Here is an 82,955-nt window from a genome sequence, read left to right on the forward strand (position 1 = left end):
AGCGCATCCGCCAGGCGCTGGGACTGGGCTTTCGGCTGGACGAGCTGCACGGCCTGCACCGCATCCATGAGGCCGCAAGCTGGGAAGCCCTGGCCCGGCTGCTGCGCGAGCGCAGCACCCAGGTTCAGGCGGACATCCGGCGCCTCCAGGCACAGCAGTCCCAGTTGGCGGCGCTGGAGCGCGAACTGCTCGAATGCAGCCTGGAGACGGCAGGTACCCAGGGCGCCTGCGAACCCGCATTGGCCTGAGCACGCGGCCTGAGCCCGGGTGCTTGACCCTGCCCCAAGGGGCAAGGCGAACATGGGTGCCATGTCTCCAAGCACCGCCCACCCTCCTGCCGATACGCATCCCCAGCGCATCCTGATCATCCTCGGCCACCCGTCGGCCAGCAGCCTGTGCGCAGGCCTGGCCGACGCCTACGCACAGGGCGCACGCGACAGCGGCGCCGAGGTGCGCCTGCTGCGCCTGGGCGAACTGGACTTCGACCCGCTGCTGCATGCCGGCTACCGCCAGGACCAGCCCCTGGAGCCTGACCTGCAGCAGGCCCAGGCCGACATCCTCTGGGCCAGTCACCTGGCCTGGGCCTATCCCACCTGGTGGGGCGGCCTGCCGGCCTTGCTCAAGGGCTTCATCGATCGCATCTTTCTGCCGGGCTTCGCGTTCAAGTACCGCAAGGGCTCGGTGCTGTGGGACCGGCTGCTGGCCGGCCGCACGGCCGACCTGCTGGTGAGCATGGATTCACCGCCCTGGTACTACCGCTGGGTGGCGCACATGCCGGGCCACCACCAGATGCGCCGCGCCATCCTGGAATTCAGCGGCATCCGGCCCGTGCGCATACACAGCTTCGGCCCCGTGCTCGGCGCCGAGGCCGCCCGTGTGCAGCAGTGGCTGGAGCAGGCGCAGGCAGCAGGCCGGCGCGCGGCGGCGCGCCGTCTCAAGGCTTCGGTTTGAGCAGGTCATCGATGGCCGCGCGCCCCACCGACGGATCGTCGGTGAAGATGCCATCGATGCCCGTGCGCAGAAAATCGTCCATGTCGGCGCGCGCATTGCCGCGCCGGGTGCCGTCCTGTGCGGGCGGCGATTTCAGGCTCAGGGGCAGGAAGGCGTTCTCGGGCCGCAGCGTCCAGGGATGGACCAGCAGCCCCGCACGGTGGGCATCGGCCACCAGTGCCGTGGGCGCGTCATTCGCACCCTGCACCACGGGGATCACCATGCTCTTGCTCGGCCCTATGCCGTTGGCATAGCGCGCAATCTCGGCCAGGCCTGCGGGCGTGACCATGTCGGCATAGCCGGGGCCCGTGCCGCGCGCCACGCTGTCATAGGGCTTGCCCTTGGGCGCCAGCAATTGCACCAGGCGCAGGCTGCTGCGCGCACGGATCCAGCGCAGGTTCTCGACCTCGAAGGACTGCACGAACACCGGCGCCTGCGCATGGTTCCAGCCGTTGTCCGCAAGCAGCTTCAGCAGCACGGGCTCCAGCGGCAGGCCGATGGACTGGAAGTAGCTCGGGTGCTTGGTCTCGGGATAGATGCCTATGGTGCGGTTCGTGCGTACGCTCTCGGCTCGGGCCAGGTCGATGACCTCCTGCAGCGTGGGCACCTCGAAACGGTCATTGAACTGCACATTCGCCGGGCGGATCGCCGGGATGCGCTCACGCGCACGCAGCGTCTTCAGCTCGGCCAGCGTGAAATCCTCCACGAACCAGCCCGTGATGGCCTGCCCGTCGATGGTTTTGGTGGTCTTGCGCGCCGCGAACTCGGGACGGTCGGCCACATTGGTCGTGGCCTCCTTGAGGCTGCCGTCGGCCGCCAGGATGGCGATGGCGTTCTCATGCCGCGCCACCAACACGCCATCGCGCGTGATGACCAGGTCGGGCTCGATGAAGTCGGCGCCCGCGCGTATGGCCTCCCGGTAGGCCTCCAGCGTGTGCTCTGGCCGCAGTGCCGATGCGCCGCGGTGCGCGATCAGCGCGGGCCGGGGAGGCCAGTCCGCGGCCTGCGATGGGGAATTGGCGGCCTGCGGCGTGGCGCAGCCTGCCAGCAGCAGGCCGGCGGCCGCGCCGGCCAGGGTCAGCGCGCGGCGGCGTGGGAAGCGGTTCATGTCTGCCTTTCGGGTTCGCAATCCGTCGATTGTGCGCGCCACCCATGACACGGGCATGGACCGGACCGCCGCTCAGGCGTGCTCGAAATGGAAGACGGCCGTGCCCGCCATGAGATTGGGCAGGGTACGCACGCTGCGGCCATCCTGCAGGCCGAAGGAGTCCAGTATGCGCAGCCGGTTCCGGGTGGCCAGCACCTCGAAGTCCTTGTAGGTGCCCACGCGGATATTGGGCGTGTCATACCACTGGTAGGGCAGGCGCCGCGTCACCGGCATGCGCCCGCGCAGCACGGACAGGCGGTTGGGCCAGTGCGCGAAGTTGGGGAAGGCGACGATGCCCGCGCGGCCTATGCGCGCCGTCTCCTGCAGCATGGTCTCGGCATTGCGCAGATGCTGCAGCGTGTCGATCTGCAGCACCACGTCGAAGCTGTTGTCCTGGAAGATGGCCAGGCCGTCCTCCAGGTTCAACTGCAGCACGTTCACGCCCCGGCGCACGCAGGCCAGCACATTGGCGTCGTCCAGTTCCACGCCATAGCCAGTGCAGCCGCGCTCGCGCTGCAGGTGCGACAGCAGGGCGCCATCGCCGCAGCCCAGGTCGAGCACGCGCGAGCCCTTGGGGATCAGGCGCGCAATCGCCTGCATGGTGTTCAGCTCGGTCATGCGGCCTCCTTGGCGGCTGTCGTGGTTTCCTGGGCGATGTTGTCAAAGTAGGAGCGCATCACCTTCATGTAGCGGGGGTCGTCGAGCAGGAAGGCGTCATGGCCGTGGGGCGCGTCGATCTCGGCGTAGCTGACGTCGCGGTTGTTCTCCAGCAGCGACTTGACCAGCTCGCGGCTGCGCGCGGGGGCAAAGCGCCAGTCGGTGGTGAAGCTCACCAGCAGGAAGCCGGCCTTGGCCACGGACAGCGCCCGGGTCAGGTCGCCGCCATGCGCGCGCGCCGGGTCGAAATAATCGAGCGCACGCGTGATCAGCAGGTAGGTGTTGGCGTCGAAGTAGCTGCTGAACTTCTCGCCCTGGTAGCGCAGGTAGCTCTCGATCTGGAACTCCACATCCTGCGTGCTGTACTTCAGGTCCAGCCCCTCCCTCAGCTGGCGGCCGAACTTCTGGTTCATCACGTCGTCGCTGAGGTAGGTGATGTGGCCGATCATGCGGGCGATGCGCAGGCCCCGCGCCGGCACCACGCCGTGCTCGTAGAAATGCCCGCCGTGGAAATCCGGGTCGGTGACGATGGCGCGGCGCGCCACCTCGTTGAAGGCGATGTTCTCGGCATTCAGGTTGGGCGCGCTGGCCACGACCACGGCGTGGCGCATGCGGTCAGGATGGCGCAGCGACCACGACAGCGCCTGCATGCCGCCCAGGCTGCCGCCCAGCACGGCGGCCAGCTGGCCAATGCCCAGCCGGTCCAGCAGCCGGGCCTGGGCGTCCACCCAGTCCTCCACCGTGACCACGGGGAAGTCGGCGCCATAGATCTTGCCGGTGTCGGGATGCGCGTGCATGGGGCCGGTCGAGCCAAAGCACGAGCCCAGGTTGTTCACGCCGATCACGAAGAACCGGTTCGTATCCACGGGCTTGCCCGGGCCGATCATGTTGTCCCACCAGCCCTCGCTCTTGGCCTGGCCCTCGTAGACGCCTGCCACATGGTGGGAGGCATTGAGCGCATGGCAGACCAGCACCGCGTTGCTGCGATCGGCATTGAGCTGCCCGTAGGTCTCGTAGGCGAGGTCGTAGTCCCGGATCGAGCCCCCGCCCTGCAGCGGCAGGGGCTCGTCGAAGTGCATGTTTTGTGGTGTGGCGATGAAGGACATGAAAAAACCCGGCATCGCTAAAAACGAGGCCGGGTTCTCTGGTGTCGTCTTTAGCAGGATTTATAAAGCGCCCGCAAGCAGAAGCAAATCGGCGCATGAAGGCTCATTATGCCAAAACGCCCGTCCCCGGAAGGAACAGGGCCAGCACGCCCAGCACCAGGAAGATCACGGCCGAGACCACATGCACCAGGCGTATGGGCACGCGCTTGACCAGCTTGTCGCCCAGCCACACCACAGGCGCGTTGGCCAGCATCATGCCCAGCGTGGTGCCGGCCACCACCCACAGGTAGGCGTTGTACTTGGCCGCCAGCATCACGGTGGCGATCTGCGTCTTGTCGCCCATCTCGGCCAGGAAGAAGGCCACCAGCGTGGTGCCGAAGACGCCCCAGCGCGAATGCCCGGAGACCTCGTCCTCGTCGAGCTTGTCGGGGATCAGCATCCAGATCGCCATGGCGATGAAGGACAGGCCCAGGATCCAGCGCATGGCGTTCTCGCCCAGGTAGCTGGTGATCCAGGCGCCCACGGCACCGGCCAGCGCATGGTTGACCAGCGTGGCCACGAAAATGCCCGCAACGATGGGCCAGGGTTTGCGAAAACGCGCGGCGAGCACCAGCGACAGCAGCTGGGTCTTGTCCCCCATCTCGGCAAGTGCGACGACGGAGGTTGAAATCAGGAAGGCTTCCATGGTGTGGGGATTTATCCGGCCGGATAGAGCACGCATTGACCACGCTCCGACTCCGGCCTTTGGATCGGTGCGCGGTCAATGGTCTCGATCGGTCACACGCAGCATTGCACTGCGCGCCGCATACGCCATAGGCCAGCGAAGGCCCAAGTTTGTTGACGCATGCATCCGGCTACTGAGCCGAACGATCTACTCCCCAAAGACTGAGGCGGCGATCATAGCAGCCCCCCGATCCGCATGCCGACCACCACTGCCGCCACGGCACTTGCTTATGCGCTGCCGCAATTTCAGGGTTACTCCCAGGGGCATTCTGTGGCGGGCACGACGAATTTTTGCGAAACAGTAATAACGTGCGAAAACTTCTGCCACATAATGGGCAGGCTTTCGTTCGGGCTTCGGCTCAATGAGGGCGAGTGCGTTTGCGTCTCTAACGTTGTCATCCCGTGTTGACTCCCTAGGGCTCCATCGCGTTTTCCAGTTTTTTCAGGAGTCCTCCATGGGCAACAAGCTTTACGTCGGCAACCTGCCGTACACCTTCCGTGACAGCGATCTGGAGCAAGCCTTCAGCGAATTCGGCGCCGTCAACAGCGCCAAAGTGATGATGGAGCGCGACACCGGCCGTTCCAAGGGTTTCGGCTTCGTCGAAATGGGCAGCGATGCCGAAGCACAAGCTGCTATCCAAGGCCTGCACGGCCAAAACCGCGGCGGCCGTGACCTGGTGGTCAACGAAGCCCGTCCGATGGAGCCCCGCGCTCCCCGTAGCGGCGGCTTCGGCGGCGGCTTTGGTGGTGGCGGCGGTGGCGGCGGCTTCGGCGGCGGCAACCGTGACGGCGGCTACGGCGGTGGCGGTGGCCGTCGCAACAGCTACTAAGCACTCGCTTAGAGCTTGCGTTAGCAAAAAAATGGGGCCTTCGGGCCCCTTTTTTGTTGCCAAACGTTATCAGCTTGTGTTTTCGAGCATTTATCTTTTTGATTTTTGTGCTTCATAATTTGGTTTCGGGCAGACCCGTTCGAACGCTATGTGTTTAGGAAGGTTGGACAGGCTCTTGTATACAAAGAACCTGATGTCTGTGCGTCCTGAAGCCGAGCGCAAACCAGTGAGCATTGAGGAGTTGAGGAGTTTTTGATGGGCAATAAGCTTTACGTCGGCAACCTTCCCTATGGTGTGCGTGACAACGACTTGGAGCAGGCATTCAGCCAGTTCGGCGCTGTCACCAGCGCCCGGGTCATGATGGAACGCGACACAGGCCGCTCCAAGGGATTCGGGTTTGTCGAAATGGGCAGCGATGCCGAGGCACAGGCAGCCGTTCAAGGCATGAATGGCCAGCCATTGGGCGGGCGCAGCCTCGTGGTGAACGAAGCGCGCCCCATGGAGCCCCGTCCCCCGCGCTCGGGCGGCTTTGGTGGCGGCGGCGGTGGTGGCGGCTATGGCCGTGGTGATGGCGGCGGCGGTGGCTACGGTGGCGGTGGGCGCGCTGATGGCGGAGGCTACGGGCGCAGCGATGGCGGCGGCGGTGGTGGCTATGGCCGTGGTGACGGCGGTGGAGGCGGCGGCTACGGCGGCCGTGGCGATGGTGGTTTCCGCAGCCCCTATGGCTCCGGCCCCCGCAATGGCGGCCGTGGCGGCGGATGGGGAAACAACAATAACAACGGAGAATGAGACCCCGGTCTCCATGTTCTCCCAAACAAGAAAAGGCTCCTTCAGGGAGCCTTTTTTGCGGTTGCAAGTTTATGCATGAACATATTCCCTGAGCACGACGAACTTCAGGGATTTTTCGAATGACGATGTTTGCGCTTTCGTCCTACAAGCAGCCGATCAAACAAGGGGTTTGGCAGAATTTTCATCAAACGGCCAACCCACGCCATTTGCCAGGGGATGATGGCCAGGCTGCGCCCGGCATCAATGGAACGCCAAGCCCTTGCAGCAAACTCATGGGGCTGCAATAGGAATGGCATGCCATAGCGGTTACCGCGTGTGAGGGGTGTATCTACATAACCAGGAAGCAATGTAGTGACTTTTACGCCACTACTGCGCAATTCACCGCGAAGGCTTTCGCAATAGGCAATGACTGCAGCCTTGCTGGCGCAATAAGCACCATGTCCCGGCAGGCCGCGCAGCCCGGCCACACTGGCGATACCGACCAACTGCCCGCTGCCACGCCGCACCATGGGCGCGATAAAGGGATGGAAACTGGCCGCCACGCCCATGGTGTTGACGGCCAGCACCTGCTGCATGGTGTCGATATCCTCGCGCATCGAGGTGTCCACACCCCAGCTGACGCCGGCATTGGCTATCACGACATCGGGCAGGCCCTGCTGCTGCTCACAGCGCCGGGCGGCAGCGATGATGCTGTCGGGCACGGCCACATCGGCCTCGTAGATGGCGAAGCGCGACGCCTCCAGGCCCTGCTGCGCAGCCCATTGCGCCATCACGTCGCCACGCCGCGCAACCAGTGCCAGCGACCAGCCTTGCTGGTAGGCATGCCAGGCCAGGGCCTGGCCTATGCCGCTGGATGCGCCGGTGATGAAGGCCAGGGGTGCCGGGCTGCGCGAGGATGTCGTCATGGCTTGTTCTCCATCGGCAGGCCTGCGCTTGCGCTGGCGCCTTACTTGGTCCTGGACGGCTGCAGGGTGCCGCGCACGCGGCCCTGCAGCTTCATCACCAGATCCAGGTTGCTGTACTGCATGCTGTCGGCCGTGAAACGGTCCTTGTCACGGGTCAGCACCACGGGCTGGTTGGAACTCACTCTTTCCTCGTTGGGCCAGGCGTGCAGGAATTCGCCCTGGAATTGCAACTGCGGCTGCGGTTGTTTACCTGCTGTCACAAATGGCTCGCGCGTGACGACGGCATTGCCAAACATCTGCACCTCGGAACCATCGGCATTGCTCAGCGCCCGCTTGGCGCTGCCGCGCGTGATGCGGCCTTCAGGCGAGACTGCGAACATGCGCACGTTGTCGATTTCGAGGGTGTCGGTATCCGGATAGTGGCGGCCCACGCTACCCTCGATCTGGCTCTTGAGCCGCCCCGTGGCGTCGAAGCTCTTGATCGAGAAATCCTTCATGAAGTAGTCGGGCTCATGCGCCACGGCCTTTTCGGTGCCGCTGGCCACGGGCTGCGGTGCATTGCGCACCAGCCACCAGGTGCCCAGCGCCAGCAGGCCCATCAGCAGCACGGGCAGGTACAGGGAAAGCCGGTCACCGACGCGGCGCCAAGCCTGGATCATGATGCGTATTCCGCCAGCAGCCCGGCATAGGCGCCACGCGCGGCCAGCAGCAGGTCGCACAGCTGGCGCACCGCCCCTTCGCCACCGCTGCGCGGCGTGATCCAGTCGGCCACGGCCAGCACCTCGTCATGGGCGTTGGCCGGCGCGCAGGCAAAGGCGGAGCGCCGCATCACGGGCAGGTCGGGCCAGTCGTCGCCCATGGCTGCCGCCTGGTGCCACTGCAGGCCCAGCTCGCCCAGAATGGCCTCGGCGGCAGGCACCTTGTCTTCCGTGCCAAAGCGCGCATGCGTGACGCCCAGGTTGCTCAGCCGCAGGCGCAGGGCCGGCGAATCGCGGCCCGTCACCACGGCGGGCGTGATGCCGGCCTTTTGCAGCAGCTTCAGGCCATGGCCGTCCAGCGTGTTGAAGCGCTTGAGCACCTCGCCTTCGCCAGAGAACAGCAGGCCGCCATCGGTGAGCACGCCATCGACATCGAAGAAGGCCACCCGCACATCCTGTGCCAGCAGCAGCAGTTGTGGGTCCCAGTTCTGCACGGGCGTCAAAGGAGCGCGTGCCATCAGATCACCTTGGCGCGCATCAGGTCGCGGATATGGACCACGCCGCGCAGCTGGCGCTGCGCATCGGCCACCAGCACCGCGGTGATGCCGTGCTCCTCCATCATGCTGGCGGCGTCCACGGCCAGCGCGTCTTCGGCGATGGTGCGGGGCCCCTTGTGCATGACATCGCCGGCCTGCAGCGCGCGCAGGTCGGTGCCGGCCTCCACGCAGCGGCGCAGGTCTCCGTCGGTGAAGATGCCCTGTAGCACGCCTGCCCCATCGACGATGGCCGAGCAGCCCAGGCCCTTGGCGCTCATCTCGCGCATCAGTTCGACAAAGCTGGCATCGGCCCCGACCTTCGGCAGCTCATCGCCGCTGCGCATGACATCACGCACATGGGTCAGCAGCTTGCGGCCCAGCGCACCGCCCGGATGGGAGCGCGCAAAGTCCTCGGCGCCAAAGCCGCGCGCATCGAGCAGGGCCACGGCCAGGGCGTCGCCCATGGCCATCTGCGCGGTGGTGCTGGCCGTGGGCGCCAGGTTCAGGGGGCAGGCCTCGCGCTCGACACGGGTGTCCAGCACCCAGTCGGCATGGCGGGCCAGCGTGGATTGCGCGCCGCCGGTCATGGCCACCAGCGCAATGCCCTGGCGCTTGATGGCCGGCAGCAGCGCAGCGAGCTCATCGGCCTCGCCGCTGTTGGACAGCGCCAGCACCAGGTCAATGCCGGTCACCATGCCCAGATCGCCATGGCTGGCCTCGGCCGGATGCACGAAGAACGCAGGCGTGCCCGTGGAAGCCAGGGTGGCGGCCACCTTGCGCCCGACATGGCCGCTCTTGCCCATGCCCATCACGACGACGCGGCCGGACAGCCGCAGGATGCGCTGCACCACTTCACCGAACACGCCATCAAGGCGCTGCGACATGGCTTGAAGGGCATCGGCCTCGATGCCCAGGGTGTCGCGGGCCAGGCGCAGGGCACGGGGCGTGTCCAGCGCATCCAGGGTGGCAGCATCAGAATTCATCTGGATGATTTTAGGCGGTCTGGCCATCCGGCGGCGGCGGTCGCCATCGGGCGCCTGGGTACACTGGCCCGTCTTCTCCAGCCCCCGATCCAGCGCCATGCATACCACCCCCAGCGTCAACGACTACCTGCGCACCCACATACGCACCGTTCCCGACTGGCCGGCGCCCGGCGTGCAGTTCCGCGACATCACGCCGCTGCTGCAGGACCCGCAGGTCTTTCGCGTGATGACCGACGCCTTCGTGCACCGCTACATGCAGCGCGGCATGCGCCCCGATGTGGTGGCCGGGCTCGATGCGCGTGGCTTCATCCTGGGCGCCGTGGTGGCCCACGAATTGGGCGTGGGATTTGTACCCATCCGCAAAAAGGGCAAGCTGCCCTTCACTACGGTGGAGGAAACCTATGAACTCGAATACGGCAGTGCCACCGTGGAGCTGCACACCGACGCCGTCAAGGCGGGCGACCGCGTGCTGCTGATCGACGACCTGATCGCCACCGGCGGCACCATGATGGCCGGCAAGCGGCTGCTGGAAAAACTCGGCGCCACCGTGATCGAGGGCGCGGCCATCGTGGACCTGCCCGAGCTGGGCGGCTCCACCTTGCTGCGCGATAGCGGACTGCCGCTGTTCACGCTGGTGGATTTCGCCGGCCACTGAGCCAGGCCGCAGCCCGGTCAGCGCAGTTCGCCGTACTGGGTGACGCCCAGGTCCAGGTGGTCCAGCGTGCTGTGGGGAAAGTCCGCACCGCGATCGCCTGCGCCCGGCCCGAGCAAAGGGCCCGAGCGGCGCACACCAGCGGGAGCCGCTGCAGCAGAGCCGGCACCCCGCCCGGCTGCGGGCATGGCCGCCACGGCGAGCTTGAAGGCCGCCATTTCCTGATCGTCTATGGGTTCGAAGGGCGCCATGTCCTGCCTGCGGCGCTGGGGCGCTGCCGCCTCCATCGAGGCCGCCACCGGCACGGCCATGGGCGGGGCAGGACGCGGTGCGCGCGTCGCTGCGGAATGCACCTGGGCTTGGGCCTGGGCTGCAGCGTTCTGGTCGCTGACCCGCCAGTACACGGCCGTCACGACCGCGCCCATGCGGGCCTTGGCCGCCTGGGCCAGCATGGCCTCGATCTCGCTGAGCCGCGCGGTTTCGCTGGCATAGGCCCGCGCCAGGTCCATCATCACCACGAAGCGCTGGCCCACGTTGTCCAGCGAGAGCACCTTGAACTTGTAGCTGGCGGACAACACCCCGGCACGCACCATGACATCGCGCACCACACCGTAGAGCTGCTCACGGCGCTCGGAACGCTCGCTGCGGCGCCCTCCGGGCCCTGCTTCACGACGCGCCACGGCACTGGCCTGGCCATCGTCTCCGGGCGAACCACGGCCCTGCTCCGGCACAGGCTTGCGGGAAAACCAGTTGAACACAGACATGGGGGCTCTCATTGTCACGAATAGTCACAAACTCGCGGCATTGTGCCTGCAACTTTGCGACATTTCGAGCACGGGCGCAGCAAAACCGCTGTATCAATTTGTCGCAGCGCAAAGGCCGGCCTGTCACCGCCCCGCGCCCGCAGAGTGCCCCGCCCCAGGTGCTGCCCGGGAGCCTTTCAGGTACTGGCCACCCGGCGGCGGCTGTCCACCGCACGGCGGGCAAGCACCTGGCCGGCCGCCATGACCAGGGCCAGCGCCACACCGGGCTGGCGATTGCTGAGTTCGGCGAAGCGCATGGCCGTCAGGCACCAAAGCCGTCCCGGCGCAGCCGCCTGCACGGTGGCATGGCGCGCACGGTGGGCGAAGAAGGCGCCCTCGCCCAGGATGGAGCCCGGGCCGACGATGGCCAGGCGGATGCGCTCCTTCGCATCCTGGTAGTGCACGCTGAGGCTGCCGGACTCCACGAAGTACAGATTGCGGTCCAGCGAACCTTCGGCAAACAGCAGCTCGCCCGCCGCCAGCGTGACCGGCACCAGGTAGGGCGCCAGCAGATCCCATTGCTCCAAGGTCAGCGCGTTCTGCACACCATCGACAGCCACGGCCGACGACATGGCCTGGGCCAGTGGCCGCAAATCATTGTGGGAGGAAGAAGACATGGCGGATCCGGTTCGAATTGGGCCGCGCACCCGCGCCAGGGCTGCGCCCGGCGGCAGGCAGCGACGAGGGCCGCTGCGGCACGCCGCATGCTAAGCGACGGCAGCGGGCACGCCAATGCCGACAAGCGGGTTTTCGTCGGCAAATTTTGTAGCAAAAGATAAGTATTGCAGCAACTCTGCTGGCTGTGCGAATGGGGTCGGGGCCATCCGGCAGCCCGGTCACTTGCCGATGCAGAAGCTGGAAAAGATCACGCCCAGCAGATCGTCGGAGCTGAATTCCCCGGTGATGGAGTTCAGCGAGACCTGGGCCAGGCGCAGTTCCTCGGCCAGCAAGTCCAGGTGGGCGGCCTGGGCCGCCAGCTGCAGCTCGGCCTCCTGCAGGTGGGCGGCCACGGCCTGCAGTGCCTCCACATGGCGCGCGCGCGCCAGGTACAGGCCTTCTGGAGCCGACTGCCAGCCGGCCACGTCCAGCAGGCGCCGGCGCAGGGCATCCAGGCCGTCGCCCGTGCGTGCCGACAGTGCCACGCTGCCTTCACGGCCGCCATGCGCTTGCATCTGGGCGGGTTCCGCGCGATCGGTCTTGTTCCAGACGTCGATGACGGGCACCTGGCGCGGCAGCTTCTGGGCCAGGGTTTCGGCAATGGCGGCATCGGCCGCCAGGTAGTCGTGCTCGCCCATGCGTGTGAGGTCGTGCAGGAAGAGCACGGCATCGGCCGCAGCGATCTCCTCCCAGGCGCGCGCGATGCCGATGCGCTCGACCTCGTCGCTGCTCTCACGCAGGCCTGCCGTGTCGATCACATGCAGGGGCACGCCCTCGATCTGGATGGTCTGCTGCACCTTGTCGCGCGTGGTGCCGGCAATCGGGGTGACGATGGCCAGCTCCGCACCGGCCAGCGCGTTGAGCAGCGAGCTCTTGCCCGCATTGGGCTGGCCTGCGATCACGACCTTGATGCCTTCGCGCAACAGCGCACCCTGGTGGGCGCGCGACAGCACCTGGTCCAGCTTGCCACGCAGCCGCGCGAGCTGGCCGCTGGCATCGGCCTTTTGCAGGAAGTCGATCTCTTCCTCGGGAAAGTCCAGCGTGGCCTCGACCAGCATGCGCAGGTGCACCAGCGCATCGCGCAGGCCATGGATTTCCTCGGAAAAAGCGCCCGACAGCGAACGGCTCGCACTGCGCGCGGCGGCCTCGGTGCTGGCGTCGATCAGGTCGGCAATGGCCTCGGCCTGAGCCAGGTCGATCTTGTCGTTGAGAAAGGCACGCTCGGTGAATTCACCGGGCTGGGCCAGGCGCAGGCCCGGCAGCACGCTGCGATGGTCTTCGCCAGAGGCTTGTGCAGCCTCCAGGCAGCGCGCCAGCAGCAGTTGCAGAACGACGGGGCCCCCGTGGGCCTGCAACTCCAGCACATCCTCGCCGGTATAGCTGTGCGGCGCCGGGAAGAACAGGGCCAGGCCGTGGTCGATGGGGCCGCCCTGGGCATCGCGAAACGGCAGATAGGTGGCCTCGCGCGGCTTGAGGTCGCGCCCGCACAGCGCCCGCACCAGCGGCGCCACGCCCTTGCCGGACACACGCACGATGCCCACGGCACCCCGCCCCGGGGCGGTGGCGATGGCGGCGATGGGGTCGTTGTGGCGGGGCAGCATGGATGGAGCTTTCTTGGGAGGGATTTCAGGCCGCCGATGATAGGCCGCCCATGAAAAAGCCCGCCGAAGCGGGCTTTGGAGCCAGGGCCTTCGCAGGCTTACTTGGCCGGCGTGGACTTGCCGAATTTGGGCAGGTTGAACTGCGGCGGCACGCCCATGCGGGTGTTGATGATCCACTGCTGGGCGATGGACAGGATGTTGTTCGTCAGCCAGTACAGCACCAGGCCGGCCGGGAAGAAGAAGAACATCACGCTGAAGACCAGGGGCATGATCCACATCATCTTGGCCTGCATCGGATCCGGCGGAGCGGGGTTCAGCGCGGTCTGCAGCAGCGAGGACAGGGTCATCAGCACGGGCAGGATGAACAGAGGATCCTTGGCCGACAGGTCGGTGATCCAGCCGATCCAGGGCGCGTTGCGGATTTCCACGCTGGACAGCAGCACCCAGTACAGCGCGATGAATACCGGGATCTGGATGATGATGGGCAGGCAGCCGCCCATCGGGTTGACCTTTTCCTCGCGGTAGATACGCATCATCTCCTGCTGCATCTGCTGGGGCTTGTCCTTGAGGCGCTCACGCATTTCCATGATGCGCGGGTTGATGGCCTTCATCTTGGCCATCGAGGAGTAGGCCTTGGCATTGAGCCAGTAGAAGGCGATCTTCAGCAGCAGCACCAGGGCCACGATGGACCAGCCCCAGTTGCCCAGGAAGCCGTGCAGCTTGTCCAGCAGCCAGTACAGCGGCTTGGCCAGGATGGTCAGCCAGCCATAGTCCTTGACCAGCTCCAGCCCGGGCGCCAGCGATTCCAGGCGCTTTTCGATCTGGGGACCGGCGAACAGGCGCGCTTCCACGCTCTTGCTCTGGCCAGGCTCGATGGTGCCCACCGGCGTGATCATGCCGACGGCGTAGAGGTTGTTGTCCACCTTGCGCAGGAAGTTGTCGCGCTGGATGCCTTCGGCCAGCAGCCAGGCGCTGGCGAAGTAATGCTGGACCATGGCCACGTAGCCGCCCGTGGACGACTTCTCGACGCTGGCCTTGCCGCTCTCGATGTCCTTGAACTCGACCTTCTGGTACTTCTTCTCGTCGGTGTAGACGGCCGGGCCCGTGAAGGTGGAGTACATGGTGGACTGTTCGCCTTCGGGCTTGTTGCCATCGCGCACCAGTTGCAGGTACAGCTGCGGGCTCACGGCCGCCGTGCCGGTGTTCACCACTTCATGGCGCACGCCGATGTCGTAGGCGCCGCGCTTGAGCGTCCAGATCTTGACCAGCTTCACGCCACCCATGTCGGGCGACTCGAAGCGCAGTTCCATCTGGTCCTCGCCGTCCTTGAGCTCGCGCGCGCCGGGCAGCGCGGTCATGGTCGTCTTGTGCGTGGGGAAACCGCCGCCGATCAGGCCCGACTGGCCCAGGTACACGCGGTGCACGCTCTCGTCGAACAGCACCACGGGCTTGTCCTTGTGCACGGAATCCGCGTACTTGAGCAGCTCGGCATGGCGCAGCGTGCCGCCCTGGCTGTCGAAGGTCAGGCGCAGCACGTCGGTGCTGATGGTGACGTTCTGGCGCGGGGCTGCCTCGGGCGCGGCGGCAGCGCCGCCAGGCACTTCGCCGGCACCGGCCGTTGCCGCAGCAGCCGCCGAGGGCACACTGGCATCGCCGGGCGCCTTGCCCGTTTCAGGTGCCGGGGCCGTGGCGACGGCAGGCGCGGGGAAAAAAGTGGCCTTCTTGCCGCTGTGCACTTGCCATTTGTCCCATAGCAAGACCAGCGAAAAGCCAAATATCACCCACAGGATGGTGCGGCGAATATCGTTCATGAAGACTTCTTAGGTGAGGAAGGTTGGGTGTTTTCGGGCGCAGCCGTCAGGCTGGTGAACAGCCTGGGCTTTTGCTCTGGCACAGGGTCATGCCCCCCGTCACACCACGGATGACAGCGCGCCAGGCGGCGCAGCGTCAGGTAGGAGCCTACCGCAGCGCCGTGTTGATCCAACGCTTCAAGGGAATAGGCAGAGCAGGTGGGCGTGAAGCGGCAGGCCGAGCCCAGCCAGGGACTGAGCATCAGCCGATAGCCGCGCACCAGCGCCATCAGCAGCCGCTGCATCATGGCGCAACCCCGATGCTCTCGCCAGCGGCTGCGGCGCGCTCCTGTGCGGGCTGCGGGAGCTCGGGCGCAGGCTGCGACAGGCGTTTCGCCGCATAGGCGAACAACTGCTGCAGCTCGGCGCGCACGGCCTGCCGGAGCACATCAGAAGTGGCGCTCACGAACTGGCGCCGGTCAAAGCCCGAGCGCAGCCGCACCACATGGGCGCCTTGGAGCATCAGGGTCTCATGCTCGCTGCCCACGGCATAGATCTGCCGCTTGATGGTGTGTCGCGTCACCGAACGGCGCGCCCAGCGCTTGGGCACCATGGCGCCCAGCCAGGCATCCTGGCGCACGGCGCCAACGCCGAACAGGGCCTGCGGGTCTTGCGACCCGGGCCCTGTCGGTGGCGCCATGGCGCCGCCCTGCTCCGTCAGAACGAGACGGTGCAGGGCGAAATGCGCGGTACGCGATACCGTACCGGCAGCCATGGCGGCCTGAAACTGCGGACGTGTTTTCAGCCGTTGCATGCCAGCACCCCGTTCAGGGGTTCAGTGCAGCGAGCAAACCGCCCAGCAATGGCTGGCCTTAGACGGCCAGACGCTTGCGGCCCTTGGCGCGGCGAGCGTTGATCACGGCGCGGCCGCCCTTGGTCTTCATGCGGACCAGAAAGCCGTGGGTGCGGGCGCGACGGGTCTTGGAGGGTTGGTAAGTACGTTTCATGTTGGTTCCTAGAGAAGGTTCAGTTTTGCACCGGTCCCGTATCCGGCACGCTACACGCAGTGCAGCCAGCAGCCGCCACAAAGGCAAACCGCCAGGCCACCTGCCAAAAATCTGCACGATGCACTTGCCATGTGCAGCCCAAGGAGCAACCCCGAGAGGTTTCGCCCAAGGCCGCCAGCGGCAGCATGCAGACCCGATGCAGACGGGCGGGACATATCACCCTGAACACATTCAGGGAAACCCGCGATTATCACAGCGTTGTCCACTTGATGCAATGCCCTTCGAACCCGAAGGATGCCTGCCCATTTTGCGACAAGGCGGAGGACAAGCTCCTGATATTTTGTGGATAACTTCCGCAAAAGCTACAATGGCAGCCTCGCAACAGTTCCTCCTATCCACAACTAGACTTCGACAATGACAGAGGAACCTACGAACGATGCAGGCCAGGGCCTGTGGCAAGTCTGCGTTGAGCAACTGGGGCAGGAAATGCCCGAACAGCAGTTCAACACCTGGATCAAGCCCCTGACCGCGCACGTCGCCGAAGACTTCTCCAAAGTCACCGTCTACGTGGCCAACCGCTTCAAGCTCGACTGGATCCGCGCCCAATATGCAGGCCGCATCTCGGCCATGCTGGAGTCGCTCTATGGCCAGCCGGTGACGCTTGAGTTGGCACTTGCTCAGCGGGAAAGCGTTGTGCGGACTTACGTCCGCCCCTCCACCAGCGAGCGCTCGGCCCCGCCGGAAACCATTGTCACCTCGGTGCCCACGGTCACCAGCGAAGACGCGGCAGCGCCCGTATTTCGCACGCGCCTGAACGCCGCGCTGACCTTCGAGACCCTGGTGGAAGGTACGGCCAACCGCATGGCACGCTCGGCCGCCATGCATGTGGCGGGCTCGCCCGGACACCTGTACAACCCGCTGTTCATCTACGGCGGCGTGGGCCTGGGCAAGACCCACCTGGTGCATGCCGTGGGCAACAAGCTGCTGGCCGACAAGCCCGACGCCAAAGTTCTCTACATCCACGCCGAGCAGTTCGTCTCGGATGTGGTCAAGGCCTACCAGCGCCGCACCTTTGACGAATTCAAGGAGCGTTACCACTCGCTGGATCTGCTGCTGATCGACGACGTGCAGTTCTTCGCCAACAAGGACCGCACGCAGGAGGAGTTCTTCAACGCCTTCGAGGCGCTGCTGGCCAAGAAGAGCCACATCGTGATGACCTCGGACACCTATCCCAAGGGTCTGGCGAACATCCACGAGCGGCTGGTATCGCGCTTCGACTCCGGGCTGACGGTAGCCATCGAGCCGCCCGAGCTGGAGATGCGCGTGGCCATCCTGATCAACAAGGCCCGCGCCGAGAACGCCGAGATGCCCGAGGAAGTCGCCTTCTTCGTGGCCAAGAACGTGCGCTCCAACGTGCGCGAGCTCGAAGGCGCGCTGCGCAAGATCCTGGCCTATTCGCGCTTCAACCAGAAGGAAGTCTCCATCCAGCTGGCCCGCGAGGCCCTGCGTGATCTGCTGTCCATCCAGAACCGCCAGATCAGTGTGGAGAACATCCAGAAGACGGTGGCCGATTACTACAAGATCAAGGTGGCCGACATGTACAGCAAGAAGCGCCCGGCCAGCATCGCCCGGCCGCGCCAGATTGCCATGTACCTGGCCAAGGAATTGACCCAGAAGAGCCTGCCCGAGATCGGCGAGCTGTTCGGCGGGCGCGACCACACCACCGTGCTGCACGCGGTGCGCAAGATCGCCGGCGAACGCCAGCAACTGACCGAGCTGAACCAGCAGCTGCACGTGCTGGAGCAAACTCTCAAAGGTTGATGAAAACTCCCCCATTCTGGTCGTATGTACGCGGCAAAATGGGGGATTCGAGCGGCAAGAGGGGGCTCATTTGTGAGCCGCCGCTCCTACCGAGACCCGCATCCTTAAATCAGAGGTTGACATGATCGTCCTGAAAGCCACACAAGACAAAGTTCTCGCGGTCCTGCAATCGGTGTCCGGCATCGTCGAACGCCGCCACACGTTGCCCATCCTGGCCAACGTGCTGATCAAGAAGACCGGCAACGCATTGCAGCTGACCACCAGCGACCTGGAAATCCAGATCCGCACCACCGCCGAGCTCGGCGGCGACACCGGCGACTTCACCACCACCGTGGGCGCGCGCAAGCTGATCGACATCCTCAAGACCATGCCCGGCGACCAGACCGTGAGCCTGGAGACCCAGCAGGCCAAGATGGTGCTCAAGGGCGGCAAGAGCCGCTTCACGCTGCAGACCCTGCCGGCCGAGGACTTCCCGCTGGTGCAGGAGGCTGCGGCCTTCGGCCCGTCGTTCAGCGTGCCGCAGAAGGTGCTCAAGGACCTGCTGGGCCAGGTCTCCTTCGCGATGGCCGTGCAGGACATCCGCTACTACCTCAACGGCATCCTGTTCGTGGCCGAGGGCAAGCAGCTGTCCCTGGTGGCCACCGACGGCCACCGCCTGGCGTTCGCAAGCAGCCAGCTGGACGTGGAAGTGCCCAAGCAGGAAGTGATCCTGCCGCGCAAGACCGTGCTGGAGCTGCAGCGCCTGCTGTCGGATGCCGGCGGCGAGAACCAGCCCCACATCGAGATGCAGTTCGCCAACAACCAGGCCAAGTTCACCTTTGGCGGCATGGAGTTCGTGACCAAGCTGGTCGAGGGCAAGTTCCCCGACTACAACCGTGTCATCCCGCGCAACCACACCAACAGCGTGACCCTGGGCCGCGCCCCGCTGCTGGCAAGCCTGCAGCGAACGGCCATCATGACCAGCGACAAGTTCAAGGGCGTGCGCCTGACGGTGGAGCCCGGCACCTTGCGCGTGGCGTCCAACAACGCCGAGCAGGAAGAGGCCATGGACGAGCTGGACATCGACTACGGTGGCGACACCATCGAGATCGGCTTCAACGTCACCTACCTGATCGACGCCCTGTCCAACATGAGCCAGGACATGATCAGGATCGACCTGCAGGACGGCAACAGCTCGGCCCTGCTGACCATCCCCGAGAACGACAGCTTCAAGTACGTCGTGATGCCCATGCGCATCTGACCGCGCGCCACACGACACCGATGCCTGACACATTGCGCAGCCCCTGCACCTGCCGCCCGGTGGCACAAGCCGGTGCACGGTGCGCAACCACCCTACCCGACTCGTAGCCCGCAGCGCGCGTCCCTACGCACCGCGCCAGCGGCCGAATCGAACATTTTCAAGCGAAGCGACAGCTTCCGACGGAACTACCCCAGGGCCTTCCATGACCGACGAGAACAAGCCAGAAAACCAGACCATTGCCCCCGAAGGCTCAGACTCCAGCGGCTATGGCGAAGGTGCGATCCAGATCCTCGAAGGCCTGGAGGCCGTGCGCAAGCGCCCCGGCATGTACATCGGCGATACCTCCGATGGCACGGGCCTGCACCACCTGGTCTTCGAAGTGGTGGACAACTCCATCGACGAAGCCCTGGCCGGCTACTGCGACGACATCCTGGTCACCATCCATGCCGATGGCTCCCTGTCCGTCATCGACAACGGCCGTGGCATCCCCACGCGCGTGAAGATGGACGACAAGCACGAGCCCAAGCGCTCGGCGGCCGAGATCGCCCTCACCGAACTGCACGCGGGCGGCAAGTTCAACCAGAACAGCTACAAGGTCTCGGGCGGCCTGCACGGCGTGGGCGTGTCCTGCGTGAACGCGCTGTCCATCTGGCTCAAGCTCAACGTGCGCCGCGATGGCGAGGTCTACGAAATCGACTTCTCGCGCGGCCACGTGCAGAACCGCCCGATCGAGATCGTGGACGGCGTCGAGGTCTCGCCCATGCGCGTGGTCGGCAAGAGCGACAAGCGCGGCACCAAGGTCCACTTCCTTCCCGACACGGAAATCTTCACGCAGAACCATGAGTTCCGCTACGAGATCCTGGCCAAGCGCCTGCGCGAACTGTCCTTCCTGAACAACGGCGTGCGCATCCGCCTCAAGGACGAGCGCGACGGCCGCGAGGACGACTTCTCCGGCGCTGGCGGCGTCATGGGCTTCGTGCAGTTCATCAACGCCAACAAGAAGGTGCTGCATCCCACGGCCTTCCACGCCAACGGCACGCGCCCTGCGGAAAGCTACGGCGGCATCCCCGGCACCGAGATCGGCGTCGAAGTCGCCATGCAGTGGAACGACAGCTATGCCGAGCAGGTGCTGTGCTTCACCAACAACATCCCGCAGCGCGACGGCGGCACCCACCTGACGGGCCTGCGCGCCGCCATGACGCGCGTGATCGGCAAGTACATCGAGCAGAACGAACTGGCCAAGAAGGCCAAGGTCGAGGTCAGCGGCGACGACATGCGCGAAGGCCTGTGCTGCGTGCTGTCCGTGAAGGTGCCCGAACCCAAGTTCAGCAGCCAGACCAAGGACAAGCTGGTCTCCAGCGAAGTGCGCGCGCCCGTGGAAGACATCGTCGCCAAGGCGCTGACCGACTACCTGGAAGAAAAGCCCAACGACGCCAAGATCCTGTGCAGCAAGATCGTCGATGCCGCGCGTGCCCGCGAGGCCGCACGCAAGGCCCGCGAGATGACGCGCCGCAAGGGCGTGCTCGACGGCATGGGCCTGCCCGGCAAGCTGGCCGACTGCCAGGAAAAGGACCCGGCGCTGTGCGAGATCTACATCGTCGAGGGTGACTCCGCCGGCGGCTCCGCCAAGCAAGGTCGCGACCGCAAGTTCCAGGCCATCCTGCCGCTGCGCGGCAAGATCCTGAACGTGGAAAAGGCCCGCTACGAAAAGCTGCTGACCAGCAACGAAATCGTCACCCTGATCACGGCCCTGGGCACCGGCATCGGCAAGGCCACGGCCGAATCGGGCAAGAGCGGCAGCGACGACTTCGACCCCAACAAGCTGCGCTACCACCGCATCATCATCATGACCGACGCGGACGTGGACGGCGCCCACATCCGCACCCTGCTGCTGACCTTCTTCTACCGCCAGATGCCGGACCTGGTCGAGCGCGGCCACATCTACATCGCCCAGCCGCCGCTGTACAAGGTCAAGAACGGCAAGGAAGAGCTGTACATCAAGGACGGCCCCGCGCTCAACCAGTACCTGCTGCGCATCGCGCTGATGAACGCCAGCGTCAGCACCGGCGGCGCCAACCCGCGCACGCTGGACGGCGAGGAACTGGCCAAGCTGGCCAACATGCACCTGGCCGCCGAGACCGTCATCGACCGCCTGTCCAACTTCATGGATGCCGAGGCCCTGCGCGCCATCGCCGACGGCGTGCAGATCACGCTGGACAGCATCGAGGCTGCCCAGGCCTGCGCCCCCATCCTGGAGGCCAAGCTGCGCGAGTTGACCACCACGGGCGTGCCCGCCGAGGTCACGGCCGAAATCGATCCGGTCTCCGAAAAGCCCGTGCTGCGCATCAGCCGCCACCACCACGGCAACATCAAGAGCTCCATCCTCACCCAGGAGTTCGTGCGCAGCCACGACTACGCCGCGCTGGCCGACGAAGCCCAGAACTTCAACGGCCTGCTGGGCGAAGGCGCCAAGGTCACGCGTGGCGAGGGCGAAAAGGCCAAGAGCGACAAGGCCGGCGACTTCCGCCAGGCCATGCAATGGCTGCTGCACGAAGCCGAACGCACCACGGCCCGCCAGCGCTACAAGGGCCTGGGCGAAATGAACCCCGAGCAGCTGTGGGAAACCACCATGGACCCCACCGTGCGCAGCCTGCTGCAGGTGCAGATCGGCGACGCCATCGAGGCCGACCGCGTGTTCACCATGCTCATGGGCGACGAAGTGGAGCCACGCCGGGAATTCATCGAGACGAATGCGCTGCGGGCGGGCAATATCGACGTCTGATCCAGCCGAACGGCACACTGCAAAAAGCGCTCTGCAAGGAGCGCTTTTTTCATGGCCGGACCCTGGCCCCCTGGCCATGTTCACCGCCCGCCAAACTCCTCCCACAGCGCCTGCGTATGCTCGCCCAGCGCGGGCACGGCGCCCATGGCGGCTTCGGCATCCGACAGCGTGGCCGGGGGCAGCAGGGCCTGGATGCTGCCGGCGGGCGTGGCGACTTCGCGCCAGCGTTGGCGCGCCTGCAATTGCGGATGGTTCCGGACCGCGTGCATGTCGTTGAGCGGCGCGTTGGCGATGCCGCCTGCATCCAGGCGCTGCATGGCCTGTTCTCGGTTCAGGTGGGCCAGCACGGATGCGATCACCGCATCGAGTTCCGCGCGGTGCGCCACGCGCTGCAGGTTGGTGGCAAAGCGCGCGTCCTGCGCCAGCGCGGGCTGCTGCAGCACATGGGTGCAGAAGCTGTGCCATTCGCGGTCGTTCTGCAGGCCGAAGATCAGGCTCTGGCCATCACCGGCCGTGTACTGGCCATAGGGCGCGATGGAAGGATGGGTCAGCCCGCTGCGCGCAGGCGCCGTGCCGCCGTAGTGGGCGAAGTTCAGCGGGTAGGACATCCATTCGGCCAGCGCCTCCAGCATGGACACCTCCACGCGCAGGCCCCGGCCGGTGCGGGCGCGCTGCAGCAGCGCAGACAGGATGCCCGAGTAGGCATACATGCCGGCCGCGATATCGGCGATGGAAATGCCCACGCGTGCGGGCTGGTCGGGCGTGCCCGTGACCGAGATCAGGCCGGCTGCCGCCTGGATCAGCAGGTCGTAGGCCTTCCTGTCGCTGAGCGGGCCGCCTTCGCCATAGCCCGATATATCGCAGACGATGAGACGCGGATATTTCTCATGCAGGCTGTCGAAATCCATGCCCATTCTCTGCATGGCACCCGGGGCCAGGTTCTGGATCAGGATATCGGCGTTTTCCAGTATTTTCCCGACGATATGCTGCCCCTCGGCAGTCTTGATATCCGCAGCCAGGCTTTGCTTTCCCCGATTGGCCCAGACAAAAAAAGATGATTCACCATGGACCTTGTCGTCATAGCCCCGCGCAAAATCCCCATCGGGCAATCGCTCCAGCTTGATGACCCTGGCACCCAGGTCCGCCAGTTGCCGGCTGGCAAAAGGCCCTGCCACGGCGTGTTCCATGGCCAATACCGTCAAACCATCCAATGGGCGTGTCTGCATTTTCCTGAACGAGGCGAATATTCGATTCGCCGCATTCTAGAAGTGCGACAATCACCCAGCCAGTCGGCATTTTCTAAGCGGAATTTCAAATCTTCTAAGGCAGGGATTCCTGCACGGCGCCTTCCTCGGGCAAAGGCTGGGCCGCCACATAGGCCACGAAATCGCGGGCATAGGCGGGCAGGGTTTCGGGTTCGCGCGTGACCACCCTCTGCTCGCGCTGCGCCCAGGCCTCGTCCAGGCCCACGGCAACCAGCCGGCCCGCCTGCAGCGCCGGCCGGGCAATGGAGCGCGGCACCAGCGCAATGCCCACGCCTTCCTGTACGCACTGCAGCACGGCCTCGAACGTAGGTGCGTGCACACGTACCCTGGGATTCATGCCCAGCCTGGAGGCCATGCCTTGGAGGTAGAGGAAGTTGCTGGTCTTGCGGCCGATCGAGACCAAGTCGTAGGTCAGCGCGGTTTCCAGCGGCACCCTGCTGCTGGCGGCCAAGGGGTGGCCAGCGGGCACCACAAACACCAGTTCATCGTGGCCATAGGTGATGGCATGCAGGCCATGCAGATCAATCTGGCCGGCCACCAGGCCCACGTCGGCACTGCCATCCAGCACGGCGCGCACCGTGTCTTCGCTCAGGCGCTCCTCCAGGTCCACATTGACGTTCGGATAATGGGCCAGATAGCGGCTGAGCACGGGCGCGATTCCCGTCAGCGTGCTGCTGTTGGCAAAGACGCGGATATGTCCCGATATTCCGTTGATGTGTCTTTGCATTTCTCCGTGCAAGCGGTCTACGCTGCCGAAAATGGAATCGGCGTATTTCTTGACCGTCATTCCCGCCGGGGTCAGCACCATGCCTTTGGACGTTCTTTCAAACAGCGATGCACCCATGGCCTGCTCCAGATTCTTGAGCCGGTAGCTGGCCGATGGCGCCGTCAAATGCATTTCAGCCGCGCCGGCGCTGAGGCTTTTGGCCTGGGCAATGGCAAGGAAAACCCTGAGATCCGTCAATTCATATCGCATCCGTTGCATGCCCGCCGGGAGCATTTCCTTGGTGTTAGACGGTTTCTAACCGCCCTATCAATGATTCGACTGGCTGCATTGGCAGCGCATTTCTATAGTCGGCGCCAGGAGACAACGGGGAAAATTATGGACTTCAAGACGGCAAGACGCCAAACCCTTCTCACCGCCCTGCTTCTGGCCGCAGGCGCGGCCGCAGCGCAGGACTATCCTGCGCGCCCCATCAAGCTGGTGATTCCCTATGCGGCAGGCGGCCCCACCGACACCTTCGGCCGCGCCATGGCCGATGTCTGGAGCCAGAAGCTGGGCACGCCCGTGGTGATCGAGAACCGCACGGGTGCCGGCACCCTGGTGGGCACGGAGGCGGTTGCCAAGGCAGCCCCTGACGGCTACACCCTGCTGCTGACCACGGTGGCGCATGCCGTCAATCCCTACATCCACGACAAGCTGGGCTACCGCACGGAGGAAGACTTCGCGCCCGTGGGACTGCTCGCCAGGGCGCCGCTGGTGCTGGTGGTGGACAAGCGGCTGCCCGTGCAAAGCCTGCCGGATTTCCTGGCCTATCTGCGGGCGCGGCCCGGCCAGGTCAGCTATGCATCGGCGGGCGTGGGCAGCGCTCCGCATCTGGGTGCGGAGCTGCTGAACCTGATGGCGGGAACCCGGGCCCAGCATGTGCCCTACCGGGGCAGTGCGCCGGCCATACAGGACCTCATCGGCGGGCACCTGGCCTTCATGCTGGACAGCGCTCCCACGGGCCTGGCCCAGGTCAAGGCGGGCACGGTGCGCCTGCTGGCCACCACCATGGCCCAGCGCCTGCCGCAGACGCCCGACACGCCTGCCATTGCCGAGCAGGTGCCCGGCTACGAGGCCTATACCTGGAACGCCGTGTTCGCCCCCGCAGGCACGCCGCCAGCGCTGATTGCCCGCCTGCAGTCCAGCCTGCAGTCCAGCCTGCAGGCCACGGTGGACGATGCCGGGCTGCAGAAAAAGGCCTACGACATGGGCCTGGTGCTGGAAAAGCAGCCGCGCCCCCAGGCGCTGGCCGCCTTCCTCAAGCAGGAGCTGGACAAATGGGGCAAGGTCGCCCGGGCCGCCCACATGAGCGCGAACTGAGGAGAGTCGCCATGCCACGCCATCCATCCCTGTGCGCCCAGCGCTACTTTGAAGACTTCGCGCTGGGCGAAGTCTTCGCCCTGCCCTCGCGCACCATGACCGATGCCCTGTTCGCCGCCTTCCAGCTGGCCAGCGGCGACAACCATCCCGTGCACTACGACGTGGAGTACTGCCGCGCGCGCGGCATGCCCCATATGCTGGCCCACGGCTACCAGGTGGCCATACAGACGGCGGCAGGCGCCGGCCTGTTCCCGCACATGGTCGAGGAATCGCTCAAGGGCTTTCTGGAGCAGGGCAGCCGCTTCCTGGCCCCCGTCCATGTGGGCGACACGCTGTACTGCACGCTGACGGTGTCCGAGCTCAAGCCCGGCAACACCACGGGCGTGCTGACCCTGGCCACCGAGGTGCTGAACCAGCGCGACGAGCGGGTGTCGGACGGGTTTCAGAAATACCTGTTGAGGAAGCGGCCGGCCTGAAGGCCAGGGGATGGATGCAGGGGCAGCGTCCCCCAAAGACCCGGCCCCTCGCTTGGCTACGCCGGCGCGGCAACCGCCGCCGGGCTTTCTGGCGAAAAATAGCGGCCCTGCACACGCCCATCCCCCACCATGAGATCCCCCATCAGCATCGTCGACGTCGACCGCCTCGACTCCTGGAGCAAATACAAGCCCGGCATGTGCGACAGCTGTGCGGCCAACTGCTGCACCATGCCGCTGGAGGTGCAGCTGCCCGATCTGGTACGGCTGGAGCTGGTGGATCCGTTCGAGGTGGACAACGTGGAGCCCAAGCTCATCGCCAAGCGGTTGATGAAGATGCGGCTGATCGACCACTACAACCCCAAGCACAACATCTTCACCATGGCGCGGCGCGCCAGCGGGGACTGCAATTTCCTGGATGCCAAGTCGCGGCGCTGCACGGTATACGACAAGCGGCCCGAAACCTGTCGCCTGCACCCCAAGAAGGGGCCCAAGCCCGGCTTTTGCGCCTACGGTCACAAGGACCGCTGACAGCAGCTGTTGCTCAAGACTTTCAACTCCTGCAAGTTCCAGCAATAGCCAAAAGCGCTTGAAACTGGCACAACCCAGGCCAGGGACGCCGAGGAAGGGCCGTCCCGCACCGAGGGTGTCGTCCCCCTCCCCCGCGAAGCGGGTAGAGAGGGGGAAGCGGCGTAAGCCGCTCAGGGGGAGTTGCCAGGCAAGCCCGGCAGCCAGATGCGCGCCTGCAGGCCCGGATGCATGTTCTCGAAGCCCAGCTTGCCGCCATGCAGCTGCACGATGGCCAGCACGCTGGCCAGGCCCAGGCCATAGCCTTCGCGGTCCGATTCGGCGCGGTAAAAGCGGGTGCTCATCTTCTCGCGCGTCTGCGCGTCCACGCCGGGGCCGCGGTCCTGCACGATGATTTCCACACCCCAGGCTCCGCCGTCCATGCCGTGCTCGTGGGCCACGCCCGCGCGCAGCAGCATGTCGGCGCCGTGGTCGCTGTCGGGCAGTGATCCGTACTTGATGGCGTTGTCCACGAGGTTGGCCACGGCGCTGGCCAGCAGGTCGCCGTCGCCCAGCGCCATGGGCGTGCCCTCGACCTCCAGGCGCAGCACGCCGCCCGCGTCCTCGACCAGCGGTTCGTAGAACTCCACCACGTCGACCAGCAGGGCACGCAGGTCCACGGGCGCGAAGTTCTTGCGGCTGGCGCCGCTTTCCACTTCGGCGATCTGCAGCAGCTTGTCGAAGACCACGCCCAGCTCGGCCACTTCCTGGGCCACCAGCGCCAGCGTCTCGTTCTTTTCCTCGGGCGTGGCCTGCTGGGCATTGCGCAGGCGCAGCAGGATGCGCGTCAGCGGCGTGCGCAGGTTGTGGGCGATGGTGTTGGAGACATGGCGTATGCCGTCCATCAGCAGTTCCAGCCGGTCCAGCATGGTGTTGATGTCGCGGTTGAGCAGCGTGAACTCATCGTCGCGGCGCGTGACCGGAATGCGCTGGCGCAGGTCGCCCGTGGCCACGCGCGCCATGGTGCTGCGGATGTCGGCGGCACGCTCTTCCACCACGCGCCGGAAGGCCCCGGCGCCCAGCACGGCCATGCCCAGGGCCACCAGGCCGGCCAGCAGGCTGGCGCGGCCGAACAGTTCCTCCACATCGCTTTGCACCTGCATGTCGCTGCCCACGGCCAGCAGCTTGCCGTCGGACAGCTGGGCCACGGCCACGCGGCCCGCGATGATGCGGCCGTTGCGCCGCACCTTGAGATCACGCACGCCCATCTCCGTCAGGCGGCGTGCAGGCACCACGTCGGCGTTGCCGATGATGGGATTGCCGTCGCCATCCATGAGGATGAGGATTTCGGTATCGGTGTTGACGCCGTCCAGCAGGGTCTGCTGGATCTCGGCCTCCAGCGCGGGCTCGCCGTACTTGTCGCGGTGCTCGACCAGGCGGCGCATGTGGTTCTCGGCCTGCCGGTCCATGCGCATGCGCAGCACGCCCACGGTCTGCACGTAGAACACCGACAGCACGATGGACATGGTCAGCACCAGCAGCACGCCGTAGGTCAGCGCCAACCGGAAGGCCGTGGAGCTCCAGGGCTTGGCCAGCGACATGGGATCAGGCCACCTGCGGCAGGTCCTGCGGCCGGTCCGACAGGCTGTAGCCCACGCCGCGCACGGTGTGGATCAGCGCAGGCTCGAAGCCCTTGTCCACCTTGCCGCGCAGGCGGCTGATGTGCACGTCGATGACATTGGTCTGCGGGTCGAACCGGTAGTCCCACACCGACTCCAGCAGCATGGTGCGCGTGACGATCTGGTGCGCATGCTGCATCAGAAACGCCAGCAGGCGGAACTCGCGCGGCTGCAGGGCCAGCGGCTGGCCCGCGCGCTCGGCACTGCGCGTGAGCAGGTTCAGCCGCAGGTCGGCCAGGCGCATCTCGCGCGCGGGGGCCGGGATCTGGGCGCGGCGCACCAGGGCCTCCAGGCGCGCCGAGAGTTCGGAGAAGGCAAAGGGCTTGGTCAGGTAGTCGTCGCAGCCGGCCTTGAGGCCGCGCACGCGCTCGTCCGTGGCCGACAGGGCGCTGAGCACCAGCACCGGCGTCTGCTTGCCCATGGAGCGCAGCGTCTGCAGGATCTGCAGGCCGTCGAAGCCGTTGGGCAGCATGCGGTCGAGGATGATCACATCCCAGCTCTCGCCCACGGCCATGGCGATGCCCTGCACACCATCGCTGCACACCGCCACCTGCGCGCCCTGCTGGCGCAGGCCTTCGGCGATGTAGCGCGCGTTCAGCGCGTCGTCTTCGATGATGAGATAGCGGTACATGCGGGCGGCAGGGCCTGACTCGAAACTGAGGCAGACACTATACGGCGCGCCAGACTCCGCCGAGATCGGTGGGGGTGCCGGCATGTTTACCACCTCTTTTCAGCCTTGGGCTGCGCTGCGCGGCATCGCACCGCATGAAACTGGCGTGATCCGGACCAGGCACACTGCGGGGTGCCACCCAGGGTCCGACCGCCCCTCCCGCACAGCAGGAGGGGAAGGGCGTCAAGCGCCTCAGGGCGCTGCCCACATCGGCAGATCGCCGCTGGCCACGCGCACCTGCCACTCGGCCAGCATCATTTCCTTGACCAGGTCCAGGTGCTCCAGGCGGTGCTCGTTGATGGAGCCCAGCGAATCGATCAGCTCCAGGATGGAGCCCTGGCCCAGCTTGTAGGCGTCCTGGGCCATCTGGTTGAGCGGCGCGATCTGGGCCAGGCCCTGCTTTTCGTAGGCGCGCACGGCATCGCGGCGCAGCTTCAGTTGCTTGATGGCGCGCTGCAGCTCGGTGCGCGCCTCGATCAGCGCAGCGTCGTAGCGCAGCTGGGCCTGTTCGGCCTCCACCTGGGCACGCGCGATAGGGCCTTCGCGGCGATCGAACAGCGGCAGCTCCACCGACACGCCGATCTGGTTGTAGTTGCCGTCAAGGCGGTTGCGCACGCGCGCCACGCTCACGCTGGGCGTGGGCAGGGCTTCGCGGCGTTCCAGCTCGACCTTGTGGCGCAGCTGGTCCAGCTCGGCCTGGGCAGCGACCAGGGCCGGCAGGCGCTGGCGCGCGGCCTCCCAGAGCTCCTGCTCGTGCAGCAGCTGGCCCACGGGCACGGCCTGCAGGCTGCCCGTGGCGCGCGGCGCCCATTGGGGCAGGGCGGCCAGGGCGGCGGCGTGCGAGGCGGCGTCCTGCCAGTCCGACTGGGCCTGGCTGACCTGCATGGCCATCTGGGCCTGCTGCAGGCTCAGGCGGGCGCCGTCATAGCGGCTGCGCGCGCCGGCCTCGATCTGGCCGCGCACGATATTGCCTGCGCCGTTCAGCGCCTCCTGCGCCTCTTCCCACACCTTCAGGCGCTGCTGCGTCATCAGCAGGTCGATGAAGGCCGTGGCTGCATCATTGAGCGTGGTGGCCACGGCCACCTCGACATTGGCACGCGCCGCCGTCTCGCCCTTGCGCGCGTTCTCCATGCGCAAACGCCGCTGGCCGAAGATGGGCAGCGGCTGCTCTATGCCCCACTGCTTCTCGCCCGGCTTGCTGCTGTACGACGCCGTGGGATTGGGAAACGCCGCCGCCGTGCGGCTGTCCGCCTGCGCAATCCCGATCTGCAACCGCTGCGCCGCCAGCTGGGGCTGGTTGCGCACCACCATCTGCAGATACTCCTGCATCCCCACCGGCTGCTGCGGCGCAGCCGCCGGAGCCACCTCGGAGGCAGGCGCCGCAGTGATGGCCGGCACAGCCGACCCGCCCGGTACAGCGGGCACAGCCTGCTGCGCAAGCGCAGAACCCGCCCCCCAGCACAGCGCCACAGCCACAAACAGGGCCCGATAAGGTGAACGACCCGCAAAACCGGCACGGCCCAAATCAGAGACGCCAAGCAAGAGCCGCCTCGCGGCGATGGCGTCGTCCCCCTCCCGCGAAGCGAGAGAGGGGGAAGCGGCGCAGCCGCTCAGGGGGTGCTTACTCTTTTTCATCGAGTTCTTCCTGCGTCAACATGTTCTTGGGGCCCAGCAGCGCATAGAGCACGGGCAGCAGCACCAGGGCCACCAGGGGCAGCACCACCATGCCGCCCACGATCACGGAGGCGAAGGGCTTTTGCGTCTCGCTGCCCACGCCCGTGGACAGCGCCATGGGCAGCAGGCCCAGCAGCGCCAGCAGCGCCACGAGCACGATGGAGCGCATGCGTTCGGCAGCGCCCTCGACCAGGGCCTGCATCATGGGCATGCCCTGCCGTCGCAATTCCTCCACGGCCGAGATCACCAGCAGGCCGGCCAGCGCCACCTGTCCCAGCAGCGCGATGAAGCCGATGGCCGCGCTGATGGACAGCTCGATGCCCGCAAAGTGCAGGGCCGCGATGCCGCCCACCATGGTGAAGGGCGCGCACAGCAAGATGATGCCGGCGCTGCGCGCCTGGCCCAGCGCGCCGAACAGCAGGGCGTAGACGATGATCAGCGACAGCGGCACCACGATCTTCAGGCGTGCGGCCGCGCGCTGCTGGTTCTCCCACTCGCCGCCCCAGACGGCCTGGTAGCCCTCGGGGATCTTCACGTTCTTCTTGAACGTGGCCAGCGTGTCCTTGACCACGGAGCCGATGTCACGGCCTTCCACGTTGAACTTGAGCGCCATGTAGCGCGCATTGCCTTCGCGGAAGATGGAGGAGTTGCCGATCTTGATGGCGACCTGGCCCACCGAATGCAGCGGCACCGAGCCGCCGTTGGGCAGCGGGATGGCGATGTTGCGGATGCGCTCCTCATCCATGCGGTCCACATAGGGCAGGCGCACGCGCACGGGCACGGGGTACTCGCCCTCCCACAGCGTGGTGGAGATGTTGCCGGCCAGCGCCGCCTCCAGCGTCTTTTGCGCGGTCTCCATGGCAATGCCCTGGCGCGCCAGCGACTGGCGGTCGAACTCCACGTGGACCTGGGGTGCAGGCGCATCGCGGTACAGGCCCAGATCGACCACGCCGTCGATGTCCTTCACCAGGTCCACAGTCTGCTGCAGGATGGCGCGCAGCTGCGGAATGTCGGGGCCGAAGACCTTGAGCACCACCTGGCCGCGCGCGCCGGACGTCGATTCCTCCACGCTGTCGCGGATGGGCTGGGCGAAGTTGAACGACACGCCCGGAATCTCGCTCAGCGTAGCGCGCATCTGCTCGATGAGCTGGGGCTTGGTCAGGCCCTTGCGCCATTCGCCGTGGCCCTTCAGGCGCACCAGAACCTTGGCCAGGTTCAGTGTCTCGTTGTCGGTGCCGGACTCGGGCCGGCCCTGCTCGGTGGTGACGGTGATCACCTCGGGGAAGGTCTTCAGGCGCAGGCGCACGTCGCGCAGCACTTCCTGGCCCTTTTCCAGCGAGATCGATGCGGGCATCTGCACCAGCACATAGGCATCGCCTTCATCGAGCTCGGGCAGGAATTCCGTGCCCAGCCAGGCCGCCGACAGGCCGGCCGCCACCAGGATGGCGAGCGAGCCGACGATGACGATGACGCGGCGGCGCCCGGCACCCAGCAGGGTGCCGATCCAGTGCTGGTAGCCGTGGTGCGCGCGATCGAAGATCTTGGGCTCTTCCACCATCACGTGCTGGGGCTTGAGGAACAGCGCGCACAGCGCCGGCACCAGGCCCATGGCGAAGACCAGGGCGCCCAGCAGCGCGAAGCTGTAGGTCATGGCCAGCGGACGGAAGATGCGGCCCTCGATGCTTTCCAGCGAGAACACGGGGATCAGCGCCGCGATCACGATGGCCATGGCGAACAGCGTGGGCTTGGCCACGGCCACGGCCGAGTCGATGATGATGTGGCGCATGTCCGCCTGCGTCTGCGGCTTGCGCAGGCGGGCGTTGCGGATGATGTTCTCGGCCAGCACCACGGCACCGTCCACCATGATGCCGAAGTCGATGGCGCCCATGGAGATCAGGTTGGCCGGCATACCCAGCAGGTGCAGGCCGATGAAGGCCACCAGCAGCGACAGCGGGATCACCGTGGCCACGATCAGCGAGCCGCGCAGGCTGCGCAGGAACAGCCACAGCACGCCCACGATCAGCGTGGCGCCGAACAGCAGGTTGTGCTGCACCGTGCCCAGCGTGTGGCCGACCAGATCGGAGCGGTCGTAGTTGGTCTCCATGTGCATGCCCTCGGGCAGGCCGCCGTCATTGAGCGCGGCCACCTTGGCATGGATCTGGTCCAGCACCACCGAGGGGTTCTCGCCGCGCTTGAGCAGCACGATGCCCTGGACCACGTCGTCGGCATCGTCCATGCCCACCGAGCCCTGGCGCGGCGTGTGCGACTGCACCACGCGCGCCACGTCGCCAATGGTCACGGGCGCGCTGCCGCGCATGGCCACGACCACGCCTTGGATCTCCTGCGGCGTGCGCAGCAGGCCGATGCCGCGGATGATCAGCGACTGCTCGCCGCGGCGCATCAGGCCGCCGCCCACGTTGCGGTTGGACTTGGACAGGGCATCGCTCACGTCTTCCAGCGACAGGCCCAGCGCATACAGCTTCTCGGGATCCACCTCGACGTGGTACTCCTTGACGAAGCCGCCGATGCTGACCACGTCGGCCACGCCCTGCACCTGCTTGAGGGTGCGGACCACGCGCCATTCCTGCTCGGTGCGCAGCTGCGCCAGCGTGTGGCGATCGCTCTTCAGGCGGTAGTAGAAGATCTTGCCCAGCGGCGTGTAGTCGGGCGCCATCTCGGGCGTGACACCGTCGGGCAGATTGGCCTGGGGCAGGCGCTGCGACACCTCGGCGCGCGCATGGAAACTGTCGGCATCGTCATTGAAGACGAGGTTGATCATGGCCAGGCCGAAGTAGCTCTCCGAGCGCAGCGACACCAGGCCCGGCGTGCCGTTGAGCTCGCGCTCCAGCGGCTGGGTGATCTGGCGCTCCACCTCCTCGGGGGCCAGGCCCGGCGCCTGGGCAATCACGCCGACCTGCACATTGGTCACATCGGGATAGGCCTCTATGGCCGTGTGCAGGTATGAGTACACGCCATAGATGGCGATGATCAGGGTGGCACACAGGGCGACGAGCCGCCGGTGCACCACAAACGCTATCAGGGAACGCAGCATTGATGAGTCTCCTGGCCGCGATCAGAGCAGCTGGCTGGCTGCGCCGTCGAGCAGCAGGCCACCGCGCACGACGATCTTTTCACCCGACTTCAGGCCCGACACCACGGGCACCATGCCGCGCGAGGGCCGGCCCAGCACCACGGTGCGGGCCTCGAACTGCTGCTCGCCGGTCTGCACGAAGACGATGCTGCGGCTTTCATCCTTGATGAGCACGGCCGTCACGGGGATCAGCATCTCGTGCTCGTTGGAGACCTGCAGGCCCACGCGCGCCTGCATGCCGGAACGCAGCACGGGGTTTTGCGCATCGAGCTGCACGATGACGGAGGCGCGGCGCGACTCCTTGTCCAGCGTGGCGCCCAGGTGGCGCACCGTGCCGGTCAGGGGCTTGGGCAGCTGCGGCACATCGACCTGCACGGCACTGCCCAGGCGGATGCCGGGCAGATCGCTTTCAAAGACATCGGCCACCACGTTCATGGCGGCGGGATCGCCGATCAGGAACAGCTCGCCGCTGGGCTCGACCGAGGCGCCGACCACGGCCTTGCGCTCGGCCACCACGCCGGCGCGCGGCGCACGCAGCACCAGCCGGTCGCCGCCACCTTGCCCCAGCAGCGCCGACGTGCCCTGGGCACGCGCCAGCTCCTGGGCCGACTCGCGCAGCTTGGCCTGGGCCGCACGCAGATCCACTTCCACGCCCACGCCCTTGTCCACCATGGTCTGCTGGCGCCGTACTTCCACGGTTGCCACGTCATGCGCGCTGCGGGCAGCTTCCACCTCGTAGCGCACGCGCAGCGCCTCGGGGCTGACCAGGGTGGCCAGCTCGTCGCCGGCCTTGACGATGTCACCCACGTGGGCACGAACCGACACCACGCGCGCGGCCAGCGGCACCGAGACAGTGGCCACGCGGTCCTCGGCAAAGGCCACACGCGCGGGCGCCCAGGCCATTTGCGTGCCCTGCGGATCGGCCACCACGGCGATGTCCAGCATCTTCAGCGACTCGGGCTTGACCCGCACCACGCCGGCCGGCGCGGGCGCCTGCGCGGCAGGTTCGTTCTGTGCCGATGCCTTGGATGCATCGCAGCCCGCCACAAGGCAGGCCACGGCGATGACAGCGCATGCCGATGCCGCCGGAAACCGGGCTGCCTTGGGCAGGCCCGCAAATGTCTTGATCATTCTTGCCCCTTCAATCCATGCCTGGAGCGCAGGGACTGCAGCGAGCCGACCCTTGTCTCCTGAGATGAAACAGATGCTAGAAAACGCATCTTCCTGCGTGCGTGAAGCCTTCATTACCGTTTGGTAAGACATTCGCGTACCTGGGCCGGCGCCCGGGGCCGATCCCTGGCAGGGATCGCCTGCGCTTTTTCGAGATCCAGCGCGATCCGCTGCGCCGCCGCGGACCTGCCGCCTGGCGGTGCACCAAGGCCCCAGCCGCAGCAGCTGCAGCGGCCGCAGACCTGTGGATATCCCGGGGAAAAACACGCTCTGCAAAGCCAAAGATCTGCACAGGCCCTGTTTTCCACAGTGGTGACAACTTCCACCATCTTCTGGAAATCGCGTGGAACCTGAACTCATGAAAAATCCGTTGCAAATCAACGGTGAATGGCGACAATCACCCAATCAATCCACAAGCATGCCAACAACATGCACACAGGATTGATCACAGGCCGAACGCCCTGGCCGCTGTGGGCAAGACTGTGGATGCGGCCACGCGCATGGCCATCAACGGCCATGGGAACAATCCAGGAACAGCCGGTGGACAGATGTCCATCCCGGTGACCGATACCCACCTGTGCACACATGCGATTGGCGGGTTCAGTGATCCATATGACGGGCAGCTTGTAGGCTGTACGGCATACGAAAAACGCGCTTTGTGCGCTGTATTTCATAAGATTTCGCATCTTATTTAATACATATCACTGTACGAATCTTTATAAACAGATGGACCAAGATGATCCATTTGGTCAAAACACGCCGAAATGCATGAAAAAAAATGGGCTGATCAGGCCCTGAAATCCTTTGATGACGTGGTCGGGGCCATCCCAGGGTTCCGAAATCGTGAGGGGCAGCGAAAAATGGCAGCCCAGATCGCGCAGACCTTCAGCCAGGCCCAGCTGGGAAAAATCGATGAGGGCGCACCGGAGCCCACCCGGTCCATTGCCGTGGTGCAGGCCGGAACGGGGGTGGGCAAATCGCTGGCGTACAGCATTCCCGCCATTTCGATGGCGCTGGCGCGCGGCACCCGGGTGCTGATTTCCACGGCCACCGTCGCCCTGCAGGAACAGCTGGTGAACAAGGATCTGCCCGCGCTGGCCCAGCAGCTGGAGCAGCCCTTCAAATTCGCGCTGGCCAAGGGGCGGGGCCGCTTTGTCTGCAAGCTCAAGCTGGAGCGGCTGGCCAGCACCGGCGAGGCCCAGGACGAGGATCTGGACGATCTGTTCGCCGAAGAAAAGGCGCAGGCCCAAAGCCGCGTGGCGCGCCCGGCCCAGGAGCTGGAGGCGCGCATGCAGTTCTACAAAAGCATGGCCAACGCGCTGGCGTCCCAGGCCTGGGACGGCGACCGCGACTCTCTGGAAACCCCTCCCGAGGCCGAGGCCTGGAGCCCTGTGGCGGCCGAATCCTCGTCCTGCACCGGCAAGCACTGTCCGGCCTTCAGCAACTGCGTCTATTACGAGCGCCGCAAGGACCTGGTGGCCGCCCAGGTCATCGTGGCCAACCACGATCTGCTGCTGTCCTCCCTGGGCGCGCGGCTGCTGCCCGAGCTGGACAACTGCCTGCTGGTGCTGGACGAAGCCCACCATCTGCCCGCCACGGCGCTGGGCCAGTTCGCCGGCGAGATGGACCTGAGCCGCCTGGGCTGGATAGACAAGCTGACCAGCCGCGCCCTGCGCGTGAACACTCTGGTCGAAGTGGAGGAACTGGCCGACCTGCCCAGCCATGCAAGCCAGCTGCGCCAGCAGCTGCAGGAACTGGCGCGCCTGGTGATGGAGCTGTACGGCGATACGCTCAAGTCGCAAAAGGACAGCTGGGGGCCGGCGCGGGTGCGCGCACCGCGCGGCATGCTGCCCGAGCCCCTGCTGGAGCCTCTGGGCAAGGCCGCCCACCATGCCAACAGCTTTCTGGACGCGCTGCGTGCCATCTCCAAGGCACTGCGCGCCGCCATCAAGGACAATCCAGAGGAAGCACGCAGGCTGTCTACAGCTTATGCACAGGTTGGCGCACTGGCACCCCGCCTGGAATCCGTCTATGACACGGCCCAGCTGCTGATGCAGCAACCAGCGCAGGATGACGACAGTAGCCGCGTGCCCAATGCCAAATGGTTCACGTTGGAGACAGATGGCGAGTACATCGTGGTCAAGGCCCATGCCAGCCCCATCCTGCCCGGAGCCACGCTGCGCCACCATCTGTGGTCCCAGGTGCGCGGTGCCGTGCTCACGTCGGCCACCCTGACCAGCTGTGGACAATTCGACTTCTTTTTGCGCGAGGCAGGCCTGCACGACGATGCGGCCGTGACCACGCTGGAAGTGCCCAGCCCCTTCGACTACGCGCGCCAGGGCACCCTGGTGGCGCGCGAAACCGTGGCCGACCCCAAGGAGGCCGCCCGCTTCACCCAGGAGATGGTGGACGCGCTGCTGGGCGACCTGTCCCACGTGCAGGCCGGCGCCCTGGTGCTGTTCACATCGCGCGAGCAGATGCGCCTGGCGGTGGATGCGCTGTCCACGGCCATGCGCTCGCAGGTGCTGGTGCAGACGGCCATGCCCCGCGCCCTGCTGCTGGCCCGCCACCGCGATGCCGTGGAGATGGGCGAGCCGTCCATCATCTTCGGCATGCAGTCCTTCGGCGAGGGCCTGGACCTGCCCGGCGCGCTGTGCGAGTCCCTGTTCATCACCAAGCTGCCCTTTGCCCCGCCCGATGACCCCGTGGGCGAGGCTCGGGCCGAATGGCTGCGCAGCAGCGGCCGCAACCCCTTCAATGAGCTGGTGGTGCCGGCCACGGCGATCCGCCTGGCCCAGTGGGTGGGCCGCGCCATACGCACCGAGGAAGACCAGGCCCATGTGTATTGCTATGACCGGCGCCTGGTGAACACCAGCTATGGCCAGCAGCTGCTCAAGGGCCTGCCGCCCTTTGCCTTGCAGCGCCGCCCGGCACGCTGAGCCGGACCCTGTGGAAAGTATGCGAAAAACAGGCAGTGCCCTGTCGCCACTGCATTCCTTTGCATACGCAAGTCATTGATCACGGCTGATTTTTTCAATCAGCGAGCTTGCCAATTGCCCACAGGCCACTTGCACACAGCCTGTGGGCAACCGTATTTCCCGGCTCCCGCATCTCCCTGCATGCCTGTGCAGCACGGTCCCCGGATCCCGCGGGATACCGCTGGATCTCGCAGACCGTGCCTGCTCCCCGGCCCGGCCATACCCGCCAACATACCCCGCCAACAGGCCAGCAGAACGCCCAGGACGCGCTGGCGCGTGCAACCCAGGGCCTGACAGCTGCCAAGCCTCCACGGTCCTCTGCAGGCCGCTGAAGCGCTCGGGCTGATTCACGTCCGCTAGCCCTGGTGCGCCAGCAGCCATCACTTTTCGTGATTGCCCTTGCCTGGACTGGATCTGCTGCTCCTGATCTGGATGCGCAGTCCTCTTGCAGGCTGGCAACAAGGGGTTGAATTTTTTTGAATGGCCGAACACTGCCTCTGGCGCATCCGCTTGCGTCCGCTTGGCAGCCGCGTTTTCCTGAAGTCTTCCACGTCCAGTGCACAGCCCGTTGTGGAAAAGCGCCCGTTCCACAGCGTTCCTGCGAGGCCGCGAGGAAGTCTTGTCTTCGTGCGTCTGTGTGTGTACGGCCATGGCGCGCGAGCCGACCCGGAATTTTTTTGAACACAGGCGCGCCAATTTCGCTGGAGCAGTCCCTCGTCTGGAGATGCCCAGGCTCCAGACAACCTGGCTCGCCGTTTTTTTGAAAAACCGTTTGGCCTTCGCTTCCCGCGTGACTTCGCCTTCGGTTGTTCTTTGATCTTCTTATAAAGAATAGTCGTAGTAGTAGAGGCATGACATCTCTGTGGATAACTCACTATTCCTTAAAAAAAACAATGTCTTGCCCGATTGAAAAACATGTGATCAAAGCCCTGTTCCCGGTGTCTCCCGAACGGGGATAGTTTGCCTGTTTCGATTTTTTCTGTGGATAACTGTTGAGTTGGTCTTCATCTATCCACAGTTTTGTGCGAGGTGCATTTTTTCCTTTATTGCAATTCAAGTTGTTGATCTATAAGGTTTTTTTGTTTACCCAGATGAAAAGAAGGCTTGCCAGACATGGATGAGCACATGGTCTGGCAGTGCTGTGACCTGTTGACAGGCCTTTTTTTCTGATGGACCGGCTGCCTTTTTTTATCCAGAACGGTCTTGCCGCTGTGAAAAACCGCCCTTGGCTGTTATTCCTATCTCTCTTATTTTTTAATTAGTAGTAGTAGTAAGTGAAGTGCTTAATTGTTGATAACTGAATTTGTCTTATAAAAATCAACAACTTAAGACACTCCAAACCCTGTGGTGGATGCTGCTTCGCTGCTGCACCCGTTTTGGGCACAACTTTCCATGGCGCATCCTCCTTGTGGATAAGCAGGGATTTACGAGATTTTTATGCCCAGGTTTTTCCACAGGGCAACTGCGGACAAAAAAAGACCACCTCGAAGGTGGTCTTGCCGGGATCCGCAACCGTGATCAGAAATGGTGGGCGTAGCGCAGCTGCAGGAAGTTTTCGCCGGGGTTGGGTTTCTTGATGCCTGCGTTGGAATGGTGCTCCAGCCGCAGCACCAGCTCATGCTGGCCCTGGCTGCCAAACAGATAGCCCACGCCGATATGGGTGGCGAAGTTGTAGCGCGTGGGGAATTCCTTCTCGTCCGTGACGTAGCGCCGGTTCAGCGCCCAGCTCAGGCCCACGCCGGTTTCTGCAAACCAGGGCGACTGCCCGTTGCTGGGACGCCAGCGCACGGTGGGATTCACGCCGATGACCCAGGTGCCGCGATCGCGACCCTCCAGCGGCGCCGACCAGCGGGCGCCCCAGACATCCCAGTAGCCGCTGAGCTGGCCGCCCCACAGCGCATGGCGCCAGTTGCGCCAGGGCACGGTGACGCCCACGGTCCAGCTGTCGGCACTGTGCTCGGCCGCGCCGTATTGCAGGTACATGGAGGGGGAGGATTCCGGCGTGGACTGCGCCTGCGCCGCCAGGGGCAGGACGGCCGCTGCACCGGCCAGCAGCACGGCGGCAAAACTTCCGGGTCGTCCTGATCGCTCTGGTCGCCCTGAACGTTCTGGTGGATGTTTGCGCGCCGTTGCGTGGTTCTGGCAGCTGGATGGCGTTGTTTGAGTGTTTTTGGGGGCCATGATCTTCTCCGGGGCAGCACACAATGCTGTGCCTGTTCCACTCTAGGCAGTCCGGGGAAGATCGGGGAGTCAGCAAAAAAGCCCTTGCACTGTCGGCCGCCTGACAAGGCGTCCGTGCAAGGGCTGGCGCAAGCAATCCGGCTGCCCGCTGGTGGCGGGCAGGCCAGGTGGCTGCTTACTGGGCGGGTGCCGGGGCAGGGCGGGCCTGGCCGCTCTTGTGGTCATGGCGCGGGCCGTGGTCCATGCCGGGGTGGCCGGGGTGGCCCTTGTGCAGCGTGGCGGCATCGAAGGTCTTTTGCTGGCTGGCATCCAGCTGGGCGTAGAAGGCCTTGGTGGCTTCGCCGCGGCGGTCTGCATCGGCCGCGCGCTGGGCGCGCATTTCACGCATCTTGTCGATGCGCTGGGGCGTGGTCAGCTTGGCGAAGTCCTCGCGCTCCATGCGCTGGGGACGCTCGCCGGGCTTGAAGGTGGCCGCATAGGTGTTCCATGCGGTTTCCTGGGCCGGCGTGAGCTTGAGGTCGGCCTTGAGCTTGGCGATGCGCTGCTGCATGTGCTCCATGCGGTCGCCGTGCTTGTGCATGGAGCGATCGGGCTTGGGCGCTGTGGTGGTAGCGGCGGCGGCGGGGGCTGCCGGCGCGGCGGTCTGGGCGTACGAGGGCAGGGCGAACGATGCCAGCAAGGCGGTGGTAGCGGCGGCGCTGGCGAGGGTGCGGCGGAAGGTGGTGGTCATTCCAAAATCCTTTCTGGAGAGGGTGACTGAAGGCCGCCGTCAAGGCACTTGGCGAGCCCTGTGCAGCGGATGATTGAAGTGTGGTCGTCCGATGTATCGGGGCAGTGAGGTTTTGCGCACGGCTTGTAAAGAATTGACAAGCTTGTGCAGCGCTGTCTGGCGCCAGGCATGCACAATGACCGGGCGGGGCGCCAAGGCATGGCGCCCCTGCTGTTTTTTCTGTTTTCTCCCTCTGGATGGAGGCGACGCAGCCTGGTGTTGCACACCCCTGCTGCGGCGCAGCCGCAGTCCGTCCGAGCAAAGGTTCGCTATGTTCAAAAACATGATCGTCTATCGCATTGCCGAGAGCTGGCAGGGCGATTTGCAGCAGCTTGAAGAAGCCCTGGGCAAGAGCCCGTTTGCCGAGTGCGGCGCCACGCAGGAGCGCAGCGCCGGCTGGGTGCCGCCGCGCGGCGAGCCCCATGGCCCGCTGGCCGAGTCCGTGGCCAATCAGTGGGTGATGCGCTTCATGACCGAGGCCAAGATGCTGCCGGCCAGCGTGCTCAACCGCCGCGTCAACGAAAAGGCTGCCCACATCGAGGCCACCGAAGGCCGCAAGCCCGGCAAGAAGGAAAAGAAGGACCTCAAGGACGAAGCCAAGCTGGACCTGCTGCCCATGGCCTTCACCAAGCAGGGCGCCATGTGGGTCTGGCTGGACCCGCAGGCCCGCACCCTGGTGCTGGACACGGGCAGCCAGGCGCGCGCCGACGAGGTGGTCAGCTCGCTGGTGGAGGGCCTCACAGGCTTTGCGCTGGCCCTGGTCGATACGCAGACCAGCGCCCAGGCTGCCATGGCGCACTGGCTGACCACGCAGGAAAGCCCGGCCGGCTTCTCGATTGACCGCGAATGCGAGCTCAAGGCCGCCGACGAATCCAAGGCCGTGGTGCGCTATGCGCGCCATCCGCTGGACATCGACGAGGTGCGCCAGCATATCGAGCACGGCAAGCTGCCCACGCGCCTGGCGCTGACCTGGGATGACCGCGTGAGCTTTGTGCTGACGGAGGGTCTGCAAATCCGCAAGATCTCGCTGCTCGATGCCGTGATGGAAGGCCAGTCGCAGGACGACGGCGGCTTCGATGCCGATGTGGCGATTGCCACGGGCGAGCTGTCCAAGCTCATCCCCGATCTGATCGAGGCGCTGGGTGGGGAAGGGCGCACGGGCCTGGGCCAGGATCTGCCGGCATCGCTGCAGACGCCCGCTGCCCAGACTCCCGCAGCGACACCGCGTGCAGCGGCATCGGGCCGTGGTGCGCTGACGGGGCCGGCCCTGGCGCCCGTGGATACGGCGCCTGAAGAAGCGCCTTTCTAAGCCGGCAGGCGGCTGCGGTGGCGATGTTTCATGTGAAACATCGCCACGCCCAGGCGGCGCTCAGACTCTTTCAAAGATGGCCGAGATCCCTTGGCCGCCACCAATGCACATGGTCACCAGCGCATAGCGGCCGCCCGTGCGCTGCAGCTCGGCGATGGCCTTGGTGGTGATGATGGCGCCCGTTGCGCCGACCGGGTGGCCCAGCGATATGCCCGAGCCGTTGGGGTTGACCTTGGCCGGGTCCATGCCCAGCTGCTGGATCACGGCGCAGGCCTGGGCCGCGAAGGCCTCGTTGGCCTCGATCACGTCCATGTCTGCAATCTTCAGGCCCGTGCGCTGCAGCACCTTCTGCGTGGCCGGCACGGGGCCGATGCCCATGTAGGCGGGGTCCACGCCGGCATGGGCGTAGCCCACCAGGCGCGCCAGGGGCTTCAGGCCCAGGGCGGCCACGCGATCGCCTGCGGCCAGGGCCACGGCGGCGGCGCCGTCGTTGATGCCCGAGGCATTGCCGGCCGTCACGCTGCCGCCTTCCTTGCGGAACGCGGGCTTCATGGTGGACAGCAATTCGATGGTGGTGCTGGCACGCACATGCTCGTCGGTGTCGAAGACCACGACGCCCTTGCGCGTGGTGATTTCCACAGGAACGATCTGCTCCTTGAAGTGGCCTGCCGCAATGGCAGCGGCCGCGCGCTGGTGGCTGGCTGCCGCCAGTTCGTCCTGCATTTCGCGGCTGATGTGGTAGCGCTCGGCCACGTTTTCGGCCGTGATGCCCATGTGCATCTTCTGCCAGGGGTCGTGCAGGATGCCCAGCATGTAGTCGATGCTCTTGGCGTCGCCCATGCGCGCGCCCCAGCGGGCGGCCTGGTCGAAGTAGGGCCCGCGGCTCATGGACTCGCTGCCGCCGCCGATGGCCACGTCGCAGTCGCCCAGCGCAATGGCCTGGGCGGCAGAGACGATGGCCTGCAGGCCGGAGCCGCACAGCCGGTTGACGTTGAAGGCCGGCGTCTCGATGGGGCAGCCCGCATCGATGGCGGCCACGCGCGAGAGGTAGGCGTCCTTGGTATCGGTGGGGATCACATTGCCCATGACCACGTGGCCGACGGCGTCGGGCGCCAGGCCCGCGCGCTCGATGGCCGCCTTGACGGCCGTGGTGGCCAGCTGGGTGTTGGGTACGTCCTTGAGGCTGCCGCCGAAGGTGCCGATGGCGGTGCGCGCAGTGCCGACGACGAAGACGTCGCGTGGGGTCATGGTGAAGCTCCTCGAAGCGATGAACACGGGGGATGGAGTGCATTGTGCCGGGCAGGCGGCAGGCAGCGCAGCCGCCTCGGCGTCAGTTCCGGGCGCAGGTCAACGTCCCTCGAATTGCGGCGCCTGCTTGGCGTGGAACGCCGCAATGCCGCGCGGCAGGTCGGCCGTGCGCGCACAGGCATCGAAGGCGCAGGCCTCGGCGGCCAGCTGGTCGCGCAGGCTGCGGTCCAGGCCCGCGCGCATGAGGCGGCGCATATGGCCCAGCGCCACCGTGGGGCCGGCGGCCAGGCGTTGGGCCAGCCGCTGCACGGCGGCGTCGAGTTCGGCGGGCGGCAGGACGCGGTTGATCAGGCTCAGGCGCTGCGCTTGGGCGCAGTCCAGGGTCTCGCCCAGCATGGCGATCTCCAGCGCGTTGCGCAGGCCCACGATGCGCGGCAGCGCCCAGGAGGCTCCCACGTCGCAGCTGGCGCCCAGGTTGATGTAGGCCAGGTTGAAGCGCGTGCCCTCGGCCGCGTAGACGAAGTCGGCCTGCAGCATCAGCGACAGGCCGGCGCCTGCCGCCGCGCCATGCACCTTGGCGATGACGGGCGCATCGAGCTGGCCCAGCAGCGCCACGGCCTCGTTGAGCGGCGCCAGCAGCTCGGCCGCACCGCGCACGGGGTCGGCGGCCAGCGTGTCCAGGTCGCCGCCCGCCATGAAGGCGCGGCCCGCGCCTTCCAGCACCACGCAGCGCAGCGCGCGGTCCTGGGCCAGGGTGCGCACGGCATCGCGCAGTGCCAGCGCCATGGGCACGTCGATGGCGTTGAGGGCGGCGGGGCGGTGGAAGGTCAGCGTGGCGATGGCGCCTTCGCGGTGCAGCAGCAGCGGGGTGTCTTGCGTGTCGGTCATGGGAGCGGATCAGTGGTACAGGGCGTCGATTTCGGCGGCGTAGGTCTTGTAGATGGACGAGCGGCGCACCTTCATCGTGGCCGTGACTTCGCCATCGTCGTGGTCCAGCTCCTTGGTCAGCAGATGGAAGCGCCGCACATGCGAGACCTGGGCCAGGCGCGCATTGCCCTGCGCGATCTCGGCATCGATCAGCGCGCGTACCTCGGCCATCTCGGCCAGGGATCGGAAATGCGTGAAGGGGATGCGCCGCGCCTGGGCCCATTGGCCCACGGTCTCGTAGTCGATCTGCACCAGCGCGCCCACGAACTTGCGGCCCTCGGCCACGACGATGCACTCCTTGATGAAGGGGCTGGACTTCATGGTGTTCTCGATCTCCGAGGGCGTGAGGTTCTTGCCGCCGGCGGTGATCATGATGTCCTTGAGGCGGTCCACGATGCGCAGCTGGCCGCCCTGCACGCGCACCACGTCGCCCGTGTGCAGCCAGCCGTCCTGCAGGCTTTGCGCCGTGGCCTCGGGGTTCTTGTAGTAGCCCGCGAAGACCATGTCGCCCCTGATCTGGAGCTCGCCGCTGCCGTCGCCCTCATCGGGGCCGGCATGGGTGGCAATGCGCCATTGCACGCCTTCGGTGGCCACGCCCACGGTGCCCACGGCCACGTCGTCCAGGCGGTGGCCGGTAACCATTCCCGTGGATTCGGTCAGCCCGTAGACCTCGATCAGCGGCACGCCCAGCGTGCGGAAAAAACGCACCACGTCGGGCGGTATGGGCGCGGCGCCGGTGAGCGCCACGCGCGCCTCGCGCAGGCCGATGAAGTTCTGCAGCGCGCGCAGCACGCTCCAGTAGCTGGCGGCCCAGGCCAGGCGCTCGGCCAGGCTCCACTGCCTGCGGGGCTTTTCGGCCAGCGGCGCGCAGGCCGCCATGGCGCGCCGGTAGAGCGCGCGGCGCAGCGGCCCGGTCTCCTGCATCTTGATGCTGATGGCCGCATGCAGCTTTTCCCAGATGCGCGGCACGCCCAGGAACATGTTGGGCGCGACTTCGCGCAGGTCTTCCTGCACCGTGCGGATGGACTCGCCAAAGTGCACCTGCGAGCCCAGGTAGACGGGCACGAAGCTGGTCAGCATCTGCTCGGCCACGTGGCACAGCGGCAGGTAGGACAGGTGGCGCGTGCCGCCGTCCAGCCCCAGCCGCTCGGCAATGCCGGGCACCACGCCGCGGATGTTGCGGTAGGTGATCATGGCGCCCTTGGGCTTGCCGGTGGAGCCCGAGGTGTAGATCATCAGCCCCACGTCATCCAGCGTCTGGCGTGCCAGCGCCTCTTCGATGGGGGCGCGGCTGGCGGCCTGGGCGCCCAGGCGCTCGACCTCGTCGAAGGTGGCGATCAGGGCGCGGACCTCGGGCGCGAAGCTGCGCAGGCCCTTGGTCTCCATGACGATGATCTTCTTCAGGCGCGGCAGCTGGGGCAGGGCGGCCAGCAGCTTGTCGGTCTGCTCCTGGTCCTCGCAGACCATGATGTCCACATCGGCATGGCCCGCCACATAGGCGACCTCGGGCGTGGGACTGGTGGGGTACACGCCCACGGTGATGGCGCCGATCAGGCCCGCGCCCATCTGGGCCAGCACCCACTCGATGCGGTTCTCGGAGATCACGCCCATGTGGCCGCCCGGCGGCAGGCCCAGTTGCGCCAGGCCCAGCCCGAAGTGGCTGGCGCGCTCGTGGTAGCGCGCCCAACTGGTGGGCTTCCAGATGCCGAAGTCCTTTTGCCGTATGGCCACACGCTGGGCATCGCTGCGCGCGCGTTCGGCCAGCATCTGGGGCAGGGTGAGTTCGGGAAGGGCTTGCATGTGCGTTCCCAGGCTAGGACAACCAGCGCTTGCGGCGCTTGTAGTGCTTCAGGTCGCGAAAACTTTTTGCCTCGCCGCCACCACCCATGCCCAGGTAGAACTCGCGCACGTCGGCGTCCTGGGCCAGGCGTTCGGCCGGGCCGTCGATGACGATCTTGCCGTTCTCCATGATGTAGCCGCTGTGCGCCACGGCCAGGGCCACGGTGGCGTTCTGCTCGACCAGCAGCATGGAGGTGCCGCGCTCGGCATTGATGCGCGCGATGATGGTGAAGATGTCCTCCACCAGCTTCGGCGCCAGGCCCAGCGAGGGCTCGTCCAGCAGCATGAGCTGGGGCTCGGCGATCAGCGCGCGGCCAATGGCCAGCATCTGCTGCTCGCCGCCCGACAGGTAGCCGGCCAGGCCTTTGCGTCGCTCATGCAGGTGTGGGAAGTAGCTGTAGACCAGGTCGAAGTCGGGCTTCACTTGATTGCGGCCCGTGAGCGCGTAGGTGGCGGCCACGAGGTTTTCCTCCACCGTGAGGTCCTCGAACACCCGCCGGCCCTCCATCACATGCGACAGCCCCAGGCGCACCAGCTGCTGGGGCGCGTACTGCGCGGTGGACTGGCCGTTGTAGCGCACGCTGCCGCTGGCCAGCAGGCCGTCCTCCAGCGCCAGCAGCCCCGAGACGGCCTTGAGCGTGGTGCTCTTGCCCGCGCCGTTGCTGCCCAGCAGGGCCACGATCTGGCCGCGCGGCACGGCCAGCGACAGGCCTCGCAGGGCCTGCACGACCTTGTTGTAGATGACCTCGATGTTGTTGATTTCGAGGACCTTGTCCGTGGGCTGCTCGGTCATGTGCGGGCGTCTGTTCGGACGACGGTCAAAGTGCGATCCAGTCAGAGGCAGGCAGCATCTTCTGCGCCTTCATGTCCGCCTTGTAGACGCGGCCCACGGGAATCGAATTGCCCTTGATGGTGATGGGCACGCCGATCAGTCCGCCCGTGTCGAAGTCCTTGATGGAATTGAGCGCGGCCTTGAGGTTGGGGCCGGTGAGCGGCTTGCCCGCGTCCAGGCAGCGCCTGGCCGATTCCACGAACAGCATGGCCGCCAGGAAGCCCTGGATATAGGCCGTACTCTGGTACTCGGGGCGCAGCGCGCGGATCTTGTCCAGCATGGGCGCCTTGGCCGAGGTGTCGTAGTAGTAGCGGTAGGGCATGACGCCCATGAAGCCGTCGCCGGCCTCGCCCATCTTCATGACGGTGGAGCTGTCCATGGTCCAGAAGGTGCCCATCCATTGGCTGGTCATGCCCATCTGCTTGCCCTGCTGGATGAACTCGGGAATGGGCGCGAGGATGTAGCCGTGGAAGATGGTGTAGTCGGGCGCGGCGCGGCGCAGCTTGATGACTTCGGTGGACACGTCCACGCTGCCGGGCGGCGTCATCAGCTTGGCCACCACGTTCAGGCCCAGCTTCTTGGCGGCCGCCTCGCTGGCCTCGATGGGGTCGCGGCCGAATTCGGAGTCGGAGTAGACGAAGGCCACCTTGGCGCCCGGCTTTTCCTTGGCGATGTGCTTGAGCAGGATGCCGAACATCTCCGTGTAGTCGGGCCCCACGAGGAACTGGTTCGGGTACTTGGCCGGGTTGTTGAGCTCGGTGGCGAAGGAGGCGCCCGCCATGAGGATGGCGCCGTTGCGGTCCAGCTCCGGGTTGATGGTCTTGGAAAAGCCCGTGGAGTCTCCGTAGTAGAGGTTGACCTTGTTCTGGCTGGTGATCTTCTTGAACGCGGCCACCGAGACATCGACCTTGTAGCCCGTGTCCTCGGGCACGTAGCGGACCTTGCGGCCCTTGATGCCGCCTGCCTCGTTGACCATCTTCACGTAGTCGCCCATGCCGGCATTGATGCCCACGCCCGCGAAGGCGAACACGCCCGTCATGGGGATGGAGCCGCCGATCACGATGTCTTCGCCGCCAGCCTGGGCGCGGGCGGCCAGCGGTGCGGCCAGGCTGGCGCCGGCCGCCAGCAGCAGGCTGCGGCGGCGCGAGGAGGTCGGGTGTTGTTGCATTGCTTGTCTCCTTTTGCTTGTCGTGCGCGGCGCCGCCTCAATTGCGGAAGGGCCACAGGTGGAAGAAGCGGCGCAGGCGCCGCCACATTTCTGCGAGCCCCTGCGGCTCGAAGACCAGAAAGACGATGATCAGCAGCCCGAACACCATGGTGCGCACGGGCGACAGGAAGACGGCCAGCTCGGAGCCGCCGGGCAGCAGGTCCACGATGAGCTTGAGCAGCTCCGGGACCATGGTCATGAAGACCGCGCCCAGGATGCCGCCCAGGATGGAGCCCATGCCGCCGACGATGATGGCCGCCAGAAAGAAGATGGACATCAAGAGCGGAAAGCTCTCGGGCGTGACCACGCGAAAGAAGTACGCCCACAGCCCGCCCGCCACGCCCGCGTAGAACGAGGACAGCCCGAACGACAGCAGCTTGTAGCGCAGCAGCGGTATGCCCAGCACCTCGGCCGAGATGTCGCGGTCGCGGATGGCGATGAAGGCGCGGCCTATGCGCGTGCGAAACAGGTTGGCCGCGCCCAGCAGCATCAGCAGCGTGACGGGCACGATCACCCAGTACAGCCGGAACGAGGTGTCCAGCGCCACGCCGAACACCGTGGCCGGCTGCAGCGTCAGGCCCGCCGTGCCGCCCGTGAGCTTGAGGTTGGCGAACAGGAAATGGGCGATGAACGAGGCCGCGATGGTGGCAATCGCCAGGTACAGGCCCTTGACGCGCAGCGAGGGCAGGCCCACCACGATGCCGCCCAGCATGGCCACGAAGCCGCCCGCCAGCAGATTGAACAGCACGGGCGTGCCCCAGCGCGCCTGCAGGATGGCCACCGTGTAGGCGCCCAGTCCCATGAAGGCGGCCTGGCCCAGGCTGACCAGGCCCGTGTAGCCGGTGAGGATGTTCAGCCCCGTGGCGCCGGCCACGTTGATGCTGACCAGGCAGGCCAGGTACAGCCAGTAGTCGCTTGCCATGAAGGGGAACAGCAGCAGCAGCGCGCCGGCCATGGCCAGCCAGATGCGTTGCGTGCGGGAGTCGAACAGCGCCGCATCGGCGATGTAGCTTTCCTTGAGGGTGCCTATGCGCATGCTGCCGTCTTTCTGAAGCTGTCTAGAGCCGCTCGATCTCGTGCGTGCCGAACAGGCCGTAGGGCCTGAGCATGAGCACCACGACCAGCACGATGAAGGTGGCCAGCAGCTTGTACTCGCCGCCCAGGTAGGCGCCGGCCAGCGCCTCCACCAGGCCGATGAACAGGCCGCCGACCAGGGCGCCCAGCACGCTGTCCAGCCCGCCCACGATGACGACCACCAGCACCGACAGGCCGAACACGCCCATGCTCGAAGAGATGCCGCCGATGGAGCCGACGATGATTCCCGAGACCGCCGCGATCATGGCCGACACCACCCAGGCCAGCGAGAACACGCGCGGCACGTTGATGCCCACCGAATAGGCCGCTGCCTGGTCGCTGGCCGTGGCGCGCAGGGCCACGCCGCCACGCCAGTAGCGGAACACCAGCAGCACGGCCGCGATGAAGACCACGGCCACGGCTGCGCCCCAGGCCACCTTGGGCGCGAGAAAGGCCTCGCCGATCATCACGGGCTGCGTGGGCATGAACTCGGGCAGACGGCGCTGGTCGGCCGTCCAGATCAGCTCCACCAGGCCCACCAGCACCGAGGCCAGGCCCACGGTGACCATGAACACCGAGATCGGCGGCTCGCCCAGCAGCGGCCGGATCATCGTGCGCTCGATCAGCGCGCCCAGCAGCCCCGTGCCCAGCACGGCGGCGGGAATGGCCAGCCACAGCGGCAGCGCGAACATGGCCGCGAAGGTGAAGAACAGGTAGGCGCCCACCATCAGCAGCTCGCCGATGGCGATGTTGACCACGCGCGTGGCCTTGTAGACCACCACGAAGGCCAGCGCGGCCAGCGCATACAGGCCGCCTGCGGCCAGGCCCGTGAGGGCGATCTCGAACAGGTAGGCCCAGTCCATCATGCGGCCCTCTGTGCCAGGGCAGGCTGCGGCGTGGCGGGCTCTGGCCGGGCGGACGCGCCGCGCAGCCGGCGCCGCAGCTCGCCCACATCACCGGCGCCCAGGTAGGCCCGGTTCACCTCGGGATCGGCCTGCACCACGGCAGGCGTGCCCTGGGCGATGACCTGGCCGAAGTTGAGCACCACCACATGGTCGGACAGGTCCATGACCATGCCCATGTCGTGCTCCACCATGAGCACGGTCACGCCCCACTCGGCGCGCACGTCGAGGATGAAGCGCGCCATGTCCTCGGTCTCCTCGCGGTTCATGCCGGCCACGGGCTCGTCCAGCATCAGGATGCGCGGCTGCATGGCCAGGGCGCGCGCCATCTCCACGCGCTTTTGCAGCCCGTAGGACAGGGCGGCCACGGGCGCATGGCGGATGTGGTCTATCTCCAGGAAATCGATGATGCGCTCCTCGATGTCGCGGCGCAGCTCGGCCTCTTCGCGGCGAGCGCGGCCCAGGTAGAGGAGGGCATCGAACACGTTGGTGCGCAGGTGGGCGTGGCGGCCCAGCTTGATGTTGTCCAGCACCGTCATGCCCCGGAACAGCGCAATGTTCTGGAAGCTGCGCCCCAGGCCCAGCCGCGCGCGGCGCGGCGCCGGCATGCGCGTGATGTCCTCGCCCTGGAAGCGGATGGAGCCGCCCGTGGGCCGGTAAAAGCCCGAGATGGTGTTGAACAGCGACGTCTTGCCCGCTCCGTTGGGGCCGATCACCGCCGTGATCGAGCCGGGCTGCACATCGAAGCCCACGCCCGACAGCGCCTTCACGCCGCCAAAAGCGAGCGTGACGCCATCGACCTGCAGCAAGGGGGCGGGCGGGCCGCCGTCGGGGTGTGTCTCCATGGCGCTCTCGTGCGTTGGTTCGTCGAGCCGGGCAGGAGCCTACTGATGCGTAGGCTGTTTACTTTGGAGTAGATTCTGGTTGTCGCCCTCCGCATGCAGCATCGGTGATTTCCCCGGTGCACCCGCCGCCATGAAGCCATCGAGCCCTGAAACCAAGACCCGACCCAGCCCCGGCACTCGCGCCCGCAAAGGCCGTGCGGCGCCCGCCGTGGACTCGCCCTGGAGCGGCACGCCCGACCGCGAGCAGCAGCGCGAGGCCAAGCGCCAGGCCGTGCTGCAGGCCGCCGCGCAGCTGTTCAACGAGCGCGGCTTTTCCGCCACCTCGCTGGACGACATCGCCGCGCGGCTGGGCGTGAGCAAGCCCACGCTGTACTACTACGTCAAGAACAAGGACGAGATCCTGCTGCAGTGCGTGAACCAGGGCCTGGCCATGACGCTGGAAGGCATCGAGGCCTCGCGCCGCGCAGGCGGCCAGGCCGTGGACCAGCTGCGCGCCTGCATGCAGGTCTATGCGCGCATCGTCACCATGGACTTCGGCATGTGCCTGATCCGTGTCGGCGACGAACAGGTCCCCCCCGACAGCCGCCGCGAACTGCGCCGCCAGAAGGCCGCCATAGACCAGGCCTTCCGGCGCCTTGTGGCCGCTGGCGTGGAGGAGGGCTCGCTGGCCCCCTGCGACCCCAAGATGACGGCCTTCGTGATTGCTGGCGCACTCAGCTGGATAGGCCGCTGGTACCAGCCTGGCGGCCAGTACTCGGCCGAGGAAGTGGCGCAGCAGTGCATTGATACCTTGATGGGGGGGGTGTTGCGCAGGGCGGAGCCTGCTCGGCGCGCGGCCTCCGCAAAGCGCGCGGCAAACCCTTCCAAGGATTGAGCCGAAGCCGCACATGCCCGCAGAGCTTTGGTTCTATAGAGGTGTTTCCAAGAGCCTAAAAGAGCCTCCGGCAATTTTGGGGCGCTTTATAAGTCGTTGTGGGAAAACAGTTTTTCTCACTCTCTAAAAGAGGCTAAAGAACTTGGCATCTTTTGGACTCATAGGCCGGTCTTGATGCCACGGCCCAAACGCTGCAGATATCAATCCGACAAATGCCATCGTGCCCAACGGCGCGCACCCATCAGCTGGAGGCGCCCCTCATTGCGCAGCTCTTTCAGCAGATCCTGAACGGCACTCATTGGCAAGGACGGCAGCACCTGCCGCAGTTCGGCCAGCGCAGCACCATGCTCTCTGTGCTTTGTGAGGTGTTTGAGCAGCAGCGCCTTGTTGGTCTCTCTGTCCAGGCCGCGTTGCCGGGTATGCGTTCCTTTGGCGCCCAAAGACGCATACAAGGCCTCGGACAGGATGTAGCGCGTCCCTTTGCCTCGACCTATGGATTCCACCGCTCCCGCCGCCAGCAGGCCTGCAAGGCGTTCCCTCAAAGGGGCAGACAGCGGCTTTTCCTGTTGCAGGCATTCCAGCGCGAGGTAGTCCAATGTCGAGAAGCTGCTCAGCTTCTCTTCGCCGAGGTGCTCCATGAAGCGTACGAAGGCCGGGTTGCGCACTCCGCCTTCCAGGGTCAGCCGTACTTCGTGGGCGGATGTTCCTGCAAGGCTGGGCAGGGGCTTGCCTTGTCGCACCGCGCTTTCCACCATGAGATTCAGGCCTTGACCAGAGCGCTCGATCAAGCCGCAGCGGGCGAGGGCTTCGGCGAGTCTGCGATTGCGCGGATTCTGTTGGTCAATGATGTTCTCGGGCGTGATTCCGGGCGGCAGTCCTCCCGGGCTGATCACCTCCAGCCGCTTGGAAAATTGCCTGACGAAAATCGAACCACCCAGGCGATAGTCCCTATGGGCAACTGCATTCAGGAGCGCTTCCCGGACCGGAACCTCGGCAAATGTCGGCAGGTCCATGCGGAAAAAGTCGTCCTGGTAGCTTTGGCGGTCATTGCGCAAGTTGATCTTTTTCCAGAGCGCGTCCTGCCACGCAAAAAAACCTTCTCGAAACTCTTCGCGATCGGCGGCTGGTCCTGCAGCTTCGGACGACCGGTATTCAAATACCAGCTCCGCCTGGGCCAACCATCTTGTCAGAGCCGCTCTTTTGCCGAACAGGATGAGCGCGGCATAGCTCACCTGATTGCCTTCTACGAGCAACTCTGCATCCCGCAAGGTCTGTTCGTCGCTCAGTTCGCGTCTGCGAGCGGTATTGCCTTTGCGAGCCCAGCGCTCCCGGAACAATGCAATGGATGACGGCTCCAGGTCCTCCAGCGTGGCCCCTGGGCATGGCTGTGCCGAGAAGTCGGGGCCGGTTTCATCGAAGATGGCCCGCAGTTCTTGCGCGCTCATTGCCGCCAGATCATCGCCAGCCCGTTTGAGAAAGCTGCCGTCGATCTGCCATGCCGTGCCCGGCAGCCGGGAGGGCACACGCACAACCAGCACACGGCCTTGCGGCAGGCGCAGTTCCTCAACAGGGATACGGTGGCCCAGTCTCTGGTGCAATCCGGCCTCGGTGCGGCCCGGGTCTTCGAACGCCTGCGTACCTACGATGAGGCGAGGTCGTTTGTCGGTCACGCCCAGCACGATGGCGCCGCCGCCTTCGTTGGCCAGGGCTACGCAGTACTTGAGCAGTTTTTCAAAGTCATAGCGCTGCTTGGCTTCCTTGAACTCAAGCCGCTGACCTTCAGGCTCAAGCAACCATTGGTGAAGCTGTGTGGGCGTGGTGAGCATGCCCACAGCTTAAATTACGCGCCGCTTCCCACTGTGTCGGGCGCCGCCAGATCATCCAATATCGGGCAGTCCGGCCGGTCGTCGCCGTGGCAGCAGTGCACCAGGGTCTTGAGCGTGCGCTGCATGGCCTGCATGGCGGCGATGCGCTCGGTCAGTTCGTCGATGTGGCGCTGGGCGATGGCCTTGACCTGGCTGCTGGCGCGGCTCTTGTCCTGCCATAGGCCGAGCAGGGTGGCGATCTCGTCCATGGAAAAACCGAGGTCGCGCCCCCGGCGGATGAAGCGCAGGGCGTGCACGTCGGCCTCGGCGTACTGGCGGTAGCCGCCGTCCGTGCGGTGCATGGGCGGCAGCAGGCCCTGGGCTTCGTAGTGGCGCACCATGCGCGCCGAGACACCGGCGCGGCGCGCGGCCTCGCCGATGGAGACGGGCCAGTGCTGTGCGGGGTGGGCGGACATGGTGCGTGCCTTTCGGATGCCTTCGGTGTCTTTGAGGTGTCTCTCAGACGACCTTGTAGCCTTCTTCGGCAATGGCGGCGCCCAGTGCCTCGCGGCTGGCGCTGCTGTCGACTTCAACGCGCTGGGCTGCGCGATCGATTTTTACCTGGGCCTGGTCATCCACGCCCTGCACGGCCTGGGTGACGGCGCGTTCGCAGTGGCCGCAGGTCATGCCCTGCACGGTGAAAACATGTTGCATCTCTCGCTCCTGGTTGGGGCGCGCCGAAGTGGCGCAAGCCATGGACGGCATGTTGAACCCTGACACCATGGCAAGGTCAAGCGCCTGGCTGGACAAGGGTTGATTTGGCCCAATTCGATGTGAGCCGGCCGGCTCAATGATCCGCTGCAATGGCCGATAGATCGAAAAGAGCCGTGAATATGCAAAAACCGTCATAGACCATTGGCGATCATCTGACAAACTGCAACAATTTGTATTTACGTTGGCGCTATGCATTTGGAGACCGTGCGTGCGCCCTGACTGACAGAGAGGAAAACGGTCATGAACTTGTTGGGAATGATGCGGGCTTTCACGATCCGCACGCGGATGCTGGGTGCCATCGCCATGGTGCTGGTACTGCTGGGTCTGCTGGGCGGAGCCGGGATGCTGGGCATGTTCCGCATCCATGGCATGAGTCAGCAGTTCATGCATACCTCGTACGCCAAGATGGGCTACATGGTGGAGTTGCGCGCCGAGCTGGGTGCCGTGCGCGCCCATGAAAAGGACATGATCATCCAGTACGAGCGTGCCGAAGAGGTGCGCAAGGCCCACACCCAGTGGCTGGCCGCCATCGACCGCGTGAAATCCGTGGCCGAGCGCTTTCTGAAGGATGAGGATCCGGCCGACGATGCCATCGTCAGCGGCATCTCCGAGCGCGTGGACCGCTACCGCCAGCAGTTCGAGCACATTGCGCGACAGCTGGAGGCCGGTGGCTATGACACGGCGACCACGGCCAACCGCATGAGCGGCAAGGCCATGGCCGAGGTGGCCGAGGTCGAAAAGCTCATCGCCCAGCTCGACCAGCTGCTGCGCCAGCAGGTCGATGCCATGGCCGCCGAGGAGCAGGGCGTGGCCGAGCAGACGCAGTGGATCTTCGTGGCGGCCGTGGTGCTCACGGTGCTGGTGGTGGTGCCGCTGACGCTGATGAACATGCTGTCCATCTGCCGCCCCCTGGTGCAGGCACGCCAGACGGCGCTGACCATCGCCCAGGGCGACCTGTCGCAGAGCGTGAAGGTGGAGGGCAAGGACGAGGTGGCCGACCTGCAGCGCGCGCTGGACCAGATGCAGCAGAGCCTGGGCTCCATGGTGACCCAGGTGCGCGACGCCAGCGGCAACATCGCCACGGCCAGCCAGGAGATCGCCACGGGCAACCAGGACCTGTCCTCGCGCACCGAGCAGACGGCCAGCAATGTGCAGGAGACCGTGGCCTCGCTGTCCCAGCTCACGGCCACGGTGCAGCAGACGGCATCGTCCTCGCAGCTGGCCAACCAGCTGGCGGCCTCTGCCTCGACCACGGCCACGCGCGGTGGCGACGTGGTGGCCCAGGCCGTGGTCAGCATGCAGGAGATCACGACCTCCAGCCGCAAGATCGGCGACATCATCGGCCTGATCGACTCCATCGCCTTCCAGACCAACATCCTGGCGCTGAACGCCGCCGTGGAAGCGGCACGCGCCGGCGAGCAGGGCCGCGGCTTTGCCGTGGTGGCGGCCGAGGTGCGGTCCCTGGCCCAGCGCTCGGCCCAGGCGGCCAGCGAGATCAAGGCGCTGATCCAGACCAGCGTGCAGGCCGTGGACGTGGGCGTGCGCCAGGTCGAGGACGCGGGCAAGACCATGAAAGAAATCGTGGACAGCGTTCAGCGCGTGGGCGACATCATTGGCGAGATCACGGCGGCTTCCAGCGAGCAGTCGGGCGGCATCGGCCAGGTCAACCAGGCCGTGGGCGATATCGACCGCATGACGCAGCAGAACGCAGCCCTGGTCGAGGAATCGGCTGCCGCCGCCGAGTCGCTGCGCGAGCAGGCCGCGCGCCTGGCGCAGGTGGTGGGCCAGTTCCGCATTGCCGGTGCGGCCGTGGCGTCCATGGGCTCGCATGCTTCCTATGGCCGTCCCTCCCAGGGCCAGCCCAGCCTGGCGCCGGCTGCAGGCCGCGCCTCGCTGGCCTCTGGCCGGGACACGCGCGAGACCCAGCTGCTGGAACACGCCTGAGATAGCGGACGCAGGGACAGGGGCCTGACTCCTGTTCCACGTGGATCGTCTGAATAAAAAAAGCGGAGTGCGATGCACTCCGCTTTTTGTTTGTGCGGCCGCAAATCAGGCCTGGCGCGCGAACGGGTAGTCGATATAGCCCTCGGCGCCGCCTCCGTAGAACAGGCTGGAGTTCCAGGGGTTCAGCGGCAGGTCGTCACGCAGGCGGTGGACCAGGTCGGGGTTGGAGATGAAGGCCTTGCCGAAGGCCACGATATCGGCGTGGCCGCTTTCCACGGCGCGCAGCGCCATGTCGCGGTCATAGCCGTTGTTGACCATCCAGGCGCCCTGGCCGCCGGCCTCGCGGTAGGCGGATTTGAGCGCCGCGTAGTCGAAGGGCCGGTCGGGCAATTCACGCGGGCCGCCGGTGGAGCCTTCGATGATGTGGATGTAGGCCAGGCCCAGCGGCGCCAGCTGGCGCACCACGTATTCGAACAGCGGCTGGGGGTCGGCATCGGCGATGTCGTTGGCCGGCGTCACGGGCGACAGGCGGATGCCCACGCGGCCGCCGCCCACGGCATCGGCGGCGGCGCGCGTGCATTCGAGCAGCAGGCGGGCGCGGTTCTCGATGCTGCCGCCGTAGTCGTCATCGCGCTGGTTGGCGCCGGTCTTGAGGAACTGGTCCAGCAGATAGCCGTTGGCGCCGTGCAGCTCCACGCCGTCGAAACCGGCCGTCTCCACGGCATTGCGCGCGGCCACGGCGAAGCTGTGGACGATAGCGGGAAGCTCGTGCTGGGCGAGCGCGCGCGGCGCGGAGGTGGGCACGAACTGGCCCTTGCCCGAGTCCTCGTCGATCACATAGGTCTTGGATTTGGCCGCCACCGGGGACGGCCCCACGGGCGCCTGGCCTTCGGGCTGCAGCGAGGTGTGCGAGACCCGGCCCACATGCCACAGCTGGGTGACGATGCGCCCGCCGGCCTTGTGCACGGCGTCGGTCACGCGCTTCCAGCCGTCGAGCTGCTCGCTGCCGTACAGGCCCGGCACATGGGCATAGCCCTGGCCCTGGTGGCTGATGGCCGTGCCTTCGCTGATCAGCAGGCCGGCGCTGGCGCGCTGGGCGTAGTAGGTGACCATGATGTCGTTGGGCAGGGCCTGGGGTGCGCGGTTGCGCGTCAGGGGCGCCATGGCGATGCGGTTGGGCAGGCGCAGCTCGCCGGCCTGTATGGGTTCGAACAGAGAGGTCATGCAACGGGGCTTTCTGTGCGTGAAGCAAAAGCGCCACCCGTGCGGGCGGCGCGGCGTACGGCACAGATTACGCCCATGGAATCAATCGTGCAGGCCAGGGATTTGCGCGCTGTCGTGCAGGCGACGGTGCTGCGCCACGAGTCGCCCCAGCGCCTGCATCTGCGCCGTCACGAAGCTGCGCGTGGCGGCATCGGTGCACAGGCCCTGGCTGTCGAATTTCTGCGCCGCCTGGCCCACGAACACCTCGGGCCGGGCCAGCACGTCGGCTTCCATGCACTGCAATACCTTGCGCAGTTCGTACTGCACGCGCGCCCCGCCCAGCGGGCCGGGCGAGGCCGAGACAAGGACCACGGGCTTGTGCCGAAAGGGTTGGTCGTCGCCACGCGAGATCCAGTCCAGCGCATTCTTGAACATGCCTGGAATGGAGAAGTTGTACTCGGGCGTGGCCAGCACCACGGCGTCGGCACGGCGGATGCGCTCGCGCAACTGGTGCACGGATTCGGGCATGCCCGTGGCCAGCAGGTCGGCATCCAGCGGCGGCAGCGCGCGCCAGTCGCAGACCTGCATCGTGGCCTGGGGTGGCAGGCATTCGCCCGCCAGCTCCAGCAGCAGGCGGTTCAGTGAATGGCGGCGCAGGCTGCCGCACAGGCCGATGATGTCCATGGCGTCAGGCCTGCAGCGGTATGCCGACCTGCTGGATGACGCCGCGCCAGCGCGCGATCTCGGCGCCCACCATGCCACGCATCTCCTCGGGGCTGCAGGGCATGGCCGCGCTGCCGGCGCTGGCCAGGGCCTGGAGCAGGTCGGGCTCCTTCAGGGCCTTGTGGGTTTCGGCGGCCAGCCTTTGCACCACGTCGGCGGGCGTGCCTGCGGGCGCGGCCAGGCCCAGCCAGGAGCGCACCTCGAAGCCGGGCAGCACGGCCGAGGCCGGCGGCACCTCGGGCAGGGTGGGCCAGGCCTGGGCGCTGGTGACGGCCAGGGCGCGCAGCCGGCTCGATTTGATGTGTGGCATGGCCACGGTCAGCGTGTCGCTGAGCACGTCCACATCGCCCGCTATCACGGCCTGCACGGGTGCGCCACCGCCCCGGTAGGGCACGTGCAGCAGCTGCACCTTGGCCGTGGAGCCCAGCAGCTCGCCGGCCATGTGCTGGGTGGAGCCCACGCCCACTGAGGTGAAGGTGATGCGGCCCGGTTCCTTGCGCGCCATGGCCAGCAGATCGGCCAGGGTCCTGGCGGGATGCTCGGCGCGCACGGCTACTACGAAGGGAAAGGACGAGACGGTGGAGACAAAGGCGAAGTCCTTGACCGCGTCGTAGGGCAGCGATTTGCGCAGCGCGGCCGACACGGTGTGCGCGCCCGTGAACATGACCAGGCTGTAGCCGTCCGGCACCGCCTTGGCCACGAAGTTGCTGGCAATGGAGCCGCCCGCGCCGCTCTTGATCTCCACCACCACGGGCTGTCTGAGCGATTCCTGCAGCTTCTGGGCCACGAGCCGGGCCACCACGTCGGCATTGCCGCCCGCGCCAAAGCCGTGGATCAATTGAATGGGCCGGTTGGGAAAACCGCCCTGGGCCCGGGCCGTGGACAGGGCGAGTGAGGCGGCGCCTGCAAGCAGGGCCGTGCGTCGGGTGATGGCAGTCATGTCATGTCTCCTTTTTTGTATTGCGCGCTGCGGACGTGTCCAGTGGCCTGGCTGGCCTGGCTGGTGTTGCGGCTAGCGGTCCGCGCGTGCGTAGCCGGTCTGGGCGCCGTAGAGCTTTTCGCGCTGCGACCAGTCGCGGGTCTCGTTCCACAGGGCCAGCACCTGCATGGCCTCCTGCTCGAAGACCTGGTGGCGCGCCGCGTCGGCCGTGCGTGCGGTCAGCTCCAGGCGGTGGCCCGAAGGGTCGAAGAAGTAGATGGAGGTGATGAAGTCGTCGTGGTTGGTGGGGCCCACCACGTCAATGCCCCGGTCCAGCAGGTCCTGCCGGGTGCGCAGCACGGTGTCCACGTCGGCGACCTCGAAGGCGAAGTGCTGTATCCAGCCCGGCGACTCCATGTCCTTCATCTGGCCCGGGTCCCTGGGGCACTCGAAGAAGGCGATGGAGCTGCCGTCCTCCATTTCGAAAAAGATGTGGATGTGCGGGCTGTACTGGCCCGTGGAGGGCACATGGTCCTCGCCCATGGCGTGGGTGAAGCGCAGGCCCAGCACCTCGGTATAGAAGCGCACGGTCTCGGCCGCGTCCTTGCACCGGTAGGCGGCGTGGTGAAGCTTTTTGCACAGCATGGATGTCTCCTGTCAGTCGGTGGAAAGGGGGCCGGAAGTGGACGCGGGGCCTGTGGCGCCGTGGAGCGGCTCCTGGCAGCCGCTCCACTGGGGCTGGAAGAAGGGGGCCGGGACCAGGAACTTCGATTCCTGGCTTTGCAGCAGCGGCAGCATGCGCGCCACATAGGCCTGCCAGCGTGGCTCGGCCAGCAGGCGGGCGCGGCGCTCGGCGCGCTCGTTCAGGTCCGTATAGGCCCACAGGTGGACGATCTGGTTGAGTGGCCCCGAGTCGCTGGTGTAGTAGCCGACCATGCGGCCCAGAATGCGCTGCTGCAGCTCCAGGCCCTCGGCCTGGTAGAGCGCCAGGTAGTCCCGCCATTTGCCGGGGTGGGCGGTGTAGGTGCGTTGTTCGACGAGCATGCCGTGCCTTCTTTCAACCGAGGCTGTGGCCGCCGTCGATCACGATGCGCGTGCCCGTGGCCGTGCGCAGATGCGTGGCGCAGGCGAGGATGGCCTGCGCCACATCGCCGGGCTCGACCACGCGGCCCAGCGGCGTGTGCGCGGCCTTTTTCTCCAGCTCCTGGCGGCTGCGGCCCTCCACGAAACCTGTGTCCACGGCGGCTGGCGAGACGCAGAGAAAGCGCACCGGGCCGAAGGCGCGCGCCATGGATACCGTCAGCGTGTCGAGCGCGGCCTTGGCGGCGCAATAGGCCATGTTGCTGCCCAGGCCCGTGAAGGCGGAGACCGAGGACACGTTGACCACGGCGGCGTCCTGCGAGGCGCGCAGCAGCGGCAGCAGGGCCCGCGTCACGGCATAGGTGCCGCCCACGTTGGCGCACAGGATGCGGTTGAACAGAGCGGGCTCCAGCGCATCGATCTGCGCGTGCGCGATGCGCTCGGTGAAGCCCGCGCAGTTGACCAGCAGGTCCACCCGGCCCAGATGCTGCTGCAGCCACTGGGCGGCGGTGGCGTGGCTGGCCTCGTCTTGCAGCGACAGCTGCAGCGTGTGGTGGCTGCCCGGCAGTTCCTCGCGCAGCGCCTGGGCGCGGTCGCGGCCCTGGTGGTAGCCGATCACGACGGTGGCGCCCTCGCGGGCCAGGGCCCGCGCCGTGGCGGCGCCTATGCCGCTGCTGGCGCCGGTGACGACGGCGATTCTGTCTTGCAATGGCGGATGGGAGAGTTGCATCATTCGGAAATCCGTGGCGCCCGGCCTTGCCGTGCCCTGGCCGGGCCGTGGTTGATCGGCCATTCCGATTGTTTTCAAATCGCCCGGCGGCGCCACTCAGTTGTCCGATAAACGAACATGACCTCATCGTCCGATGCCGGCTCCCTCAAGCGGGGCGTGGCCTTTCTCAAGCTGCTGGCGACCGGGGGCGTGCGCGGTTGCCCGCTCAGCGAACTGGCCGAAAAGTCCGGCGTGCCCCACCCTTCGGCCCACCGCATCCTCAAGCAGCTGATTGCCGAGCGCCTGGTGGTGCACGACGCCCAGACCCACCGCTACCGGTTGGGGCCGCTGGCCTTCGAGCTGGGTCTGGCCGGGTCGATGCTGCACGACATACGCGACCTGTGCGAGCCGGCCATGGCGGCGCTGGCACGTGAAACCGAGGACACGGCCTACCTGGTGGTGCGCAGCGGATTCGAGGCCGTGTGCCTGCACCGGCTCGAAGGCGACTTCCCCATACGCACGTTGGTGCTGCAGGTCGGCAGCCGGCGCCCGCTGGGCGTGGGCGCCGGGGGGCTGGCCGTGCTGGCCGCCATTGCGCCCGAGGAGCGCGAGGCCATCATCGAGCGTGTGGCGCCCGCCCTGCCGGCCTTTGGCAAGCTCACCGATGCGGGACTGCGCCTGGCCTGCGAGGAAACGGCCCGCGCAGGCGTGGCCGTGATACAGAACCGCGTGAGCCTGGGCGTGACAGCCGTGGGCGCGCATTTTTGCGACAGCATGGGCCAGGCCATGGGGGCGGTCAGCGTGGCCGCGCTGACCCAGCGCATGACGGCGGCGCGCGTGCGGCGCATCGCCCAGCAGGTGCGCGCTGCGGCGGCCCAGATAGAGCAGCGCATCCGCACGCGCAAAAGATAAGGGGCCGGCTGGTTCACACCAGCCGGCCCCTTGTGCCGCCGAGCCCGGGCTCGGCGCTGCTTACTTGAGCAGGCCTTCGGCCTTCATCGCGGCCTGCACGGCAGGGCGGGCCAGCACGCGCTCGCGGTAGGCCAGGAGGTTGGTCAGCTCGGAGATGTCCACGCCCACGAACTGGGCCCAGCCCGTCACGGTGAACAGGTAGGCGTCGGCCACGGTGAACTGCTCGCCCATCAGGTAGTCGCGGCCATTGAGCTCGCCGTCCACCCACTTGAGACGGTCCAGCACGCGCTGGCGCACCACGGGCTTGTAGTCGTCGGGCGTGGCGGGGTTGAACAGGGGACCGAAGCCCTTGTGCAGTTCGGTGCCGATGAAGTTCAGCCACTCCTGAAGGTGGTAGCGGGCCATGGTGCCATTGGCCGGCGCCAGCTTCTTCTCGGGGACCAGGTCGGCCAGGTACTGGACGATGGCCGGGCCTTCATGCAGCGTGTCGCCGTCGTCGAGCACGAGGAAGGGAACATAGCCCAGCGGGTTGATGCCGTAGTAGTCCGTGCCGTCCTGCAGCTTGTGCGTCTTGGTGCTGGCCAGGACCGGCTCGTAGGCCAGGCCTGCCTCGTGCAGGACGATGTGGGGAGACAGAGAGCAGGCGCCAGGGCTGTAGTAGAGCTTCATGGTGGATGGCTTCCGATCAGGGTAAGAAAGACAAGCGCCCATGCTAACCCCATGTGCAGGGGCTGCGCATGATGGGACCGCGCTGGCGGCAGGGTTCAGGTCGACAGGCGCTGCGCAGCCCAGAGCACCTGCTCCAGCACGGCCTTCATGCCCAGCTGGTCCTGGGGTCGCTGCAGGCGGCCGGCGTCGTCGAATGCCTGGCCTGCCTGGCCCACGGCGTGGCTCACGGGGGCCAGCCAGCACTGCAGGTTCAGCAGCAGCGGCGCCAGGTGCGACTGGGCGCGCAGGCCGCCCAGGCCACCGGGCGAGGCGCTGGCCATGCCCACGACCTTGCCGCGAAAGGGCAGGGTGCCATCGGACCAGACCGGATCACCGGCCACGGGGCTGGAAGCCCAGTCGATGGCGTTCTTGAGCAGGGCAGGGTAGCTGCCGTTGTACTCGGGCGAGCAGATCAGCCAGGCCGGGTGGCTGTGCAGCGCGGCCTTGAAGCGCAGCACGTCGGGCGGCGTGCCGCTGGCCTCCAGGTCGGCGTTGTACATGGGGATGTCGAAATCCGACAGCTCCAGCAGCGTGGGCTGGGCGCCCCGTTCGCGCGCCATGTCGGCGGCGGCGGCGGCCAGGCGCCGGTTGTGCGATTGTTGGCGGGTACTGCCCGCGAAGATGAGGATCTGCATGGCCGCCATTGCATCACAGGCCCTGCACATGTTTCTTGCAAGCGGGCCGCCCTGCGGGCGGCGGCGCGCAGCATCCTGCGGTGCACACGTGTTCGCCGCACTGTTTCACGTGGAACACCGGCGCAGTGCCGGCCCGGTGGCGGGGCCGGCCGACCCCTTGCAAGGCACTGGTGCGGCAAAGGTGGGAAAATCGCGGGTTCCCCGCTGGGTTCCCCTCGCTACATGAACGAGGGCCACCTGCCATGAGCGCCGGAGCGTGAGTGCTCCGTGTCGGGGGCTTGGGCCGGGCAGGCCCCCGGAGTGATAAGCATGTTGTACCCACAGGAATTTGATGTGATCGTGGTCGGTGGCGGCCACGCTGGCACCGAGGCCGCGCTGGCCGCTGCGCGCATGGGCTGCAGGACGCTGCTGCTGAGCCACAACATCGAGACCCTGGGCCAGATGAGCTGCAATCCCAGCATCGGCGGGATCGGCAAGGGCCATCTGGTCAAGGAAGTGGATGCGCTGGGCGGCGCGATGGCGCTGGCCACCGATATCGGCGGCATACAGTTCCGCATCCTCAACAGCTCCAAGGGCCCGGCCGTGCGTGCCACGCGCGCCCAGGCCGACCGCATTCTCTACAAGGCTGCCATCCGCGACATGCTGGAGAACCAGCCCAACCTGTGGCTGTTCCAACAGGCGGTGGATGACCTCATGGTCGAGGGCGACCGCGTGGTGGGCGCCGTCACCCAGGTGGGCGTGCGCTTTCGCAGCCGCACCGTGGTGCTCACGGCGGGCACCTTCCTGGACGGCAAGATCCACGTGGGCCTGAACAACTACGCGGCAGGCCGCGCGGGCGACCCGCCGGCCGTCAGCCTGTCGTCGCGGCTCAAGGAACTGCAGCTGCCCCAGGGGCGCCTGAAGACCGGCACGCCGCCGCGCCTGGATGGCCGCAGCATCGATTTCTCGCAGTGCGAGGAGCAGCCCGGCGACGGCATGCCCGGTGGTGTCAACGAAGGCGTGCTGCCCGTGTTCAGCTTCATCGGCAATGCGGCCATGCACCCGCGCCAGATGCCCTGCTGGATCACCCACACCAACGAGCGCACGCACGACATCATCCGCAGCGGCTTTGACCGCAGCCCCATGTTCACGGGCAAGATCGAGGGCGTGGGCCCGCGCTACTGCCCCAGCGTCGAGGACAAGATCAACCGCTTTGCCGACAAGGAAAGCCACCAGATCTTCCTGGAGCCCGAAGGCCTGACCACCAACGAGTTCTATCCCAACGGCATCTCCACCAGCCTGCCCTTCGACATCCAGTACGAACTGGTGCGCAGCATGAAGGGGCTGGAGAACGCGCACATCCTGCGCCCCGGCTACGCCATCGAGTACGACTACTTCGATCCGCGCTCGCTCAAGAGCAGCTTCGAGACGCGCCAGATCCAGGGCCTGTTCTTCGCGGGCCAGATCAACGGCACGACCGGCTACGAGGAAGCGGCGGCCCAGGGCCTGTTCGCCGGCCTCAACGCCGCGCTGCAGTGCCGTGGCCAGGAAGCCTGGCTGCCGCGCCGCGACGAGGCCTACCTGGGCGTGCTGGTCGATGACCTGATCACCAAGGGCGTGACCGAGCCCTACCGCATGTTCACCAGCCGCGCCGAGTTCCGGCTGCAGCTGCGCGAGGACAACGCCGACATGCGCCTGACCGAAGCGGGCCGCGCCATGGGCCTGGTGGACGATGCGCGCTGGGATGCCTTCAGCCGCAAGCGCGATGCTGTTTCACGTGAAACAGAGCGCCTGAAGTCCACCTGGGTCAACCCGCGCATCGTCACGCCCGAGGAATCGGAGCGTGTGCTGGGCAAGTCCATCGAGCGCGAGTACAACCTGTTCGACCTGCTACGCCGGCCCGACGTGGGCTACGGCAAGCTGATGAGCCTGAACGAGGGCCGCTATGCCTCGGCCGATGTGCAGCCCGAGGTGCTGGGCGATCTCAGCGGCTCCGTGGTCGAGCAGGTGGAAATCGCGGCCAAGTACGCGGGCTACATCGACCGCCAGAAGGACGAGGTGCAGCGCGCCGCCCACTTCGAGAACCTGCGCCTGCCGGCCGAGCTGGACTACATGCAGGTGCCGGCCCTGTCCTTCGAGGTGCGCCAGTCGCTGCAAAAGCACAGGCCCGAAACCTTGGGCCAGGCGTCGCGCATGTCGGGCGTGACGCCAGCGGCGATCTCGCTGCTCATGGTGCACCTGAAGAAGGGGGGCTTTCGGGGCTTTGCACCGGATGTGACTGACGCGAAGGGCGAGGAGGCATCCGCATGAGCCAGGAACTGCGCGCTCCGCTCGAAGCCGGCCTGCAGGCGCTGGGGCTGGACCTCACCCCCGCCCAGATCGATACGCTGATGGAATTCCAGGCCCTGCTGGGCAAATGGAACAAGGTCTACAACCTCACGGCCGTGCGTGATCCGCAGGAGATGCTGACCCATCACCTGCTCGACAGCCTGGCCGCCGTGCCGGCGCTGCAGCGCCATCTGGCCCAGATGCCGGCACGCGCAGGGCGCACTGCCATGCTGGACGTGGGATCGGGCGGCGGCCTGCCCGGCGTGGTGTTTGCCGTCTGCTGCCCGCAGATCGACGTGCACTGCGTGGATACCGTGGGCAAGAAGGCGGCCTTCATCCAGCAGGCGGCAGCCACGCTGCGCCTGCCCAACCTGCGCGGCATCCACAGCCGCGTGGAGCAGCTGACCACGCGCTATCCGCTGATCAGCTGCCGTGCGTTTGCCTCGCTGGCGGACTTCACCAGCTGGTCGCGCCAGGCGCTGGAGGAGGGCGGCACCTGGCTGGCCATGAAGGGCAAGCACCCCGACGATGAAATCGCCGCGCTGCCCGCCGACGTGCAGGTGTTTCACGTGGAACCATTGAAGGTGCCTGGCCTGGATGCCGAGCGCTGCATCCTCTGGCTGCGCGTTTGCGCCTGATTTTTTTACCGAATGGCACACTGCCGCGTTGCGGCGGAGCCATGTTCCACATGCGCTGGCCATGGCCCTCGCATAAACTCCCAGCTTTCATCGCTCAGGGGTCAGCATGTTCGGCATCTCCGATTTCAGCGCATTCGTTGTTGCCATTCTTCTGTTTTTGCTGATTCCGGGGCCGGGCAATCTGGCGCTGATCACCTCCACCGGCAAGGGCGGCATACGTGCCGGAATGGCGGCCTGCGCCGGCGTGCTGGCGGCCGACCAGGTGCTGATCTGGATGGCCGTGGCGGGCGTGGCCGCGCTGCTGGCCTCCTATCCCACGGCCTTCCATGCCGTGCAGTGGCTGGGCGCCGCCTACCTGGGCTGGCTGGGTTTCAGGATGCTCACCGCCAAGCCCGGCGACAAGCCCGTGCTGCACATCGAGCCGCGCCACTACTTTCGCCAGGCCGGCCTGATCACCCTGATGAACCCCAAGTCCATCGTGTTCTACATGGCCTTCTTCCCGCTGTTCGTGGATCCCGCAAGCCACCAGGGCCTGCTCACGTTCGCGGTGATGGCGGCCACGGTGGCCGCGCTGACCTCTCTCTATTGCCTGATCGTGGTGCTGCTGACCGCGCATCTGGCCGAGCGCATGCGCGCCAATCCTGCGGTTTCCCGGGTTCTCGAAAAGACTGCGGGCGTGTTCCTGATCGGTTTTGGCCTCAAGCTGGCCATCGCCAAATAAGCGTGTAAATACCATGGCCAAAATCTTCTGTGTCGCCAATCAAAAGGGCGGGGTCGGCAAGACCACCACCGCCGTCAACCTTGCAGCGGGCCTGGCCAAGGTCGGCCAGCGCGTGCTGATGATCGACCTGGACCCGCAGGGCAATGCCACCATGGGCTCGGGTGTGGACAAGCGTGCGCTGGAGCTGTCGATCTACGACGTGCTGCTGGAGAACGCCAGCGTCAAGGAAGCCGCCGTGCGTTCCGAGGCCGTGGGCTACGACGTGCTGGGCGCCAACCGCGAACTCAGTGGCGCCGAGATCGAGCTGGTCACCCTGGAGCGCCGCAACGATCGCCTGAAGGGCGCCCTCAAGGCGGTCGATGCCGACTACGACTTCGTGCTGGTGGACTGCCCGCCCAGCCTGTCCATGCTCACCTTGAACGGCCTGTGCGCGGCCCATGGCGTGGTCGTGCCCATGCAGTGCGAGTACTTCGCGCTCGAAGGCCTGACCGACCTGGTCAACACCATCAAGCAGGTGCACGCCAACATGAACCCCGACCTGCAGATCATCGGCCTGCTGCGCGTGATGTTCGATCCGCGCACCACGCTGCAGCAGCAGGTCAGCGACCAGCTCAAGGAGCACTTCGGCGACAAGGTGTTCGACACCGTCATCCCGCGCAACGTGCGCCTGGCCGAGGCGCCCAGCTATGGCGTGCCGGGCGTGGTCTTCGACCCGGGCGCCAAGGGCAGCAAGGCCTTCATCGATTTCGCGCACGAGATGGTGCGCCGCATCAAGAAGATGTAGCCATGCAAGGTTCACATGAAGCGGCAGGGCAGGGCGTGCCGACCGGGTGGGCCGCCGAGGACGTCTGGCTGCTGCCAGGCTGGCAGAACTCGGACGCCGACCACTGGCAAAGCCGCTGGGAGCAGCGCCACGGCTACCGCCGCCTGGAGCAAAACGACTGGGACCGCCCGCTGCGCGGCGACTGGAGCGCCAGGCTGCAGGAGACGGTGCTCGACGCGCCGCGCCCCGTGGTGCTGGTGGCGCACAGCCTGGGCTGCATCCTTGTGGCCTGGTGGGCGGCGCATTCGCCGCTGGCCGCCCGCAAGGTGCGTGGTGCGCTGCTGGTGGCCCCCGGCGATACCGAGCAGCCCCAGCTGCGCGAGCAATTGCCCGGCTGGTCGCCCGTGATGATGCAACGCCTGCCGTTTGCCTCCATCGTGGTCGGCAGCGACAACGACATTTACTGCAGCGCCCAGCGCGTGCAAGCCATGGCCGATGCCTGGGGCGCACGCTTCGTCGACGCAGGGCCTTCGGGCCATCTCAACACGGCCAGCGGGCTGGGCGACTGGGACAGCGGACACGCGCTGCTGGCATCGCTTTGACAAGGACAACACCATGGTGACCAAGAAACCCAAGGGACTGGGACGCGGGCTGGAAGCCCTGCTCGGACCCAAGGTCCACGACAAGGAAGAGGGCGGTGGCCCGGTGGCCGAGACCGGCCTGCCCAGCATCCTGCAGCTCGACGTCATGGTGCCCGGCCAGTACCAGCCGCGCACCCACATGGACGAGGGCGCGCTCTACGAGCTGGCCGAAAGCATCAAGGCCCAGGGCATCATGCAGCCCATCCTGGTGCGCCGCCTGGCCAAGGGCGACCATGCCGGCAAGTACGAAATCATCGCGGGCGAGCGGCGCTTCCGTGCGGCCCGCATCGCCGGCCTGGCCGAGGTGCCGGTGCTGGTGCGCGAGGTGCCCGACGAGGCCGCCGCCGCGATGGCGCTGATCGAGAACATCCAGCGCGAGGACCTGAACCCGCTGGAAGAGGCCCAGGGCCTGTCGCGCCTGGTCAAGGAATTCGGCCTCACGCACGAGCAGGCGGCCCAGGCCGTGGGACGCTCGCGCAGCGCGGCCACCAACATCCTGCGCCTGCTCAACCTGGCCGACCCGGTGCAGACCATGCTCATGGCCGGCGACATCGACATGGGCCATGCGCGCGCCCTGCTGTCGCTGGACCGCGCGGCCCAGATCACGGCCGGCAACCAGATCGCGGCCAAGAAGCTGTCGGTGCGGGAGGCCGAGGCCCTGGTCAAGAAGATCGGCGCCGACTTCAGCCTGGTGCGCCAGAAGTCCAAGAAGGACGGCAAGTCGCGCGACATCAAGCGCGTGGAAGAAGAGCTGTCCGACCTGCTCATGGCCGATGTCGAAGTGCGCATCAAGAAGTCCGTGCGCCGGGGCGGCAAGCTGCAGGAAATGGGCGAAGTGGCGATCCAGTTCGGCTCGCTCGATGCGCTCAACGGGCTGATCGAACGTTTGCGCGGCGATGCACCCGAGTGATGACAACAGCTTGTAACCGTCTGTGATCTGTCGTTCTCCAGCAAAGCAGCGCTTTTTCGCAAGGGTGAATCCCGGTATATTTGCGCGCTGTTATGCGGGGTAATTGTGTGTAATCGCTGACTGGCGACGCTGCCAGTGCGTGAACGCCCATTGCCCTGGCGCTGATTCACCTAGACCAGACCAAGAGGATTACAACGTGAAGAAGTATCTTGCCCTGACTGCCATCGCTGCCGTGGCGCTGACCGGCTGCGTGACCACCGACATGCGCATGGGTTCGCCGGAAGCCAAGACCGTGGCCACGGGCGCCGCAGGCGGTGCCAGCGCCGAGAACGCCAACACCGAGCTGGAGCGTTGCGACTCCTCGCTGGGCACCATCTCCCTGGTCGAGAACCAGACCGCGGGCTGGTACACCATCCTCACCCAGCAGTACCGCCTGCCGCCCACCTCGCAGCTGCTGCGCCTGATGATCCAGCAGTCCAACTGCTTCATCGTCGTGGAACGCGGCGCGGCCGGCATGGGCGCCATGGCGCGTGAACGCGCGCTGATGGACTCGGGCGAAATGCGTGGCGGCAGCAACCTGGGCAAGGGTCAGATGGTGGCCTCCGACTACGGCCTGTCCCCCGAAGTGATCTTCAACCAGAGCGATGCCGGTGGCATGGGCGGCGCCATCGGCGGCCGCGCAGGCGGCATCTTCGGCGCGCTGGCTGCAGCCACCAAGACCCGCGAGGCCTCGGTCATGCTGGCCCTGGTGGACAACCGCTCGGGCGTGCAGGTGTCGGCTTCCGAAGGCTCGTCCTCCAAGACCGACTGGGGCGGCATGGGCGCGCTGTTCGGCGGCTCCGCCGGCGCCTCGCTGGGCGGCTACACACGCACGGCCGAAGGCAAGGTGATCGCCGCCGCCTTCATGGACGCCTACAACCAGATGGTGCGCTCGCTGCGCAACTACAAGGCGCAGACCGTCAAGGGCCAGGGCCTGGGCGGCGGTGGACGCCTGGGCGTGGACGGCGGTGCCGCACCGTCGCAGACATCGGCTCCGGGCGCCAATGCCGCCGGCATGTCGCTGCGCGCGGCCCAGCAAAAGCTCAACGCTCTGGGCTACACCGCAGGCACGCCTGACGGCTCCATGGGCAAGAACACCCAGAACGCCCTGCGCGAGTTCCAGCGCGACCAGAGCCTGCCGCAGACCGGCCGCCTCGACCGTGCCACCTCGCAAGCACTGCAACAGCAATGAGATGCAGCACCCCCTGAGTCGCTTCGCGCCTTCCCCCTCTCCTGCGGGAGGGGGACGACAGCCTCGCTGCGGGGCGGCCCTTGCTCGCTGTCCCTGGTTTGGGGCGTTTCGGGCGCATAGGTCGCGCTCGTTTCATGGGCTGTGGGAGGCGCGTCGCGCAATGAGGCTCTGACATGCGGCGCCTTCCCTGGCCGGCCCCGGCCCTTCTTGCCTGGGCGGGCGCCTGGCTTGTCTACGCCGCGCTGCAATCGACCCTAGGGCCGCTGGCCGCCTGGCTGGCGGCCTGTTTTTTGGGCGTGCTCGCCAGCCTGCTGGCCACGCCCTGGTGGCGGCGCCTGGCCGTGGCGGCGGGCTTTCCGCTGTCATGCCTGATGCTGTGGGGGCCGGGCGGCCTGGCCGCCATCAGCCCCTGGCTGTGGCTGGCGGCGCTGGGTCTGCTGACCCTGGTCTACCCGCTCAACGCCTGGCGCGATGCGCCGCTGTTTCCCACGCCCGCCGATGCGCTGCAAGGCCTGGCCGATGCCGCGCCGCTGCCCGATGGCGCCGCCGTGCTCGATGCCGGTTGCGGCCTGGGCGACGGCCTGTGCGCGCTGCGCGGGCAGTACCCGCAGGCGCGGCTCAACGGCATGGAGTGGAGCTGGCCGCTGCGCTGGCTGTGCGCGCTGCGCTGCCCCTGGGCCCGCGTGCGCCGTGCCGACATCTGGCTGGCCGACTGGAGCGGGTACCAGATGGTCTACCTGTTCCAGCGCCCCGAAAGCATGGGCCGTGCGGCCGTCAAGGCCGCCACGGAGCTGCCTGAGGGCGCCTGGCTGATCAGCCTGGACTTTGCGCTGCCCGGCGTGGAGCCCTCCTGGCAGCGCCAGGGCCCGGGCCGGCACAGCCTCTGGGTCTACCGCATGCCGCTGGGCGGTGCCGGCGAGGCCGTGGTGCATGTTCCCGAGCCCGAGGAAACGCCTTACGAGAAGGCGCGGCGGGAACTGCAGCAGCGCCGATGAGAGCCTGTGCCGCTCCAGCCGTGGCGTTGCACGGCCGGGCCAGGCACTGAGTCCGGACGGCGGGCCCACACACTTCGCGCCTTTGTCTTACAGGAGAAAGGCAGGCTCTCCATGCTCCCCGGAATTGACTCTTTGTGTACGTGCGCAAGACTTGCTGTGCCTGCCATCCACAGATGCAGGCCCTGCAAGTCTTGACCCATCTGCTGCGCCAGGCTGCGGTGCAGATGACAAACACAAAGATCGCCAAGATGGATATGGAACTGTCTCGTGCATGCACGGCCCGCAGCCGCATGCGTTCGCCTTCTTCTTCGCTGCCTGTGCCCCCTCGGTCCGTGTTGAAAATCCTGGCATGGGGCGTGGCCTTGTGCTGCACCCAGGCGCAGGCCCAGACGGTCACGTCCACCGGCGATGTGGTGCCTGTCCAGGTGCCCAACCCCTCGCCCAGCTGGAATGCGGGCACCACGCTGCACGTCGGCAGTACGGGCACGGGAACGCTCACCATGGACAGCGGAGGCTCAGTGACCCACTCCGGGGTCGGCACCGTGGGCTACGACCTGGGCAGCAATGGCACGGTCACCGTCCGGGGCCCGGGTTCCACGTGGAACGGTTCAGGCAATCTCGTGATTGGTGGCAGGGGCACAGGCACCTTGAAGGTCGAAGATGGGGGCGTGGTGTCAGGTGTGGTGGGTGCTTTGGGCGATGTCCCTGAAGGCGTGGGCACGGCGACGATCAGTGGAACAGGCTCGGCCTGGCGCAGCACCCAGGATTTCTTCACCAGCTTCAACGGAACGGGCACGGTCACCGTGCGCGATGGTGGTGCGCTGTCTGTGCAGGGGGGCGCCAGGACCATCACCATGGATGCTGACCCGGGCGCTGTCGGAACCCTCCAGGTGGGCGGTGGACCGGCCGACGCCGCCATGGCGCCCGGCGTGGTCGATGCGGCCCGCATCGACTTCAGCCTTGGGACCGGCACCCTGCATTTCAACCACACGGGTGCCAACCTGGGCTTTGCGCTTGCGCTGTTCAGCGTCGATCCCGGCACGCACCGCATCACCCATCAGGCCGGCACGACCACGCTGTCGGCCGACAGTTCCGGTTTCTCGGGCCGCACCGCGGTCTCCGGGGGGCGGCTGGTGGTCGCCAATGCGCTTGGCGGCACGGCGTCGGTCACGGGCGGGCAGCTGGATGTCGATGGCACGCAGGGCGGCACCGTCACGGCCAGCGGCTCCGGCGTGGTGACCGGGGCGGGCACGGTCTCTGGCGACCTGGACCAGACCGCCGGCGGCGTGCTGCTGGGCCAGCAAGGCCGCAAGCTCAGCGTTGCAGGCCTGGCCACGCTGGGCAGCGGTGCGGTGGTACAGGCGGGCCTGGGAGCGCCTTCGGCCACGGCCTTGTTCGATGTGAACGGCAATCTCACGCTGGGCGGCACGCTTGGCATCAATGACCTGGGCGGCTTTGGCGCAGGCGTGTACCGGCTGTTCGACTATCGCGGCACGCTGGCCGGGAGCCTGGCCTTCGGCGCGCTGCCCGCAGGCGTGGTGGCGGACAACCTGACCCTGCAGACTTCGGTGCCCGGGCAGGTGAACCTGCTCTCCACGGTCGGCGTGGCCCTGGGCTATTGGGATGGTGGCAATGCCGCGCTCAGGGACAACAACGTGGTAAACGGCGGCACGGGCGTCTGGCGCGCCGATGGCCGCAACTGGACCGGCGCGGGCGGCGCGCTCAACGGCCCTTATCAACCCAACCCCACCGTGGCCCGGTTCCAGGGCGTGGCCGGTGTGGTGACGGCGGATGCCGGTGCGGGGGCCATCGGCATTACCGGCATGCAGTTCGATGTCGATGGCTACCGCCTCCAGGGTGCGACCCTGGGATTGCAGGGCGCGGGAGCCAACACGGTCAACGTGGCCAGCGGCGCGACGGCGACGGTGGCATTGGTGCTGTCCGGCCCGGGTGGCCTGGCCAAGGCCGGCACCGGCACGCTGGTGCTGGAAGCTGCCGGCAGCTACGGCGGCGCCACCACGGTCCAGGGCGGCAGTCTGCGTGCCGGCGCTGCCAATGTGCTGACCAGCGTTTCGGCTCATGAGGTGCAGGCTTCGGGCGTGCTGGATCTCGACGGCCTGGCCCAGACCGTGGCCAGCCTGGTGAACGCGGGCACGGTGCGCCTTCCCCGGAACGGTGCTCCGGCCGTACCCGGCACCACGCTGAGCGTGACAGGCAACTACAGCGGCGGCGGCGTGCTGGCCATGGCCACGCAACTGGGCAATGAAGCGTCGCCCAGTGACCGCCTGGTGGTGAACGGCAGCGTGACGGCAGGTGCGCCCACGCGCCTGGACATTGCCAACGCCGCAGGCCTGGGCGCGGCGACCGCGGGCAACGGTATTTTGGTCGTGCAGGTCAATGGTGCGGCATCGCCTGCAGGTGCCTTCGTGCTGGCGGCGCCGCTGCAGGCCGGAGGCTACAGCTACCAGCTGGTGCAGGTGGGCAGCCACTGGTATCTGCAGTCACGCCTGGCGGGTGCCACAGGGGTGCAGCAGATTCCCGCGCTGGGCACGGCGGGCCTGGCTGGCCTGGCCCTGATGCTGGGCGGGCTGGCTGCCTGGCGGCAGCGCCGCCGCCCGGGCGCCGTGCGGGACTGAGCACGGCGGCCTGCCTCTACTTCTTCGCGCTGGCCTTGCTCACGTAGAGCGACAGCGCGGCGATCTCGGCCTCGCTGAGCGTGGCCTTGAACGAGGGCATGGCACCTATGCCGTCGCGCAGGGCGCGGGCCACGCGCGCGGCATCGGGCTTGAGCTCGTCGAGCACGGGGCCGATGGCGCCCTCGGCGCCCGCGTCCTTGAGCGTGTGGCACAGCGCGCAGGCAGGCGTGGCCGTGGAGAACAGCTTCTTGCCCAGGGCCATCTGGGCCGCTTCATCGGCAAAGGCGGGGGCGGACAGCAGGGCGCTGCCGAGCAAAGAGCTGCCCAGCAGGGCGGTGTGGATCAGGTGTTTCATCGTGAACATGGCAATGGGGGTACGGGCCCGCCACGGTCTGGCGCCGTGTGCGGGAAGTGACGGCAGTGAAGAGAAGGGGTGGCGGGATGAACGCGCGGGCCGTGCTCAGGCCACGGTGACGGTCACGGCGTGGTCGGCCCAGCTGGTGTTGTTGTAGCCACTCTGGTTTTCGCCGCGCGTCTCGGGCTGGACCCGGCCGCGCGCGTCGGTGGCGCGGCTGGCCAGCACATGCGTGCCCTTGGGCAGGCGCGCCTGCAGCACGAACTGGCGCCAGGCGTACTTGCCCAGGTCGGGGCCGACCAGGCGCGCGGCCTGCCAGCTCTTGCCGCCGTCCGTGGACACCTCCACGCCCTTGACGGCGTCCATGCCGCCAAAGGCCACGCCGTGGATCTGCACCAGGCCGGCGGCCTGCCCGCCGTCCTCGGGCAGGGGCGAGTTGATCCAGGACTTGACGCTCATCTCCTGCACCGAGGGCTGGCTCGGGTCGCCCTTGCTGCCGGGTGGCGAGATGCGGTAGCCGTGGGACATGATGTGGGCCTCGCTCTCGCGCGGCGTGAAGGCCAGCTGCTTGATGTACTTGATGTTGTTCACGCCGGTGTAGCCGGGCACGATCAGGCGCAGCGGCCCACCATGGGCCAGCGGGATGGGCTCGCCGTTCATCTCCCAGGCCAGCAGGGCGTCTTCCATGGCCGACAGCGGCACCGAGCGCTCGACGATGACGCTCTTGGGGTCCAGCCCCGCAGGCAGCACCTCGCCGCCCGTGCCCGTCATGTAGAGACCGCCGTCTGACACACCGCCCAGGGCCTTGACCACCTCGCGCACGGGCACGCCGCTCCAGACCACGCAGCCGGCCGCACCCACGGTCCAGGCCGTGCCGCTGGGCTTGCTGGGAAAGAAGGCCCGGCCATTGCCCGAGCACTGCAGCACCATGGCCACGGTCTCCAGGCCCAGGGACTTGAGCTCGCGCACGCTGAGGCTGCGGGGCTGGCGCACGCCCTCCACCTGCAGCTGCCAGGCATCGCGGTCGGCCACGATGGATTCGGGCGGCGTGGGCAGGTTGTTGCGCACATAGAGCTGGTCGCTGGGCGTGATCACGCTGGTGCCGAAGGCGCCGCGCCGCGTCTCTATGGTGGTGGAGCTGTGGACGATGAGGGCATCGGCCTTCTTCCAGCCCGCGTAGCCGGGCAGGGGCTTGGTGGCCGGTGCTGCCGCAGCTGTCGGTGCCTGGGCCTGGGCTTGGGCTTGGGCCAATGCGCCCTGGTGCAGGCCGGCCAGGCCTGCGGCGGCCAGTGCGCTGGCACTGCCGGCCAGCAGGCTGCGGCGGGCGGGGGAGGTGGGCGATGTCGGCAAGTGGTTCATGGTTGTCTCCTCGTGGTGGTTGTCAGGGGGCGTGTCATGCGGCGTCTCATGGGGCAGGGGTGCCCAGGGCCTTGCTGGCCACGGCCAGGGCCTGTTTCTTCTGGGCCACGAGCACCAGCGGCCGGCCTTCGCGTGAGCGAACGACCTGCCAGTGCATGTTGGCCCACCAGCCCTGGCCGTCGGCCAGGCGCTGGGGCTGGTCGAAGGCCAGCACGGTGACGATGCCGCCCTTCTCGAAGAAGGTGGTCAGGTGGTAGGCGCGCGTGCCGTCGATGTCGCAGGGCCGCATCAGCTGGGTGTAGCCGGGCAGCTTCTCGCCGGCCGGCAGGTCCATGCGGCGCGCGACCTCGGCCTCGGGCATGAAGCTGCCGCGCAGCGTGCGCTCGTAGTACTCGTGCTCGATGGCGGCGCGCACCAGCTCGGGCGGGCGCATGGCAAACACGGCGGTGGCGGCCGAGCTGCCCACCAGCAGCGCGGCGATCAGCCGGCGCACGCCGCTGCGCGCATGCCAGGGCGTGTGGCGCAGCAGATGGGCGGGCGGCTCGCCGTGCGGTCCGGGGTCGAAGGCCAGGGCCAGTTCGGCGCGTGCGCGCAGGTCAAAGGCCGATTCGTCGGTTGTGTCCGGGGCAGTCATTTCAAGCCTTGGTATCGTGTGGCGCGCAGCGGGTTGGGGCGCAGTGGGATCACGCTGGCAGTCTCTGGAACAGGCGCCGGGGCCGCCTGCTCCAGCACCGCCTTCAGCGCATCGCGGGCGCGTGACAGGCGCGACAGCACCGTGCCCGGCGCAATGTCCAGGGCCTCGGCCATCTGGGCCGTGGGCATGTCGTCGAAGTAATAGAGCACCAGCACTTCGCGGTGGATGGGCGCGATGCGCGCCAGCGCCTTGACCACGTCGAGCCGGTCGTCCAGCGCCGAAGGCGAGGGGGAGGGGGCGGGATGCTGGTCCAGCGCCTCGTCATCGCTCACCAGATGGGCCGATGGCGCAAGGTGCCGGAAGGCATGGCGGCGCATGATCTGGAACAGCCAGGCCCGCGCCATTGCGGCCTCGCGCAGCTGGTGGCGAAAGCGCCAGGCGCTGGTGAAGCAGTCCTGCACCACGTCCTCGGCCAGCGCGCGCGAGCCGGTCAGCGCCCAGGCGCTGCGCAGCAGGAATCGGTAGTGCTCGCGCACCCACTGGTTGTAGCGCGACTCGGCGGTGGAGATCATGCGGCATAAGAGCACGCAGGGCGCCGCCGCATTCCATGGCCTGCCTATCGGCAAACCCTATATCGGATCAGCTATCGCGAAGAGGCGATGGCTCCCTGTCATTCCCTGGTCGGCCGCGATACAGCGCCTGTTCCGACCCTGTGGGCAGCGGAACCAGCCTGCTGCCCGAAGAACCGTGCCGGAGGCATGCCCACCGTGCGGTGCACCATGGCGCTGAAGGCGCTGGGGCTGTAGCCCAGCTCGGCCGCGATCTGCTGTATGGGAAGGCCGCGCGCGGCCAGGCTCAGGCCGTGGGCCAGCACGACTTGCTGGCGCCAGGTGGTGAAGCTGCAGCCCAACTGCTGCTGGAACAGCCGGGCCACGGTGCGCGGGCTGGCGCCGGTGTCGGCTGCCCAGTCGGCCAGGCTCTCGTGCTGGGTGGGGTCGGCCACCACGGCCTCGCAGAGCATGCGCAGGCGTTTGTCCTGGGGCATGTTCACGCCAAGGTGGACTTCGCTGGCCCGGCGCAGTTCTTCCAGCAGCAGGGCGCTCAGGTGGTGCTCGCGCTGCAGCGTGGCGGCGTCGGGTGCGGGCTGGTCATCGCTTTGCTTGGGCAGGGCCGTGATCAGCTCGCGCATCAGCGGCGAAACCTCCAGCACGCGGCAGCGTGCCCAGTCCTGCGGGTTGCAGGCCACGCCGCAGGGCGGGAGGTCCGGCAGTACGGGACCCTGGGCCGGATCGTCCTGCAGCACGTAGATGGAGACGAGATCGGCTTCCTCGACCATGGCCACGGCGTGGACCAGGCTGGGCGGAATCCACACGGCCTTGGAGGGTGGGGCGATCAGCGTGCCCTGGGGCGCTGACAGGTGCAGCACGCCGTCCAGCGAGATGGCGATCTGTGCCCAGCTGTGGCTGTGCGGTATGACGCGCGTGCGTGCCGACAGGCGATGCTGCTTGGCGCGCACGGGGCGCTGGGGCGTGGGGACGAACAGGTGCGGATGCAGGGCCTCCACCGGCTCCATCGGCCGGGCCCTGCGCACCGACCGCAGTGCGGCTGCGGGGCAGGCGCTGGGCAGGGTGTCGGCAGAAGTGTCGGCAAGGGTGTGGGCAGGGGTGCCGGGCGTGGAGACAGGCTTTGGCATGTTTGCGACAGAAGTTGGCAGACTATCGCATACAAGACGAAACGCTGCTGCCTAAGATGCGGCCCATGACCGCCTCTTCTTCTTCCATGCCGGACGCCGTGGCTCCGGACCCGCTGCGCAGCGATGTGCGCACCATCGGCCTGATCGGCCTGGCGCATGGTTCCTCGCATTTCTTCCACCTGCTGCTGCCGCCGCTGTTCCCGTGGCTGATCGCCGAGTTCGGCTACAGCTATGCCGAACTCAGCGTGATGGTGTCGCTGTTCTTCGTGGTCTCCGGCGTGGGACAGGCCATGGCCGGCTTTGCCGTGGACCGCTTCGGCGCGCGCCCCATTCTGTTTGCGGCGCTGGGCAGCTTCACCGTGGCGGGCGTGGTCGCCAGCCTGGCACAGGGCTATGGAATGCTGCTGCTGGCGGCCTTCTTCGCGGGCCTGGGCAATGCGCCCTTCCACCCGGTGGACTTCACCATCCTCAACAAGCGCGTGTCGGCCAAGCGCATCGGCCATGCGTTCTCGGTGCACGGCCTGTCGGGCAATATCGGCTGGGCGCTGGCGCCGCTGTTCATGGCGGGCATCACCACGGCCACGGGCTCGTGGCGCCTGGCCTGCCTGTGCGGCGCGGCCCTGGCCGCCGTCATCCTCACCATCATGGTGCTCAACCGCGAGGCGCTGGACGACCGTGCGGCCGATGCCCAGGCCCCCGCGGCGCGCGCCGCTGCGGCCGCCGTGCCGCAGGAGCATCCCATGGCCTTCCTGAAGCTGCCCTCGGTCTGGCTGTGCTTCTCGTTCTTCTTCTGGAGCACCTGCGCGCTCAGCGCCATCCAGAGCTTTGCCAGCCCCGCCATGCAGTCCATGTACGGACTGCCGCTGAGCGTGACGGCGCTCATCGTCACGGGCTACATGCTGTGCGGCGCGGCAGGCATGCTGGCCGGCGGCTTCCTCGTGGGCCGCGTGCAGCGGCTGGAGAAGGTGATCTCCATCTGCATGCTGGGCTCGGGCGTTGCGCTGTTCCTGGTCGGCACGGGCTGGCTGCCGGCCATGGCGGCCGTGGCAGTGGCCTCCATCGCGGGCCTGGGCACGGGCCTGGCCGGTCCTTCGCGCGACATGCTGATCAAGCGCGCCGCCCCGCCCGGCGCCACGGGCCGCGTCTACGGCACGGTGTACTCGGGCCTGGACCTGGGCTTTTGCCTGGCCGCGCCGGTGTTCGGCTACATGCTGGACCATGGCATGAGCCACGGCGTGTTCTACGGATCGGCCATTGCCCTGGTGCTGAGCGTGGTGTCGGCCGTGGTCGTGGGCGATGGCGTGAGCAAGAAGGGTGGCATGGCGCTGAGCGCGGGCTGATCCCGGGTCTCGCTCCCCACAAGGCCCCGCAGGCCAAGGCTTGCGGGGCCTTTGCTTTGGGCGGGGAGATGGACAAAACAGGCACGGCAATTGCGTGCGCCCTGCGCGGCGCCTGCTATCGTGCAGGCACAACTTTTTCAACACAGGAGACCTGTCCATGCGTTCCGCCTTCGCACCGCTTTCCCTCATGTTCCGCAGCGCCCCGCTGGCGCTGGCCCTTGCCATGGCCGGCCTGTCCGGCAGTGCCCTGGCTGCGCCCAAGGCCGATATCCAGGCGCTGGCGCAAAAGCACCAGCAGCCCTTGCTGGACACGCTGCGCGACCTGGTGCACATCGAGTCGGGCAGCAAGGACATGGAGGGCGTGGAGCAGATCGCCAACTACGTGGCCGGCAAGCTGCGCGAGCAGGGCGGCAAGGTCGAGATCCTGCAGCCCACCGACGTCTACCGGCTGGGTGACACGCCCGAGAAGATCGGTCCCATGGTGCATGCCGAGTTCAAGGGCAAGGGCACCAGCCGCATCATGCTGATCGCCCACATGGACACGGTCTACCTGCGCGGCATGCTCAAGGACCAGCCGTTTCGCATCGACGGCGAGCGCGCCTACGGCCTGGGCATTGCCGACGACAAGCAGGGCGTGGCCCTGATCCTGCACACCGTGGCCATGCTGCGCCAGCTGGGCTTCGACAACTACGGCACGCTGACCGTGCTGATGAACAGCGACGAGGAAATCAGCTCGCCCGGCGCGCGCAGCACCATCACGCGCATGGGCGCCGAGCAGGATGCGGTCTTCTCGTTCGAAGGCGGCGGCACCGACGGCGGCGTGCGCCTGGCCACCAGCGGCATCGGCGCGGCCTACCTCAAGGTCGAGGGCAAGGCCTCGCACGCGGGCGCCAAGCCCGAGGACGGCGTGAACGCGCTGTACGAGCTGTCGCACCAGCTGCTGCAGATGAAGGACCTGTCCAAGCCCGAGACCGGCCTCAAGCTCAACTGGACCGTGGCCAAGGCCGGCACCAACCGCAACGTCATTCCCGCCGAGGCCACGGCCCAGGCCGACGCCCGCGCGCTGCGCGTGGCCGACTTCACGGCGCTGGAGCAGGCCATGCAGGCCAAGGTGGGCCACAAGCTGCTGGACGCCAGCAAGGTGCAGCTCAAGTTCGAAGTGCGCCGCCCGCCGCTGGAGGCCAACGAGGCCTCGCGCAGCCTGGCCAAACAGGCGCAGACCATCTACAGCGATGAGCTGGGCCTGAAGATGAGCGTGATGGAAAAGGCCACGGGCGGCGGCACCGACGCGGCGTTTGCGGCGCTCAAGGCCAAGGGTGCGGTCATCGAGGGCTTTGGCCTGAGCGGCTACGGCGCGCACTCCAATGATGCGGAGTATGTGCAGCTGAACACCATCGTGCCGCGCCTGTACCTGGCCACGCGCATGATCATGGATCTTTCCAAGTAAGCGTCGGCTCCCGGGCTTCTCAGGAGCGGCAGCACCCCATGCGTCAAGCCGTAGCAGACGTTGGCTTGAGTCGCTTTTTCTGACCCTGCCGGGAGGTTGTTTTTCGAGGCCGGGTCTCGGCCCGGCGGCCGACGGCCCTTTCTTGATTCGCCAAGAAAGGTCAGGTCAAAGAAGGCGACCCGGATGTCCGCGACCCCTGCGCTTCGCTACGGGGCAACCTGCGTCGTGGCGGTTGCGGGGTTCGCTGCGGAACTCGCTGCGTTCACTGCGTGAACTCCGCTCAGACAACCGCAGCGAGTCAGATCACGAAGCAGTCCTGTCCTTCGGCAGGACTGCAACCCCGCAACCACCACGCCGCAGGCGCGGCCATACGGGAGTGAACAGCAGGCGCCGAGCATTTGCGGACGCAAAAAAGGGCATGCCTTGCGGCATGCCCTGAAGGCGCATCGTGGGGCGCTCTGTGTTCTTTACTGCGAGGAGATGTTCTTGTCCTTGGCGATCTTGCTCCAGCGCGTGAAGTCGGCGTTCAGGCGTGCCTTCATGGCCGCGCCGTCCTGGTAGGTGGCGATGGCGCCTGCGGCCAGCATCTTCTTTTGCAGCTCGGGCTCGGCCAGGATGAGCTTGAGCTCCTGGTTCAGGCGCTGGACCACGGCGGGCGGCGTGTTCAGCGGGGCGATCAGGCCGCCCCAGGTGTCGGCGTCGAAGCCGGGGAAGCCCTGCTCGGCCACCGACTTCACGTTCGGCAGCAGCTGCTTGGCCTTTTGCGAGCTGACGGCAATGGCGCGCAGCTTGCCGGCCTGGATGTGGGGCAGGGCCGCGACCACGTCGGCGAACATCACGGCGATCTGGCCGCCGATCAGGTCGGTCACGGCCGGCGCGCTGCCGCGGTACGGCACGTGCTGCATGTCGAAGCCGCCCAGGTCCTTGAGCTGCTCCATGGACAGGTGGCCGAAGCTGCCCGTGCCCGAGCTGGTGTAGTTCAGCGCCGGCTTGGCCTTCCTGGCGTGCTCGATCAGCTGCTGCAGGTTGGTCACCTCGGGCAGCTCGCGCGGGTTGATGACGATGGCCATGGGCAGGTCATAGACCGTGGCCACGGGCAGGAAGTCCTTGCGCACGTCGTACAGGTTGTTGTTGAACAGCATGGGCGCCAGCAGCGCGGGCATGCCGAACATGGACAGCGAGTAGCCGTCGGGCTGCGACTTGATGAAGGCCGCCGTGCCCACCGAGCCCGAGGCGCCGGGGCGGTTGTCGATGACGATGGTCTGGCCCAGGCGCTCGGTCAGGCGCTGGGCGACGATGCGCGCGGCCGTGTCGGTGGGGCCGCCGGGCGGGAAGGCCACGGTCAGCTTGATCAGCTTGTCGGGCCACTGGCTCTGGGCCCGGGCGGCGGGGGGCCAGCGTGGCGATGGCGGTGGCGCAGGCGGCGGAAAGAATCTGGCGGCGCGAGGCCTGGAAGGGGGTGGACGTCATATGTCTCCTCAAGCGGGAAGGGGTGGAAATGAGAGCCGTGGAGCGGTCTGGGTGGGAACGTCTGCGCGCTCTCAGATGATGTTTTTGGCGCGCAGTGCGGCGCGGGCCTGTTCGTCCAGGCCCAGGCGCTGCTGCAGCACCTCGTCGGTGTGTTCGCCCTGGTGCGGCGGCGGGCGGCGCACGGGCAGGCGCTGGCCGTCCAGCGCATAGGGCGGGGCCAGCACTGACTGGCTGCCGGCCTCGCTGTCCTCGAAGCGGTGCAGCAGGCCGGCGTCGGCCGTACGCTGCGAGTTCAGGGCCTCGAACAGGCCCAGCACCTCGCCGCAGGGAATCTGCGCGGCCGTCAGGCATTCGAGCAGTTGGGCGCGCGTGAAGCGCAGCAGCTCGGCCTGCACCAGCGGCATCAGCAGCTCGCGGTTTGCCGAGCGTGCGGTATTGGTGGCAAAGCGCTCGTCGACGGCCCACTCGGGCTTGGCGATGACGTCGGTGCAAAAGCGCTGGAACTGGCCGTTGTTGCCCACGGTGATGACCAGCGGGCCGTCGGCCGCCTCGAACACGCCGTAGGGCACGATGGAAGGATGGGCGTTGCCGAACTTGGGCGGGTCGCCGGCCTTGAGCAAGGCCTCCATGCCGTAGTAGCTGGTGATCATCAGGCCGCAGTCGTACAGGGCCATCTGCACATGGCGGCCGCGCCCGCTGCGCTCGCGCTCGTAGAGCGCGGCCAGGATGGCCTGGGCCGAGTACATGCCCGTGAACATGTCCACGGCGGCCACGCCGAACTTCAGCGGGCCCTGGCCCTGCTCGCCGTTCATGGCCATGATGCCGGACTCGCCCTGCACCACCAGGTCGTAGCCGGGCCGCGTGGCCTCGGGGCCGCTGCGCGAGTAGCCCGAGATGGAGCAGTACACCAGGCGCGGGTTCAGCTGCGACAGCTGCTCGTAGCCCAGCCCCAGCTTCTCGGCGCCGCCGACCTTGAAGTTCTGGATGACCACGTCGCTGTCGGCCGCCAGCTCGCGTGCGATGCGCAGGCCCTCTTCGGCCTGCAGGTCCAGCGTGACCGAGCGCTTTGACCCTGCCTCGATTTCA

The 82,955-nt window shown here is 66.9% G+C and carries 77 protein-coding genes and 1 pseudogene (1 of these 78 only partly in view); 27 read left to right on the forward strand and 51 right to left on the reverse strand.

The features are described 5' to 3' along the window. Positions 1-248, forward strand: partial view of a MerR family transcriptional regulator gene (locus KDK82_RS23650; protein ID WP_012207837.1) — the 3' portion only. The gene continues 139 nt to the left of window position 1, outside the view; the window shows 248 of its 387 coding nt (coding positions 140-387); its start codon lies off the left edge, out of view; its stop codon occupies positions 246-248. A 52-nt stretch (positions 249-300) separates the two neighbouring features. After that, on the forward strand, positions 301-951 hold the full coding sequence (locus KDK82_RS23655; RefSeq protein ID WP_088166391.1) for an NAD(P)H-dependent oxidoreductase: 651 nt from the start codon (positions 301-303) through the stop codon (positions 949-951). On the opposite strand, the gene KDK82_RS23660 is transcribed toward KDK82_RS23655, so the two are convergent. From KDK82_RS23660 to KDK82_RS23675, 4 genes are all read right to left on the reverse strand, one after another. Then, positions 935-2,098, reverse strand: a complete 1,164-nt coding sequence (locus tag KDK82_RS23660; protein ID WP_179217969.1) for a glycerophosphodiester phosphodiesterase — start codon at positions 2,096-2,098, stop codon at positions 935-937. The two genes, KDK82_RS23655 and KDK82_RS23660, sit on opposite strands and share 17 nt — an antisense overlap. Before the next feature lie 72 nt (positions 2,099-2,170). After that, entirely contained in the window at positions 2,171-2,755 is a 585-nt protein-coding gene (gene metW / locus KDK82_RS23665) for a methionine biosynthesis protein MetW (protein ID WP_012207840.1), read from the reverse strand. Next, positions 2,752-3,900, reverse strand: coding sequence for a homoserine O-acetyltransferase (locus KDK82_RS23670; RefSeq protein ID WP_088166681.1), 1,149 nt, complete (start codon positions 3,898-3,900; stop codon positions 2,752-2,754). Before KDK82_RS23670 ends, metW begins: the two co-directional genes overlap by 4 nt. Before the next feature lie 106 nt (positions 3,901-4,006). Continuing rightward, on the reverse strand, positions 4,007-4,585 hold the full coding sequence (locus tag KDK82_RS23675; RefSeq protein ID WP_034397481.1) for a TMEM165/GDT1 family protein: 579 nt from the start codon (positions 4,583-4,585) through the stop codon (positions 4,007-4,009). A 493-nt stretch (positions 4,586-5,078) separates the two neighbouring features. On the opposite strand from KDK82_RS23675, the gene KDK82_RS23680 reads away from it, so the two are divergent. Together KDK82_RS23680 and KDK82_RS23685 are read left to right on the forward strand one after the other, a co-directional pair. Then, on the forward strand, positions 5,079-5,453 hold the full coding sequence (locus KDK82_RS23680; RefSeq protein ID WP_012207843.1) for an RNA-binding protein: 375 nt from the start codon (positions 5,079-5,081) through the stop codon (positions 5,451-5,453). A gap of 255 nt (positions 5,454-5,708) precedes the next feature. Next, positions 5,709-6,242, forward strand: a complete 534-nt coding sequence (locus KDK82_RS23685; protein ID WP_088166393.1) for an RNA-binding protein — start codon at positions 5,709-5,711, stop codon at positions 6,240-6,242. A 104-nt stretch (positions 6,243-6,346) separates the two neighbouring features. Here the strand turns inward: KDK82_RS23685 and KDK82_RS23690 are convergent, their stop codons facing one another. The 4 genes from KDK82_RS23690 to KDK82_RS23705 are packed head-to-tail and all read right to left on the reverse strand — an operon-like array spanning position 6,347 to position 9,364. After that, positions 6,347-7,147 (reverse strand): SDR family oxidoreductase, encoded by an 801-nt coding sequence (locus KDK82_RS23690; protein ID WP_013804805.1) that lies wholly within the window; start codon positions 7,145-7,147, stop codon positions 6,347-6,349. 41 nt (positions 7,148-7,188) lie between these two features. Beyond that, positions 7,189-7,806, reverse strand: a complete 618-nt coding sequence (gene lptC / locus KDK82_RS23695; RefSeq protein ID WP_088166394.1) for an LPS export ABC transporter periplasmic protein LptC — start codon at positions 7,804-7,806, stop codon at positions 7,189-7,191. Beyond that, positions 7,803-8,363 (reverse strand): HAD family hydrolase, encoded by a 561-nt coding sequence (locus KDK82_RS23700; RefSeq protein WP_088166395.1) that lies wholly within the window; start codon positions 8,361-8,363, stop codon positions 7,803-7,805. Before KDK82_RS23700 ends, lptC begins: the two co-directional genes overlap by 4 nt. Then, positions 8,363-9,364, reverse strand: a complete 1,002-nt coding sequence (locus KDK82_RS23705) for an SIS domain-containing protein (protein WP_088166396.1) — start codon at positions 9,362-9,364, stop codon at positions 8,363-8,365. Before KDK82_RS23705 ends, KDK82_RS23700 begins: the two co-directional genes overlap by 1 nt. A gap of 97 nt (positions 9,365-9,461) precedes the next feature. Here KDK82_RS23705 and KDK82_RS23710 point away from each other — a divergent pair, with 97 nt between their 5' ends. Then, a complete protein-coding gene (locus KDK82_RS23710; RefSeq protein ID WP_012207849.1) occupies positions 9,462-10,019 on the forward strand; it encodes an adenine phosphoribosyltransferase in 558 nt (185 codons plus the stop codon). A gap of 17 nt (positions 10,020-10,036) precedes the next feature. On the opposite strand, the gene KDK82_RS23715 is transcribed toward KDK82_RS23710, so the two are convergent. From KDK82_RS23715 to rpmH, 7 genes are all read right to left on the reverse strand, one after another. Beyond that, positions 10,037-10,780 carry a hypothetical protein gene (locus KDK82_RS23715; RefSeq protein ID WP_088166397.1) on the reverse strand — a complete coding sequence of 248 codons (744 nt, stop codon included), beginning with the start codon at positions 10,778-10,780 and terminating at the stop codon, positions 10,037-10,039. 176 nt (positions 10,781-10,956) lie between these two features. Beyond that, entirely contained in the window at positions 10,957-11,436 is a 480-nt protein-coding gene (locus KDK82_RS23720; RefSeq protein ID WP_012207851.1) for a Crp/Fnr family transcriptional regulator, read from the reverse strand. A gap of 219 nt (positions 11,437-11,655) precedes the next feature. Next, positions 11,656-13,077, reverse strand: a complete 1,422-nt coding sequence (mnmE, locus tag KDK82_RS23725) for a tRNA uridine-5-carboxymethylaminomethyl(34) synthesis GTPase MnmE (protein WP_088166398.1) — start codon at positions 13,075-13,077, stop codon at positions 11,656-11,658. 98 nt (positions 13,078-13,175) lie between these two features. Next, complete coding sequence (gene yidC, locus KDK82_RS23730; RefSeq protein ID WP_013804811.1) at positions 13,176-14,888, reverse strand: membrane protein insertase YidC; 1,713 nt, start codon at positions 14,886-14,888, stop codon at positions 13,176-13,178. After that, positions 14,885-15,175: a membrane protein insertion efficiency factor YidD gene (yidD, locus tag KDK82_RS23735; protein WP_088166399.1), complete on the reverse strand. Its 291-nt coding sequence runs from the start codon at positions 15,173-15,175 to the stop codon at positions 14,885-14,887. Before yidD ends, yidC begins: the two co-directional genes overlap by 4 nt. Further along, on the reverse strand, positions 15,172-15,681 hold the full coding sequence (locus KDK82_RS23740) for a ribonuclease P protein component (protein WP_012207855.1): 510 nt from the start codon (positions 15,679-15,681) through the stop codon (positions 15,172-15,174). Before KDK82_RS23740 ends, yidD begins: the two co-directional genes overlap by 4 nt. Before the next feature lie 58 nt (positions 15,682-15,739). Beyond that, on the reverse strand, positions 15,740-15,874 hold the full coding sequence (gene rpmH / locus KDK82_RS23745) for a 50S ribosomal protein L34 (protein WP_012207856.1): 135 nt from the start codon (positions 15,872-15,874) through the stop codon (positions 15,740-15,742). A gap of 414 nt (positions 15,875-16,288) precedes the next feature. On the opposite strand from rpmH, the gene dnaA reads away from it, so the two are divergent. The 3 genes from dnaA to gyrB all read left to right on the forward strand — a co-directional run bounded on the left by dnaA (position 16,289) and on the right by gyrB (position 21,717). Beyond that, positions 16,289-17,695, forward strand: a complete 1,407-nt coding sequence (gene dnaA / locus KDK82_RS23750) for a chromosomal replication initiator protein DnaA (RefSeq protein WP_088166400.1) — start codon at positions 16,289-16,291, stop codon at positions 17,693-17,695. 121 nt (positions 17,696-17,816) lie between these two features. After that, positions 17,817-18,935: a DNA polymerase III subunit beta gene (gene dnaN / locus KDK82_RS23755; RefSeq protein WP_012201942.1), complete on the forward strand. Its 1,119-nt coding sequence runs from the start codon at positions 17,817-17,819 to the stop codon at positions 18,933-18,935. Positions 18,936-19,137: 202 nt separating this feature from the next. Continuing rightward, on the forward strand, positions 19,138-21,717 hold the full coding sequence (gene gyrB, locus KDK82_RS23760; protein ID WP_012201943.1) for a DNA topoisomerase (ATP-hydrolyzing) subunit B: 2,580 nt from the start codon (positions 19,138-19,140) through the stop codon (positions 21,715-21,717). 80 nt (positions 21,718-21,797) lie between these two features. Here the strand turns inward: gyrB and KDK82_RS23765 are convergent, their stop codons facing one another. Beyond that, positions 21,798-22,904 (reverse strand): CaiB/BaiF CoA-transferase family protein, encoded by a 1,107-nt coding sequence (locus KDK82_RS23765; protein ID WP_256974542.1) that lies wholly within the window; start codon positions 22,902-22,904, stop codon positions 21,798-21,800. 133 nt (positions 22,905-23,037) lie between these two features. Continuing rightward, the gene (locus KDK82_RS23770; protein WP_088166682.1) at positions 23,038-23,958 is read right to left on the reverse strand and encodes a LysR family transcriptional regulator; all 921 of its coding nucleotides are present in this window, start codon (positions 23,956-23,958) and stop codon (positions 23,038-23,040) included. A 126-nt stretch (positions 23,959-24,084) separates the two neighbouring features. Between KDK82_RS23770 and KDK82_RS23775 the strand changes: the two genes are divergently transcribed. From KDK82_RS23775 to KDK82_RS23785, 3 genes are all read left to right on the forward strand, one after another. Then, a complete protein-coding gene (locus tag KDK82_RS23775) occupies positions 24,085-25,068 on the forward strand; it encodes a tripartite tricarboxylate transporter substrate binding protein (RefSeq protein ID WP_088166402.1) in 984 nt (327 codons plus the stop codon). 11 nt (positions 25,069-25,079) lie between these two features. Beyond that, positions 25,080-25,544, forward strand: coding sequence for a MaoC family dehydratase (locus tag KDK82_RS23780; RefSeq protein ID WP_016447265.1), 465 nt, complete (start codon positions 25,080-25,082; stop codon positions 25,542-25,544). Between the two features lie 129 nt (positions 25,545-25,673). Then, positions 25,674-26,072 carry a YkgJ family cysteine cluster protein gene (locus KDK82_RS23785; protein ID WP_013799932.1) on the forward strand — a complete coding sequence of 133 codons (399 nt, stop codon included), beginning with the start codon at positions 25,674-25,676 and terminating at the stop codon, positions 26,070-26,072. A 170-nt stretch (positions 26,073-26,242) separates the two neighbouring features. Here the strand turns inward: KDK82_RS23785 and KDK82_RS23790 are convergent, their stop codons facing one another. From KDK82_RS23790 to KDK82_RS32265, 6 genes are all read right to left on the reverse strand, one after another. Continuing rightward, complete coding sequence (locus KDK82_RS23790) at positions 26,243-27,649, reverse strand: HAMP domain-containing sensor histidine kinase (RefSeq protein ID WP_088166403.1); 1,407 nt, start codon at positions 27,647-27,649, stop codon at positions 26,243-26,245. Positions 27,650-27,653: 4 nt separating this feature from the next. Further along, positions 27,654-28,358 (reverse strand): response regulator transcription factor, encoded by a 705-nt coding sequence (locus tag KDK82_RS23795; protein WP_017407046.1) that lies wholly within the window; start codon positions 28,356-28,358, stop codon positions 27,654-27,656. A gap of 231 nt (positions 28,359-28,589) precedes the next feature. Next, positions 28,590-29,726, reverse strand: a complete 1,137-nt coding sequence (locus KDK82_RS23800; RefSeq protein WP_256974543.1) for a TolC family protein — start codon at positions 29,724-29,726, stop codon at positions 28,590-28,592. A gap of 292 nt (positions 29,727-30,018) precedes the next feature. Beyond that, a complete protein-coding gene (locus KDK82_RS23805) occupies positions 30,019-33,123 on the reverse strand; it encodes an efflux RND transporter permease subunit (RefSeq protein ID WP_013799936.1) in 3,105 nt (1,034 codons plus the stop codon). 21 nt (positions 33,124-33,144) lie between these two features. Continuing rightward, a complete protein-coding gene (locus tag KDK82_RS23810; protein ID WP_012201959.1) occupies positions 33,145-34,293 on the reverse strand; it encodes an efflux RND transporter periplasmic adaptor subunit in 1,149 nt (382 codons plus the stop codon). 416 nt (positions 34,294-34,709) lie between these two features. After that, positions 34,710-35,006 carry a hypothetical protein gene (locus KDK82_RS32265; protein ID WP_143343517.1) on the reverse strand — a complete coding sequence of 99 codons (297 nt, stop codon included), beginning with the start codon at positions 35,004-35,006 and terminating at the stop codon, positions 34,710-34,712. A gap of 90 nt (positions 35,007-35,096) precedes the next feature. On the opposite strand from KDK82_RS32265, the gene dinG reads away from it, so the two are divergent. Next, positions 35,097-37,271, forward strand: a complete 2,175-nt coding sequence (dinG, locus tag KDK82_RS23815; protein WP_080518161.1) for an ATP-dependent DNA helicase DinG — start codon at positions 35,097-35,099, stop codon at positions 37,269-37,271. A gap of 1,557 nt (positions 37,272-38,828) precedes the next feature. Here the strand turns inward: dinG and KDK82_RS23820 are convergent. Both KDK82_RS23820 and KDK82_RS23825 read right to left on the reverse strand, forming a co-directional pair. Further along, positions 38,829-39,491, reverse strand: coding sequence for an acyloxyacyl hydrolase (locus tag KDK82_RS23820; RefSeq protein ID WP_088166405.1), 663 nt, complete (start codon positions 39,489-39,491; stop codon positions 38,829-38,831). A 175-nt stretch (positions 39,492-39,666) separates the two neighbouring features. Then, positions 39,667-40,221 (reverse strand): Spy/CpxP family protein refolding chaperone, encoded by a 555-nt coding sequence (locus tag KDK82_RS23825; RefSeq protein WP_088166406.1) that lies wholly within the window; start codon positions 40,219-40,221, stop codon positions 39,667-39,669. A 310-nt stretch (positions 40,222-40,531) separates the two neighbouring features. Between KDK82_RS23825 and KDK82_RS23830 the strand changes: the two genes are divergently transcribed. Then, positions 40,532-41,569: a recombination-associated protein RdgC gene (locus KDK82_RS23830; RefSeq protein WP_088166407.1), complete on the forward strand. Its 1,038-nt coding sequence runs from the start codon at positions 40,532-40,534 to the stop codon at positions 41,567-41,569. A 60-nt stretch (positions 41,570-41,629) separates the two neighbouring features. Here KDK82_RS23830 and KDK82_RS23835 read toward each other — a convergent pair whose 3' ends face one another. The 8 genes from KDK82_RS23835 to KDK82_RS23870 all read right to left on the reverse strand — a co-directional run bounded on the left by KDK82_RS23835 (position 41,630) and on the right by KDK82_RS23870 (position 50,443). Next, complete coding sequence (locus KDK82_RS23835; RefSeq protein ID WP_034397511.1) at positions 41,630-42,817, reverse strand: acetyl-CoA C-acyltransferase family protein; 1,188 nt, start codon at positions 42,815-42,817, stop codon at positions 41,630-41,632. A gap of 99 nt (positions 42,818-42,916) precedes the next feature. Further along, positions 42,917-43,705: an enoyl-CoA hydratase/isomerase family protein gene (locus KDK82_RS23840; protein ID WP_088166408.1), complete on the reverse strand. Its 789-nt coding sequence runs from the start codon at positions 43,703-43,705 to the stop codon at positions 42,917-42,919. A 9-nt stretch (positions 43,706-43,714) separates the two neighbouring features. Beyond that, positions 43,715-45,544, reverse strand: coding sequence for a long-chain fatty acid--CoA ligase (locus tag KDK82_RS23845; RefSeq protein WP_088166409.1), 1,830 nt, complete (start codon positions 45,542-45,544; stop codon positions 43,715-43,717). Positions 45,545-45,557: 13 nt separating this feature from the next. After that, a complete protein-coding gene (locus KDK82_RS23850; RefSeq protein WP_088166410.1) occupies positions 45,558-46,376 on the reverse strand; it encodes an ABC transporter ATP-binding protein in 819 nt (272 codons plus the stop codon). A gap of 25 nt (positions 46,377-46,401) precedes the next feature. Next, positions 46,402-47,583 carry an ABC transporter substrate-binding protein gene (locus KDK82_RS23855; protein WP_043825208.1) on the reverse strand — a complete coding sequence of 394 codons (1,182 nt, stop codon included), beginning with the start codon at positions 47,581-47,583 and terminating at the stop codon, positions 46,402-46,404. A gap of 37 nt (positions 47,584-47,620) precedes the next feature. Continuing rightward, positions 47,621-48,658 (reverse strand): branched-chain amino acid ABC transporter permease, encoded by a 1,038-nt coding sequence (locus KDK82_RS23860; protein ID WP_088166411.1) that lies wholly within the window; start codon positions 48,656-48,658, stop codon positions 47,621-47,623. 22 nt (positions 48,659-48,680) lie between these two features. Continuing rightward, positions 48,681-49,562 carry a branched-chain amino acid ABC transporter permease gene (locus KDK82_RS23865; protein WP_013799949.1) on the reverse strand — a complete coding sequence of 294 codons (882 nt, stop codon included), beginning with the start codon at positions 49,560-49,562 and terminating at the stop codon, positions 48,681-48,683. Then, positions 49,559-50,443, reverse strand: coding sequence for an ABC transporter ATP-binding protein (locus tag KDK82_RS23870; protein ID WP_088166412.1), 885 nt, complete (start codon positions 50,441-50,443; stop codon positions 49,559-49,561). Before KDK82_RS23870 ends, KDK82_RS23865 begins: the two co-directional genes overlap by 4 nt. Before the next feature lie 130 nt (positions 50,444-50,573). On the opposite strand from KDK82_RS23870, the gene KDK82_RS23875 reads away from it, so the two are divergent. After that, positions 50,574-51,317, forward strand: coding sequence for a TetR/AcrR family transcriptional regulator (locus KDK82_RS23875; protein WP_088166413.1), 744 nt, complete (start codon positions 50,574-50,576; stop codon positions 51,315-51,317). Between the two features lie 200 nt (positions 51,318-51,517). Here the strand turns inward: KDK82_RS23875 and KDK82_RS23880 are convergent, their stop codons facing one another. The 3 genes from KDK82_RS23880 to KDK82_RS23890 are packed head-to-tail and all read right to left on the reverse strand — an operon-like array spanning position 51,518 to position 53,836. Further along, a complete protein-coding gene (locus KDK82_RS23880; protein WP_088166414.1) occupies positions 51,518-53,143 on the reverse strand; it encodes an ATP-binding protein in 1,626 nt (541 codons plus the stop codon). Between the two features lie 14 nt (positions 53,144-53,157). After that, positions 53,158-53,598: a Cu(I)-responsive transcriptional regulator gene (gene cueR / locus KDK82_RS23885; RefSeq protein WP_063327858.1), complete on the reverse strand. Its 441-nt coding sequence runs from the start codon at positions 53,596-53,598 to the stop codon at positions 53,158-53,160. A 43-nt stretch (positions 53,599-53,641) separates the two neighbouring features. Continuing rightward, positions 53,642-53,836: a heavy-metal-associated domain-containing protein gene (locus tag KDK82_RS23890; protein ID WP_088166683.1), complete on the reverse strand. Its 195-nt coding sequence runs from the start codon at positions 53,834-53,836 to the stop codon at positions 53,642-53,644. Between the two features lie 300 nt (positions 53,837-54,136). Between KDK82_RS23890 and KDK82_RS23895 the strand changes: the two genes are divergently transcribed. After that, positions 54,137-55,840 carry a methyl-accepting chemotaxis protein gene (locus tag KDK82_RS23895; RefSeq protein WP_012201976.1) on the forward strand — a complete coding sequence of 568 codons (1,704 nt, stop codon included), beginning with the start codon at positions 54,137-54,139 and terminating at the stop codon, positions 55,838-55,840. 105 nt (positions 55,841-55,945) lie between these two features. Here the strand turns inward: KDK82_RS23895 and KDK82_RS23900 are convergent, their stop codons facing one another. The 6 genes from KDK82_RS23900 to KDK82_RS23925 form a co-directional block, all read right to left on the reverse strand. After that, positions 55,946-57,064, reverse strand: coding sequence for an alkene reductase (locus KDK82_RS23900; RefSeq protein WP_088166415.1), 1,119 nt, complete (start codon positions 57,062-57,064; stop codon positions 55,946-55,948). Positions 57,065-57,145: 81 nt separating this feature from the next. After that, complete coding sequence (locus tag KDK82_RS23905) at positions 57,146-57,727, reverse strand: NADPH-dependent FMN reductase (RefSeq protein WP_088166416.1); 582 nt, start codon at positions 57,725-57,727, stop codon at positions 57,146-57,148. Between the two features lie 4 nt (positions 57,728-57,731). Continuing rightward, positions 57,732-58,706 carry a tripartite tricarboxylate transporter substrate binding protein gene (locus KDK82_RS23910; protein WP_088166417.1) on the reverse strand — a complete coding sequence of 325 codons (975 nt, stop codon included), beginning with the start codon at positions 58,704-58,706 and terminating at the stop codon, positions 57,732-57,734. A 72-nt stretch (positions 58,707-58,778) separates the two neighbouring features. Beyond that, a complete protein-coding gene (locus tag KDK82_RS23915; RefSeq protein WP_088166418.1) occupies positions 58,779-59,330 on the reverse strand; it encodes a VOC family protein in 552 nt (183 codons plus the stop codon). A 12-nt stretch (positions 59,331-59,342) separates the two neighbouring features. Then, positions 59,343-59,729 carry an NIPSNAP family protein gene (locus KDK82_RS23920; RefSeq protein WP_063327853.1) on the reverse strand — a complete coding sequence of 129 codons (387 nt, stop codon included), beginning with the start codon at positions 59,727-59,729 and terminating at the stop codon, positions 59,343-59,345. 13 nt (positions 59,730-59,742) lie between these two features. After that, a complete protein-coding gene (locus KDK82_RS23925) occupies positions 59,743-60,498 on the reverse strand; it encodes an SDR family NAD(P)-dependent oxidoreductase (RefSeq protein WP_012201982.1) in 756 nt (251 codons plus the stop codon). A 114-nt stretch (positions 60,499-60,612) separates the two neighbouring features. On the opposite strand from KDK82_RS23925, the gene KDK82_RS23930 reads away from it, so the two are divergent. Continuing rightward, positions 60,613-61,386, forward strand: coding sequence for an IclR family transcriptional regulator (locus tag KDK82_RS23930; RefSeq protein ID WP_088166419.1), 774 nt, complete (start codon positions 60,613-60,615; stop codon positions 61,384-61,386). 60 nt (positions 61,387-61,446) lie between these two features. On the opposite strand, the gene gstA is transcribed toward KDK82_RS23930, so the two are convergent. Further along, positions 61,447-62,055: a glutathione transferase GstA gene (gene gstA, locus KDK82_RS23935; RefSeq protein ID WP_013799958.1), complete on the reverse strand. Its 609-nt coding sequence runs from the start codon at positions 62,053-62,055 to the stop codon at positions 61,447-61,449. Between the two features lie 95 nt (positions 62,056-62,150). Beyond that, on the reverse strand, positions 62,151-62,738 hold the full coding sequence (locus KDK82_RS23940) for an NADPH-dependent FMN reductase (RefSeq protein ID WP_088166420.1): 588 nt from the start codon (positions 62,736-62,738) through the stop codon (positions 62,151-62,153). A gap of 300 nt (positions 62,739-63,038) precedes the next feature. Between KDK82_RS23940 and mnmG the strand changes: the two genes are divergently transcribed. The 9 genes from mnmG (at position 63,039) to KDK82_RS23985 (ending at position 73,571) form a co-directional block, all read left to right on the forward strand. Beyond that, positions 63,039-65,018 (forward strand): tRNA uridine-5-carboxymethylaminomethyl(34) synthesis enzyme MnmG, encoded by a 1,980-nt coding sequence (gene mnmG, locus KDK82_RS23945; RefSeq protein WP_088166421.1) that lies wholly within the window; start codon positions 63,039-63,041, stop codon positions 65,016-65,018. After that, a complete protein-coding gene (gene rsmG, locus KDK82_RS23950; RefSeq protein ID WP_088166422.1) occupies positions 65,015-65,674 on the forward strand; it encodes a 16S rRNA (guanine(527)-N(7))-methyltransferase RsmG in 660 nt (219 codons plus the stop codon). Before mnmG ends, rsmG begins: the two co-directional genes overlap by 4 nt. Before the next feature lie 106 nt (positions 65,675-65,780). Next, positions 65,781-66,395 carry a LysE family translocator gene (locus tag KDK82_RS23955; RefSeq protein WP_088166423.1) on the forward strand — a complete coding sequence of 205 codons (615 nt, stop codon included), beginning with the start codon at positions 65,781-65,783 and terminating at the stop codon, positions 66,393-66,395. A 13-nt stretch (positions 66,396-66,408) separates the two neighbouring features. After that, positions 66,409-67,179: a ParA family protein gene (locus KDK82_RS23960; protein WP_088166424.1), complete on the forward strand. Its 771-nt coding sequence runs from the start codon at positions 66,409-66,411 to the stop codon at positions 67,177-67,179. A gap of 2 nt (positions 67,180-67,181) precedes the next feature. Beyond that, the gene (locus KDK82_RS23965; protein ID WP_071953952.1) at positions 67,182-67,760 is read left to right on the forward strand and encodes an alpha/beta hydrolase; all 579 of its coding nucleotides are present in this window, start codon (positions 67,182-67,184) and stop codon (positions 67,758-67,760) included. Between the two features lie 13 nt (positions 67,761-67,773). After that, entirely contained in the window at positions 67,774-68,709 is a 936-nt protein-coding gene (locus tag KDK82_RS23970; RefSeq protein WP_013799965.1) for a ParB/RepB/Spo0J family partition protein, read from the forward strand. A gap of 196 nt (positions 68,710-68,905) precedes the next feature. Next, on the forward strand, positions 68,906-69,940 hold the full coding sequence (locus KDK82_RS23975; protein ID WP_013799966.1) for a peptidoglycan-binding domain-containing protein: 1,035 nt from the start codon (positions 68,906-68,908) through the stop codon (positions 69,938-69,940). A gap of 173 nt (positions 69,941-70,113) precedes the next feature. Beyond that, the gene (locus KDK82_RS23980; RefSeq protein ID WP_088166425.1) at positions 70,114-70,935 is read left to right on the forward strand and encodes a methyltransferase type 12; all 822 of its coding nucleotides are present in this window, start codon (positions 70,114-70,116) and stop codon (positions 70,933-70,935) included. Between the two features lie 224 nt (positions 70,936-71,159). After that, on the forward strand, positions 71,160-73,571 hold the full coding sequence (locus KDK82_RS23985) for an IPTL-CTERM sorting domain-containing protein (protein ID WP_179217970.1): 2,412 nt from the start codon (positions 71,160-71,162) through the stop codon (positions 73,569-73,571). A 16-nt stretch (positions 73,572-73,587) separates the two neighbouring features. Here KDK82_RS23985 and KDK82_RS23990 read toward each other — a convergent pair whose 3' ends face one another. From KDK82_RS23990 to KDK82_RS24010, 5 genes are all read right to left on the reverse strand, one after another. Further along, positions 73,588-73,935: a cytochrome c gene (locus KDK82_RS23990; RefSeq protein WP_088166427.1), complete on the reverse strand. Its 348-nt coding sequence runs from the start codon at positions 73,933-73,935 to the stop codon at positions 73,588-73,590. Positions 73,936-74,031: 96 nt separating this feature from the next. After that, on the reverse strand, positions 74,032-75,285 hold the full coding sequence (locus KDK82_RS23995) for a sulfite oxidase (RefSeq protein WP_088166428.1): 1,254 nt from the start codon (positions 75,283-75,285) through the stop codon (positions 74,032-74,034). Between the two features lie 46 nt (positions 75,286-75,331). Beyond that, positions 75,332-75,919, reverse strand: a complete 588-nt coding sequence (locus KDK82_RS24000; protein ID WP_012201996.1) for a hypothetical protein — start codon at positions 75,917-75,919, stop codon at positions 75,332-75,334. Beyond that, complete coding sequence (locus KDK82_RS24005) at positions 75,916-76,491, reverse strand: RNA polymerase sigma factor (protein ID WP_088166429.1); 576 nt, start codon at positions 76,489-76,491, stop codon at positions 75,916-75,918. Before KDK82_RS24005 ends, KDK82_RS24000 begins: the two co-directional genes overlap by 4 nt. Before the next feature lie 98 nt (positions 76,492-76,589). Further along, positions 76,590-77,612, reverse strand: coding sequence for a helix-turn-helix domain-containing protein (locus KDK82_RS24010; RefSeq protein ID WP_088166430.1), 1,023 nt, complete (start codon positions 77,610-77,612; stop codon positions 76,590-76,592). 65 nt (positions 77,613-77,677) lie between these two features. Here KDK82_RS24010 and KDK82_RS24015 point away from each other — a divergent pair, with 65 nt between their 5' ends. After that, a complete protein-coding gene (locus tag KDK82_RS24015; RefSeq protein WP_043795639.1) occupies positions 77,678-78,952 on the forward strand; it encodes an MFS transporter in 1,275 nt (424 codons plus the stop codon). A 157-nt stretch (positions 78,953-79,109) separates the two neighbouring features. Continuing rightward, positions 79,110-80,399, forward strand: a complete 1,290-nt coding sequence (locus KDK82_RS24020; protein WP_012202000.1) for a M20/M25/M40 family metallo-hydrolase — start codon at positions 79,110-79,112, stop codon at positions 80,397-80,399. Positions 80,400-80,866: 467 nt separating this feature from the next. On the opposite strand, the pseudogene KDK82_RS24025 reads toward KDK82_RS24020, so the two are convergent. Further along, positions 80,867-81,869: pseudogene (locus KDK82_RS24025) on the reverse strand (Bug family tripartite tricarboxylate transporter substrate binding protein). A 71-nt stretch (positions 81,870-81,940) separates the two neighbouring features. Beyond that, positions 81,941-82,955, reverse strand: a 1,015-nt coding sequence (locus KDK82_RS24030) for a CaiB/BaiF CoA-transferase family protein (protein WP_088166431.1), incomplete at its 5' end; no start/stop codon positions are given.

The sequence above is a fragment of the Delftia sp. K82 genome (genome assembly GCF_002193035.1).
GTDB classification, from domain to species: Bacteria; Pseudomonadota; Gammaproteobacteria; order Burkholderiales; family Burkholderiaceae_C; genus Comamonas; species Comamonas acidovorans.

Bases quoted from the DNA above. Each gene is read 5' to 3' on its own strand.
- KDK82_RS23655 (WP_088166391.1), top strand. From the start codon at position 301: ATGGGTGCCATGTCTCCAAGCACCGCCCACCCTCCTGCCGATACGCAT.
- KDK82_RS23660 (WP_179217969.1), bottom strand. From the start codon at position 2,098: ATGAACCGCTTCCCACGCCGCCGCGCGCTGACCCTGGCCGGCGCGGCC.
- metW (WP_012207840.1), bottom strand. From the start codon at position 2,755: ATGACCGAGCTGAACACCATGCAGGCGATTGCGCGCCTGATCCCCAAG.
- KDK82_RS23670 (WP_088166681.1), bottom strand. From the start codon at position 3,900: ATGTCCTTCATCGCCACACCACAAAACATGCACTTCGACGAGCCCCTG.
- KDK82_RS23675 (WP_034397481.1), bottom strand. From the start codon at position 4,585: ATGGAAGCCTTCCTGATTTCAACCTCCGTCGTCGCACTTGCCGAGATG.
- KDK82_RS23680 (WP_012207843.1), top strand. From the start codon at position 5,079: ATGGGCAACAAGCTTTACGTCGGCAACCTGCCGTACACCTTCCGTGAC.
- KDK82_RS23685 (WP_088166393.1), top strand. From the start codon at position 5,709: ATGGGCAATAAGCTTTACGTCGGCAACCTTCCCTATGGTGTGCGTGAC.
- KDK82_RS23690 (WP_013804805.1), bottom strand. From the start codon at position 7,147: ATGACGACATCCTCGCGCAGCCCGGCACCCCTGGCCTTCATCACCGGC.
- lptC (WP_088166394.1), bottom strand. From the start codon at position 7,806: ATGATCCAGGCTTGGCGCCGCGTCGGTGACCGGCTTTCCCTGTACCTG.
- KDK82_RS23700 (WP_088166395.1), bottom strand. From the start codon at position 8,363: ATGGCACGCGCTCCTTTGACGCCCGTGCAGAACTGGGACCCACAACTG.
- KDK82_RS23705 (WP_088166396.1), bottom strand. From the start codon at position 9,364: ATGAATTCTGATGCTGCCACCCTGGATGCGCTGGACACGCCCCGTGCC.
- KDK82_RS23710 (WP_012207849.1), top strand. From the start codon at position 9,462: ATGCATACCACCCCCAGCGTCAACGACTACCTGCGCACCCACATACGC.
- KDK82_RS23715 (WP_088166397.1), bottom strand. From the start codon at position 10,780: ATGTCTGTGTTCAACTGGTTTTCCCGCAAGCCTGTGCCGGAGCAGGGC.
- KDK82_RS23720 (WP_012207851.1), bottom strand. From the start codon at position 11,436: ATGTCTTCTTCCTCCCACAATGATTTGCGGCCACTGGCCCAGGCCATG.
- mnmE (WP_088166398.1), bottom strand. From the start codon at position 13,077: ATGCTGCCCCGCCACAACGACCCCATCGCCGCCATCGCCACCGCCCCG.
- yidC (WP_013804811.1), bottom strand. From the start codon at position 14,888: ATGAACGATATTCGCCGCACCATCCTGTGGGTGATATTTGGCTTTTCG.
- yidD (WP_088166399.1), bottom strand. From the start codon at position 15,175: ATGATGCAGCGGCTGCTGATGGCGCTGGTGCGCGGCTATCGGCTGATG.
- KDK82_RS23740 (WP_012207855.1), bottom strand. From the start codon at position 15,681: ATGCAACGGCTGAAAACACGTCCGCAGTTTCAGGCCGCCATGGCTGCC.
- rpmH (WP_012207856.1), bottom strand. From the start codon at position 15,874: ATGAAACGTACTTACCAACCCTCCAAGACCCGTCGCGCCCGCACCCAC.
- dnaA (WP_088166400.1), top strand. From the start codon at position 16,289: ATGACAGAGGAACCTACGAACGATGCAGGCCAGGGCCTGTGGCAAGTC.
- dnaN (WP_012201942.1), top strand. From the start codon at position 17,817: ATGATCGTCCTGAAAGCCACACAAGACAAAGTTCTCGCGGTCCTGCAA.
- gyrB (WP_012201943.1), top strand. From the start codon at position 19,138: ATGACCGACGAGAACAAGCCAGAAAACCAGACCATTGCCCCCGAAGGC.
- KDK82_RS23765 (WP_256974542.1), bottom strand. From the start codon at position 22,904: ATGGAACACGCCGTGGCAGGGCCTTTTGCCAGCCGGCAACTGGCGGAC.
- KDK82_RS23770 (WP_088166682.1), bottom strand. From the start codon at position 23,958: ATGCGATATGAATTGACGGATCTCAGGGTTTTCCTTGCCATTGCCCAG.
- KDK82_RS23775 (WP_088166402.1), top strand. From the start codon at position 24,085: ATGGACTTCAAGACGGCAAGACGCCAAACCCTTCTCACCGCCCTGCTT.
- KDK82_RS23780 (WP_016447265.1), top strand. From the start codon at position 25,080: ATGCCACGCCATCCATCCCTGTGCGCCCAGCGCTACTTTGAAGACTTC.
- KDK82_RS23785 (WP_013799932.1), top strand. From the start codon at position 25,674: ATGAGATCCCCCATCAGCATCGTCGACGTCGACCGCCTCGACTCCTGG.
- KDK82_RS23790 (WP_088166403.1), bottom strand. From the start codon at position 27,649: ATGTCGCTGGCCAAGCCCTGGAGCTCCACGGCCTTCCGGTTGGCGCTG.
- KDK82_RS23795 (WP_017407046.1), bottom strand. From the start codon at position 28,358: ATGTACCGCTATCTCATCATCGAAGACGACGCGCTGAACGCGCGCTAC.
- KDK82_RS23800 (WP_256974543.1), bottom strand. From the start codon at position 29,726: ATGCAGGAGTATCTGCAGATGGTGGTGCGCAACCAGCCCCAGCTGGCG.
- KDK82_RS23805 (WP_013799936.1), bottom strand. From the start codon at position 33,123: ATGCTGCGTTCCCTGATAGCGTTTGTGGTGCACCGGCGGCTCGTCGCC.
- KDK82_RS23810 (WP_012201959.1), bottom strand. From the start codon at position 34,293: ATGATCAAGACATTTGCGGGCCTGCCCAAGGCAGCCCGGTTTCCGGCG.
- KDK82_RS32265 (WP_143343517.1), bottom strand. From the start codon at position 35,006: ATGAAATACAGCGCACAAAGCGCGTTTTTCGTATGCCGTACAGCCTAC.
- dinG (WP_080518161.1), top strand. From the start codon at position 35,097: ATGCATGAAAAAAAATGGGCTGATCAGGCCCTGAAATCCTTTGATGAC.
- KDK82_RS23820 (WP_088166405.1), bottom strand. From the start codon at position 39,491: ATGGCCCCCAAAAACACTCAAACAACGCCATCCAGCTGCCAGAACCAC.
- KDK82_RS23825 (WP_088166406.1), bottom strand. From the start codon at position 40,221: ATGACCACCACCTTCCGCCGCACCCTCGCCAGCGCCGCCGCTACCACC.
- KDK82_RS23830 (WP_088166407.1), top strand. From the start codon at position 40,532: ATGTTCAAAAACATGATCGTCTATCGCATTGCCGAGAGCTGGCAGGGC.
- KDK82_RS23835 (WP_034397511.1), bottom strand. From the start codon at position 42,817: ATGACCCCACGCGACGTCTTCGTCGTCGGCACTGCGCGCACCGCCATC.
- KDK82_RS23840 (WP_088166408.1), bottom strand. From the start codon at position 43,705: ATGACCGACACGCAAGACACCCCGCTGCTGCTGCACCGCGAAGGCGCC.
- KDK82_RS23845 (WP_088166409.1), bottom strand. From the start codon at position 45,544: ATGCAAGCCCTTCCCGAACTCACCCTGCCCCAGATGCTGGCCGAACGC.
- KDK82_RS23850 (WP_088166410.1), bottom strand. From the start codon at position 46,376: ATGACCGAGCAGCCCACGGACAAGGTCCTCGAAATCAACAACATCGAG.
- KDK82_RS23855 (WP_043825208.1), bottom strand. From the start codon at position 47,583: ATGCAACAACACCCGACCTCCTCGCGCCGCCGCAGCCTGCTGCTGGCG.
- KDK82_RS23860 (WP_088166411.1), bottom strand. From the start codon at position 48,658: ATGCGCATAGGCACCCTCAAGGAAAGCTACATCGCCGATGCGGCGCTG.
- KDK82_RS23865 (WP_013799949.1), bottom strand. From the start codon at position 49,562: ATGATGGACTGGGCCTACCTGTTCGAGATCGCCCTCACGGGCCTGGCC.
- KDK82_RS23870 (WP_088166412.1), bottom strand. From the start codon at position 50,443: ATGGAGACACACCCCGACGGCGGCCCGCCCGCCCCCTTGCTGCAGGTC.
- KDK82_RS23875 (WP_088166413.1), top strand. From the start codon at position 50,574: ATGAAGCCATCGAGCCCTGAAACCAAGACCCGACCCAGCCCCGGCACT.
- KDK82_RS23880 (WP_088166414.1), bottom strand. From the start codon at position 53,143: ATGCTCACCACGCCCACACAGCTTCACCAATGGTTGCTTGAGCCTGAA.
- cueR (WP_063327858.1), bottom strand. From the start codon at position 53,598: ATGTCCGCCCACCCCGCACAGCACTGGCCCGTCTCCATCGGCGAGGCC.
- KDK82_RS23890 (WP_088166683.1), bottom strand. From the start codon at position 53,836: ATGCAACATGTTTTCACCGTGCAGGGCATGACCTGCGGCCACTGCGAA.
- KDK82_RS23895 (WP_012201976.1), top strand. From the start codon at position 54,137: ATGAACTTGTTGGGAATGATGCGGGCTTTCACGATCCGCACGCGGATG.
- KDK82_RS23900 (WP_088166415.1), bottom strand. From the start codon at position 57,064: ATGACCTCTCTGTTCGAACCCATACAGGCCGGCGAGCTGCGCCTGCCC.
- KDK82_RS23905 (WP_088166416.1), bottom strand. From the start codon at position 57,727: ATGGACATCATCGGCCTGTGCGGCAGCCTGCGCCGCCATTCACTGAAC.
- KDK82_RS23910 (WP_088166417.1), bottom strand. From the start codon at position 58,706: ATGACTGCCATCACCCGACGCACGGCCCTGCTTGCAGGCGCCGCCTCA.
- KDK82_RS23915 (WP_088166418.1), bottom strand. From the start codon at position 59,330: ATGCTGTGCAAAAAGCTTCACCACGCCGCCTACCGGTGCAAGGACGCG.
- KDK82_RS23920 (WP_063327853.1), bottom strand. From the start codon at position 59,729: ATGCTCGTCGAACAACGCACCTACACCGCCCACCCCGGCAAATGGCGG.
- KDK82_RS23925 (WP_012201982.1), bottom strand. From the start codon at position 60,498: ATGATGCAACTCTCCCATCCGCCATTGCAAGACAGAATCGCCGTCGTC.
- KDK82_RS23930 (WP_088166419.1), top strand. From the start codon at position 60,613: ATGACCTCATCGTCCGATGCCGGCTCCCTCAAGCGGGGCGTGGCCTTT.
- gstA (WP_013799958.1), bottom strand. From the start codon at position 62,055: ATGAAGCTCTACTACAGCCCTGGCGCCTGCTCTCTGTCTCCCCACATC.
- KDK82_RS23940 (WP_088166420.1), bottom strand. From the start codon at position 62,738: ATGGCGGCCATGCAGATCCTCATCTTCGCGGGCAGTACCCGCCAACAA.
- mnmG (WP_088166421.1), top strand. From the start codon at position 63,039: ATGTTGTACCCACAGGAATTTGATGTGATCGTGGTCGGTGGCGGCCAC.
- rsmG (WP_088166422.1), top strand. From the start codon at position 65,015: ATGAGCCAGGAACTGCGCGCTCCGCTCGAAGCCGGCCTGCAGGCGCTG.
- KDK82_RS23955 (WP_088166423.1), top strand. From the start codon at position 65,781: ATGTTCGGCATCTCCGATTTCAGCGCATTCGTTGTTGCCATTCTTCTG.
- KDK82_RS23960 (WP_088166424.1), top strand. From the start codon at position 66,409: ATGGCCAAAATCTTCTGTGTCGCCAATCAAAAGGGCGGGGTCGGCAAG.
- KDK82_RS23965 (WP_071953952.1), top strand. From the start codon at position 67,182: ATGCAAGGTTCACATGAAGCGGCAGGGCAGGGCGTGCCGACCGGGTGG.
- KDK82_RS23970 (WP_013799965.1), top strand. From the start codon at position 67,774: ATGGTGACCAAGAAACCCAAGGGACTGGGACGCGGGCTGGAAGCCCTG.
- KDK82_RS23980 (WP_088166425.1), top strand. From the start codon at position 70,114: ATGCGGCGCCTTCCCTGGCCGGCCCCGGCCCTTCTTGCCTGGGCGGGC.
- KDK82_RS23985 (WP_179217970.1), top strand. From the start codon at position 71,160: ATGACAAACACAAAGATCGCCAAGATGGATATGGAACTGTCTCGTGCA.
- KDK82_RS23990 (WP_088166427.1), bottom strand. From the start codon at position 73,935: ATGTTCACGATGAAACACCTGATCCACACCGCCCTGCTGGGCAGCTCT.
- KDK82_RS23995 (WP_088166428.1), bottom strand. From the start codon at position 75,285: ATGAACCACTTGCCGACATCGCCCACCTCCCCCGCCCGCCGCAGCCTG.
- KDK82_RS24000 (WP_012201996.1), bottom strand. From the start codon at position 75,919: ATGACTGCCCCGGACACAACCGACGAATCGGCCTTTGACCTGCGCGCA.
- KDK82_RS24005 (WP_088166429.1), bottom strand. From the start codon at position 76,491: ATGATCTCCACCGCCGAGTCGCGCTACAACCAGTGGGTGCGCGAGCAC.
- KDK82_RS24010 (WP_088166430.1), bottom strand. From the start codon at position 77,612: ATGCCAAAGCCTGTCTCCACGCCCGGCACCCCTGCCCACACCCTTGCC.
- KDK82_RS24015 (WP_043795639.1), top strand. From the start codon at position 77,678: ATGACCGCCTCTTCTTCTTCCATGCCGGACGCCGTGGCTCCGGACCCG.
- KDK82_RS24020 (WP_012202000.1), top strand. From the start codon at position 79,110: ATGCGTTCCGCCTTCGCACCGCTTTCCCTCATGTTCCGCAGCGCCCCG.